The organism is Bacteroides sp. HPS0048 (assembly GCF_964240755.1).
In the GTDB taxonomy this organism is placed as follows: domain Bacteria; phylum Bacteroidota; class Bacteroidia; order Bacteroidales; family Bacteroidaceae; genus Bacteroides; species Bacteroides nordii.
Map to the genome: position 1 here is coordinate 1 of NZ_CAXSVC010000024.1, position 100,939 is coordinate 100,939.

The 100,939-nt window shown below is 40.9% G+C and carries 52 protein-coding genes; 31 read left to right on the forward strand and 21 right to left on the reverse strand.

Annotated elements, in window-relative coordinates; all coding sequences use genetic code 11:
• Positions 1-965: 965 nt before the first annotated feature.
• From ACESQI_RS17095 to ACESQI_RS17140, 10 genes are all read right to left on the reverse strand, one after another.
• Positions 966-1,256: a DUF2185 domain-containing protein gene (locus tag ACESQI_RS17095; RefSeq protein ID WP_007487373.1), complete on the reverse strand. Its 291-nt coding sequence runs from the start codon at positions 1,254-1,256 to the stop codon at positions 966-968.
• Position 1,257: 1 nt separating this feature from the next.
• A complete protein-coding gene (locus tag ACESQI_RS17100) occupies positions 1,258-2,907 on the reverse strand; it encodes an RHS repeat-associated core domain-containing protein (protein WP_373126593.1) in 1,650 nt (549 codons plus the stop codon).
• Positions 2,888-4,477, reverse strand: a complete 1,590-nt coding sequence (locus ACESQI_RS17105) for a DUF6443 domain-containing protein (protein ID WP_373126594.1) — start codon at positions 4,475-4,477, stop codon at positions 2,888-2,890. The genes ACESQI_RS17100 and ACESQI_RS17105 overlap by 20 nt, the downstream gene beginning before the upstream one ends.
• Positions 4,478-4,509: 32 nt before the next feature.
• Positions 4,510-7,674 (reverse strand): sugar-binding protein, encoded by a 3,165-nt coding sequence (locus ACESQI_RS17110; protein ID WP_195660954.1) that lies wholly within the window; start codon positions 7,672-7,674, stop codon positions 4,510-4,512.
• A gap of 28 nt (positions 7,675-7,702) precedes the next feature.
• Positions 7,703-8,842, reverse strand: coding sequence for a hypothetical protein (locus ACESQI_RS17115; RefSeq protein WP_373126595.1), 1,140 nt, complete (start codon positions 8,840-8,842; stop codon positions 7,703-7,705).
• A 250-nt stretch (positions 8,843-9,092) separates the two neighbouring features.
• The gene (locus tag ACESQI_RS17120) at positions 9,093-10,079 is read right to left on the reverse strand and encodes a family 43 glycosylhydrolase (RefSeq protein WP_373126604.1); all 987 of its coding nucleotides are present in this window, start codon (positions 10,077-10,079) and stop codon (positions 9,093-9,095) included.
• A gap of 18 nt (positions 10,080-10,097) precedes the next feature.
• Positions 10,098-13,025, reverse strand: coding sequence for a DUF4982 domain-containing protein (locus ACESQI_RS17125; protein ID WP_373126596.1), 2,928 nt, complete (start codon positions 13,023-13,025; stop codon positions 10,098-10,100).
• A 21-nt stretch (positions 13,026-13,046) separates the two neighbouring features.
• Positions 13,047-15,014 carry a VCBS repeat-containing protein gene (locus ACESQI_RS17130; protein WP_237977390.1) on the reverse strand — a complete coding sequence of 656 codons (1,968 nt, stop codon included), beginning with the start codon at positions 15,012-15,014 and terminating at the stop codon, positions 13,047-13,049.
• 33 nt (positions 15,015-15,047) lie between these two features.
• On the reverse strand, positions 15,048-16,055 hold the full coding sequence (locus tag ACESQI_RS17135; RefSeq protein ID WP_007487359.1) for a glycoside hydrolase family 43 protein: 1,008 nt from the start codon (positions 16,053-16,055) through the stop codon (positions 15,048-15,050).
• A complete protein-coding gene (locus ACESQI_RS17140) occupies positions 16,052-20,044 on the reverse strand; it encodes a hybrid sensor histidine kinase/response regulator transcription factor (protein WP_007487357.1) in 3,993 nt (1,330 codons plus the stop codon). The genes ACESQI_RS17135 and ACESQI_RS17140 overlap by 4 nt, the downstream gene beginning before the upstream one ends.
• A gap of 508 nt (positions 20,045-20,552) precedes the next feature.
• On the opposite strand from ACESQI_RS17140, the gene ACESQI_RS17145 reads away from it, so the two are divergent.
• From ACESQI_RS17145 to xyl3A, 11 genes are all read left to right on the forward strand, one after another.
• Complete coding sequence (locus ACESQI_RS17145; protein ID WP_122201817.1) at positions 20,553-22,334, forward strand: T9SS type A sorting domain-containing protein; 1,782 nt, start codon at positions 20,553-20,555, stop codon at positions 22,332-22,334.
• Positions 22,335-22,464: 130 nt separating this feature from the next.
• On the forward strand, positions 22,465-26,715 hold the full coding sequence (locus ACESQI_RS17150) for an FG-GAP-like repeat-containing protein (RefSeq protein ID WP_373126605.1): 4,251 nt from the start codon (positions 22,465-22,467) through the stop codon (positions 26,713-26,715).
• Positions 26,716-27,052: 337 nt separating this feature from the next.
• The gene (locus tag ACESQI_RS17155; protein ID WP_256143530.1) at positions 27,053-29,161 is read left to right on the forward strand and encodes a hypothetical protein; all 2,109 of its coding nucleotides are present in this window, start codon (positions 27,053-27,055) and stop codon (positions 29,159-29,161) included.
• A gap of 28 nt (positions 29,162-29,189) precedes the next feature.
• Positions 29,190-30,497: an IPT/TIG domain-containing protein gene (locus tag ACESQI_RS17160; RefSeq protein WP_122201814.1), complete on the forward strand. Its 1,308-nt coding sequence runs from the start codon at positions 29,190-29,192 to the stop codon at positions 30,495-30,497.
• A gap of 26 nt (positions 30,498-30,523) precedes the next feature.
• A complete protein-coding gene (locus ACESQI_RS17165) occupies positions 30,524-33,643 on the forward strand; it encodes a TonB-dependent receptor (RefSeq protein WP_122201813.1) in 3,120 nt (1,039 codons plus the stop codon).
• A 31-nt stretch (positions 33,644-33,674) separates the two neighbouring features.
• On the forward strand, positions 33,675-35,681 hold the full coding sequence (locus ACESQI_RS17170; RefSeq protein WP_007487345.1) for a RagB/SusD family nutrient uptake outer membrane protein: 2,007 nt from the start codon (positions 33,675-33,677) through the stop codon (positions 35,679-35,681).
• A gap of 30 nt (positions 35,682-35,711) precedes the next feature.
• The gene (locus ACESQI_RS17175) at positions 35,712-36,677 is read left to right on the forward strand and encodes a BT_3044 domain-containing protein (protein ID WP_122201812.1); all 966 of its coding nucleotides are present in this window, start codon (positions 35,712-35,714) and stop codon (positions 36,675-36,677) included.
• Positions 36,678-36,824: 147 nt separating this feature from the next.
• Positions 36,825-39,104, forward strand: a complete 2,280-nt coding sequence (locus ACESQI_RS17180; RefSeq protein WP_320908651.1) for a GH92 family glycosyl hydrolase — start codon at positions 36,825-36,827, stop codon at positions 39,102-39,104.
• A gap of 9 nt (positions 39,105-39,113) precedes the next feature.
• Complete coding sequence (locus ACESQI_RS17185; protein WP_025866964.1) at positions 39,114-40,508, forward strand: glycosyl hydrolase family 30; 1,395 nt, start codon at positions 39,114-39,116, stop codon at positions 40,506-40,508.
• 23 nt (positions 40,509-40,531) lie between these two features.
• A complete protein-coding gene (locus ACESQI_RS17190) occupies positions 40,532-43,099 on the forward strand; it encodes a glycoside hydrolase family 3 protein (protein ID WP_195660963.1) in 2,568 nt (855 codons plus the stop codon).
• Positions 43,100-43,331: 232 nt separating this feature from the next.
• Positions 43,332-45,920: a xylan 1,4-beta-xylosidase gene (gene xyl3A, locus ACESQI_RS17195; protein WP_373126606.1), complete on the forward strand. Its 2,589-nt coding sequence runs from the start codon at positions 43,332-43,334 to the stop codon at positions 45,918-45,920.
• A 34-nt stretch (positions 45,921-45,954) separates the two neighbouring features.
• On the opposite strand, the gene ACESQI_RS17200 is transcribed toward xyl3A, so the two are convergent.
• Complete coding sequence (locus ACESQI_RS17200; protein WP_373126597.1) at positions 45,955-47,769, reverse strand: hypothetical protein; 1,815 nt, start codon at positions 47,767-47,769, stop codon at positions 45,955-45,957.
• Between the two features lie 850 nt (positions 47,770-48,619).
• Between ACESQI_RS17200 and ACESQI_RS17205 the strand changes: the two genes are divergently transcribed.
• The 14 genes from ACESQI_RS17205 (at position 48,620) to ACESQI_RS17270 (ending at position 66,649) form a co-directional block, all read left to right on the forward strand.
• Positions 48,620-49,252, forward strand: coding sequence for a DUF6563 family protein (locus tag ACESQI_RS17205; RefSeq protein WP_002558038.1), 633 nt, complete (start codon positions 48,620-48,622; stop codon positions 49,250-49,252).
• Between the two features lie 114 nt (positions 49,253-49,366).
• On the forward strand, positions 49,367-51,355 hold the full coding sequence (locus ACESQI_RS17210; protein WP_002558037.1) for a urocanate hydratase: 1,989 nt from the start codon (positions 49,367-49,369) through the stop codon (positions 51,353-51,355).
• Positions 51,352-52,254: a glutamate formimidoyltransferase gene (ftcD, locus tag ACESQI_RS17215; protein ID WP_195660965.1), complete on the forward strand. Its 903-nt coding sequence runs from the start codon at positions 51,352-51,354 to the stop codon at positions 52,252-52,254. The genes ACESQI_RS17210 and ftcD overlap by 4 nt, the downstream gene beginning before the upstream one ends.
• Positions 52,255-52,305: 51 nt before the next feature.
• Complete coding sequence (gene hutI / locus ACESQI_RS17220; RefSeq protein WP_195660966.1) at positions 52,306-53,559, forward strand: imidazolonepropionase; 1,254 nt, start codon at positions 52,306-52,308, stop codon at positions 53,557-53,559.
• Positions 53,560-53,585: 26 nt separating this feature from the next.
• On the forward strand, positions 53,586-54,215 hold the full coding sequence (locus ACESQI_RS17225; protein ID WP_002558034.1) for a cyclodeaminase/cyclohydrolase family protein: 630 nt from the start codon (positions 53,586-53,588) through the stop codon (positions 54,213-54,215).
• Entirely contained in the window at positions 54,212-55,708 is a 1,497-nt protein-coding gene (gene hutH / locus ACESQI_RS17230) for a histidine ammonia-lyase (protein WP_195660967.1), read from the forward strand. Before ACESQI_RS17225 ends, hutH begins: the two co-directional genes overlap by 4 nt.
• A 345-nt stretch (positions 55,709-56,053) precedes the next feature.
• Positions 56,054-56,710, forward strand: a complete 657-nt coding sequence (locus tag ACESQI_RS17235; RefSeq protein ID WP_002558031.1) for a TetR/AcrR family transcriptional regulator — start codon at positions 56,054-56,056, stop codon at positions 56,708-56,710.
• A 53-nt stretch (positions 56,711-56,763) separates the two neighbouring features.
• The gene (locus tag ACESQI_RS17240) at positions 56,764-58,113 is read left to right on the forward strand and encodes a TolC family protein (protein ID WP_002558030.1); all 1,350 of its coding nucleotides are present in this window, start codon (positions 56,764-56,766) and stop codon (positions 58,111-58,113) included.
• Positions 58,114-58,143: 30 nt separating this feature from the next.
• Positions 58,144-59,160 carry an efflux RND transporter periplasmic adaptor subunit gene (locus ACESQI_RS17245; protein WP_002558029.1) on the forward strand — a complete coding sequence of 339 codons (1,017 nt, stop codon included), beginning with the start codon at positions 58,144-58,146 and terminating at the stop codon, positions 59,158-59,160.
• A gap of 89 nt (positions 59,161-59,249) precedes the next feature.
• Entirely contained in the window at positions 59,250-62,408 is a 3,159-nt protein-coding gene (locus ACESQI_RS17250) for an efflux RND transporter permease subunit (RefSeq protein ID WP_007487316.1), read from the forward strand.
• Between the two features lie 15 nt (positions 62,409-62,423).
• Positions 62,424-62,717, forward strand: coding sequence for a PG0541 family transporter-associated protein (locus tag ACESQI_RS17255; RefSeq protein ID WP_002558027.1), 294 nt, complete (start codon positions 62,424-62,426; stop codon positions 62,715-62,717).
• A gap of 198 nt (positions 62,718-62,915) precedes the next feature.
• Positions 62,916-64,289, forward strand: a complete 1,374-nt coding sequence (locus ACESQI_RS17260; RefSeq protein ID WP_373126598.1) for an SGNH/GDSL hydrolase family protein — start codon at positions 62,916-62,918, stop codon at positions 64,287-64,289.
• On the forward strand, positions 64,258-65,175 hold the full coding sequence (locus tag ACESQI_RS17265; RefSeq protein ID WP_373126607.1) for an SGNH/GDSL hydrolase family protein: 918 nt from the start codon (positions 64,258-64,260) through the stop codon (positions 65,173-65,175). The genes ACESQI_RS17260 and ACESQI_RS17265 overlap by 32 nt, the downstream gene beginning before the upstream one ends.
• On the forward strand, positions 65,162-66,649 hold the full coding sequence (locus tag ACESQI_RS17270) for an MBOAT family protein (RefSeq protein WP_373126599.1): 1,488 nt from the start codon (positions 65,162-65,164) through the stop codon (positions 66,647-66,649). The genes ACESQI_RS17265 and ACESQI_RS17270 overlap by 14 nt, the downstream gene beginning before the upstream one ends.
• A 226-nt stretch (positions 66,650-66,875) precedes the next feature.
• Here ACESQI_RS17270 and ACESQI_RS17275 read toward each other — a convergent pair whose 3' ends face one another.
• Positions 66,876-69,212, reverse strand: a complete 2,337-nt coding sequence (locus tag ACESQI_RS17275; RefSeq protein ID WP_195450118.1) for a glycoside hydrolase family 20 protein — start codon at positions 69,210-69,212, stop codon at positions 66,876-66,878.
• Positions 69,213-70,020: 808 nt separating this feature from the next.
• Between ACESQI_RS17275 and ACESQI_RS17280 the strand changes: the two genes are divergently transcribed.
• A complete protein-coding gene (locus ACESQI_RS17280; RefSeq protein WP_007487310.1) occupies positions 70,021-70,590 on the forward strand; it encodes an RNA polymerase sigma factor in 570 nt (189 codons plus the stop codon).
• Positions 70,591-70,613: 23 nt separating this feature from the next.
• On the opposite strand, the gene ACESQI_RS17285 is transcribed toward ACESQI_RS17280, so the two are convergent.
• The 4 genes from ACESQI_RS17285 to ACESQI_RS17300 form a co-directional block, all read right to left on the reverse strand.
• The gene (locus tag ACESQI_RS17285; RefSeq protein ID WP_373126600.1) at positions 70,614-74,117 is read right to left on the reverse strand and encodes a DUF4886 domain-containing protein; all 3,504 of its coding nucleotides are present in this window, start codon (positions 74,115-74,117) and stop codon (positions 70,614-70,616) included.
• Between the two features lie 32 nt (positions 74,118-74,149).
• Positions 74,150-75,847, reverse strand: coding sequence for an alpha-amylase family glycosyl hydrolase (locus ACESQI_RS17290; protein ID WP_373126601.1), 1,698 nt, complete (start codon positions 75,845-75,847; stop codon positions 74,150-74,152).
• 52 nt (positions 75,848-75,899) lie between these two features.
• Positions 75,900-76,874, reverse strand: a complete 975-nt coding sequence (locus tag ACESQI_RS17295; protein WP_373126602.1) for a FecR family protein — start codon at positions 76,872-76,874, stop codon at positions 75,900-75,902.
• Positions 76,875-76,959: 85 nt separating this feature from the next.
• Complete coding sequence (locus ACESQI_RS17300; protein WP_007487722.1) at positions 76,960-78,135, reverse strand: dicarboxylate/amino acid:cation symporter; 1,176 nt, start codon at positions 78,133-78,135, stop codon at positions 76,960-76,962.
• A gap of 225 nt (positions 78,136-78,360) precedes the next feature.
• Here ACESQI_RS17300 and ACESQI_RS17305 point away from each other — a divergent pair, with 225 nt between their 5' ends.
• Together ACESQI_RS17305 and ACESQI_RS17310 are read left to right on the forward strand one after the other, a co-directional pair.
• Positions 78,361-79,266, forward strand: coding sequence for an endonuclease/exonuclease/phosphatase family protein (locus ACESQI_RS17305; protein WP_195349168.1), 906 nt, complete (start codon positions 78,361-78,363; stop codon positions 79,264-79,266).
• Positions 79,267-79,275: 9 nt separating this feature from the next.
• A complete protein-coding gene (locus ACESQI_RS17310; protein ID WP_289290667.1) occupies positions 79,276-81,279 on the forward strand; it encodes a glycoside hydrolase family 97 protein in 2,004 nt (667 codons plus the stop codon).
• Between the two features lie 104 nt (positions 81,280-81,383).
• Here the strand turns inward: ACESQI_RS17310 and ACESQI_RS17315 are convergent, their stop codons facing one another.
• From ACESQI_RS17315 to ACESQI_RS17335, 5 genes are all read right to left on the reverse strand, one after another.
• Positions 81,384-83,981, reverse strand: a complete 2,598-nt coding sequence (locus ACESQI_RS17315; RefSeq protein ID WP_373126603.1) for an endonuclease/exonuclease/phosphatase family protein — start codon at positions 83,979-83,981, stop codon at positions 81,384-81,386.
• Between the two features lie 85 nt (positions 83,982-84,066).
• The gene (locus tag ACESQI_RS17320) at positions 84,067-85,863 is read right to left on the reverse strand and encodes a T9SS type A sorting domain-containing protein (protein ID WP_195661502.1); all 1,797 of its coding nucleotides are present in this window, start codon (positions 85,861-85,863) and stop codon (positions 84,067-84,069) included.
• A gap of 83 nt (positions 85,864-85,946) precedes the next feature.
• On the reverse strand, positions 85,947-86,909 hold the full coding sequence (locus tag ACESQI_RS17325) for a sugar phosphate isomerase/epimerase (RefSeq protein ID WP_007487716.1): 963 nt from the start codon (positions 86,907-86,909) through the stop codon (positions 85,947-85,949).
• A 55-nt stretch (positions 86,910-86,964) separates the two neighbouring features.
• Entirely contained in the window at positions 86,965-88,728 is a 1,764-nt protein-coding gene (locus ACESQI_RS17330) for a RagB/SusD family nutrient uptake outer membrane protein (RefSeq protein WP_007487714.1), read from the reverse strand.
• Between the two features lie 14 nt (positions 88,729-88,742).
• Positions 88,743-92,246 (reverse strand): TonB-dependent receptor, encoded by a 3,504-nt coding sequence (locus tag ACESQI_RS17335; RefSeq protein WP_281962371.1) that lies wholly within the window; start codon positions 92,244-92,246, stop codon positions 88,743-88,745.
• Between the two features lie 1,284 nt (positions 92,247-93,530).
• Here ACESQI_RS17335 and ACESQI_RS17340 point away from each other — a divergent pair.
• The 3 genes from ACESQI_RS17340 to ACESQI_RS17350 are packed head-to-tail and all read left to right on the forward strand — an operon-like array spanning position 93,531 to position 100,331.
• On the forward strand, positions 93,531-94,874 hold the full coding sequence (locus ACESQI_RS17340) for a PEGA domain-containing protein (RefSeq protein ID WP_195661500.1): 1,344 nt from the start codon (positions 93,531-93,533) through the stop codon (positions 94,872-94,874).
• 16 nt (positions 94,875-94,890) lie between these two features.
• On the forward strand, positions 94,891-97,479 hold the full coding sequence (locus tag ACESQI_RS17345; RefSeq protein ID WP_195661499.1) for a fibronectin type III domain-containing protein: 2,589 nt from the start codon (positions 94,891-94,893) through the stop codon (positions 97,477-97,479).
• A gap of 11 nt (positions 97,480-97,490) precedes the next feature.
• The gene (locus ACESQI_RS17350; protein WP_195661498.1) at positions 97,491-100,331 is read left to right on the forward strand and encodes a leucine-rich repeat domain-containing protein; all 2,841 of its coding nucleotides are present in this window, start codon (positions 97,491-97,493) and stop codon (positions 100,329-100,331) included.
• The last annotated feature ends 608 nt before the right edge of the window (positions 100,332-100,939 follow it).

The window sequence follows — 100,939 nt, forward strand, 5'->3', positions numbered from 1 at the left end:
CATTCAGATAGGTGCAAAAGTCGCGCAAAAAGGTTTCCAGAAATACCATATATATTTTACGTTGTTTGCAAAACCTAAAGGTTGTTTTACCAAGATATTTAAGAAAGATTCCTTTTAGGGGAGACATTTTGCCATCAGTAAATACCACCGCAAAAGTTTTATTCTCAATATCAACATCAAATTTATCTCTCTTTTTTTAATATTAACGAGCCTCCAGGTTGGCTCAGCCATAGAAATATCATTCTTATTGAAATTATGAGCTAATGGTTCACAAATGCCACATCTATCCGGAAGAATTATTCCATCATTATAACTAATTAAAAACTCAACGACTTTCTTTGAATACTCGTTGGTAATAGTATCCCAAACCGAATCAAAAAAATATCATACTCTTTTTCTGTAAAAGTCCAGTCTTTTATAAACTCTGCAAATCTTGGATCTGTAAAATCCTCTCTTGTTTTAATCTGAAGACAAATATTTTTGTAATCAAAATTCCCCATAACTTATTAATTTTATTGTGGTTTAATATCACTTCTTCTTATAATTTCTTTAGTTGGTATATTACCAGATGCATGAATCCTTTTTCCTGTTATTATCGTGAAATCTTTACCAGCACCTGCAGCAATTCAACACAGAATTATGCTTCATCAATATTTAAAGCTTGTTCACCCTAGATATATAATAATAGAAAAAAACGATAAAAGTACTGTCTTCATGTCAGTAATTCACCTCTATCTCTGAGAAAAAAGTCACTGCCTCCCAGTTCTACTAATAACAGGGGAATCACTATAAACAGAAAATTTAAGAAATTTTCCTCTCCACTCTTGTTACAGCTCATTAGTTACTTTTAGAATAGATACCTCTATTGCACTTGTAGAAAAATCTACAAATGTTAATCTCGTATTCAGTCTGTGTTGTCCGAATATATTGTCTCTAAAATTAAGATAATATTTACTCTATCAATCTTAATACAATATTTTATTTATTATCCATTCGGCTTCTCTTGATTCTCGTTTCGCATAATATCCCATTTCCATAGAAATTATTTTCAACACGGAAGAATCTATATTAATAATTTCTTCTAAAGAAAGAACTCTATAATCGTCCTCATTTATATCAGTTTCCATTCCTGAAAATTCCCATGCTCCATCTTCTTCGTAATGGTATACATATAATATGGGACTATTTTTATTTAGAATATATTTTGTTGTAAAAACTGCTGTGTTCAAATTATTTACAAAATCTTTTTTACTCATTTTACCTGTTTCCTTTCTTTAAATTTTCTTCTTTTGAAAGAACTTGCATATTATAATTTTCATTTGATCCCCCTTTTGATCGTGGCTCAACATGATCTATCTCAGCTTGATTCATATCAGCATTCTTCCCCTTTATGCCCTTAGAAGGAGGATTCAATCTTCTACCATCTCCATCACTCCGTAATTCTCCACCATTTTGTTGCCTATTAGCTTCTAATATTCTCTTACGTTGAGATGGCGTTGTTTTCTTCCCTGGACCCGCATTTTTAGGATTTCGAATATCAATATATTTTCCAGCTTTTACAACATCAGATCCTTTATCAACAGCCTTTGCAACATCAACTGCTTTATCTATAGCACGAACACCTTTTATTGCAGCTCCCGCTCCACCCGGAATCACAGGTAAAGCAACAGCAGCGGCATCAAGCACTATCCCTACTCCATCAACAATTGCCCCAACAATATTACCACCTTGTACATTGCTAACAAAACTTTCAACACCGGTGACAAGGCTAAAAATATCCCATGCCGATTCTACATATTTCCCCGTCGGATCTTTATATCTCACCGGATTATTCAATGCATATACATACGGACTCACCGAATAGTACTCCTCGCACAACGGGTCTACCTGATTAAAACGGTTCATGATGGCATACATTGTACGCGCGCCAAAGTAATATTCATCCAAGTAATTCGTACTCATGAATTCTTTGCCACCCAAACCAAACGGATAAGTCGGGTAAGGTTTTAAATCCATTATACCGGATGGGTAATAGTTCGGATACATCAAAGCGTTCCTACTACCTACTTTGCGTTGCCATGTACAGCCAATGTGATCTTTAGTAGTGTAATACGTGGTATGATCCGGGGAATCATAAAAATTCAAATGACCATCCGATGTGGTGACCCGCCGGAGCTTTTTCGACTGATAATAATAGTCTTCACTCCAGTCATTAATTCCGGTAATATAGGGGTCAGTGTTGTTTACCACCGTATCTAAAGGGGTCGTCGGTTTAATAGGGTAAGAACCATAAGAATCACGCACCTTGCGGCCATCCGCCATATAGGAGAACGTGAGGAGGTTTCCATCAGTGAAAGCAACTACCTCCGGGAGATTCAGGATATTATTCTTGATCTTTCCAATCCGATTATCAAGGTTCTTCACTAAATTACCATTGCTGTCGTAGAAATATTCAACATCAGCATTTTGGTCATCAAGATAACGAAGATTGTAATAACCAACAGAGCGCCTTTCATCGGTTGCAGACTGAATTTGATTACCATGATACTTAATAGCCAATTTGGTTGTGTAATCAGGGTAAAAGTCCTCAAAGACACGCTGGTAGGTAAGTAGATTCCCCATTTTATCGTATGTAAAATTCTCCCCGTGTTCCGTCGGCCTACCGTCCATCTTATATCTGCGGGTACTCAGCAAACGATTGAGTCCGTCGTAAGTAAAACGAGCGACCGGAATTGTATTTACCGAATTTGACAGACAGGGAATATTACCGTTATATAAAGGAGACACTCCTTGCGGAAGATCTTCATTGTAGTAAATCTTCTCTCTCATGCCCGGTTCGTTGATCTCCGTAGGCCACCCCCTGACATTGTATTTATAACTTGCCGTATCAGCGTGATTGTGGATCAACTTTGTTTCTAAAACGTCCTACCTCGTCATACCGATAATCTGCCATCAATACACGGGGATCACTGTCGAATGTATGATACAATTTTGATACACGCCCGGCAGGGTCATACTCATATTCATACGTGGTTGCATGGCTGGCAACTCCTGTCGAGCCGGAAGCAGCGTCCGGATAAATACTTGTATGTTCCTTACGAACAGAAACAGGCTGATCGGTAAAATTGTAATTAGTGAAGGTATAGTTCTTGAAACCAAAAGTGGAATTTGCCGTACGCTGCGCTTCACGACCCCGCCGGTCGTAATAGTAGGCGATGTAGTCCTTTTTAGAGGGATCATTCAATAGTGCGACAACCTGCCCGGTAAGTTTCCCGTACGAGGACTTTGGCGAGGACGCAAAAGAGGAATAATAACCCGGGCGGTTTTGAGAACCGATAAACTCACTAAAGATATTGGTATAGTCATAGTCGTCATAATAGTTAATAATCAGTGGGGTGCATCGGAGGCTGATTTGTGATACCGAAGAATACCCGTAATTTTCCATAGGTGTTTGAGCCCCTGTATATCCAACAGATAGTACCTTATTCTGACAGAATGTTATCCAGTATTGGTGACTACTGGGTGATTTTAAGAATCCCCAGATAACCTGTCGCCCCAAGTGATCATATTGATAAGACTGCCACCGTTTCACCTCTCTGTCGTTGCCGTCTTGCTTAAGCACCATGCGGTCGGACTTGTCATAGACGTAGTAGATCGGTGCGCAGCCCGGAAGTTTCTTTTCGATACAACGGTCCCTTCCGTCATACCGGTATATGTATCCATACAATTGGATAGGTTCGCTCTGACTGCAAAGCCAGTTTCCTACGGCGGTAAGCGCATCGGCGGCGGAAGGGGGGAGGACGACTCGTTTGCGCCCTCTGTCGTCATAAACGATATAGGTGTCATGGGCAACGGTTCCATTCATTTGGCGGGTTAAAACTAAACGTCCGGAAGAATCAGAAAAAGTGTAAGTGATATGTCCATCCTCATCCGTGACTTGGGTGATGGTTAGCTCGCCGGGTGTATAATTGCCGGAACGGGTAAGCTTTATATCACGATCCAGCTCTTCCACCTGGTAATAGGAGCAGGACAGAACCCCCGACGCTTTGTTGACCAGGTAGGCATATTTCACCGCCTTTCCGTTCTCTTGCCAGGTCTGTCCGGGGCCATATGCTTCACGGACTCGGTTCAACTCGGAGTTTTCGTATACCGTGTAATGATAGGGATTGGCATCCGCATAAAAATCAGTATTCCCGGCGGGACGGGGAAGGAACTCCATCGTTTTCCGGAAAAAGCCATCATAGCCAATGGGAGTCTGCAGGTCTTTTCCTTGTGGGGTGGCACCTACTTCCAGTGTTTCATATTCCAGGCCGAAAGAGTCGTAGTATGTTACTGTCTCGCGTGAACGGCTACCGTCCTCCTCTGTCATCAGATGAGTTTGCACATAATGTTTGTGTTTGTTCTGAGCCTTTAGCAGAGAAGGCAGAGACAGGGATATGCACAAAAGTAGAAGTGTAAAATGAATGGTTCGATTCATGTTGATTTACTTTTATTGATTATACTTTTATACTATAGATGATAACCGGGAGTATTGTATGTGAATGTGGAAATAGTCTTTTCAACTCCATCTTCAAGGATATACGAACGAATAAGACGTCCCCAGTAATCATACTCAAAATAGGTATTAACTCCATCGGCACCTCTGATGGAGGAAACTCCTATCAAGGGCCGATAGGTATATAAGGTGGTATGCGGGAGGCTGGTGCCGGATAAGGCGAAGACATCGGGCTGCCCTTGTGCTTCCAACTGTGTAAGCCATGCCTGATCTTTATTGAGTGCGGAAAGTACCTTGGCAATATTGGCATTTTCTACTTTAAAGACAGGATACTGATTGTAATACGACCAAAGATAGCTGGTGTAAATCTTGCCATCGGAAGTGACCGAACTGATATTTCCAAAATCATTATAGGTGTATTTGAGGCGATCTTCGTATTGGGATAATGTTGGGTTCCAAGCTTGAACGGCGTAAATATTGAGCCCCGCATATACATTCCTTAAAGAGGTCGTATCTTTTCCGCAAACGCGTTTATAAACCAGTAATTTATTGATCGCATTGCATGACAGTAGAAAGTCTTGCCCCAAATTTATTGTTATATTCTTCTTTGCCTCTTCAGGATATATAAACTGTTCCATAATCTCACTGTTGCCGGTTCGGGTTCGGGTCCATAGTGGATTTAAGTGGTTGGTTGCATAAAGTGTACCTCCTCCATTTAACTCTGCATCAAATCCATCGTATACATTACTACTGTCGGGATGATAAACATGCTCGCGAGTCAGGATGCTTGTATCGCCTGTATCCGAAAAACGGGTGGTGCGTTCACGCTTCAAACGGGAAGCGCCTCGTTCTTTCATCCACGTATAATCTTTATATAATTCTTGAGGACGACTATCATACTCCTGAACGTTACAAACACGAGTCTTATAAGGCCGTCCAAAAACAACTGCGAAAGTATAATCATTATCCTCTTTGAATGGCTTTTGGTAAATGGAATATTCGTATTCGTGCTTTTCTACCAACGTATCTCCGCTGTATATCTCTTTCTTGATAAGGTGTCCATAGCGTAAAGCATCTTCGCCTTTGTCGGGATCAAAGGGTTTTGAAATATCCTGGCGAACTTGTCTCGGAGAGAAAGGATCCTGCGGAATGCCACCATATAAATCCCACTCAGGAGCACTGAAATGATAGTCTGTACGAATTTCTGCTCCATCGGCGATCACTCGTTCCCTCACATAAGGATAAATCACTGAATTACCATTGCCGAACGAGATATTGGAAACAGGAGTCGCGCCCCATGTATGTGTGCGACAAAGATTTCTTTCGCCGAGATGGCCAATAGTCAGTCGCTCTTGTTCCGTACAATAATCTCGTTGAGTTACTGCTACCTTAGCTACACCAAGTCCGGTACCGTCATTGCCATATTTTCCTTCCGGAGCAGAAAGACCATACTGAAAATAACGAACTCTGGAAAGGCCACCATGCATATCGCTCTCTCTGATCATGCTTACCCGCAGTCCTCCTGCCAAATAGACTTTCTTTTGGTAATTCGCAGCACCGCTGAATACCTTTCCGTACCGATTGGCTTCATAACTGAAGTTTGTACGTACTCCCTCCGGTGAGAAGATATCGGTTAGGACACCTGTTTTCATATGGTATTCATTGCATTCGCGGGCACTATCTCCATAATGGAAGTAATAATCGTCGTTTACGTAATAACGGCCGTAGGGAATAAAGAGCCGGGTGCCGTTGTTTAATTCATGCTGACCATTATAATATCCCCAATGATCCATTGCCAAGCTGGATACAGGCTGAACATTATCAGGTTTATCATATAAAAAAGAGTATAAACGGCGCTCGGGATCTCTACCGGCAGTAACAGCGATTGAATCTAATTTTGTGAGTTCCGTGTATGCATTGTACCGGGAGATATAGAATTGAAATTTCCGGATAATACTTCCGTCTCTTGACTTGACTGTAATGGTACTTAGGTTGTCTTCCGGGTCCTGCTCAAATAAAACGATACCTCCGTCAAAGTCAATACGCGTTAGCTTGCGTTCGTCCACAAAGTCGGAATCGTAAGGGTTGAAAATCGCATATTCCCGTTCGCTGGGATAAGATGAATTGAGTATCTCGACTTTTCCATCTGTGATATTTCCATAATAGACCCGGCCTCTTTGCTTGATTAGTAGTCTATAGCCTCCATAATAATTAGAACGGGGCATAGGGACATTCACACTGTCCGGACGACGTAAGAAAGTGTTCTCTTTTATTGGAAACCAAGTAGGATCAGATACAGAGCTTCTGCCGCTGCCAACATTATATTCCATTTTATCTTCCAATACAACATAATCGGAAGAATAGCTGGGGTTGATTCGCTTTCGCTGTAAATCACTGTAGTTGAATGATATACACGCTCTTGTCTGACGGGAATTAATGCTCTTACACAGCCAGCGGGTATTATAATTTCCGGTCTTCTCCGTATATCCGTCCATTTCTCCACCAAACTCATACCAGACACCATTTTCGTCCTCTATATCGACACCATTTTCGCCAATAAGTTCCCAACCGGAAATTTTTAGAGGCGTATACGGATAGATACCAAAGCCTGCATTGTACGGAGCATTGTTGTATCCCGTATATTTTACTCCTAAATAAAAAGTACCACTTCGGTTAGGTAATTTATAATAGAAATGATCGGGTTCGCTGTCACAATCCTTATCTTCAATTCGTCTGAAGAAGCGGGTTAGTTCATCGGAGTTACTGTTATTTTTGTTTTTAAGATATTCCAAGGTTCTGTATCCTCCGCGTTTTGCGTCATCCGGAATACCTTTGATTTCCCGCATGACGGAAGGCTCGGCATTTAATGTCCAGTTTGTACCCACCCAGCCGCTTAACTGATGGAGTTTAATTCCGGCAGAATGATAGGTCAAAGTGATAGGAAGCTCTAAATCGCCGGCTTTAATGGTATACAGCGGAATGGTGATATCGGCCAATCCTGTACTATGATTAACCGGATAGCAAATATATTTTTGTACAGCCGCCGCTTCCGGAGAGACAGGTGAAATCTGAGGTTGGGAGATTTTGATGGGATTATCGGCAGAGACTGTTTCGCAGAATCCTATACAGACGAACAATAAAAGAGTGGCGGTTTGATAAAGGCTTGATAAATTTTTCATAATAGTATTTGAATATAGTGGTCGGTACTCAGATTTTCTCGCCATAGACTTTGCCATTGACAATCAGACGTAATACATAGCGCTCTGATAGCAAAGAATCAATAGCGATGGACTCACGATATTGCCCCGGACGCAATGCTTTCTTCGGGTAAATAGCCAACAGTTCACCCTGAACAGTATATAAGGCCATCTCAACCTCGCAGGAAGTATTCAGCATATATTCTACAACCAGATTATTGCTTTCCTGATAGAATTTACATTTTCCCATCGCATCCTCTAATGAGAATGAGCCATTACGGGATCTATTCTTTCCCGACTGCCGTTGTGTAAGTGTCTCTTCACGCTTCTGCCGATTCTCCGTATCTTCATTCAATGTATAATATTGGTCAACCGGAGGATAGTAGAAAGCAGTCTGAAAATGAGGAATGGGAACACTGTGGCGGATTAGGGTGTTTTCCACTGTCTCTACTATCGGATAACGATAGCCTGAAGCGTACCAACTATAAGTATCGGTCTGTGTAACAAGTGTGTCTGTGTTGATGCGATATGAGATACTGTCCGGAGTGAAACGGCGTAACCACAAGGTGGAGTCTTCTGCCATTACGGATTCGTTGCTCAGGTTCAGATCTTGTACAAACCGTCGTTCTGTATGTATCCGTAATACATCAGGAATAGTATCTCCGGCTATGATCAGGGTTCCTGTTGCATCCACCGAAACGGTGGTTTTGCCCAATAGTTCCATGCCATAGGCATGTTGGTATTCACCGGTATAGCCAAAGTAACTTTCGAAGTGACTACCCAATTGTATGGGATATACGGCCAGAAGTTCAGGATGAATTGCTTTTTGGTAGGTTGATATATTTTCGACTTCGGTTTTCCATAGAGAATCTCCTGCCACACGATAAGTGTATCGGGTTCGATGTTCTGTGCCTGTCAATAGAGAATCATTGCCGGTATAGATCAGCTCATACTGTTCGTCTACAGGAGTCAGGTGGTCGAATTGCCATACTTTTCCCGTACCGCTTTCTCCCGGAGGAAGAAAGCGAATTTCCTGTTTATAGATTTTGTCACCTACCCGGGGGAGGGTGGTCGATTTGTGAAAGAGGGTTTGTGCATGTGAACCGAATAAGTAAAGGCAGAACAAACACATAAATAAAATCTTTTTCATGTGGGAATTATTAATTTTATATTCATAATCATATAAAAAAGGAAGAAAATCTATTAGCCGGATATAGAGATCAGAAGGTCAATAGAAATAAGGTTATGAAAAATGTTATATTGCTGAAAATTAGATTATTACAAAGGTGTACACTCTTGTATGACATAAGTGTACACTTTTGTTGTATAAGAATGTACACTTTTGCATGGTAATAATGTACATTCTTGCATATCTCTTGTCAAAACGCGTGTCGCAAGTCTTATTTGTGTTGTTTCACCATGCGGATAGTGCCGTCTTCGTTATGATATAACTTATCTGCGCAAATAGAACGTAACGCAGGATTGTTGGATAAGGATATCGTGTGATAGAAAGCAAACCACTCCCCTTTGTACTCTACGATAGAACCTTGATTGGTAAAGCAATCGGAAGGTTCCATATAGACACCCATGTATTTCCACGGTCCTAAAGGGTTGTCACTTATGGCATAACGCATACAGTTATAGCCTTTCATGCCGTCATTGTTATTGGGCTCGTGATTATCAGCATAAGAAAGATAATATTTTCCTTTATATTTATGTATCCACGTAGCTTCGTGGAAATCATCTAAACCTTCCATAATTTTCATCTCACCATCCAACTCCATCATATTGTCTTTCAGTTTGCCCCCTTTGCAAATGCCACCTCCACCGTTATATATATAAACTTGACCGTCGTCATCTGTGAACACGCAGGGATCTATCATGGGGTCCATTCCTTTAATGTATCCTTGAACTGTAAAGTTGGCAGCAGGTTCTTTACTGGTGGCTACTCCTATTTTCCAACTATTGTTTGTATACGTATCGCTGGGATGTGGGAAATAAAAATAATAGGTATCATTCTTATAAGCACAGTCCGGTGCCCACATGAACCCGCCTTCTTTACGTCCCCATGGCACTTGAGAAGCATTCAGTATTTCTCCATGATCTTTCCAGTGCACCATATCATCGGTAGAAAAAACATGATATCTGTCCATCAGGTCACAACCCTGAGGTGGATCTATGTCATGCGAGGCATAAACGTACAAGCGGCCGTCTGCCCAGACATGGGCAGATGGATCGGCTGTGTACATATGTCGAATAAAGGGATTGGGAGCCAGACTGTCGATCGTTACTTTCTCTTTCCCGATCGTTTTGTTTTCTGGTGACTTGCGAGAAGCCATGCATCCTACTAATAATAAAGTGCATATAGCATAAATATATTTTTTCATCATCATGTTGTCCGAAAATTAATGTTTGATTTTTTTTGATTTAATAATGCTTTCTCCTGAGATTAACCCATCCGAACTCACTTTTACTTTTATCTTTCCCGGTTTAAAAGTGGTACGTACAGCTACTCTCATAAGTCCTCCTTCTGCCTGTAATTCTGTATCTCCGGGGGCGTGATAGGATAAGTCTTTACCTTCGGTAACATAGAAATTATAGGAACCTTTGTATATACCTTCGCCTTCAACTTCAAATTTCAATAGATTATCGGCCCATGGACACCAATGCCCATCCTTATCTACCACTTTGGCTGTCACTATGAAAGCGTCGGAAGCATTTGCTTTCAAGATAAATTCTTCTCCGGTGGGCTTAGCCGCAGGCTTCTCGATTGTAACTTCTATGGCATAGGGCTTATCGGAAGATTCTATTTTCTCTGAACAAACAGGGTGTTTGTTCGTATCAAGACCTACGGCTTCTACGGTACCCGGTTCCCATTGGATATCTCTCCATGTACATTGGCGGGTTCTTTGATCTGGCTCAACAATACCGTACGACTTTTTATTGATAAATAGTTCGACGTAGGGACAGTTGCTCCAGGCATCAATATTTTGAATATCTGAGTAATTCCAGTGGCTTTGGAGTGCAACTCCCGGTTGCTGAGAATAGGGTACCCAGAGTGCTTTTTGGTAAATTCGGTACTTCAGTTTAGGAAAGCGGTTTCCATCCATTGCGCATGAACCCAGGCTCTTCTGATTTTTCATTCCATTCAGATAGATTGTATAACCTTCACCGTAAGTTTCTACCAGCATCCAGTCAATCCAACCGCAAGCCTGATTGTCCAGGTTATCTAAATAGTTTCGTATGTAATCCATTGAAAATTCCTTCTCGTTATTATAATCAAACCGTGCGATGCACCAACTCGGAAGTCCACTCCAGTTGGCACCATAAACCTCTGTGTTTAGTGACGGGCGGCCTTTTACTTTTTCATAACGATTGGTATAACCAATCACAATGGGTTCTTTCTCGTCCCATTCAGGAGGATAACCGTCACGATTGAGAACCAGCCGGGGTTGTATATAATCCCATGCTTTCACTTCGCTGAGTGTATGCGATGGCAGGTATTTATCTCCATCGTATGCCAATCCGTTATTCGATTCCCAAATAACGACGGACGGATGATTACGAAAGGCTACAAGCATTTCCCGGTCATACTCCCGTTTGTATGTTTTGGCCGGTTCATTCTTTAGTGACCATTCTCCGTCTCCACTGTTTGTAATTAGTAAAACCCCGTAAGCATCACAAGCTTTGAGTGCTTCTGTGAAAGGTGGCTGATGTCCTACACGCAATGTATTACCTCCACACTGGGCAATAAGGGCAATGTCTTGCCATTGCAAAGCAGCGGGGATAGCAGCTCCTAATCCCGGATATATGTTTCTGCTTCCGAAGCCTCGTAAAATACATTTTTCTCCGTTCACGTAACAGTAATTTTCATCCCAGGTGATTTCTCTTATTCCGAATGGCTCGCTTTGGCTATCTGCTAATTTGCCGTTTACGTATACTTTATTCAATACCGTATATAAGTACGGAGTACCGGAGCAACCAATGGGATACCATAAATGAGGGCTCTGAATAGATTCCGTACGGTCAAACAACTGGGTTGTTCGGGCTGAGATCTTTTGTTTGTCGGAGAAAGACAATACAGTGTGTCCTTGTTGATCCTGCAGATAAGTACGTAACTCAATATCCTGCTCTTGATCTGTAGTGTTGTCAACGTTTACCTGGAAACGTATCGTTGCTTTTTGAGGTGTAGCCGATACTGTTCCCCAATAAGTACCCCATTTCTTTAATGGAGAATAGCGGTTGAATGGAATATGTATTTTATGCTTTTTGTGCATGTATATCGGGCAAACGATGCCACCCATAGCCTGTCCGAATCCTTCATTTGTACCAAACTCCGGCCAGGTAAAAAATGTGTTTTTAGCATTAGAGACTTTAATGGCTATCTGATTTTCCGTATTCCATTTTATGTATTTTGTGATGTTCACAACAAAGGGGAGGGCACTACCTACATGAGTGACTATACCCGGATGCTGTACTTGTGTGTTACCGGGGATGGCTTGTCCATTGATAAAGACAATAGCCGCGAAGTTTATTCCCTGAAATTCAAGGAAGATTTCTTTATCCCGGTCTTTTTTGCTGAAGCCTATTTTTTTTCTGTACCAGGCTTCTCCTCTCCAGCAGCGTTCGCCTGTGCTGGCATTTAAGTAGGTATCGCGTTCATTGAAACAGTGAGGAATGCCGACCGATTCCCATTGATCGTCTTTAAATGCCAAACCTGCTATTTCCTGGTCTGAATAATTGTTTTCGACCGGATAAATGGCAAGTTCGCTGATACGCTTCGGTAACTCTTCATTCTTTTCGGACTGGCAACTTAGAATTGTCAGCCTGATGTATCGATAGGATGCCGAAACAGGGATGGAGAGGTAGGTATATGTTACCTTTTCAAAATAACCTACTGTATTGTTCACATTGGATATGTCACCTTCTTTGTGAAGGTCACATGCTCTTTTTACTGTACCTTCTGCCATCGGATACCAATCTTCGTTATTAAGGCTGGCTTCCATTTTCACAGTGGCAAATCGTGTCTGATCTCCTTTGAATATTAGTTTGAAGTTTTTAAGCTGTTTCTTTTCATGCAGATCGATGAATAGATGTTTTTCTGATGAATAATCTGCTCTCCATTCCGTATGAATATCATCGTCATTTATCTCTGATACTTTTTGCAATCCATAAAGAATACTTGCGTCCTTGGCTAAGTTTGTTTCTTGCCGGATTACTTTAGAAAATTTCCATGGAGTGTCTCCTAAATTAATGGACTGTTGCTCTTTTGAATATATATGTAATTGGCTGAACAGGCCAACGCATGCAAGTAATAAATATTTTTTTTCCATATAGTGAGAATCTGAATTGGGTTATAGAATAACGCACTTCTGCCTTTTTATAGTTGAATTTGTTTTAATCATGACGATATAGCTACCTTTTTCCTGTAAAGTGATGCTCCCAGCCTCCTGGATTTGATTCTGATACACAATGCTACCGTCAGTTTTGAATAGGGTTATATCTCCCGTTCCTTTGATTGAATAGTATACTGATTCTCCCTTGCTATGGATGAAGATAGATTCTTCTTCCTGATTTGTGATTCCACTAACCTGATCAATCGTTAGCGTGGATTTAGCAAAGAGGCTGCCTCGCTTTCCATTATCTATGGCCTGTACTCCCCATTCATATACACCATTGGACTCTATTTTTATTTTATATGAACATTGAGTGAGTTGGCCCGAAATGCGACCAACTTTGATAAAGCCGGAAGATATATCTGCCGGTACCGTCATATAGCATGTCCCGGAGTCTTTCTTTTTTAGATAAATGTTGTACTGTAATGCACTTTGAGGGGTGATGTCGTCAGTGGCGGGATCCCACGATAAGGAAAGCAGGTTAGTACCTTCTATCAAACTGGCTCTTAAATTCTGAGGGGTTCCCGGAGCTTCATTCTTGCTTACATTAGAGGTGTTTTTCCAGAGTTCAGTATTACAACCCGAATTGCAAGCGTCTTTTGACCATCCTGAAATCCATGCATCCAGCCGGCCGTCATTGTCAATGTCGATCAGTTGTTCACTTCCATGGGTAACTCTCGGAAATGCCCAGCCATAATTCTCTTTATTGTACCATGCCATAGGCTCGAAATCAAAATTCCCCTTGTTTACATAGAGCCAGGTAGTATGTTCATACGTATTGTTATGACCACCTACTAACATGTCTGCCAGGCCATCGTGGTTGATGTCGCCGAATGAAAGCTGACCGCCGTCTATCGGAAGCAGTTGTTCTTTTTCTATTTTTTCAAAATCCCGGTTTCCTTTGTTCTTATAAATATAGAATTTTTTTTGACCGTTATTGAAATATACACCTGTTATGATAATATCTGCCCAACCGTCATTGTTTAAATCGCATACATCACATGAGGAGTTGGTGGTTGTATCAAAGTTATAATCTGATTCTGTAAATGTACCATCTTGCATGTTCCAATAAACATGCATTTCAGATTCTCTTGAATAACCATATCCGGTAGAAACGATATCCAACCAGCCGTCATTATCCAGATCGACGAAACACACACTGCCGTCGGTCATTCCATGGAAAGGTTTGTTACCGTTTAAGGGCATTTTCTGAAGCTCGAAGGATTCTCCTTTTATGTTCCTGAATAAATACACCACTCTTACCGCGTCTTCATAATCATCTCGGTTCGATCTTTCTTTTTCATCGAAACCTGTGATGAGCAAATCGGTATATCCATCATTGTCATAGTCACCTGCCACTGCCCAATTGTGCCCTTTCCCTCCGGTTTTTCCATTGAATATGGGTATTAATCCTGATTCTGGTATCTCTTGAAATTTGTATGTGCCGTTAGTCTGTACTCCTTGGTTGATATATAAACGTGCTTGTATTGTTGAGAGGCGAGTACTCAAATCATTCCATTGATAATTCCAATCACTTAGCCCGGGAATAAATAGATCCAGAAGTCCATCATTGTTCATGTCGAACCATACCGGACACGAAAAAGCGGTGGAGGCAAATGGAGAGGTTAGTTTGTTGAAGGTACCATCCCCGTTATTCTGATAGAAGCTTTCCTGAGTTTTCGTTGCACTGCCATGATTATTTTTATCACTGTAAAACAGATCGAGGCTACCGTCGTTGTTATAGTCACCCCATGCCATGTTGGTATATGTGGCATGGACAAAGTCCAATGGATCTCCACCGATACTCAATAGTACAGGTTTTTCCATGTATTCAAATCTGACATTTTCAATGTCCCCTGGAGTCTGAGCATGTGATACTATGCTCAGACAACTACTACATGCGATTAATAATAGTTTCAGTTTCATAATATAAAATTTAAGAGATGATTTTGTGTATTGCTATTTCTTGAAGGACCATTCAGGTTTCCATTCTATGCTTATTCCCTCCGGATGGAAATTAATTGGTAACCAAATATATCTGGAATCTATTAAGTCCAGTTTGTTCCACCTGTCAAACATTATGATATATTTATCTTTCTTTGGATCTACTGATATGGCAAATGTACTTTGTCCTCCAAATGACTTATTTGCATTCTCTCCGATACAGGGATTACCCATTGTTTTCCATTCGCCCAGTATGGAGTCGGCGATTGCATATTCTGCTTCATTAGGGTCCCATCCACTACATCCGGAAGTGATCAGATAATATTTGTTTTGTCTTTTAAAGATGGCTGGGGCTTCTCTGTACTTTCCGGAAAAGGCAGCTCTATATATCCCTGTGTGTGTCAGATAATCGTCTGAAAGTAAATGGAAGAATAAAGTGGAGTTACCTTTGGTTGAATAGATATGATATGCTTTTCCATCTTCATCTTTAAACAAGGTCATATCTCTACTTTCTTCTCCACCGGGACGAAGAGAGTGTAAATATTGGAAGTTTCCTGTCGGGCTGTCTGATATAGCCACTCCGGCTGCGGCCTTCGAGTAATTATAGTTGTCAATATGCATCCACATCACAAACTTCTTTGTTTTATCGTTGTAGATTACCTTGGGACGTTCTATGACCATAGATGGATGGATGTCGGATGTCGGATCTGTCATGTCAGGTTTTAATACGATACCTTCAAACTTCCACGATTGCAGATTTTTAGAAGAGTAGCAGGCTACTCCTCCTGCCTCTGTCCTGTAACAATCCCACTCTACACCAGGTGCATGGTAAGTTGAGTCATTTTTATATTCACCATACCAATAGTAGGTTCCATTGTGATATAAGATTCCTCCTCCGTGTGCATTAATCGTGTTTTGGTCTGTATCTGTCCATATCTCTCCTGAACGAATCGTTTTTGATGAACCACATGAGTAAAATACAATTAAAATCAGGCTTAATAAAAAAAAACTTGTTCCTTTCATTTTGTTAAATTTATGTTATAATCATTTGTGTTTGTCATCCTTTGTTGCTTCTCAAATTCTTTGGGGGTCATATTAAATTGTTTCTGAAATAATTTGATGAAATAGGAGGGGGAGTTTATCCCGACAATATAGCATACTTCTCCTGTACGATAGTGTCCTTCGGCTATCAGTTCAGAAGCTTTTTTAAGCCGGATGAGTCGGATAAAGTCGGTAGGCGATGTTCCGGAAAGGGCTTTGATCTTTCGGTGTAGGCTTGACCGGCTCATATTAGTAATTTCAGACAGGCGTTCAACACCAAAGTTTGAGTCTGTTATATTCTCTTCAATAATACCAATGATCTTATTTATTAATTCTTCATCAGCTTTGCATAATCCTATTGAATGAGATGTAACGTAAGGCTTTTTGATGAATGCCTCTTTTTCTCTTTTTCTGTTTTCCAGCAGTGAACTCAGTTGGGTTATCAGATATTTGAATGAGAAAGGTTTTTCAATGTAAGCGTCTGCTCCGGTTTCAAGTCCTCTGATTTTACTGCTCAAATCATTCTTGGCTGTTAATAGAACGACTGGTATATGACAATATTCAATATCTGTTTTTATTTTCTTACAGAGTTCGAAACCATCCATTATAGGCATCATAATATCTGTAATTACAATATCGATATTTTTTCTTTCAATAATATCAAATGCTTCGGCACCATTTGTCGCTTTCTCTATGGAGAAGCTGGAGTTCAGCTTTTCTGTCATAAATGACAATAATTCAATATTATCTTCTACAATTAAAATGGTCTCCTGTTTAGATGGCGGCTCAATAAAATCATCGTTAAACAAATCGATTTCTTTATCTTGTTTCAATACTTCACCTTTTGGTATAACTAACGTAAATATATTTAGATTATTTGTACTTTTGTATTTTAAAGTACCATGATGCAATTCTGCAAGTGATCGGGCTAAAGATAAGCCTATGCCGGAACTGGCATTTATATTTGCATTTTTTTTCAATTGATAGAACGGATCGAATATTTTATCTTCCATCTCAGAGGGTACTATTTCACCATCATTTTTTATTGTCAGATGGAAATGTTTACTTGTATCCTCAAGTTTTATGCTGATATTTCTATCTGAATATCGGATTGCATTTGAAAATAGATTATTCAAGATTTTTATGAAAGAGCCTCGGTCGATCTGCGCATAGATGTCTTGTTCGGGCATATCAATCTGCATTATTCTATTTATAGATAATCCCATAGGCAGGAATTCCTGATAGACTTCGTTGACAATGACTGATATATTACTATCAACAAGATTCATGGTGACTTTATTGGCATCGATTTTTCTAAAGTCCAGAATCTGATTGATTAAAGTAAGCAGTTCAGATATATTTTTCTGCATAAGCTGAACATTCTTTTTAATGTTGGGTTCTTTAATATCCATTTCTACTAATGATTCTAAAGGACCGTTGATTAACGTCAATGGGGTTCGTATTTCATGAGCGATATTGGTAAAGAAATCAATTTTAGAACTATATAGTTCCTTCTCTTTTTCACTTTCAAATAAACGTTGTTTTTCTAATGACTTTTTCCTATGTACATAAGTGTAGTATTTGCTTGCCAGATAAATACAGATAATAATTATAATAGCATAGCAAAAATAGGCAGTCCAGGTTCTCCACCACGGAGAGAGAATGATGATTTCAATGGATGCCCCCTCTTCGTTCCACTCGTTATCATTGTTGCAGGCTTTTACAATAAATTTATATTTCCCTGGCGAAAGATTAGTATAGTTTGCACTTTGGCTATCTTTGGTATATATCCATTCTTTGTCAAGGTTTATCATTTTGTATGCATATTGATTAGCGGTTGGACATGCATAGCTTAAGGCAACAAAGCCTAACTCGATACTATTTTGATCATGTTGTAATGTGATTGGGCCTGATTTCAGGAATTCACTGTTCGTTTCCTTGTCTTGTGATTTGTTATTTTTATAATTAATATATGTAATGTATACAGGTGGAATGAAGTGATTCTGTTCCATTTTTTCTGGGAAAAAAGAGATGAGGCCTTCTGCTGTTCCGAAGAATAATTCCCCTGTACTGCTGACTAAGGCTGATTTATAACTAAACTGGTTACTGGGTAAGCCATTATTTGTTGAAAATATTTTGATACTATAATCCTGTGGGTTTAACTGTATCAATCCATTGTTAGTTCCGAACCATAAATAGCCATTTTTATCTTCTACTATTTTATATGCACTATCATCCGGTAACCCTTCAGCTAAAGAAATTTTATGAAAATTGTTTTCTTTGCTATTATATTTGCAAATACCTCCTCTGTCTGTAGCGAACCATATATCTCCGTTACTCGTTTCCATAATATTGCTCACCGAATTGGAACTCAAAGAAGATTTGACATTAATTTGATTTGTATAATGCTCTATTTTCTGTGATTCTTGGTTGTATTTATATACACCATTACCCATGGTTGCTACCCAAATATTTCCATTAGAATCTTCAATAATATCGTAAATATAGCACAGACCGAATTCTTTTACATTGACAAACTCCATTGTCTCTTTATTGCCTTTATAAACACCCCAACCGTTCCCTAACCAAATATTACCATATTTGTCCTCGCATAAGGCATAAATACTGGATTCATTCAATTTTAACTGATTTCCTGAATAATGTTGTATATTGTAGGTCTTCGAGGAAATGACATCTAACCCGTTTTTGAATAAACCAACCCAAATATTTCCATTCGTGTTCAATAAGCTCAGAGTCTGTTCAGATGTTAAATCTTTACTGATTTCTCTTCCCATCTTTTTGAATGTTTTCTTTTCCGGAGAAAAAATATTAACTCCGGCATCTTCTGTCCCTATCCATATATTCTGGTCATTATCTTCAATGATTTCTCGCACACGTTTACTGCTGATTGTTTCTTTCCTATTTAGTGGAATGTAACGGGTAAATTTGAGAACTGAACTTGATAAATAGTTGATTCCTCCTGCATTTGTTCCAACCCATACCCCCCCTTCCCGATCCTGATAGATTTTTCCCACTTGATTGTCCGAAAGTGAATAATTAGACATCGGATCATTGTATATCCTGAATACTTCGCCTTCTTCATTTAATATATATATACCAGACTGGGTACCTACCCATAATTGATTTCCTAATTTGGTGATGCAACGAATAATTTTATAGTGTATCTCTGGCGCATTTACATCAGTAACTGTATTTTTCCTTTTGTGAATCTTGCGTAGTTTGCCTTCGTGTATGCCAAGAATCAGAAACTCACCATCATCCGCCATTGTATAAATATTTTCTCCGGCAAGTGTGTTGCCTTGTGTATCTCCAAGATATTGATTGAATTGATTGGTGTTTTTATTGTATAGATATACTCCTTTTCCATTTGTTCCTATCCAGACTCTGTTACTTTGATCTATACATATACTTTGAGGATTACCATGATCCGGAACTGATTTTTTTCCAAAAGCATAGAACTTTAATTCTTTATTGTTTTGAAGATAGCGGAATAATCCCTGATTAGGAACTACAATCCAGATATTCCCATCTTTGTCCTCTTTTATATCAGATATCCAGTCGGTCATGGTAATCCCTTCTGACGTTTGTGTATTCATATAAGTGAATTTCCCGGTTTGAGGATTTAGTCTGAAAACACCATTATCAGTTCCCACCCACAGTTGTTTTTCTTTATCTTCAAATAAGGAAGAGATGTTATTATTTTGTTTTTGTGCTACATGATCATAACAATCAAACACTTTAAATGTATTTCCATCGTATCGGTTGAGCTTATTGCGAGTTCCAAACCACATAAATCCATTACTATCTTGAATGATTGCTTTAACGTTGGTCTGTGATAATCCTTTATCTCTACTGATAATATTAAAATAGTAGTTATTCAAAGCATATCCAGACATGTTGGACAATAACATCGAGAGAAGGATGAAAGTGTTGAATACCGGCTGTTTCATACCTTTTTATTAATTAAATTATTGGTGCAAACGTAGCCATAAATAAAATAATGCCTGGTTCAAAAAATAGCAAGTTAGTCGTATCTGCGATTGAGTAATGGTTCGTACGGGTTTCTTATACACGGATGCGTTATAAAATGAAACCAACGTATTATTTTTTTTGTGCCTGTTTGGGATGTACTTCTATTTTTTTACCAGAATATGTTTTGGGGGTTCGGATGTGTTGTATAGAAAAAAAAGCCTTGTGACCAAATTGTTATTTTTTGAAATAATCGTGCGATGTAAAAAGAAAAGGAAGCCATACTTTTGTCAACAGTGAATTAGTTAAAGATGATTGGCTCTGAACGGGGGATTCCGGGCAATATCTCTGTTTTTGGTAAACAATTAAAATGGAGTCTGTTTTTAGCAAACCCCCAAGTATGTAACTATGAAGGCTTCTGGAAAATTAAGAGTCGGAGTAGTTGTTATCTTGGGTCATAAATAAATGTTTAATTTAAATTATTTTACAATGAAAAAAAACACATTACTTATTGGGGCTTTAGCTCTTTTTGCAACAGGTCCTGTACTGGCTCAGGATTTAGTGATCGAAACAATGAAAGGGAATGAGAACATTGAGCTGGTTCAAGATGCTATCTTTGATATTGTTTATGGCAATGTTGGGCAGACAAGCAATATGACCATTGTTGGTTTGGGAGAGGTTGATTTTGGGGCAGATGGAAATGCCTATAAAGCTACTGGAGTAGAATTTGCACAGGGATGGGGCGATTTTGGAGTTGAGAGATATGTAGTTCTCAGTGCTGGAGAAACATCGGAAACGGCTGTCCCATTTACAGAAATGTTGGTAGATAGAACATATGGTTACCATTGTTTTGAAATGTTTGCATACAACATGAAAGAAAGCGAAGATTTTGAACGCCCAATTGGTAAGCAGAAGGTTTGGTTGACTTTCCGTTTGGGGAATGGAAATCTACGTTCTGTGAAGTTTTATCAGGAGGCCTTTGCGGAAGCAGACGAAGGTGTTCAGCCATGGCCAAGTGAATTGCCTGAGTATAAAGAAAATGCTACCATTATTGGCGCTTCTGAATTTGTAAGAGCTGTAGCTATACCGGAAGATCCGGATGTAGTAGATCCTTATAAAGATACTAAATATGATGGGAATAGTGATTGTTGGGGTGGTGTAAGAGAAGGCTTTATCGCTAAGTCTACTGAAAAAGTAGATTTTGGGAATGGAGAATTTCAACAATTAGTTGCTTTTATCGGGCATGATGGTGAAAGATACAGAGAATATATGGAGTTCTATATTGATGAGGTAAAACCTGAAAATATGATTGCAAGAACCTGGTCGGGTATTAATTTGCAAAAATGGAACGACTTTACTCCAATCGCTACTCAGTTGAAAAAAGTAACAGGTTCTCATTATTTGTTTGTAAAATGGGGTGATGCTACTAATCTTCATAGAATAGATTTACTGAAAGAGCCGGTTTGGTTTGAGAATCCACAATGTGGTATTGTTTTTGAAAACGTACTACCTTCTGAGGATGCCGTGGTATATGTAACTAAAGGAACCGGTGAATCAGGTGGTGATCCAGCAGTAGGTGAGATGGAATGGAAAGTAGTAGTTGCGGGTAGTGCTAATGCCCGTGGTGAAGGTAACAATATTGGTTATACTTCCAATGGGGTTGTGGTATGTTATTATGATGTTGATTTCAAAGATGGTGAATACAAAAGGGTAATCATTAATCACTCCTGTGATAAGAATTGGTTAGGCACGATTGATGAGGCTAACTTCTCTCTCTATACAGATTTGGATGATATAAAATGGGGTTACATAACAAATACGGAAGAGTTGAATGCGGCACTTGCCGATCATGAACCAATTGCCAAAGTCAGAGCCCAAGGAACGGGGGCATGGAGTATAAAAGAGGGTACTGCCGGACTTCTGAAAGAGGTTAAAGGAGTACAAAACCTATATATTGTTTATAACTTACCTCAAAGTGCCGGAGCTAATATTTATGGACTGTACCTGGATCCGAATGTAGGTGAAACGACAGGTATTAAATCAGTAACATCCATTAAAGGGCTGGATATATACTCTGTAAACGAGGAGGTTATTGTGAATTCTGCAGAAGAGGTAAATATAGCTATCTATACAGTAAATGGTGTACAAATAGCTAATAAGAGACTACCGGCCGGTATTACTACGATCAGAAACTTTGCTTCTGGCTTGTACATATTGAAAGCTGTCAACAAACAGGGTGCTGTGAAAAGTACTAAATTGTTAGTGAAGTAAGATAAATCATAATTTAACTATCATGAGGGTGCCACGTATACGGATATGATATGGACACCCTCATTTTTTTTCTGATAATATGAAAATAAGAAAAATACAAAAATACTTCATTCTTGGACTGTTCTGTGCCATGAATGCTTTGACTGTAAATGCTCAGGGATGGCAAATGAAAAAAGCTCCCATGATGACTCCATGGAGTGAAACAATTGATGTCAATAACGTACTGCCCGAATATCCAAGACCTCAAATGGTAAGAAAAGAGTGGATGAACTTAAATGGTGTCTGGGATTTACGAAAAGGTGTAAAAGGAGAAAGTTACGATCCGAATTTTACTTTCGATCAAAAAATATTAGTTCCTTTCCCGATAGAATCCGCTCTTTCCGGAATTATGGAAGAAAGTGATAGCCAATGTTATTGGTATAAACGTACTTTGAAGATTCCCGAAACGATGAAAGGGAGAGATATACTGCTTCATTTTGATGCGGTGGACTGGGAAACAATTGTATATATAAATGGTGTCAAAGTAGGAAGACATACCGGTGGGTACGATCCGTTCTATTTTGATATCACTTCGGCACTTAAGGGAAAGGAAGAACACGAACTGGTTGTTTATACATACGATAATACCGGAGGTGAAGGACAACCTAAAGGTAAGCAGGCTCTAAACAAATGGGGATGTTGGTATACTCCGGTGAGTGGTATCTGGCAGACGGTATGGCTGGAACCGGTGGATCCGGTCCATATAGAAGCTCTTATGATACGACCGGATGTGGATAACTCCTGTTTGAAGGTTAGAGTGAATGCCTCTCTGACTACCGGCGTATCTGTAAATATCAACCTATTGGATAAAGCAGGTGATAAAGTCGCTGCTATAGCAGGTGGTAAAGTGGGCCGGATATTGACATTACCTATTGAGAATCCTCATTTATGGTCAGTGGATGACCCTTATCTTTATGATCTTGACATAACTATTATAAAAGATGGTGTTCAGACCGATGCGGTAAGCAGTTATTGTGGTATGCGTAAAATAGAAGTCAAAAAGGTAGGCGAAACTCCTCGTATCTTTCTTAATGGAGAACAGATTTTTCAGATGGGACCACTTGATCAAGGCTGGTGGCCCGATGGTTTATATACCGCTCCAAGTGACGAAGCACTCTTGTTTGATATAAAAGCCATGAAGTCTTTAGGCTTTAACATGATTAGAAAGCATATAAAGGTGGAACCCGCCCGTTGGTATATGCATTGTGACCGGGAAGGGATTCTGGTGTGGCAGGATCTGCCCAGTCCTAATCTGCCTTCCGGACACGAAGATTTTGCTAAGAAGACATTTCAAGAGGAGTCGGTAAGGATTATTGAGGCCTTTAGAAATCACCCCAGTATTATCCAATGGATTGTATTTAATGAAGGATGGGGGCAATTTGATACAGAAAGAATGACTCAAATTGTACAAGGTGTGGTTGGCCAAACTCTTGTTTGTTGTGCCAGTGGTTGGAATGATGCTGACATAGGAGATATCAAAGACTCTCATAGTTATCCGGACCCTTCTTGTCCGCTTGACCGAAACCGTGCAGCAGTTTGTGGTGAGTATGGTGGCATTACCTTGAAAGTACAAGGACATGTTTGGCCGGGAGGTGATTTCCAGTATACTACTGTAGAAACCGGAGGTGATTTTACTGTTTTATTCAATCGTTTAGCTGATAAAATAAAGGACTATTATTATTATGGATTGAATGCGGCTGTATATACGCAATTATCCGATGTTGAAATTGAGAGAAACGGAATATTGACTTATGATCGTCGTGTTCTGAAGCCTTATTCTGCTACCGGGGAGTTGAAAGCAAAAATCGAAGAGTGTATTAACATGCCTCGGAGCGGAGTGAAAGTACAAACTATCATTTCCACGTCTCAAGAACATAAATATAAATGGAGATACACAACATCTGATGATGTACCTCGCAGATGGTTTGCCAAAGAGTTGGACGACCGTGCATGGGCACAGGGAGAAGCTGCTTTTGGAAGAAGTGCTTTATGGAACACGAAAGATTTGATCTCAACTCCCTGGAATACTTCTCAGATTTATATGCGCCGTTGGTTCTATCTGGGTACAATTACTCCGGAAATGGTAGAAAATATGCGTTTCAAGCTTTATCATGATGACGATATCCATATTTATATCAACGGTGTGTGGGCAGCATCGAAGAAAGGTTCTGTCTCCAATTATATTCCTTTCGATATTTCTTATGAAGCCCGGCAGACGTTGAGACCGAACAGCTGGAACTTAATTGCTGTGGAAGGCAAACAGGGAAGTGGAGAGCAAATTATGGATTTGGGTATTTCTGTTTTCTCTACGGAAGATTTTAACTATAAGGAAATATATGATGATTTGTCCGATCCGGAATATTCAGAAGTCACTATACCCGGTAATCCGGTTGATCCCATTTTTACCAAAGTGAGTAGACCTGTTCCTGCAGAACCTATAGGCAATTCCATAATCAAAGGGCAGTTTTATCATACAGCGGACCGTTCGAATGTAGCGTGGGGAGATTATGACAATGATGGTTATTTGGAGATTGCTTATTCCGGACAAAATGTACACATTAAAAAAACTTCAGCTCAACAGGTTTCTGTATTATACGATTATGACGGTAAAGAAGGTTTTGTTCGTCTGGAGAGTCCTTTTGATGTTTGTTATTATGCTTGTCCGGTTTGGTTCGACTATAATAACGATGGTCTGATGGATTTATTTGTTCCCGGTTTGAAGTCAATGAATTATACGAATAATCTCGAAGATATAGCTGCATTCTTATATGAGAATAAAGGAAAGGGGCAAGACGGAAAATATCTGTTTGAAGAGGTAAATGCAGCTAATCTGACAGAAAATAAGATGGGGATTACTCCGATCTATAACACAATGGACGGAGGACGGTCGCGCCAATGGGTCTCAGTGGGAGATTACGATAAGGACGGTTATCTGGATTTGGTAATAACAGGTCTGGATGACTATCTGGACCCCGATGGCAAGGTAGATGAGAACGGAATTCCTACTGTACACCATGACCGGCGTGTTGTTTATCTTTATAAAAACAACAAAGGGAAGGGATTTATCAGACAAGAAACTCCGCTGGACGGAACGAAACCTTTCCTGGGATTGTCAAGAGGCTCTGTACATTTTGGAGATATGGATAATGATGGTTGGTTGGATATCGTATCTTCCGGTTATGGTCCAGATGAGGGTAATTTGCATGTTTATTGGAATAATGGGGATGGTACTTTCTCTGAGAATGAACAATACCTGTATGGTGCCAATGATTCTTCTTGCTCGTTGTGTGATTTAGATGCCGATGGATATATGGATATTGTAGTGACGGGTTATTCCCGCAATAAAGGTTCGGGGGCAAAGTCTTTTTATGTATACCGAAATTGTGGAAATCGTAATTTTGAAATGCTGAACGATCTTTTCTGTGGATTTGAAGGTGTAGACGGAGCGACTCCTTCCTTTGGAGATGTAAATCACGATGGCTTGCCCGATATCTTGATAGGCGGTCATGGAGAAAAACACGACATCACCACTTGGCTTTATTTAAATAGGGGTGATTTTGACTTTAAGGCTTGCGGGGCTTATTATAATACAGACCAGACATGGACTTTCGACCGTATTAGTCACGGCAATAATCATTTGGTGGATTATGATAATGACGGATATCTTGATGCCTGGAATATGGGATGGGCACAGGAAAGTGTTTGTAGCCGTAGTTGTGCTACTCAACTTTGGAAGAATTCTTCTTCAACAGCGAGCGTGGCTGCTAATGAGCCACCTTCTGCTCCGTCCAACCTGAAGAGTGCTTATAATAAAGAGACAGGTATGCTTACTTTCTCTTGGGATGCTCCTGCTGATGATGTAACTCCTTCAGTAGCCTTGCAGTATAATATTTATGTAAAGAGAGCCGGATCAAAAGAGTATTTTATGACAGTTCCTGCCGATTTACAAACGGGATTTATCAAAGTAGGTGAAATCTCGGGGCAGATTACGGCTACCTCTTATTCAATGTATATCGCAGATGAAGATGCAGAGTATGAATGGGGAGTACAAGCTATTGATAATGGAAAAAGAGGAGGAAGGTTTGCTTTTTCTTCTTTTAATCCGTTGACTAGTAGCGTGTGTGAGAATGCACTTCTTGATTTATGTGTGTATACAGCTAATGGTAATATTTATTATAGCGTAGGAGATAAAACTCTTCTTGAAATTATAAATACATCCGGTGTACAAATTTTGCGAACGATAGTAAATGGCAACGGGGCATATAGTGGCTTAGAGAAAGGGGTATATCTGGTATCTGGTATTATAGGGAAATTATCAAGGACTTTTAAACTCGCCTTATAAAGCTTTTAGTTAATGATGCTAATTGATCTATATGTAGCATTATAAATAATACTATTTAAGTCATTGTTAATATGCTTTTTTACAGTGGCTTAAATAGTATTTTAATTCACTGTTAAAATGGATTGTTAGAAATGTGGATTTAAATTGTTAACGGGAACTATTATTGATGTATTCGTTTCATAAAGTAATATAGATGTTGTAGAGGGTTTCTTTGAGCGTGTGTTTGGGACGAAGTTTATATTTTTTGCGTGTATTTTGCAATTTTGAGAAACATGAACCGCCTATCTTTGACTTAACAAAACGGAACGATTGTTAATTTTAAATTCAACTTATATCTATGAATAATTTAAAATGTCTATTTAAGTATTCGCTTTCTATTTTATTTATCCAGATGGCTTTTTGGGGGAACGCTTATGCAGGTATTAAAGAAAAAACTACTATTGGAAAATGGAGTATTAATTTAGACAAAGAAACCAGGCAGGTGAACTTGTTGAAGAATGGCGTACCTATTCTGAATGGTGTGTCTGTCAGATTTAATAATTCTTCTGTTTATTATAATAGTTCTGAATATACAAATGTGACTGTTGCAGAAGAAAATGTAGTAGATGTAATAGGCTCAGCTCGTAAATTCGTTATACAATATAAGAAAGAGGGTACTCCTACAGTAGATCAGATTTTTTATGTATATCCCGAAGAAGACTTCTTCATGACCGAAGTTTATCTTACTTCTGTTACTGGAAAAAAGCTTTCCACCAATTATATTGCACCGCTTTATACTACTTCCGACAATCAATTCTTACCCCAGAGTGCTAATAATCGTTTGCTGTTTGTCCCTTTTGATAATGATGGCTTTATAACATATGGCTCTTTGCCGTTGTCTCAGTCTAAATCAACAGATGCAGTACATTCTCCCGGGCCATTAGCTCGCGATACAATCTCTTTTGAAGTTACTTCTATATTTAATGGAGATACGCAGGCTGGGCTGGTTCTTGGTTCAGTAGAACATGATACGTGGAAGTCGGCTATCCGAATGACCGGATCACGTAATAATCGGAGTATTACTAAATTAGAATGTTATAGTGGAGCAAGTCACTCTGCTACACGGGATGAAAAACCGCATGGCTATCTGAAGGACACAACGGTGAAATCAGCTAAAATGTTCGTTGGTTTTTTTAATGACTGGCGTTTTGGAATGGAGAAGTTCGGAGAAACGAATGCGGCTATTATTCCGAAACGTGAGTGGACCAAAGGTACTCCTTTTGGATGGAACAGTTGGGGAGGAATGAGTACGCATGTTAATTATGAGGGCGTTCTTTCCGCATCCGATTTTGTGAAAAAGCATTTACAGGGTAAAGGTGGTTTTGGTGCGGATGGAGTTGTGTTTGTAGGCTTGGACTCTTACTGGGACAATCTGAATTGGGAACAACTCGAAGATTTTGCCCGGCATTGTGTTGCTAATGGGCAGATACCGGGAATTTATTGGACGCCATTCAATGACTGGTTTCCCGACAATGAACGGGATATTGAAGGCAATAATGGTTACAAGTATAGTCAGTCTCATCTGAAAGTGAATGGGCAGAAACGGAAACTGTATGGTGCCGGTTGCATGGATCCTACAGCTCCGGCTACGTTGTCGAGGATTAACTTTTTCATTGATAAGTTCAAGGCTGCCGGTTTTAAGTATCTCAAACTCGATTTTTTGACTGCTGGTATGGTGGAAGCCGATAAGTATTACAATAAAGACATTACCACCGGCACACAAGCTTTCAATTACGGAATGAAGCATCTGCGCGAGCGCTGCGGTGATGATATGTTTATCGTAGAATCTATTGCTCCTCTTTTCCCGTATCAATATGCCAATGCCCGGCGTGTGAGTTGTGATGCCTGGGGTGAAATGTGGCATACCAATTATATGATGAACAGTTTGTCTTTTGGTTGGTGGCTGGATCGGGTATATGCTTATAATGATCCGGATCATCTGGTAATGGGCGATCGTAGTGAGGCAGAAAATATGTCTCGTATTACTACGGGAGCTGTAACCGGCTATTTTATGATTGGAGATAATCTGACTACAAAGGGGAGTTATGTAGGAACGGAAATATCACAAGAAAAGGTGAAAACTTATGCTGTGAATGAACGCGTGAACGCAGTGGTTCGCTTGGGGAGATCTTTTAGACCGGCATATGGACATAAAGTGTCTGGCTCTAACCGTTCGGTCGATCTGTTTACTTTAGAAACTGAAGATGCCTATTATATTGCTTATTTCAATTATGATGAAGGAGTAAAAGAGGGGGAGTTAACTTTAAATGATCTTGGGATTGATCCGGAAACAATATCCGGAGGTATTGAATGCTGGTCAGGAAACAGCGTAAAAGTGAAAGAGGGAAGACTGTCTTATAACCTACCCAAACACCAAGCTGAAATATATCATTTGTATAAAAAGTGAATGGTTTTAAGTACTAAAAAATAATAATATGAAAAAGAGTAGTAAAATTAATTTTTTCACTTCCCTGTTAATGTGTTTCTTCCTGACAGGGTTCTCTTCATGTAAAGATGATGAGAACAAAAAGAAGGAATATGATCCCAATCAACCGATCATATTAACGGATTATTACCCGAAAGAGGGAGGGATTGCGACTCAAATGATCATTAGTGGTGAGAATTTTGGCACTGATGTAAGTAAAATCAAAGTGTATTTTAATGAAGCAAAAGCGGCTGTAATTCAAAGTACAGGTGATAAGTTGTATGTAATCACTCCGCGTAAACCGGGGGAAGATTGCGTGATTACAGTTTCTGTTGGCGGTGATAAAGCGGTATTTGAAGAACATTTTACTTATCACATCCAAACAACTGTAACTACCCTTTGTGGGGTAAAAGGGGCTCCGGGTGTACAAACAGGTAACATGGCTGAGACTCAATTCCCGTATGTAACTTATCTGGCGATTGATGTGGATCATAACTTATTTGTTTGTTGTCGCGAAATAAACAACTATTATGATCAAAATAAAGTGGTGTTAGTGAATGAACGGGAAGATAAAAGTCAAATTTTAATTCCGAATACAGGGGCTCCTCTCAATCAACCTTGTATATCCGAAGATGGTAAAACTGCATTTATTCCAACAGATAATGGAAATGATTATTGGGAACTTTCATCGGATAATATGTGGATTCCGCGTAAATTGACTTTGCGTAAGTCTGCGGAAGACTTCTCTATTGATTATAAACACTCTTTTTCCATGTGTAAGTATGATGGATTTATGTATACACGTGCTAAAAACGGAACACTATTGAAGTTTGATCCGAAAACTGGTTATGCCCAAGTGGTAGCTACTGGATTGATGAATGGTAGTGATTCTTATATTTTGTTTAGTCCTCAACAAGGGGAAGAACATATTCTATATTTGGCTTATACGAATGCACATTGTATTTATACCTATAATCTTAAAACAGGTGCACATAAATTATTTGCCGGAATGGTCAATACGCCAGGATATGCCGATGGTCCTTGTGAGTATGCTCTGTTTGATACACCTCGTCAAATTATATTAACAGCAGAGAACGATTTATTTCTGGCCGATTCGAATAATCATGTGATAAGAAAAATAACACAAGATGGAGTGGTAAGTACAGTAATCGGACAGGCAGGCATGACTGGGAATCAAGATGGTACTCCGGAGGTTGCCTTGTTTAATGAGCCCTTTGGTGTAGCGGTAGATACTGATGGAACAATCTATATTGGTGATTCTAAAAATCAGAGTATACGTCGTCTTGCTATAGAATAGAAATTGAGATTTTATAAGATAATAGTATGAAGAAATATATATTTTTATTATTCTTGTTGTGTAGCTATATAACTGCATTTGCACAACAAAAAAGTACGTTTTCGGTGTCTGGAGTAGTATACGATGATTTGGATATGCCGGTTCCGGGAGCTAATGTTTACGTTAAAAATTCTCCGGGAGTGGGCACTATCACAGACATTGATGGTAAGTTCTCTTTGAAAGCTCAAAAGAATGATGTTATAGCCATTTCCTTCTTAGGTTATAAACAGGAAGAGTATTTGGTCACCAAGCAGGAAAGTAATGTTGTAATTAAATTAAAACAAGATTCACAAGTACTGGAAGAGACGGTCATTGTGGGGATGGGGACACAACGTAAAGCCAGTGTAGTAGGTGCTATTACGAATGTAGATATAGCAGATATACAGACTCCGGCAACTAATATCAACAATATGTTGGGAGGACGTATTCCGGGAATTATTTCATTACAACGCAGTGGTGAACCTGGGAAAAATATCTCAGAGTTTTGGATTCGAGGTATTGGTACGTTTGGTGCTAACAGCAGTGCTCTCGTATTAATAGACGGTTTGGAAGGTAACTTGAGTGAAATTGACCCGTCGGATGTTGAAAGTTTTTCTATATTGAAAGATGCCTCCGCGACAGCTGTATATGGAGTTCGTGGAGCAAATGGAGTTGTATTGGTGACTACCAAAAGAGGTACGGCTGATAAATTACAAATCACAGGACGTGCCAATCTGACTATTTCTCACATGGTAAACATGCCGGAGTATTTGGGAGCTTATGAGTATGCAAAATTGGCAAATGAGGCGCTTGCTGTTCGAGGAAATCCGATTGCATATTCGGATATGGCATTGGATCTGATCAAATATCAGCTTGATCCGGATTTATATCCGGATGTGAATTGGCAAGATGAAGTTCTGAATCGTAATGCCTTGCAACAGACTTATTATGTAAATGCGAAAGGTGGAGGTAGTTTGGCACGCTACTATTTAAGCTTGGGTATGTCCAATGAGTCTTCTGCTTATAAGCAGGAGAAGTCATCGAAATATTCAACGGCAGTAGGGTATCGTACGTACAACTATCGTGTCAATTTGGATATCAATCTTACCAAGACAACCACTGTTTATTTTGGCTCAGACGGATTTCTTTCCGAAAAGTCCGAACCGGGTAATGCAAATACAGATAATTTGTGGGCTACACAGCGGAACTTAACTCCGCTGACTATTCCAAAAGTCTATTCAACCGGGCAATTGCCTGCTTATGGAGCAGATAATGCGTACTCTCCCTATGTGATGTTGAATTATACAGGAATGAGCAATATACGGCATTTTCGCGGAAAATCTACCGTGGAATTGAAGCAAGACTTTTCAATGATAACGAAAGGGTTGAGTGGCAGGGTACAGGTTGCTTATGATACAGAGGTGAATCTGAAAGAACAGCGTGAAGTACTTCCTGAGATGTTTTATGCAGCGGGACGCCATTATACAGGTAAGCTCGGTCTATTTTCAAGTGTAGAGAGTAAACCTGTCACCTATAAACATCCTGAAGATATGCAATTCTATAAAGTACATTTCGAATCGATGCTGAATTACGAAAGGACTTTTGCAGAATATCATCGTCTGACCGGACTGCTGTACTATTACATGAGTAGTGAACAGAAGATAGATAAGGATCTTAATGATAAAGATCCGAGTTTGCAAAGTATGTATGCTATTCCAATCCGTTATCAGGGCCTTTCAGGGCGTATTACTTACGGACTTCGTGACACTTATTTCTTAGATTTGAATTTCGGCTATACGGGTTCAGCTAATTTTGCCAAGGAAAATCGATTTGGGTTCTTTCCCGCTATGGCTGCTGGATGGGTTCCTACCGGATATGAATGGGTACGTGAGAAGATGCCGTGGTTAGATTTCTTAAAGATTCGCGGATCTTACGGTATGGTAGGTAATGATCGTTTAACGAATACTCGTTTTCCTTATTTGACACTTATGAAGTCAGGTGGTGGCGGAGGTTGGGGGAGTTCCAACGGATTTATTACAGAGGAAGTAATCGGAGCTGATAATTTGAAATGGGAAGTTGCTAAGAAAGTGGATATTGGCGTTGAAGCTAAATTGTTTGGCGAACGTTTGAACTTTGTGGTAGATATTTTCCGAGATAAACGCGATGGTATTTATCAGGAACGTCAACTGATCCCGGAATATGCCGGTTTGCAGAAAATGCCGTATGGTAATGTCGGAAAAATGGTAAGCTATGGATCAGATGGTAATATCTCATTTACACAGAGAATCAATAAAGACATGTCGTTTACATTGCGTGGAAACTTTACTTATTCTGCCAATGAAGTACAAAACTGGGAACAGGCTGTACAGAAATATGGCTATAAGGATAAAGCAGGCTATGTGAATAATGCATATCGCGGATATATTGCTTTAGGACTTTTTCGAGATGAAGCAGATATTGCCGCCAGTCCCAAGCAAACTTTTGGCGATTATTTACCGGGTGATATCAAATATAAAGACGTGAATGGTGATGGTCAAATTACGGATGACGACCAGGTGCCTTTATCCTATCCGAACTATCCGCGTTTGATGTACGGATTTGGTGGGGAATTTGTCTATAAAAACTTAACCTTAGGTGTCTTATTCAAAGGTACCGGTAATACTGATTATTATTTTGTAGACGATAATGGATATTGGGATAAAGGGAAAAATGGTGAAGGTTACATTCCTTTCTATGGTGGAAAGACCGGTAATGTACTGAAAATTGTAGCCGATCAAAGAAACCGTTGGACCCCGGCTTCTTATTCCGGTGATCCTTCAACGGAGAATCCGAATGCAAAATTCCCTCGCCTTAGCTATGGTAGTAATAAGAACAACACCCAGTTCTCCACATTCTGGCATGCTAATTCACGTTATTTGAGATTGCAGGAAGTGAGTGTAAACTATAACTTGGCTGCCGGTAAATTGTTGAAATATTTGGGAGTACGTTCTCTTGATTTACAATTTGTTGCGTCTGATTTATGTATTTGGAGTCCGATGAAACTGTGGGATGCTGAACAGGCCGATCATAATGGTGGTGCATATCCTATTCCGCAGCGCTTTGCTTTCCAGATGTATGTAAATTTTTAAGTAATGTTTTTCTGATTTAATTTGAATGAGTATGAAATTCATAAATAAGAGTGTGTTATTAATTTCGTGTTTAACATTGGGATTAATGAGCTCATGTGATTTTTTGAGTGTTGATAAGTATTTTGACGATACATTAAAATATGATTCGGTATTCTCTAATAAGAGGAATCTGGAAAAATATTTGTGGGGAGCAGCTGGAGAATTGCCGGACGAGAGTAAGATTTTCGGGAACGATGCTACTCCTGGTATTACGGCGGCCGATGATATTTTTACATTGATGGATCCTGGACTGTTTCATGGGAAAGCTCTGACACTGGGGCAGGTTTCTGCTGCCGATACTAAAGGTCTTGGTGTTTGGGGGACGTGCTATAAAGTGATTCGTAAAGCCAATCTGATAATGAGTAGGATGAACGAATGCAAGGATATCACTCCGTTAGAAAAACAGGAATTATTGGGATATGCTCATTTTTTGCGTGGATATGCTTATTACCATATTCTGATGAACTATGGACCGGTTATAATAATAGGAGATGAGCCTTTGGATACGAATGCAGATGCTGAATATTATGATCGTGCGCGTGCTACTTATGATGAATCAGTGGAGTATATTTGCTCTGAATTGGAAATGGCAGCCAAATATATATCATCTGATGTACCCATTTTGAATTTTGGCCGTCCGTCTAAAGGGGCTGCTTATGCGATTATTGCCCGTATACGTTTACAGGCTGCCAGCCCGGCATTTAATGGAGGTGCAGCGGCCTATCGTTATTTTGGAGATTGGAAGCGTGGTACAGATGGGGTACAGTATATTTCTCAGACTTATGATGAAAGAAAGTGGGCTGTAGCGGCAGCGGCTGCCAAACGAGTGATGGAAATGGATGGTGGACAACGTTATACATTGCATACGGTAGTTGCTTTGTCTAATGGGGCATATATAACTCCGCCATTGCCGGTGGGTGTACCTTCTGATCCTTTTCCGAATGGAGCTGGTGGGATTGACCCTTTGAAATCTTATGCGGATATGTTCAATGGAGAAACTTATCCAACTCAGAACAAAGAATTTATCTGGGCCCGGAATTCCGGAGATGTGGCAGAATTCACACGTCAGTCTTTTCCGATAAATATGGGTGGCTACAATGGTATGTGCTTAACGCAGAAACTTATTGATGCATATAAAACGCGTAATGGAAAAACAATTCAGGAAGCGAGTCCCGATGAATATTCAGAAGAAGGCCAAACCAAAAAGGTAGAGACATTCTCTGCCTATCGTCTGAATAGAGATACGTATAATATGTATGCTAATCGTGAAATGCGATTCTATGCCTGCGTTGGATTTAGTGGGTGTTTCTGGCCGGCTACTTCATCTAACTCCACAGATAAGAAGAATGTAACGGTTACATATTATAAAGGAGGTTCTGCTGGAATGGACGCTGCTTCCGGAGAAGATGCAAAAGTAAACTATGCTGTGACCGGATATGTGTTGAAAAAATATATTAATCCATTTGACAGTTGGGCTGACGGGGGAACCCGGGTGAGTAAAGCGTTTCCTATTATTCGTTATGCTGAAATTCTTTTGTCTTATGCAGAAGCTGTTAATCATTTGAATAGTACGCACTCAATAACGATGGAAAGTGGTGAGACCTATCAACTGTCAAGAGCCGGTAACCTTCAAGATATGATTAGTGCTTTTAATCAGATTCGTTATAGAGCCGGTTTACCGGGCTTACGTCCACAAGATTATGTCACAGAAGAAAGTATGGATAAACAGATCGTGACAGAACGATTGGTGGAGTTCTTGGCTGAAGGACGACGTTTTTATGATATTCGTCGTTGGGGAATTTATGAGGAGGAAGAAAATAAACCGATTGAAGGAATGAATATAACAGGAGATCAATATGATTTCTATCAGCGTTCTGTTGTCACTCATGCCGATTACCGTAACCGTGTGGTTGATAGGAAGACCGTATTTTTACCTATTCCCCGGGATGAAATGAGAAAGGCCTCTAAACTGGACCAGAATCCGGGATGGGATGATTAATGTAAACAATATGAATAGAAGAATATTAATATGAAAGTAAGTCGTATATTATTGATAGCTGCTGTGACTGTTGGAATGACAGCATGTGACGAAGATGCACAATTTAACAAAGAATTGTACAAGAAAGTGATAAATGTCCTGAGCGTTGAAAATCTGACTTTTTCGGTGAATCACGATTTGAATCAGGAAGTGTCTACCGGATATATCAGTATTGGTTGCGGGGGAACGAAGCATATCGATCAGGATGTAACTGTAGAGCTGGAACCCGATAACGAGGCATTGGCTAAGTATAATAAGCTGAATTTTGATATTGATGAATCGAAATTTGCACACCTGCTTGATCCTGCCCGTTATGATATACCACTTATGAGTACAGTATTAAAAGCGGATAGTGAAGATAATTATAGTACCATACCGGTACATGTACGTCCGGAAGGATTATCGCCCGATTCTATCTATCTGATACCATTACGTATAAAGAGTGTATCGGCATATGAGATAAATCCGGATAAGCGTACCGTCTTATATCGTGTATTACTGAAAAATGATTATGCTTTCCAGTCGCCTGTAACGACTTACCAAACAAGAGGTCTGGAAGAACATTTCGATGCCGAGAAGGGTAAGGATATTCGTAAATCCTTCTCGTTAACCCGTTATGTGTTACCTTTGACAAAAAACTCTATTCGCTGTTTTGTTGGGCTGAATAGTTATGATGCTTCTAAATTAACGAAAGCGGACATCAGGAAGTATGCAATGTGTATCACGATAAATGAAGATGCTACTTTAACCATTACTCCGATGGGGACTGCTCAGATTGAAATGTTGGATAAGGCAGGAGAAAGTAATTATTATACGACTTATGAAAAGAATAATATTAAATATCAGGCATTTTATTTGAATTATCGCTATCGTTTGTTGAAAGATGGGAAAGACGGAAGCAATGGTGATGCCGATTATGATATTTGGTATACCATGGAAGAAACGATGATAAGGTAAAAGGGCTTGTTTTTTAGATAAATAAGGATTGTTTTCAGTGATTTTTTATTCAGGTCTCATGGGTGTAGAGATGCATAACAACAAATTGTTCCATGAGATCTGTTTTTCTATAGTAACACTTTTTAAAACACATGTAACTATTGATTTATGGTAAATATTGTACGTAAAATACTTATTGTATCCTTTTTTATGGGCCTGAACTCCGCTGTAGGATTGAAAGCCTCTTCTATCCAAGAACCGGTTGATTATGTAAATCCATACATGGGGAATATCAGTCATTTGTTGGTACCGACATATCCGATTGTACATTTGCCCAATAGTATGCTACGGGTTTATCCGCAAAGAGGTGATTATACTTCCGATAAAATTCATGGGCTTCCTCTGATACAGATCAGTCATCGGGGATCTTTTGCTTTTAACCTATCGCCTTTTCAGGGAAATGAGTCCGAACTATCCCGGGTGATTAATTTTGGCTATGACAATGAAGTCACAAAGCCTTATCATTACCAGGTAGATTTGTGCAACCAACAATTGCATGTTGAATTTGCTCCGTCCCGTCAATCTGCGATTTATCATTTTAATTATAAGAAAAATGAAACTCCTTATCTTATCCTGAATGCAGGAAATGGTGAATTGGAGGTTATTGGGAATGTTATTTCCGGTTATCAGAACATGTGGAATAACCTGCGGGTATATGTCTATATGGAAATGGATGTGAAACCGACAAAGATAGGCACACTCCAGTCCGATAAATGGGAAGTAGGTAAACAGAAAGCCAAAGGAGACAATACCTGTGTAGTGGTTGCGTGGGAAGCTGCTCCGATGTCTTTGAATGTTCGTTACGGTGTTTCCTATATTAGTGTAGAGCAAGCGAAGAAGAATTTGAGAAGAGAAATAAAGAACTACAAATTGAAAGATGTTGCAACCGCCGGACGCAAGATATGGAACGATGAGTTAGGTAAAATACAAGTCGCAGGTGGTACGCAGAATGATAAGTTTGTTTTTTACACCTCTTTATATCGTTGTCTGGAACGTCCGGTGAATATTAGTGAAGATGGATATTATTTTAGTGTATACGATAATAAAGTTCATGAAGATGCCGGGTACGATTATTATACAGACGATTGGATATGGGATAGCTATCGGGCTGCCCATCCTTTACGGATATTGATGGATCAAAAGAAACAGACGAATATAATACGTTCTTATTTGAGAATGTCGGAATTGAGTTCAGACCATTGGTTTCCCAACTTCCCTGAAGTGACAGGTGATTCCCGGCGAATGAATTGTAACCATGGAGTTGCCATTATTGCGGATGCCTGGTATAAAGGATTGCGTGATTTTAATCTACAAGAGGCATACGTTTATACTAAAGCGGGAATAGAAGAGAAGACATTGGCTCCATGGTCGAGTGCCCAATCAGGTTGGATAGATCAATTTTATAAAGAGAAAGGCTATATACCCTCTTTGATACCCGGAGAAAAAGAGACAGTACCTGAGGTTAACTCTTTTGAAAAACGTCAGTCGGTGGCTGTGACATTAGGAACGTCGTATGATCAATGGTGTTTGTCACGTATTGCTGCTGCTCTTGGACTAAAGACGGAAGCGGATTCTTATTTGTCATCTTCTTATAACTATCGGAATCTGTTTAATTCGAAAACTTTATTTTTTCATCCTAAAGATAAAGATGGCTATTTTATAGAACCATTTGATTATCGTTTTTCCGGAGGAATGGGCGCACGTGAGTATTATGGTGAGAACAACGGCTGGACTTATCGTTGGGATGTTCAACACAACTTTGCCGATTTAGTGCAGATGATGGGAGGAGCTGATGCTTTTGTTAATAACTTAGACGCGACCTTTAATGAATGGCTGGGCAAACCTAAGTATGAATTTTATTCTCAACTACCCGATCACACCGGAAATGTGGGACAATTTTCGATGGCTAATGAGCCTTCTTTACATATTCCTTATCTATATAATTATGCACAAGCTCCCTGGAAGACACAAAAGCGGATACGTTCGCTGATTCATCAGTGGTTTAGAAATGACCTGATGGGAGTTCCCGGAGATGAGGACGGTGGCGGACTGTCTTCTTTTGTTGTTTTCTCAATGATGGGTTTTTATCCGGTCACTCCGGGACTACCGGTATATAATATTGGAAGTCCGTTCTTCTCTTCCGTTAAATTAAAGCTATGTAGTGGAAGTGTTTTGGAAATCGTTGCCCGTAATTGCTCGGTTGACAATAAATATATTCAGTCCGCTAAACTTAATGGTAAAGTATGGTCTAAGCCTTGGTTTAGCCACGAAGATATAATGAATGGAGGCAAACTGGAATTTATAATGGGAAACCAGTGTAATCCGGAATGGGGATCAGGTGTAAATGACGCTCCTCCTTCACTTGAGGATACATGTATTAATGATTAATTTAACTATATGAAGATTAGAACCTTATTTTTATCATTCTTTTTAGTGTACAGTTGTTTGGCATTGAATGCGCAAAGGGCTGAGATTTATACCACTTCAGAACAATTACCATGGCAAAAGACTCGTATTAAAGTTCAGAAGTATGCTGAATCGAATGCGGATATTATCGTTTCTGAGTTTCAGGAACAGGTTATAGATGGCTTTGGAGGATGTTTCAATGAGTTGGGATGGGACGCTTTGACTCTGTTGTCAGAAAAACAACGTAAAACTATTCTGGAAGAATTATTTGGGCCGGATGGAGTACGATATACTTTCTGCCGTTTACCAATCGGTGCGAATGACTATGCCCGTGATTGGTATAGTTTTAATGAATGTCCAGGTGACTTTGAGATGAAGAATTTTAGTATAGAACGTGATAAAACAGGATTGATTCCATATATAAAGGCGGCATTGGCTATTCAACCGGATTTAAAGCTATGGGCTTCACCGTGGAGCCCTCCGGTTTGGATGAAAACCACCCGGCACTATGCGACGGCTCCTGGCGATCATAATGATTTTACAAAGGAAAACGAAGTAGCAGGAGATCATTTTATTCAAAAACCGGAATATCTCAAAGCCTACACTCTCTATTTATCTAAGTTTATAAATGCTTATAAGGAGAATGGTATTGATATTTCTCTGCTACAGTTTCAGAATGAACCGTATACAAAGCATCAGTGGCCGAATTGTAGTTGGACACCCCAGGCTATGGCAAACTTTATAGGTAAATATCTGGGCCCTGTATTTAGCGAAAAACATCCGGATGTCGATTTATGGTTCGGTACGTTCAATTGTAACAAGATGGAAGACCTGAAGTGTGTAATGGAGAATGCCGATGCCTCTGAGTATATCCGTGGGATCGGTCTGCAATGGGAAGGAAAAGATGTTGTAGCCGATATTCACCGGGAATATCCTACTATGAAATTGATGCAAACAGAAAACGAATGTGGCAGTGGTACTTTCGATTGGGCGGCTGCGGAACATACTTTTGATTTGCTGAAAATCTATTTAAATGGCGGTGTCAATTCTTATATGTACTGGAATATGGTGTTGGCGGATGATGGAGCCAGTTCCTGGGGCTGGAAACAAAATACGATGATTCGTATTGATTCGCAGACGAAAGAGGTGATTTATACGCCGGAATTTTATCTGATGAAGCATTTAAGTCATTTTGTAAGAAGAGGAGCCTGTAAACTGAAAGTCTTGAATGGTGATGATGTACTGGCATTCAAAAACCTTGATAATCAGATTGTCATCCTTTGCGCTAATAAGGATAAGAAAGAACGGGAAGTACGGATAGCTTGTAAAGGCTATGTGATAAATATTAAACTGGCTCCCAAAACATTTAATACGATAACCCTTTAATTATTAAACAATAAATTTGCATAATGAAGATTCTGAAATTAATAGGATGCTCGATTCCATTGTTAGTGTTCTCTCTGTCCGGACAGGCACAGAACAAGACTGAGTTGTTTCGTGACATGACCGCTCCTCAGCATGAGCGTATTTTAGATTTGCTTAATAGATTGACGGTGGAAGAAAAGGTCTCTCTGTTGGTGAACGACGCAAGGGAAATTCCCCGTCTTAACATAGATAAATATAATCATGGCAATGAAGCCTTACACGGAGTAGTTCGTCCGGGTGAGTTTACAGTGTTTCCTCAGGCTATAGGCTTGGCTGCTACCTGGAATCCTAATCTTATTTTTCGGGTATCCACTGCTATTTCGGATGAAGCACGAGGACGTTGGAAAGAGTTGGATTATGGAAAGAAACAGATTGCTGGTGGCAGTGATCTGCTTACGTTCTGGTCACCTACAGTAAATATGGCCCGTGACCCTCGTTGGGGGAGAACTCCTGAAACTTATGGGGAAGATCCCTTCCTCTCCGGAAGGATTGGTTGTGAGTTTGTCAAAGGTTTGCAAGGAGATAATCCCCGTTATTTGAAAACAGTCTCTACTCCGAAACACTTTGCTGCTAATAATGAAGAGCATAATCGTTCAAGTTGTAATGCCAGAATGTCTGAACGTGATTTACGTGAATACTACTTGCCTGCTTTTGAGCGTTGTATCGTTGATGGTAAGGCACAATCCATCATGATGGCTTATAATGCTGTAAACGATGTGCCTTGTACAGTCAACACTTATCTGATCAAGAAAGTATTGCGTGGTGACTGGAACTTTAACGGTTATATTGTTTCGGACTGTAGTGCCCCCGAATGGATGGTGACAAAACATAAATATGTGAAAAATCTGGAAGCAGCTGCTACATTGGCTCTCAAAGCCGGACTTGATCTGGAGTGTGGAGATCGTGTGTATACGGCTCCATTGCTGAAGGCATACAACGAATACATGGTCAGCGAAGCGGAAATAGACTCTGCTGCTTATCATATTTTACGTGGAAGGATGCTTTTAGGGCTTTTTGATGATCCGTCGCAGAATCCTTATAATAAAATAGAACCCTCTGTCATAGGTTGTAAAGAACATCAGGAATTGGCTTTAGAAACAGCTCGCCAAAGTATGGTTCTTCTAAAGAATCAGAAGAATTTCCTGCCTTTAAACCGGAAAAAGATAAGATCCATTGCCGTAGTAGGTATCAGTGCTGCCCATTGTGAATTCGGGGATTATAGTGGTAATCCTAAAAATACTCCGGTTTCTGTACTTGATGGCATTAAGAAATATGCCGAGAATGCAAATATAAAGGTAGTACATGCCCCTTGGGTATCCAGTGGTACTGATTTTGATCCCATCTCCAAGGGCTTTTTCCCAAATGGCCTGAAAGCAGAATATTTCGATAACAGCGATCTGCAAGGTACACCTTCTGTACGTATGGAAGAAGAGTTACTTTATGATCCTGTTCACCGTCCTGATCGATTTCAACCTGAAGCTCCTATGTCTATTCGTTGGACAGGGACTTTAAAGCCGGTTGTATCGGGTGATTATACCTTAGGGTTGAAAACAGACGATGGTTGCCGCTTGTTTTTAGATGGTAAGAAACTAATAGATTCCTGGACAGAGAGAAGTGCCCAGATGGATCAAGTCGTAGTGAAGCTGGAAGCCGGTAAAACGTATGATTTAAGAGTGGAATATTTTGATGGTGGTGGTGACTGTTTCGCACGCCTTTACTGGAAAGCACCGGTTACAGATCAGACCAACCGTTTAGCATTGTTTGGAGATGCTGGAAAAGTAGCAAAGGAATGTGACGTGACAGTAGCGGTACTGGGTATTAATAAATCTATTGAAAGAGAAGGGCAGGATCGTTATTCGCTTGAGTTACCTATTGATCAGCAAGAGTTTATTAAAGAGCTTTATAAAGTAAATCCAAATACGGTTGTAGTGTTGGTTGCCGGGAGTTCTATGGCCATTAATTGGATGGACGAAAATGTTCCGGCTATACTGAACGCATGGTATCCCGGTGAACAGGGAGGTAATGCAGTGGCCGAAGTTCTGTTTGGTGATTATAATCCGGGTGGACGTCTTCCATTGACCTATTACAACTCGTTGGATGAACTTCCTGCGTTTGATGATTATTCTGTGAAGAACAGGACCTATCAATATTTTGAGGGAAAACCTTTGTATGAGTTTGGCTACGGATTGAGTTATACGAATTTTAAATATAAGAAAAAGAGTATTACGCAGTCAAATGATACGGTTGACATTACATTCAATCTCTCCAATGTAGGAAAGTACGATGGTGATGAGGTAGCTCAGGTATATGTCCGTTATCCGGAAACGGGGACATACATGCCGTTAAAGCAACTGAAAGGTTTCTCCAGAGTACATTTAAAGAAAGGAAAATCTGCAGATATTACTATTTCTATACCTAAAAAGGAGTTACGTTATTGGGATGAGAAGACCCGTCAGTTTGTGACTCCCACAGGTGAGTATGTTTTTCAGGTGGGTGGTTCTTCTGAGAATATTAGCATTGAGGAAACTATTAAGATAAGTACTGTATCCTAATTAAATGATCGTATCATTGAAACGCAGATTATTGCAAATTTACGTAAAGAATATCGTTCCTTAAGTGCAGCAAGCCATCTAATCTGCGAAAATCTGCGATCATTTGCGTTTCAATAAAACACTGGCATAGTATGAATTAAATTTGAAGTACCACTTAATAAAATAGATAATTCAATAGGTAGTTATTACTGATAGACTTGTGCAGGAATAAAAATAAATAAAAAGGAATATGATGAAACAGCTTATTATCACTTTATGCTTGAGTACAGCTACTCTGGTTGGTATGGCACAAAATGAGCCTTACAGGAATCCCAATCTCTCTCCGGAAGAGCGTGCCGAAGATTTGTTAGGGCGGCTAACCTTAAAAGAAAAGGTAACTCTGATGCAAAATGAATCTTTCCCGATAGAGCGTTTGGGTATAGCTCACTACGATTGGTGGAATGAAGCGTTACACGGTGTGGCTCGTGCCGGAATTGCTACTGTTTTCCCAATTACTATGGGGATGGCATCATCGTTTGATGACAAAGCTATAGAGGATATATTCACAGCAGTCAGCGATGAGGCTCGTGCCAAGTATCACGATGCACATCGGCAAGGTCGGAGAGGCGTGCGTTGCGAAGGCCTGACTTTTTGGACTCCAAATATAAATATCTTTCGTGATCCGCGCTGGGGACGTGGTCAGGAGACCTATGGAGAAGATCCCTATTTGACAAGTCGTATGGGAGTGGCAGTAGTAAAAGGTTTGCAAGGGCCGGCCGATGCCAAGTACGATAAACTTCACGCTTGTGCCAAGCACTATGCAGTGCATAGCGGGCCGGAAGCTAAACGCCACTCCTTCAATGCTGAGAATATTTCTCCCCGTGATTTGTGGGAAACCTATTTACCGGCTTTTAAAACATTGGTACAAGAAGCTGATGTGAAAGAGGTAATGTGTGCTTACAACCGGTTTGAGGGCGATCCTTGCTGTGGAAGTAATCGACTGCTGACTCAGATTTTGCGTGACGATTGGGGATATAAGCATGTGGTGGTGAGTGATTGCGGAGCTATCAGTGACTTTTTCTATAGTGATCGCCATGCTACCCACAAGAACGCGGCCGATGCCAGTGCGGCAGCTGTGCTCAGTGGAACGGATTTGGAGTGTGGCATTGAATACGCTCACCTGGACAAGGCGGTAAAAGAGGGGCTTATCTCTGAAGAGAGAATCAACACCAGCTTGTTTCGTCTGTTGAAAGCCCGTTTTGAATTAGGAGAGATGGACGATGATGCTTTGGTTCCTTGGAGTAAGATTAGTATCGATACGGTAGATTGTCAGATGCACAAGCAAATGGCTTTGGATATTACCCGCAAATCGATGGTATTGCTACACAACAATGGGGTATTGCCATTGGGTAAAACCGGTGCTCGTATAGCCGTAATGGGACCTAATGCAAACGATTCAGTCATGCAATGGGGAAATTATGAAGGGACTCCATCTCACACGGTGACTGTTCTTGAAGGAATCCGTAATAAAATAGGTAATGTTATTTACGAGAAAGGATGTGAGTTACTCACGAACCAAGTATTCGATTCTTATTTCAGCGAAATATCTAACAACGGTAAACCTGGCTTTACCGGTACTTATTGGAATAATCTGGATTTGAAAGGTGAAGTGGCAGCTATACAGCAAGTCAGCACTCCTTTCAACTTCAATAATGGAGGTAATACGGTTTATGCTCCGGGAGTGAACCTTTACAACTTTACTGCTTCGTATGAGGGAACTTTCCGTCCGAAGAGTAATGGTGATTATACATTGGTTATTGAAGGTGATGATGGCTATCGTGTATACGTGAATGGACAAGAGGTCATTAACTATTGGGGTACACATGCCAGCGCTAAAAGGGAATATACCCTGAAAGCTGCTGCCGGGAAAGAGTATAAGATCAAGATAGAATATATGCAGGCTGGTGCTGAGGCTGTATTGCGTTTCGACTTGGGTATCTATCGTCAGATTGCTCCCGAAGCAGTAGCCGAAAGAGTGAAGGAGGCGGATGTTGTGATTTTTGTTGGTGGTATTTCTCCTAATCTCGAAGGTGAAGAGAAGAACTTTGTGAATTGTCCCGGCTTCGTTGGTGGTGATCGGACTTCAATCGAACTGCCGGAAGTACAGCGTAACATTCTGAAGGCATTGAAGAAAGCTGGTAAGAAAGTGATCTTTGTCAATTGTTCCGGTTCGGCAATGGCATTGGTGCCCGAAACTCAATCATGTGATGCCATATTGCAAGCATGGTATCCCGGTCAGGCTGGCGGAACAGCAGTCGCTGATATTATATTTGGTGATTATAATCCGAGTGGTAAATTACCTGTTACTTTCTATAAAAACACAGAGCAGTTACCCGATTTTGAAGATTACAGTATGAAAGGACGCACTTATCGGTATATGACAGAGAGTCCCTTATTTCCCTTTGGTTATGGATTGAGTTATACAACATTCCAATTTTCAAAAGCCGGATTAAATAAACGGGTGGCTACTATCAATCAGCCGGTGCAATTTAAAGTTAATGTAAAGAATACAGGTAAACGCGATGGAACTGAGGTAGTACAGATTTATATTCGTAAAGCGGACGATAAGGAGGGGCCGGTGAAAAGCCTTCGGGCGTTCCGTCCGGTAACCTTGAAAGCGGGTAAGTCTACTACAGTCAACATCACACTTTCACCGGATACTTTTGAATTTTTTGATCCCGAAACTAATACCATGCGTATTGTACCGGGAGACTATGAAATTATGTATGGTAACAGTTCGAATACTTTTCCGGAAAATAAGCTGAGTCTTCAGTTGAAATGAAAAGAGTTAGTTGAAGAATCGCAGGAAATGGGGATTAGTCGTCTATGACGGCAATCCCCATTTTTTTCATTAAGAAGCAAGCATTCATATTCTGTGCTACTCCGTTCTTCATTTGATAAGAGAAAGTAAGCTCATTGTTGGTGATCTCTGCTTCAAAACAATAGTTGCGGATATCTTCGGGGAAGAGATTAATAAGTGTCCCCAACATAAGGTCGTGTGTGGCTATGATGCCATTAGCCTGCAGTGCCATAAATTGCTTGATAAGGGCAAAAGAACCTTTTTGCTTATCGGTGGAGTTTGTTCCTTTCAATATTTCGTCAAGGATGATGAATAGCTCTTCACCTGCATTGAGCTTATCGATGATAAGTTTCAGACGTTTTAGTTCGGCAAAGAAATAAGATTCATTATCCGTAAGTGAATCGCTGGTGCGCAGACTGGTGATTAGGCGGGACGGATACAGTTTCATTCGTTTGGCCCATACAGGTGCACCTATGCAGGCTAATAGGTAATTGATTCCTACTGTACGCAGGTACGTACTTTTCCCTGCCATGTTAGCCCCTGTAATAATGATGAAGAAAGGACGTTTGGCGATGTCTATATCATTGCATACACACTTATCACGGTTCATGAGTGGATGTCCCAATGCTTCCGCTTCCATAGAGAAGGGAGTAGAAGTAATTTGTGGGTAGATATACTCCGGATGGTTGTAAGCGAAAGTAGCTAATGAACAATAAGCATCCATTTCTCCGATAGCTTTGAGCCAGGATGGGAGTTCGGAAGCATGCTTTTCTTTCCAGGCTTCTATCCGCATAATCTGTCGTAATTCCCAGAAAAGAGCACCGTTCAGAACGAAAGACATCAGCATATTATTACGTTGGTCAAGTGCATTCATTAAAGCAGTAAGTTTTTTAACAGCCTGTGAGGCGGTTTGTTTGTCACCACCTACAAGTTCCTTTATCTCCTGTAGTGCAGCACTGTGATATTCTTTTTCTTCAATGATATGAATGAGGCTGGCATAAGTAGCAAGTATCTGAAGCTTCTTTCCATAGAGTGCCTGCATCTTTGTTATTCCTCTTGAAAAGGCAAAGCTGAGAAGGAAGAAGCCAACAAAGATAATACCTGGTACTGTACCTGATACTATACCTGCTATGGCCAGTGTTATAAATATAATATTAATAGCAGGAACGATGAAAGGAAGTGCCCGAAGGATAGCATGATTCCTATAATAACTGGGACTGTCGGCCCATGCTTTTATTTCCTCTTCATCGGCAGATTTTCCTTTGTATAGCAGGCCGAGTATACGGAAACGCTGGCGCATCTTTAGTTCCGGGGCAAGTTCCCTTACAGCTTTCTGACGTTTTTCTATTTCAGCTTTATTTTCCAAATGGGTATTGAGCCAGGCAGCCAGCCGTTTTTTGCCTAAATCAGTTGAAGTACGGTTGATATACTGGAAAAGTGAACGTTCGCCAAACACATCGAGGTCATATGAATAGAGATGTGCCGGATTGATAAATTCTTCTCCGCTGTCAAAAGAAGAGCTGTCGTATTCTATAGCCTGAAGTTCTTGCCGGTTTATTTCTATTTTCTTTTCGAGATACTCTTTTTGATAGAACAAACGATTATGTAACTTTACCAGAAAAAGGAAAGGGACGAAAGTAAGGGCAACCACACCTGTGATAACAATCCATCCATTGTCCCAGAAATGAATAACTCCTGCAATGCCGGCTACGAATAATATTAGTCTTAAAGTGCCAATACGGTAGATCTGTTGCTTTGCTTTTCCGAGTTTCTGCTCTGCACTCTTAATGATATCCTGATAAGTATTGATAATATTCTTTAGCTGTTCCATATTATTTTATTTGTTTCTTACAAAAGTAGTATAATTAACAGGTAGCGTGTGTGGAGCTTGTTTTTGTCAATAGCAGATTTACTTTTTATTAACTAAAGCGGGCTGTTTCAGGAGAAAGTACCAATATTGACCAATAATGAGTGCTTCCCGCACGGGGAGATACTCACCACAGACAGAGTTATCGATCAGTAACGGAGATTATGGGCATATCTTTTCGGTGCCGGAAGTGTCCCTAAACGCCGCTGTTACCCTTGTCCGGTATTGTTTTCTGTCTTTCTCAGAAAGGAACGTTCTTTTTCCCGGTGCACAGCGTTGTTTTACATGTACATGTAAAGCTGCATGAGATGCACATGTCGTACTGCTCCACATGCACATGTCGTACTGTTTTACATGTACATGTAAAACAACGCTACACACCGAGGCACCATACATTACTCTACGAGTTGCGGCTTTATCGATATCGGAGAAAGAGATAAATGGTAATAACAGGCGCCATTTAGCACAAAACTGAACGGTTTTGAGTGTATTTCACCACAGTAGCACAGAGTACTATTTATCTGATAAAACGCGAATTAACACAGAACGCAGATTAGAAGACTGTAGTTCTTTGTCATACATTTGTTTCCCTTTGCGAAAATCTGCGATCATCTGCGTTTCAATAAAGATTTAAACTCTGTGGTGAGTTTTGCTAATGTCTATTCAAAATGGCCAACTACTGGTTTGCATTAACAATTAACACCCCAGTCAAGCTTTTCTTTCTTTTTTTAGAAATTTTCGACTGAAAAACTTGCTTCAATTCGTCAAATGATGTAACTTTCCAAACGATTAATGCTGTAGATAGGAGGTACTTATGAAAAAACTGTGGATTATTTGTTTACTGAGTATTGTGGGACTGCCTCTGGTTGCACAGAACATTGTTTATTCCAACCTGAAAGATTTACTGGCTCATGATGGCGATACAGTGACGGCTTTGAAAATAGAAAAGCGAACTAAAAATAATATTTCATTGTCCGGAGGAGCTGATTATAAGATCAGTGCTGATACTGACAAATCATTGTGCAAATATCTGAAGAAGCGTTGTTTTGCTGTACAAGAAGATACATCTCTTTATATCAATTGCAAGAAACTGCGTTATAAGCGCCTTCGTTTTGGTGGATGGTATGCTCCTGCCATGTGGGTAAATGGAAACATCTTTTTTAGTGCCATTCCAATTGGAGTCGTTGCAGCAAGTTCTTCGGTTACAATGGATGTCACATTGGGAGGAGTGGTCGGTGATGCCATAGCTGCTTCCAGTCTGGTTTCCAAGCGTGTATATTATGAGATTGATGCTACCACCGGGAAAATAGACTTTGTAGGACGAGATCGGATGTGTGCTTTGTTGGATTCCTATCCGGAATGGAAGGAAGCTTATCTGAACGAAAACAGTGAATCTGCCGAGACTACCGGAAAGTATCTTAGGTTACTTAAAACTGCAAAGAAATAATCTTTTTGATAATAAATGTCTTGAAATCTTTGTGATTTCCTTCCTTTTTCCTATCTTGCGAAGAGTTATCAAGCTGTAAATTATGACAGTTTGTAATCCTTAATCCTTGTTATTATGAAAATGACTCTCTGCAACACTTTACCTGCCTATCCAAATTTTGTAGAAGGTATACGGCGGGCACCGGATCGTGGTTATACGCTTACTCCGGCGCAGACAGCTACTGCTTTGAAGAATGCCTTGCGCTACATTCCTACAGAATTTCATGAACAACTGGCTCCTGAATTTATGGAGGAGCTCCGTACGCGTGGAAGAATTTATGGTTATCGTTTCCGTCCCGAAGGCGACTTGAAAGCTAAATCTATTGATGAATACCGGGGCAAATGCATCGAAGGTAAAGCTTTCCAGGTGATGATTGATAATAATCTTTGCTTTGACATTGCCCTCTATCCTTATGAACTTGTTACTTATGGCGAGACCGGACAAGTGTGTCAGAACTGGATGCAATATCGCCTTATTAAACAGTATCTTGAAGAACTGACTCAGGACCAAACTCTTGTAGTAGAATCAGGGCATCCGCTGGGGCTTTTCCGTTCACGTCCTGATGCTCCCCGGGTAATTATTACCAATGCGATGATGGTAGGGCAGTTTGATAATCAGCATGATTGGCATGTGGCTATGCAAATGGGAGTGGCCAATTATGGCCAGATGACTGCCGGTGGCTGGATGTATATCGGACCACAAGGGATTGTACATGGTACCTTTAACACTTTGTTGAATGCCGGTCGTATGAAACTTGGTATTCCTCAGGATAAGGATTTGCGGGGGCATCTGTTTGTGTCTTCCGGTTTGGGAGGTATGAGTGGTGCTCAGCCCAAGGCAGCAGAGATTGCTGGTGCAGCTTGTATTGTGGCCGAGGTAGATGCTTCCCGTATTGAAACCCGGTATGAGCAAGGGTGGGTAGGGCATGTGACAGATAATATGGGTGAAGCTTACCGTATGGCATGGGAAGCCATGCAACAGGATGAACCTTGTTCTGTGGCCTATCATGGTAATGTAGTCGACCTTTTGGAATATGCCGAAAGAGAAAATATACCTATTGAGTTACTTTCCGATCAGACCTCTTGTCATGCTGTTTATGAAGGTGGTTATTGCCCGGCCGGACTAACATTTGAGGAACGGACGCGTCTCTTACATGAATCTCCCGAAAAGTTTCGCTCTTTGGTAGATATTTCGCTCCGCCGTCATTTCGAAGTGATCAAAAAACTGGTAGCCCGTGGCACCTACTTTTTTGATTATGGAAACTCTTTCATGAAAGCTATTTATGATGCCGGGGTTCGGGAGATTTCGCGTAATGGGGTGGATGAGAAAGATGGTTTTATCTGGCCCAGTTATGTAGAAGATATCATGGGGCCGGAGTTGTTTGATTACGGTTATGGTCCTTTCCGTTGGGTGTGCCTGAGTGGCAAACATGAAGACTTGATAAAGACTGACCGTGCTGCAATGGAGTGCATTGATGTGAATCGTCGCGGTCAGGACCTGGATAATTATAACTGGATACGTGATGCCGAAAAGAACCGTTTGGTAGTCGGTACACAGGCACGTATCCTTTATCAGGATGCGTTAGGGAGAATGAAGATAGCACTCCGTTTCAATGAAATGGTACGTCGGGGTGAAGTGGGGCCTATTATGCTGGGGCGTGATCATCATGATGTCAGTGGGACCGATTCACCTTTTCGTGAAACCTCTAATATAAAAGATGGTAGTAATGTAATGGCAGACATGGCCGTACAGTGTTTTGCGGGTAATTGTGCCCGGGGTATGAGTCTTGTCGCGTTGCACAATGGAGGTGGTGTGGGTATTGGAAAAGCGATAAACGGAGGTTTTGGTATGGTGTGCGATGGCAGTGAACGGGTGGATGAGATATTACGTTCGGCAATGCTTTGGGATGTGATGGGCGGTGTGGCTCGTCGCTCATGGGCACGCAATGAACACGCTATGGAAACAAGTGAAACGTTTAACAAGACACATGGAGAGAACTATCATATAACGATGCCTTATGTTGCAGATGAAAAACTGATTAATAAATTAATAACCGAACTATGAGCTGGAATAAAATCATTGAGTGCGTCCCTAACTTTAGCGAAGGACGCGATTTAGAGAAAATAGATAAAATTATATCCCCTTTCCGTGCACGTGCCGGAGTAAAGCTGCTCGATTATAGTAATGATGAAGATCATAACCGTCTGGTGGTGACTCTTGTCGGAGAGCCGGAGGCATTGCGTGATGCCATCATAGAGGCAGTTGGAGTGGCTGTCGCATTGATTGATCTGAACTATCATACAGGGCAACATCCTCGCATGGGAGTAGTAGATGTCATTCCTTTTATTCCGATAAAGAATACAACGATGGATGAGGCTGTTGCACTTTCCAAAGAAGTGGGGGCAAAGGTGGCAGAACTTTATGGGCTTCCTGTCTTCCTATATGAGAAATCGGCTTCTGCCCCTCATCGTGAGAATCTGGCTGCTGTTCGCAAAGGTGAATTTGAAGGTATGGCAGCGAAGATAAAACTTCCCGAATGGACGCCTGATTTTGGTCCGGCCGAGCGACATCCAACAGCAGGAACTGTAGCTATTGGTGCACGTATGCCATTGGTAGCGTATAATATTAATCTGAGTACACCTAACCTGGAGATAGCTCATGATATTGCTAAAAAGATTCGTTTCATTGGTGGTGGACTTCGTTATTGTAAGGCAATGGGAGTCGAATTGAAGGACCGGGGGATCACACAAGTATCTATCAATATGACCGATTATACGAAGACTGCTCTTTATCGTGCTTTTGAGTTGGTACGTATCGAGGCCCGGCGTTATGGGGTGAGTATTGTTGGTAGTGAAATTATTGGTCTTGTTCCGATGGAGGCATTGATTGATACTGCTTCTTATTATCTCGGTTTGGAGAACTTCTCTATGCAACAAGTACTTGAAGCACGAATTATGGAATGATATATGGAACGTAGATTAAGGGTCGTTTACGTTCTAAAATACTAAATAAGTATGAGTGAAAACTTGATTATATTTAATGCCAAGATTGTGACCCCTCTCGGTTTTTCCGCCCGGAAGGGTAAGGAGATGTCACAACTGCAGATTATTGAAAACGGTACGGTAGAGGTTACTGATGGTATTATTACTTACGTTGGGCAGAACCGCGGTGAAGAGCGTGATGGTTATTATCATCACTATTGGCACTATAATGCCCGTGGCAAGTGTTTATTGCCTGGTTTTGTTGATTCGCATACCCATTTTGTTTTTGCAGGTGAACGTGCAGAAGAATTCTCCTGGCGTTTGAAAGGAGAAAGTTATATGTCCATAATGCAACGCGGAGGGGGTATTGCCAGTACGGTGAAGGCTACCCGTGAGCAAAACTTTGTCAAGGTGCGTTCCAAAGCCGAAGGCTTTTTGAGAAAAATGAGTGTAATGGGGGTTACTACCGTAGAAGGAAAGAGCGGTTACGGGCTTAATCGTGACACCGAGTTACTGCAACTGAAAGTAATGCGTAGTTTGAACAACGATGAGCATAAGCGAGTGGATATTGTATCCACTTTTCTGGGGGCGCATGCTTTGCCGCCGGAGTATACAGGACGGGAGGATGAATATATTAATTTCCTGATTCATGAAATGCTTCCCATTATCCGGCAAAACGAACTCGCCGAATGTTGTGACGTTTTTTGTGAACAAGGGGTTTTCTCGATAGAACAGTCCCGTCGTTTGCTTACAGCCGCACGTGATCAAGGTTTCCTGCTGAAACTTCATGCGGATGAAATCGTTTCGCTCGGAGGGGCCGAATTAGCCGCTGAACTGAATGCTTTGTCTGCCGATCATCTGTTACATGCTTCTGATACTGGTATCCGTGCAATGGCTGAAGCCGGAGTGGTAGCTACCTTGTTGCCTCTGACTGCTTTTGCGCTGAAAGAACCTTATGCCCGTGCCCGTGACATGATGGATGCCGGTTGTGCTGTGGCTTTAGCTACAGATTTGAATCCGGGCAGCTGTTTTTCCGGTTCTATCCCACTAACCTTTGCGCTTGCCTGTATTTACATGGGCTTTACCATTGAGGAAGCTATTACTGCATTAACTTTGAACGGAGCTGCTGCATTGAACCGTGCCGACCGCATTGGTAGTATTGAAGTTGGCAAACAAGGTGACTTCGTGGTTCTGGACTCAACGGACTATAATATTCTACCTTATTATATAGGTATGAATTGTGTGAATACAACGATAAAGAGAGGTGTTCTTTATCCTGTAGTTTAATGATAAAACTAAAAAATAAGATCATTATGTTAGTAGATTTGAAAGTAACGGATTTTCTGAATAAAGTAGCCGGAAGTGATCCTGTACCCGGTGGTGGTAGTGTAGCAGCTCTCAATGGGGCTATTGCATCTGCTTTGGCAGCTATGGTAGCAGGCTTGACTATTGGCAAAAAGGGCTATGAAGATACCGGGGAAATCATGAAGCATATTCAGACTCTCGCTCTTACACAGAAAACGGGATTTGTGGTTGATATTGATCGAGATTCTGAAGCATATAATAAAGTATTTGATTGTTTTAAATTACCCAAAAGTACAGATGAAGAAAAAAAAATCCGCAGTGCTGCCATTCAGGAAGCTACAAAGTTTGCTGCCCTTGTTCCTATGCAGGTAGCCCGTAATGCTTACGAACTAATGGGTATTATTGCTGATGTAGCTAAAATGGGGAATCGTAATGCGGTGACCGACGCTTGTGTAGCCATGATATCCGCTCGTTCGGCTGTGTTGGCGGCCTTGATGAACGTCCGTATTAATCTTGGTTCGCTCAAAGATAGAACCTTTGTAGAACAGTTACAGTCTGAGGCGGATGAATTGGAGCGTAAAGCCTGTATCAAAGAGAAAGAGTTACTGGATGCTATCAACCAAGATTTAAGAATATGAACAATGTTTATTATGTAGGTTCAGGTGAACTTACTTTCGATATTATCGAGCGCATCATCAATGAGAATCTGAAACTGGAACTTGCTCCCGAAGCAAAGCTTCGCATTCAGAGATGTCGTGATTATCTGGACCAAAAAATAGCTGCTTCTGATACTCCTCTTTATGGTATTACTACCGGCTTTGGTTCCTTGTGTAGCAAGAATATTTCTCCTGATGAACTCGGTACGTTGCAAGAGAATCTCATCAAAAGTCATGCTTGTAGCGTGGGGGAGGAAATTCGTCCGGTTATCATCAAGTTGATGATGCTTTTCAAAGCCCATGCTTTGTCACTGGGGCATAGTGGTGTGCAGGTGATCACTGTGCAACGTATCCTTGATTTCTTTAACAATGATGTGATGCCCATCGTATATGACCGTGGCTCTTTGGGAGCTTCGGGTGATCTGGCTCCTTTGGCCAATCTTTTCTTACCACTGATTGGAGTCGGTGATGTTAACTACAAAGGGAAGAAGCGCGAAGCTATCAGTGTGCTTGACGAATTTGGGTGGGAACCCGTGAAATTGATGAGTAAAGAAGGGCTTGCCTTGCTCAATGGTACTCAGTTTATGAGTGCCAACGGGGTCTTTGCTATTCTTAAAGCTTTCCGGCTTTCCAAAAGAGCTGACCTTATTGCTGCTATTTCGCTTGAGGCTTTTGATGGACGTATCGAACCCTTTATGGACTGTATTCAGCAAATCCGTCCGCATAAAGGGCAAATTGAAACAGGAGAGGCTTTCAGGAATCTACTTCAAGGTAGCGAACTCATTGCGCGTCCCAAAGCCCATGTACAGGATCCATACTCGTTCCGTTGTATTCCGCAAGTACATGGGGCCACAAAAGACGCTATCCGTTATGTCGCTTCCGTATTGTTGACCGAAATCAACTCCGTTACCGATAATCCTACTATCTTTCCTGATGAGGACCGTATTATCTCCGGAGGGAACTTCCATGGGCAACCTCTTGCTATCTCTTATGATTTTCTTGCCATTGCCCTTGCCGAGCTCGGAAATATTTCCGAGCGTCGCGTTGCACAACTTATAATGGGGCTTCGTGGTTTACCCGAATTTCTGGTTGCTAATCCTGGATTGAATTCCGGCTTTATGATACCGCAGTATGCCGCCGCTTCTATGGTAAGCCAGAATAAAATGTACTGCTATGCTGCTTCCAGTGATTCCATCGTTTCGTCCAATGGACAAGAAGATCATGTCAGTATGGGGGCTAATGCGGCTACAAAGTTATATAAGGTGATGGATAACCTGGAACACATTCTTGCTATCGAATTGATGAATGCCGCTCAGGGGATTGAATTCCGTCGGCCAGAGAAAACCTCTGCGAAACTGGAACGTTTTTTGACCGAATATCGGAAAGAAGTTCCTTTTGTCAAAGATGACATTGTGATGTATAAGGAGATTCATAAAACAGTAGCTTTCCTTAACCGGACAAAGTTTGATTATTAACAGTTTCTTTTCTTCTTTATAGGTAAAAACTACCTGAAAATGAAAAACTATAGCGGATATATCCCGGGAACTTACCGGAATATATCCGCTATTTGTCGATTATTACCCCTATATTGCCGAGAAAACTTTTTCTATATCTTACTGATTATCTACTTTTGTGGTGTACTTATTGTTAACACTTGTTTTCACATTGCTTCGTTAACCTATAATAATTATCAAATGTAAGCGATTAATATGGAAACTAAATTTGTAATCTGAGTTTTCTATCTATCTTTGTTCCGTTTTCACAAGCTATTAGTGTGAAAGTACAGATAGTAAAAACGGCTAATTATAAAGAAATGGATGATGAGTACTAACGCAAAAGAAATTTCGAACAGAGTAGAGTTGAGAGACAGAATTATAGTGAAAGCCACTGAAGCCTTTACTTTACATGGTATTAAAAGCATAACGATGGATGATATAGCTACCTCGTTAGGTATATCAAAGCGTACGCTTTATGAAGTTTTTGAAGACAAGGAGACGTTGTTGAGAGAGGTTATTCTGAAAAACCAGGAGGATAAAAATGAGTTTCTGGAAAATCTTTTGGCTGAGTCAACAAATGTATTGGAGGTTATTTTGGTGTGTTTTCAAAAGAGCATTGAGGTGTTCCATCAGACTAACAAACGCTTTTTTGAGGATCTGAAGAAATATCCTCATGTTTTTAATATGGTGAAAAAGAATCGCGATAAAGATTCGGAAAGTACAATTGCTTTTTTCAAATCGGGTGTGGAACAAGGTATTTTCCGGGATGATGTGAATTTTGCAATTGTCAATTTACTCGTTCGTGAACAATTTGACTTGCTGATGAATACGGATATCTGCAAAGAGTATCCTTTTTTGGAAGTTTATGAGTCAATCATGTTTACTTTCCTTCGTGGGATAGCCACCGAAAGAGGAGCGAGAGTGTTGGAAGAATTTATACAGGAATATCGGAAAAATAGAATAGAGCGGACGGGAGAATAACTTTTCCTGATTTTACAAACAACTAAAGTTTACAAAAAGAAGAAGACTTATTTATGAACAAAATGAGAAAATTAGCAGGTAAGAAGCTGCTTTTAGGTATAGCAGTTTTTCTTGCCGGGGGCTTTGTACGGGCACAGGAGGCAAAGGATACTTTGACCCTGACTTTGGATAAAGCACTGGAAATTGCTCTGAGTGAGAATCCCACTATTAAAGTGGCAGATGAAGAAATCTCCTTAAAGGAGGTAGCCAACAAGGAAACCTGGCAGAACTTATTACCTCAGGTTAGCATCTCAGGATCGCTGGATCATACGATTAAAGCGGCTCAGATGAATCTTGGTGGGCAATCCTTTAAGATGGGACAGGACAATTCAAATACGGCGAATGCAGGTTTAGCTGTCAGTTTGCCTTTATTTGCTCCTTCCGTTTACAAAGCTATGTCAATGACTAAGACTGATATTGAATTGGCGGTTGAGAAATCAAGAGCTTCTAAACAAGATCTGGTTAATCAGGTGACAAAGGCGTATTACCAACTGATGTTGACGCAAGATACCTATGAGGTAATGCAGAAAAGTTATAAACTGGCAGAAGATAATTTTAATGTTGCCAATGCTAAATATCAGCAAGGAACTGTAAGCGAATTTGATAAGATTAGTGCTGAAGTACAGATGCGCAGTGTAAAACCCAGTGTTGTGTCAGCTTCAAATGCGGTGACATTGGCGAAGTTGCAATTGAAGGTATTGATGGGTATTACAGCTGATGTAGACCTGAAGGCCGATGATAATCTGGCTAATTACGAAACGGCTTTGTTTGCCGGAGAATTGAGCGCCGGAGATGAAAGTCTGATCAATAATACGACTATGAAGCAATTTGATTTGAATCATAAATTGCTTCTTAAGAACATCAAGTCTCAACGAACAAATTTCCTTCCGACACTTTCTATGTCTCTTTCGTATCAGTATCAGTCTCTTTATAATCCGAACCTGAATTTCTTTGATTATACCTGGAGTAATAGTTCTTCATTGATGTTTAATTTGAGTATTCCTTTGTATAAGGCCAGTAATTTTACAAAAATGAAAACGGCTCGTATACAGGTAAAACAACTGGAATGGAACCGTTTGGATACGGAACGTAAGTTGAATATGCAGATAGAAAGTTATCGTAGTAATATGGCGGCCAGCTCGGAGCAGGTTGTAAGTAACAAAGAAAATGTATTGCAAGCTGAGAAAGCAGTATTGATTGCCGGTAAGCGTTATGAAGTGGGAAAGGGTACTGTACTCGAATTGAATAGCTCGCAGGTGTCATTGACACAAGCGGAACTTACTTACAATCAATCGATCTACGATTATTTGGTATCTAAGGCTGACCTTGATCAGGTATTGGGTAGAGATGAGGTAATAAAATAAACCAGGAAAAATAAAAATATAGAAAATCACATGAAAAAGAGTTTCCAATTAGTAGCCTTGTTTGCTATTATGCTGCTAGGCTCGTGTACTGGCGGAAAAGAACAGAAAGCTGTTGAAAAAGTTGAAGATAAGCCTAAGGTAAAATTGGCGGATGTGACAGCACGGCCTGTTGATCAGATACAGGAATATACGGCAACAGTAGAAGCGGAAGTTAAGAATAATATAGCTCCGGCGTCTCCTGTGAGAATAGATAAGATATTTGTAGAAGTGGGTGACCGCGTTTCAAAAGGACAGAAGTTGGTACTTATGGATGAGGCCAGTTTGAAACAGATGAAATTGCAACTGGAAAACAAACGTCTTGAATTTAATCGTGCTGATGAACTTTATAAAGTAGGCGGTACTTCCAAATCAGAATGGGATGCCTTGAAGATGGCACTTGAAGTACAAGAGACGGCTTATAAGAATTTAATGGAGAATACAACATTGGTTAGCCCGATTAGCGGAATCATAACTGCACGTAATTACGATAACGGAGATATGTACAGCGGTGGAAACCCGGTGCTGGTTGTAGAGCAGATTACTCCGGTAAAACTGATGATCAATGTTTCTGAAACTTATTTCTCTCAGGTAAAAAAAGGGTCTCCTGTTGCAGTGAAGCTGGATGTGTATGGTGATGAAGAGTTTGCTGGAAAGGTTAGCCTCGTTTATCCTACCATTGATGCAACTACACGTACTTTTCCTGTTGAAATCAAGCTGGAAAACAAAGATCAGCGGGTACGTCCGGGAATGTTTGCCCGTGCTACTTTGAATTTTGGTACTCAGGACAACGTAGTTGTTCCCGATTTGGCTATTGTAAAACAGGCGGGTGCCGGCGACCGTTACGTATTTGTATACAAAGATGGAAAAGTTTCTTACAATAAAGTGGAACTTGGACGTCGTATGGGTACAGAATATGAGCTGAAGTCGGGTGTACCCAACAACTCACAGGTAGTTGTTGCAGGACAGGCACGCCTGATTAACGGTACAGAAGTAGACGTAGAGAAATAAAATTAACGATTAATGATTAGTGATAAGTGATTAGCACTCATTGTGCTTTCACTCATCATTCATCACTCAATAACTAATCACTAAACAACATGAGTTTATACGAAGGAGCGGTAAAAAAACCGATTATGACCTCCCTCTGCTTTCTTGCAGTGGTGATCTTTGGTCTTTTCTCTTTATCAAAACTACCTATCGACTTGTATCCGGATATCGATACAAATACGATTATGGTAATGACCGCCTATCCCGGAGCCAGTGCTTCGGATATAGAAAATAACGTGACCCGACCGTTGGAAAACACGTTGAATGCTGTTAGTAACCTGAAGCATATTACTTCACGGTCGTCAGAAAACATGTCCTTGATTACGCTGGAGTTTGAATTTGGTAATGACATCGATGTACTGACGAACGATGTCCGGGACAAACTTGACATGGTGAGTTCACAGCTCCCGGATGATGTGGAGAATCCTATCATCTTTAAGTTTAGTACGGACATGATTCCTATCGTACTATTGTCTGTACAGGCCAATGAAAGCCAGTCGGCACTTTATAAAATTTTGGATGACCGCGTAGTGAATCCTTTAGCTCGTATTCCCGGTGTGGGTACAGTATCTATCAGTGGTGCTCCGCAGCGTGAAATTCAGGTATATTGTGACCCGAATAAGTTAGAGGCTTATCATCTGTCTATTGAGACCATCAGCTCTATTATTGGTGCAGAGAATAAAAATATTCCCGGTGGTACCTTTGATATTGGTAACGAAACTTATTCGTTGCGTGTAGAGGGAGAGTTTAACGATTCCCGGCAGTTAGAAGATATAGTAGTAGGTACTTACAATGGTGCCAGTGTTTATCTTCGCGATGTGGCCCGTGTGGTTGACACAGTGGAAGAACGTGCGCAGGAGACATATAATAACGGTGTAAAGGGTGCTATGATTATTGTACAGAAACAATCGGGTGCCAACTCTGTGGAAATCTCAAGAAAGGTAGAAGAAGCGTTGCCCCGTTTGCAGAAGAACCTGCCGAGTGATGTGAAACTGGGAGTCATTGTTGATACATCCGATAACATTCTGAATACAATTGACAGTTTGGCCGAAACGGTACTTTATGCTTTACTCTTTGTTGTTATCGTAGTATTCCTCTTCCTGGGACGTTGGAGGGCAACATTGATTATTTGTATCACGATTCCGCTTTCGTTGATAGCCTCATTTATTTATCTGGCCATCACCGGGAATACGATTAATATCATTTCTCTGTCTTCCCTTTCCATTGCTATCGGTATGGTGGTAGATGATGCTATTGTAGTATTGGAGAATGTTACAACACATATTGAGCGTGGTTCTGATCCGAAACAGGCCGCTGTACATGGAACAAACGAGGTGGCTATCTCAGTTATTGCGTCTACGTTGACTATGATTGCGGTGTTCTTCCCGCTGACTATGGTAAGCGGTATGTCTGGTGTGATGTTTAAGCAGCTGGGATGGATGATGTGTGCTATTATGTTTATCTCCACGGTTGCAGCTTTATCATTGACTCCGATGCTTTGTGCTCAGCTGTTAAAGCTTCAGAAGAAACAATCAAAGGCATTCACGATGTTCTATAGACCTATTGAAAAATCATTGGATGGATTGGACAACTGGTATGCCCGTATGCTGAATTGGGCTGTTCGTCATCGTTCGGTTATTGTTGTCGGTTGTATCTTATTCTTTGTTGTCAGTTTATTCTGTGCCAAAGGTATTGGTACAGAATTTTTCCCGGCACAAGATAATGCCCGTATTGCTGTACAGCTTGAACTGCCGATTGGTACCCGTAAAGAGTTGGCTCAAGAGATATCTGAGAAGTTGACCAATCAGTGGATGACAAAGTATAAGGAAATAATGAAGGTATGTAACTATACTGTAGGCCAAGCTGATTCTGATAATACATGGGCTTCTATGCAGGATAACGGTTCTCACATTATTTCTTTCAATATCAGTTTGGTGGATCCGGGAGATCGTAAAATCTCGTTGGAGCAGGTCTGCGATGAGATGCGTGATGATTTGAAGAAGTATCCTGAGTTTAGTAAGGCACAGGTGATTCTTGGAGGTAGTAATACAGGTATGTCTGCTCAGGCCAGTGCCGACTTTGAAATTTATGGTTATGATATGGCAACTACCGATAGCGTAGCTGCTCAGTTGAAACGACGGTTGCTGGATGTAAAAGGAGTATCTGAGGTAAATATCAGTCGTAGCGACTACCAACCGGAGTATCAGGTAGATTTTGACCGTGAAAAATTGGCTTTGCATGGACTCAACTTGGCTACTGCCGGCACTTATCTGCGTAATCGTATCAATGGTGCTATTGCCTCTAAATATCGTGAAGATGGTGATGAGTATGATATTAAAGTACGTTATGCCCCTGAGCATCGTACCAGTCTTGAAAGTTTGGAAAATGTTTTGGTATATAACGCTAAAGGAGAGGCTGTTCGTATAAAAGATCTTGGTACGGTGGTTGAACGTTTTGCGCCTCCTACCATTGAACGTAAAGACCGCGAACGTATTGTGACGGTATCTGCTGTTATCTCTGGTGCTCCGCTGGGTGATGTGGTAAGTGCAGGTAATGCTATTATTGATAAGATGGATATACCATCGGAAGTGACGATTCAGGTTGCCGGTTCGTTTGAAGATCAGCAAGATTCGTTCCGGGATCTGGGAACACTGGCTATCTTAATTGTGGTCCTCGTATTTATTGTAATGGCTGCACAGTTTGAATCACTTACTTATCCATTCATCATTATGTTCTCACTCCCGTTTGCATTTAGTGGGGTGTTGATGGCACTATACTTCACGAATAGTACATTGAGTGTAATGAGTTTATTGGGAGCTATCATGTTGATTGGTATTGTGGTGAAGAATGGTATTGTGCTTATTGACTACATTACCCTGTGCCGTGAACGCGGACAATCGGTATTGCATTCGGTTGTGACCGCCGGTAAGAGTCGTCTTCGTCCGGTATTAATGACTACTGCTACTACTGTTCTTGGTATGATCCCGATGGCTATTGGTGGCGGACAAGGTTCGGAAATGTGGAGCCCGATGGCAATTGCCGTAATTGGTGGTTTGACGATATCTACCATCCTTACGTTAATTTTGATCCCAACATTGTATTGTGTATTTGCCGGTACAGGTATTAAACGCCAACGTAAAGCTATGAAACGTCAGCGCGCATTGGATATCTATTTTCAGGAGCATAAAGACGAAATCATAAAGAAATAACTAATAATTGAAAATATGAAATCAGTATTAATAACATTCGACCAAGCCTATTATGAACGTATCATTGCTTTGTTGGATCGCCTCAATTGCCGTGGTTTCACTTATCTGGAGCGTGTACAAGGACGTGGCTCAAAGACTGGTGAGCCGCATTTCGGAAGCCATGCATGGCCCAGTATGTGTTCGGCCATTCTATCTGTGGTTGAGGATGAGAAGGTAGACCCGCTATTGGATACGCTGCATAAAATGGATTTGCAGACAGAACAACTTGGACTACGTGCATTTGTCTGGAATATTGAACGGAGTATCTGATACTACCGTAAATTAACATAAAGAAAGGAGAATCTCATTGATCATGTAGATTCTCCTTTCTTTTTATCTGTCTTATCTATCTTTGCTTCAAGCGAAGATAAGCTGTATCTTGGCATAAAAAATGAACGAGTTCGTTTTATTCTGCTCTCGGTTTACATTATCTTTGCAGCTCCTTATTAAAAGAAAGTAAGAGAGTGCATGAAGAATTATCTGAAATATTCGTTGGGACTGACCTTATTTATTCTGGTTGCTTTGATTGGCATGCATTGGTTACCGGTCATAACGATTGATGGACATACAATGAGACGGGTGGACTTGTTGAGTGATATTCGTACACCTGAACCGGAAGAAGAAAAGATGGAAGCAGACAGCCTTCCTCCCGTACCTGAAGTGAAGCCTGCCTTTATAGACACCTGTCGTACAGGGATGACCTGTATAGAAGATTATAGTGATTCTACCCTGCGTGGGATGACTCCTTTCTACCGTGCACTGGACGAGATTCCGATGAAGAAGCGCCTGGTGCGTATCGCTGTCTTCGGTGATTCCTTTATAGAGGCCGATATATTCACTGCCGATCTGCGTGAAATGTTACAGAAACGTTTTGGGGGATGCGGAGTGGGCTTTGTCACCATAACTTCTATGACCAGTGGATACCGTCCCACAGTACGCCATTCGTTCGGAGGATGGTCCAGCCATGCCGTAACGGATAGTGTTTATTTCGATCGAAAAAAACAAGGCCTTTCCGGACATTATTTTATCCCCAACAATAATGCTTACGTTGAACTCCGTGGACAGAATAAGTATGCTTCTTTATTAGATACCTGTCAGCAGGCGTCTATCTTTTTTTATAATAAAGGTGCGGTTGATCTCTCTGTTCGTATAAATCGGGGAGAGACAGAAAACCGGCAATTTGAACCTGATGGGCATTTGCAGGCAATGCAGGTGGAGGGACGTATCGGATCTGTACGTTGGACAGTAAATCAGGCGGATTCTACGTTGTTTTATGGTATGGCGATGGATGGTACGCAAGGGATTATTGTTGATAACTTCTCTTTGCGTGGTAGTTCCGGACTTTCTCTGCGAACGATTCCTGCCAGCATAATAAAAGAGTTCAATGAGCAGCGTCCCTACGATCTTGTCATTTTGCAGTACGGACTGAATGTTGCTACTCAACGCGGCTACAATTATGATAATTATCAGAAAGGGTTACTTACTGCTATTGAGCATTTGAAGGAGTGTTTCCCACAGGCAGGTTTTCTGTTGCTTAGTGTAGGCGATCGTGACTATAAAACCGATACAGGAGAACTTCGTACGATGCCGGGAGTTAAGAATCTGATTCGCTATCAACAGAATATAGCCGCTGAGAGTGGCATCGCTTTCTGGAATATGTTTGAAGCAATGGGAGGAGAAGGTAGTATGGCAAAACTGGTACATGCAAAACCTTCCATGGCAAATTATGATTATACACATATTAACTTCCGGGGTGGAAAACATCTGGCAGGGTTGTTTTATGAAACATTACTCTACGGAAAAGAACAATATGACAGGAGACGTGCTTATGAGAATAAATAAGTTTTTGTTATTTATCGTAATTCTCTTCCTGTCAGCTTCGTTAAAGCTTTTTGCACAGGATGCTTTGCCTGTATGTCCCGTACGGGGGACACCGATGAAAAGTGCTAAGCCGATGCGTGAGATGAAACTGCTTTACGATACTCTATCTGTGCAAATTGATTTGCCGGCTGCCTTTAAAGGAATAGGAATAAATGAGATTGTTGACAGTTTGGGGATACTTTCTCCTGTGCTGGAGCATTTGCGCCTTGTAAAAGGAGGAATATTGGAAGATACTGTACGTATTTTGCATATTGGAGATAGCCATATTCGGGGACATATTTACCCCCAGACCACCGGACAACGATTGGCTGAGACTTTTGGCAGTGTTTCCTATACTGATATGGGAGTAAATGGGGCAACCTGTCTCACTTTTACACATCCCGACCGTATCGCTGCCATTGCTGCACTTAAACCGGAACTTCTTATACTCTCTTTCGGAACAAATGAGAGCCATAATAAACGGTATAATGCTAATTTGCATTATCAGCAGATGGATGAACTTATTTCGCTGATTCGTGACAGTTTACCGGATGTTCCGATCCTGTTAACGACTCCTCCCGGTTCTTATGAAAGTTTCCGACGGCGAGGCAGGCGCCGGACATATACTATCAATCCGCGCACAGTGACGGCTGCCAATACCATTCAGAAGTACGCTCGTGATCATCATCTGGTTGTTTGGGATATGTATAATGTAGTGGGGGGAAGCCTTCGTGCCTGTAAGAACTGGCAGGAAGCCAGGTTGATGCGCCCCGATCATGTACATTATTTGCCTGAAGGATATATTCTCCAGGGTAATTTATTATACGAAGCCATTATTAAAGCTTACAACGATTATGTTTCCCATTGATATAGATTTTAGCCGCCTCCGTGAGGTTTTCACATATAATCCGGAGGCTCCGATGATATTTAGTAGCGGAATATTTCTCTGGCTGTTTGCCGCCTTTATGGTGGTGTATGTACTTCTGCGTCATAAGTATACTGCGCGTATCTTGTTTGTTACCTTGTTTTCTTATTATTTTTATTATAAGAGTAGCGGTACTTATTTCTTTTTATTGGCTATTGTAACAGTTGGCGATTTTGTGTTTGCCCGTCTGATGGATCGCACTGACAATAAGTATGGACGGAAAGCGTGGGTGATGCTAAGTCTTTCTATCAATCTGGGATTACTTTGTTATTTTAAGTATACAAATTTTCTGGGTGGAGTTATTGCTTCATTGATGGGCGGACAATTTACAGCGCTTGATATATTCCTTCCTGTAGGCATCTCTTTCTTTACTTTTCAGTCGCTGAGTTATACAATCGATGTTTACCGAAGGGATATAAAACCACTTACCAATTTACTGGATTATGCTTTTTACGTGTCCTTTTTTCCTCAACTGGTGGCAGGACCTATTGTACGGGCACGTGATTTTATACCTCAGATTCGTAAGCCGCTTTATGTTTCGCAGGAAATGTTTGGACGGGGTATCTTTTTGATTGTAGCCGGTTTGTTTAAGAAAGCTGTTATCTCAGACTATATCAGTATCAATTTTGTAGAACGTATTTTTGATAACCCTACGCTTTATTCAGGTATAGAAAACCTGATGGGACTTTATGGGTATGCACTGCAAATTTATTGCGATTTTTCCGGATATAGTGATATGGCTATTGGTATTGCTCTCTTATTAGGCTTCCATTTTAATCTGAATTTTAATTCTCCGTATAAATCGGCTTCTATTACAGAGTTTTGGCGACGTTGGCATATTTCTCTGTCAAGCTGGTTGCGTGATTATCTGTATATCTCATTGGGAGGAAATCGGCATGGTAAATTCCGTCAGTATCTTAATCTTATTATTACAATGTTTCTGGGGGGATTATGGCATGGAGCATCCTGGAATTTTGTTTTATGGGGTATGTTTCATGGCGTAGCGTTGGCGCTCCATAAAGCCTGGATGACTATCATAGGGCGTAAGAAAGGGGAAGAAAGTCATGGTGTCCGTCGTTTTTTGGGTGTTATTATTACATTTAACTTTGTTTGTTTCTGTTGGATTTTCTTTCGTAATGCCGATATTCATAACTCAATGGATATGCTGGGACAGATATTTACAACTTTCCGCCCACAACTGTTCCCGCAATTATTAGAGGGATACTGGCGTGTTTTTGCTTTGATGGCATTGGGCTTTCTACTTCATTTTGCTCCTGATAGTTGGGAAAATGCAGTTTGTCGTGGGGTAATTCGCCTCCCGTTTTTAGGCAAAGCATTATTAATGGTGGCTATGATTTATCTGGTTATTCAGATGAAGAGTAGCGAGATCCAACCATTCATTTACTTCCAGTTTTGAGTGTTTTCCGCACGGGGAGGTACGCCAGGCGATGATTAATTGAAACGCAGATGAACACAGATTTTCGCAAAGGGAAATAAATAGATGATTAATATCTACAGTCTTTTAATCTACATTAATCTGCGTTTCATTAAATAAATAGTACTTTGTGGAACTCTGTGCTACTTTATGGTGGAATATATTCAAGACCGTATTACGATCATCCGTATTTCATCAGATAGCAATATTAATCCACACTTATTTCATCCACAAATAAGTAAGGTGTTTTTCCTTCTCCGGCGTGTCCTTTCGGCAAGGCGGGGCTACACTTGATTGTTACTTTTACAAAAGTAGCTTTTACCGGTGAGAATTCTACATTGTAATCTTCTATTCCTTTTTTGCCTAAGTTTGTTTCAGAAGGGTAGGTTTCTGAAGCTACTTCTTGGAAGTCTTTCCCATTTTCTGATACGGAAACAGCCAATCCGGTGGCTCCCATGATCCAGGCTCCCATGTCAACAATAGCTTCTGTTGAAACTTTGCTTATTTCTGTTGGTACTCCTAAATGAATGGTTGCTTCAACATCTGTTCCCCAAAAGCCTAACCAGCGTCCACCGGCATAGCTGTTTCCCCCCTTTAATCCGTCTACTAAAGTCGTAGCACCTTTATAGGAGTATTTGGCCGAAGGCTGAGCTTTCAGTTCAATCGGGCAACAGGTGGCTTTGTTGAAATTAACCTGTTCGGATATAATCTTACTGTTACCGGTAGGACGAACAGCAACGGCCTTGAAATCTGCAACCTGTGTAATGGTTATGGGAGCTTCATATTTCGTTCCGTTCGTAGGAGTCGGTTCTGTTCCATCCAATGTATAGTAAACAGGTGCATTATCCACTGTGCTAAGCTCTATCATTACTGCTTTTTTGTCTGGGTCGGATGTGATATTTGATTTAATATCAAACACATGTTTGCCGTAGTTGAGGCTATCACGATCATAAAAAGCTAAAAGTCGGGGCAAGCGTTTGGTGAAGTCACTATAATCCTTCTTTTCGGGAAGTGTCCATTGAACTTCTGCCAAAGCAGCCATACGTGGGAGTACCATGTATTCTACCTGTTTTGTCGTAGGGATATATTCACACCAAAGATTGGCTTGAGCACCAATAATGTGCTTTTTCTCTTCTGCGTTTAAATCCTCCGGAACAGGTTCCATACTATATACGCGTTCCAATGTTATACAACCACCGATAGCATCTGGTTCATCTTTTGTGTCTGCTGTTTGGTAATAGTCAAAATATACATAAGTGTTTGGAGTCATAATCACATCGTGTCCCAACTTGGCAGCTTCTATTCCACCAGCCATTCCGCGCCACGACATTACGGTCGCATTGGGTGCTACGTCCCCTTCCAGGATCTCGTCCCAGCCAATTATCTGGCGCCCTTTACTATTGAGGAATTTCTCTGCACGTTGCATGCAGTAACTTTGCAAACGGTCTTCCGCCGTATGTTTAGCGTCAGCTTTCAAGCCCTCTGCTTTGATACGTGCTTGGCACTTCGGACATTTGGCCCAACGATTGCGTGGAGCTTCGTCACCTCCGATGTGGACATACTTATAAGGGAACAGGTCGGCTACCTCGCCCAGTACATCTTCTATAAATTGCATTGTTTTATCGTTACCAATGCAAAGTACATCTTCAAATATTCCCCAGTTTTTTTCTACTTCATACGGACCTCCCGTACAACCCAGTTCCGGGTAAGCAGCCAAAGCAGCAACCATATGTCCGGGCAGGTCTATTTCAGGGATGATGTTGATATAGCGTTCCTTTGCATAGTCTATAACTTCTTTAATTTGTTCTTGTGTGTAGAAACCTCCATAAGGTGTGCCGTCATATTCACCGGAGTTGTGCCCTATTACTGTTGCTGAACGTTGTGAGCCTATTTCCGTTAACTTCGGATATTTTTTTATTTCAATTCTCCATCCCTGGTCGTCTGTCAGATGCCAATGGAAAGTATTCATGTTATGTAGTGCCAGCAGGTCGATGTATTTCTTTACGAATTCTATCGGGAAGAAGTGGCGGCTTACGTCGAGATGCATGCCCCGGTAACTGAAGCGTGGATAATCTTTGATGGTTACTGCCGGAAGTGCAATCTTGGTGCCGGCAGTAGTTGCCGGAATTGATTTTCGCAAAGTTTGTATGCCGTAGAACACTCCATTAGGCGTTTGTCCGTTAATGGTGACTTGTTCGGAAGATACTGTAAGCTCGTATCCTTCTTTTTCCGTTATACTCTTGTCCAACCCTAAGATAATAGTATTTTGCGGTGTACTTTCCGATGTGATTGTTGCAATGTCGAGTTCTTTTCCTGTCGCATCTTTGATATATCCGGATAAAAACTCTGCGTTTCGTTTCAGCAACTCGTTTCCTTCCGGATAAAGAATTTTTGTGGTTTCCTGTAGTGTGAAAAGCGGTTCCTGACTGACAACGACCTCTTGGGGGAGAGGGATTACCTGATAATTGATTTCTTCCTTTTGCGTATTGCATGAAGCGAAAGCCAATGTAGCGACCGCAAGAAGTGCTTGGTTAAGTTTTCTCATAATAAAACTGATTAGTATTAGTTTGGGCAAATATAGTAAAAATTATAGTTATGATTTGTTTAAATAGGATATTAAGTATAGGGATACTTTTTCAGTAAAAATCAAATAGATGTGCGAATCAGTAGTTGGCTATTGAGTTCAAAGCTGATCGTAAATAGATTCATATCCGTATAGTAACGAAAAGATTATGACCCTATCTTTTCGATAGCGGAAGTGTCCATAGACGGCATTGTTACCCTTGCCCGGTATTGTACTTTGTCTTTCTCAGAAAGGAACGTTCCTTTCCCCGGTGAACAGTATTGTTTTAGATGTACATGTAAAGCGGTACGACATGTACATGTGGGACAGCACGACATGTGCATCTCATGCTGCTTTACATGTACATCTAAAACAAGACTGCTCACCGAGGCTTTATACGTTACTCTACGAGAGGGGGCTTTATCAATACCGGATAAAGAGACTGATCCTTTGCGAAAATCTGCGATCATCTGCGTTTCAATAAAGATTCAAACTCTGTGGAACTCCGTGTTACTCTGTGGTGAAATACATTCAAAACCGTACGGAGATGAGCAAAACTAAATTTTAACTTGATTTCAACTACTGATTCGCATTAGATATGTTAAAGTAAATCTGCAATTAGTGAGAAAAACAGAGAAGATATTGCACCTTGAATTACGTATTATATCTTTCTTAACACTTCTGTAATATATAGGAGAGTTGCAAATATACCATAGAACGAAAAAGTTCAGCACAATTGTTCTTTCTTATATTAAAATGTTATGTTTGTATAGTCTTAAATATAATAGTAATGAATGAACCTGATTTGATAACTGGCATAAAGAATGGGGATGTACAGTGTTTTGAAGAACTTTTTATGAAATACTATTCACATTTCAACCAATTTATATTCGGATTGGTGAAGGACGAATGGATCTCTGAAGATATTACGCAAAACACATTTATCAAAGTGTGGGTTAACAGAGAGAAATTACAAAGCGACTTATCGATTCACTCTTATTTGTATGTAATTGCTAAATATGAGATATACAACCACTTTCGTTCCAAACAGAATCAAATTGTAGATCGTTTCCTGGATGGCGTACACGACACCGTAGTCACTCCAAGTGCAGAAAACGAGTTGTTTTGGAACGAAATGCAGAAAGCGATTGCCGCTATCATTGAAACAATGCCGGAGAAGCGGCGTGCCATTTTCAATATGAGCCGGTTCGAGCATAAGTCTGCAAAAGAAATAGCCGAAATAATGCATATTTCGGCACGTACGGTAGAAAAACATATTGAGCTTGCCCTTCGTGAATTACGTACGAAATTAACTCCTTTCTTATTTTGGATATTGGTCTATGGACATATTACATTGTAATTTGGATTACGATGTCTACTATCTTATTTCTTTATGAATTTAATACAATCATGTTTGCTCTTAAAAAGATATATACCATGTTGTAATGAATTTATATCTAATTCTGCGATAGTCTCTTTTATTGTTTTATTAATAACCTCCATTCCGTTTACATCCACAATAGCAATATTGCCAATTGGATTTTCTGAAGTTATATCAATTTTATTATTACTGATTGTTATTTCATCTTTAGTTTTCAGATTATTGGTTCCTGTTGCTATGGTTTTGGCATAGAGTATGAGGTCAGTTTGGGTGGTTGAATTCTCATCATAGCGATTTCCTTTCTCATCATACCATCCTCCAAAAGTCGTTCCGTCGTTGGGAACAGGATTTTGTGGAAATTTCATTTCTGTATTGTTGTAAAGTACTGCATATTCGTTGCCATTATACATAAAGACTGTTTTGTAGACTCTGTTGGTACCACTATAGACGACTGGCATGTTATTATCAGAATCAAGCTCCTGTCCGAAAAGAAATTCCATTTGATCACCGTTTAATAAATAAGTAGCTTCTCCGGAATGAAACTTTTTCATATCCATAGGAATTCCACCTTTGCCTGTTAAGGTATAGCCCGCATAATAATAGTTGTTTTCACAGTCGAAATTTACAGTGTTGTTTTTTCCGTAAATAGTTCCTTGATCCGTGGCCGTGCAGTCAATGGTGCCGATAACATAATTGTTCGTAATGGTTTCGGCAGCTTTTGACAAATTAGAATACGAGTTGATTCCGGCTACATATTTAGGGGTTCCAGAACCGTTATTTTTAATGCTACCGTCAAAGTAACATCCGTTAATAATAGCTTCGATGCCGGTTGTACTTGAATTTGTACATCCCAAAATGCCGCCGACACCATTGGTCACTTTTCCGGATGTTGTGATTATTATATTACCTGAATAAGAGCAGTTTTTTACATTCGCATTTTTCATAAATGCCAATACACCACCCACATATCCCGGTGCTCCCATGATGTTGATTTCAACATCGCTATGGCAATTAACCATATTTCCTAAGGCATTGGCTTTACCAATGAATGATCCGACTTGAGTTTTCTGAGTTATGGATGCGGGAATATCGATTTTTCCTGAGAGATTGATGTTGAGAATATCACAGCTTTCGCTGTTTGTACCACCTATTAGACCTGCAAAATTTGATTTTTCTGTAAGGTCACTTTTATTTATATACATATTATAAATGTGATAACCTTGTCCGTCAATTTTTCCGGTAAAATAAGTTCCGTATCCTATTGGAGTCCATGGTTGATTGCCTAAATCTATATCTTTTGCAATTTTTATACCTGTTATGGCATGGCCTTGATTGATTTGATTGGCTACCCATGCTAATTCTGCTCCTGTGTAAATAACACAATTACCGGAAACGTCACGAGCCGGTTCAATCATGGAAATACCATCCCACGGACCTTCTGCTACGGGTTCGAAGGGTACGACTTTCACAATACCCGGAACCATAATAGCCATAGCATTGATGTAACCAGTTTTGTAGGTATCTGCACTTGTAGCTCCCGGGGTTACCGTAAATCGGATATGTCCGTCTGCATCCGGATATATTGAAGAGAGTTCAGCGATTGAATGATCGTTGTTGTTTCCATTTAATCCAATGTAATTTTCTACAGTTCCAAAGGTTGAATACTCAGCTTCATGAATTTCTGTAGCATTCATATAGGAACCAAACATATAAAAATCATAGGATTCCTTAGGATCCAGATTGCTGAATACGATTTCGGCATTGTCAATAAGAACGCCGTCTTTTTCGATACCGTTTACCCAATAACCTGTTGTAGACGCATTTGCGGGCATGTTAAGCAACGTATTTGTTTTGGATGCACCGTTTTCTGTGACACCGGCAAAACCTTTTGTGATGTTTAGAGATATGCCTGAAGCCTTATTCTCCGAATCTGTCAAGTTTTCAATTTTAGTTCCGGCAAGATGGGATGTCACATTATTCCAGTAATCTTCTTGAGTTGTTTTTCCATTGGTGGTAAAGTTGATATAGATAGGAATTTTCCCCGGAACCTCAAGATGTGGAGTTACCATCAATGCTCCCAGATAATAAGTTTTCTTTTCTTCGTTATTGTTTGCGCCGGCTTTTACAGTTAAATAGATGCGTCCTTTTTCATCGGCAATTATTCCTTGGGCCGTTGCAATATTTGCCGTGTTTTTTGTAGGATTCAGAGAGGCGTTTCCATTATTTTCTCCTTTGAATGAGTAGACGGTTTCAGAATTGGTCGATGTATTATTCATAACTGAGGCAAATACGTTCATATCATACGCCTGCCCCGGATATAATCCGGAAATAATAACCGAACTCTCTGTAGTACCGTAAAAGGCTGATTTAGACACATTCGAAGGCATATCTAAAGCTGTAGTCGATGAAGTAGTTCCGATAGAGGAAACACCGTCGAATGGTTTTTCTATTGAAACTTTCACTTCGGTTCCATAACCTTTGCTATTATATAGATTTCCCACATTTGCTCCGGTTAATGTGGTTGTTAAACTATTCCATGAATATTGAGAGACAGCAGATGAACCAACACCGATGCCGAAATTAATCATTAGCGGTCTGTCGATGACCTTGGGTTTTGCATCAGGATTTACCCCATAAGTATCTGCAAGGCTACTGATACTTTTGGGGTGGATAATGGCTTCATGTACGGCATGTTGGCACATCTCTGCACAGAAATCACTGATGGAAGCAGGGTGATAACTTAACCCGATGACACTCTTTCCGAAGATTTTTTCGTACCATGTTAATGCTACCGTATAACGGCCGTGACTGAGATTCATGTGATAGCCATCACGATTATAATCATCACCAATATAACTGGTACGTCCATTTTGGACAGCTGTTCCGCCCGGAATTATGTTTTCTTCGCCAATTCCCGATTGTATGGCGGCACGGCCTGCACAATCAACGATTTTTGTATATTGATCCATTTGGTCGGTGTAAAGACCTTTATTGATTAACTCCTCTAATTTTGCCGAACCATTTTGATAGGCCCAGGTCATGTAAAGATAAAACTGGGCGTTTTTATTCGTGAGATGAGTTTTAAAGTAGGTGATCAGATTGCTCAGGTATGGAAAATAGTGACTATATGCGCCCGAATAATTATGGTCAGTTTGTATAATGACAATATCCCAGTCTTCATCCGTAATGATATTTGCATCGAATTTGCGACTGTTGCCTCCTGTCGATGTCATTTTTCCATCTTTAATTTTGTAGTAATTGTATATCTGCTGATTTGTGGTAATATAATTCGTGTGAAGTTCCAATGTGGTTCCTCCTTTATATGGAAACCCCAGTACAATATCATCTCCAGCAGCTTGTACTATCGGAAGAAACTCCTGTAAAGCCGCATCAAACGAGAAACTGTTTCCAACAACGAGAATCTTTTTCGTTTCTGCATTCGTTGTAAAAACTGTTCCTGTAATACTTAAGAACAGCATTAAATAAAGTTTGAAAACCTTTTTCATTGATTTATTATTTTGTTGATGACTAATATGAATTACAGAACCTTACAGATGACAGAACTTACTCCTTGGATTCTCAGTGATAATTTATCTTTCGATTTCTTTACTGACAAGTTTTGGGGATTTCCCCAAATAACTTCTAATCGATCATATCCTTCAATGGATGCCGTAGCACTTTTTTCTCTCGGATTAATAATTATCAGATACTTTGAGTGATCGTCGGAACGTTCGTATACGGCAGGATATGCTTGTTGCGGATCGCTGACAAACTTCCATCCTCCTGTATTTCCCAATGCGGAGATTGAAGAACGGAGGGCAAGAAGCCCCTTCGTCCAGTTAAGTATTGAATGCGGGTCATCGATTTGACCGGCTACTGTCGGACGCTTCGGATCCGGGTCTATAGGTAAATACAATTTTGAAGGGTCGCAGGTCGAGAAACCGGCTGTTGCACCTGCTTCCCATTGCATGGGTGTTCTTTGTGCCGACCGGTCACGACTGCCTTCAATAAACGGCCATCCGTCCATCGAACGCATCCCGATCTCTTCTCCATAGTAGACAATTGGTACCCACGGCATTGTCAGGAAGAACGTCATGGCTACTTTTAGTTCCTCCGGGGTAGAACGTTGGTTACGATTTAGCCTCCATGTATCATGGCTGGATGTGGGCATACATGGGAAACCATGCCCCTTGGTTACTTCATAGATTTTTATAAAAGGTTCTACAAAAGAACTGAATTGCCCTTTTCCCGCCCTGTCAAACCAACAATCTTTCGGTTGGTATATACCGGTTTCCGGATCTGTATTCCGATGTGTATTGTGTACCAGATCGCGATACATGGTTTTTCCACATCCGTTGTGGCGGATAATATCGATATCGAAGCCGCAGGAAATAGCTTCTATCGGACTTGACCATTCAGACAGGAAGATCGTTTCGGGATAGTTTTCCGCTTGCCAGGAAAATATTTCATTCCAAAGTTTTCTTACCCCATGAAACTCTGCGTCATCTCCCTTTACCAATGACCAGGCCAGGTCACAACGAAAACCGTCAACTCCCTTATCAAACCAGAAAGAGATGATATTCTTTATCTCTTGGCGGACTGCTTTTGGACCGGGGGCATTATAGGCTTGTTCCCACGAATTCTCCGGGTTCGGCTGATAATATCCGTAATTAAGTGCCGGCTGAATATCGTAATAATTCATCAGATAGTATCCGTCGCGCGGATATTCATTTTTTACCCAGCCTCCTCTTTCCGGTTTCGGTGGAGTTGTTTTTTTACCTTTCGTCCAAATGTAATAATCGGCATAATGACCATTCGGGTCTCCATTTGCAGATTCCAGAAACCAGGGATGCTTGTCTGAAGTGTGACCGGCTACGAGGTCGAGGCATACTTTAATACCCTTTTCATGTGCATCGTTTACCAGATTTACCAAATCGGTATTTGTGCCGAAGCGTGGGTCGATTTTATAGAAATCGGTGATATCATAACCGCCATCTTCAAATTTACTGCAAAAGACCGGACTGATCCAGATGGTATTAAATCCCGGATCCTTTACGTAGTCCAAGCGAGAACGTATACCCTCCAGATCGCCGTATCCGTCTCCGTTGCTATCCATGTAAGAAGAAGGATAGATGTGATATATGGCTGCACTTTCCAGCCATTTGGGGTAGTTTCGGATGGCAAAGAGGTTACTTGCAAGGGCCATAAAGCTAAAAAAGAAAATGATTCGTTTCATCTGATTATTTTTTGTGGGTTCTATGATTTACCTATTGAAAACTAAAATTGTGTTACCGTATCTCTATAATGGTGTTATCATGATATATAATTTTCATCTGTTGTGATGCATTCAGGCAATTTAAAATCTGTTCAATTGTCTCGTCATTGGCAAATATTGCATCGTATTTTATCGATTTTAATTTTGGATTGGTAATTACAATCTTCTTTTGGAAGTGACGTTCGAGTTGATTGGTTATATCTTCCAGCTTTTTATCGATAAAGTAAAATTTACGGGATTGCCCAGGGTTGGCTATAGTCGAAATATTCATTTGTGACATTTCGCCGATATTCTTATCAATCTTTATAATATCACCGGGAGCCATGAGTACTTCTACCTGTTTATTGTTGAAATCTGATTCTACGTCCACGCATCCTTCGTATAGCATTACTTCAAATTCTGAATCGGATTCATGCGATTGTACGTTGAATTTAGTTCCCAATACTTTGATTGTGGCATTGTTACACACAACGAAGAATGGATGTTTCATATCTTTGGTTACCTCTACGTATGCTTCGCCAAACAAATGTACTTTCCTGTTACGGGCAAAATCATTTGCTGCGTAAAAGAGAGTACTTGTGGGTTTGAGATAGATTTTTGTAGAGTCGGGAAGTATCACCATTTTTGAATCACCTGCCGATGCATATACTTTTTCCAAATCGATATCGCCGAACCGGGGACTCCATAAATGTATACCCAATAGGAAACCGCATATCAGGACGGTGGCGGCTATTCCCGATATCCAGCGGTATATCGTCTTCCTCTTTTTTATGCCTTGGGGTGTCCCGATACCTATACGATAGCATGTGCGGTTGAACGCGTTTCTGGCTTTTTGTTCATCCTGATGAGTACATTCTTTCAACAGTTCCAGAAGAATAGTGTCCAATTCGGCATTATTGATATTGTTTATATACCATTGCTCTATTTTCTCGGAATCAGCGGGGGTGGACTGACTCTCAAAAAACATCTTTATGCTTTCTTTTTTCATATATTTATTATTAATCTTTCCTTATATTAAAGGAACACATTACATGATATGACTACGTAATCCGATTTTGAAAATAGACATTTTATTATTGTGCGGATGCATATCTCTTTCCGAAAAAGCGGTCGATAATAAGGGTGATAGCGCCGTCTCCACTTACGTTACATGCTGGGCCATATCCGTCGAGAGCCAGATAAATGGCCATCATCAGGGCACTCTGTTCAGGCGAAAAACCGAGAATCGATTCCAATAATCCGATTGATGCCATTAAAACTCCTCCCATTACTCCGGGGGCAGCTACGGCTGAAATCCCTTGCAAAAGGATGAAATTGGCAAAGAGGGCGAAACTAATGTTCATTCCGCTCAGATACATCACTGCGATTGATGTAGTGATAAGCTTGATAGTCGATCCGCACATGTGGACTGTTGAACAAAGAGGGACAGTAAAGTTGGCGATCTCTTTAGTCGCACCATTCTTCATGGCACACTCGAGAGTGACTGGAATAACGGCCGAACTGGAACAGATTGAAAAGCCTGTCAGGTACGCTGGCATAATATTCCATATACATTTAAAAGGATTTTTTTTAGCCACCAGTCCGGCTATGATATATTGGATAATGAGGTAACAGATAGACAGGATAACACCGGTTGCAATGACTTTAACACCTGTTCCCATGACGGTTGACAGATGCCCGGCAGCACTCATCTCACATATCATTGTAAAGATGTAGAATGGTAAGAGAGGGATGATGGCATGTTCAATCGTGAGTTTTACAATTTCTCCGAATTCATCGAAGGCTTTCTTCAGTCCCGGGGCTTTGGTGAAAATAATGCCGATGCCGAGCATGAATGACAAGAGGAGAGCTGTCAGTATGTCACAAATCGGAGGGAATTTGATATTGAAATAGGGCTCGAATACTTTTCCTTCCAGCGCAGAGGTAGAAATTTCACCAATACTTAGATAATGAGGAAGCAGACTTGAAGCAAAACCATATGCAAAAAATCCTGCACCTATCGTTGACAGATATGAAATAACGATAACACTCAATAGCATCTTTCCAGCTCCACGTCCCAGATTAGCTACAGATGGAGTCACAAGGCCCAATACGAGTAAGGGTACGATAAATTTGAGAATTTGTGCAAAGAATACATTGAAGGTTTTAAATATTCTGATCATAACATCCGGCGCTATAAGTCCCAATAACGAACCGATAGTTATCGCAATCAATACCTTAGGGAACAATCCTAACTTTCTTTTTTTCATTTTGTCAATATTTTAATTTAAAGGAACACTCATTCAAGGAACACATCACATCATACATCTACGTAGTCGGTATTTTTATTTGTTTTGAATATTGTGGTTTTTGGCGGCTTTGCTGTTGTAATAAAGCATGTTAATGTTTTTTAAATCAGTGTCGGTTTTGTGTTGTTGGTTACGTATTCAGTACTTTTTGATAAGTCTTCATAGTATAATTTTAAAGATACATATATGAAAAAAAACATTCTTTTGTCTGGTATTTTACTGCTGAGTTTTTCTTGTGCTATCGCTCAAGATTATCATGACGATGTTGTCGTGTTGGATTCTGTAAAGGTGATGTCGTTCAACATCCGTTTCAATAATCCGAATGATTCTCTTGATACGGCATGGGATCGGCGTCGGGAACCGTGTGCCCGTATGATCGCCCAGTACCGTCCCGACGTGATAGGCATGCAGGAACCACGCAACGAGATGTGGCAGCAAATCTTTGCCATGCTACCTGATTATGGCTATTATCGTATAGAGATGAACGACACGTTACCTGATTCCCGCACCGGAGGAGTATTATTGTTGTATCTTCGTGAGAAATATTCAGTGATACGTTCGGGACATTTTTGGCTGAGTGCTACTCCCGAAGCTCCATCCCAACCGTGGGACTCGACTGACAGACATTATCGGGCCGCTTTGTGGTTACAACTCAAGGATAAAAAAAGCCGGAGAGAATTTTATATTGTCACCACTCATTTGCCCTATAAGAAAGAACCGGTGGACACTGAGGTGCGTGCCCGGTGTGCTGCATTGATAAACAATAGAATGAAGACCATCGCCGGTGAGGAGGCAACTGTTTTCGTAACCGGTGATATGAATGCTTCTTACAATCCCTATGATCCGCGGCGTGAGAGCTTGGCTCCATTTTACCGTTGGTTTGCTTCTGCCAGAGAAGATGCTTCCAAAACGGATGATCATTCCAGCTTTAATGGTTTCGGACGCGTTTCTCCTTTGGTAAGAAACAAGAATCTGGATCATATTTTCTATCGTAATGCTTGCCCGTTGGTGTTTGAGACCATTGATAAGCCAGTTTATGGTGTGAGGTGGATATCTGACCATTATCCTATCATTTGTACATTTACTTATTGATTTGTAAAGATGAAATATAAGAAAGTTTTTTTGATGTTTATGGTGGCTTTCACTGTTACAATAGCTGGTGCTGCCGAATATAAACTGGGCTCTCCTGATGGGAGGCTTACGAGTGAAATTAATGTCGGTGATAGTCTTACGTTCACTCTTTCCAATGAACACCAATCAATATTGTCTCCATCAACCATTGCTATGGAATGGATGAATGGCACAGTTTGGGGGGCCGATATGAAAGTGAAAAAAGTACAACGCTCGTCTGTTGATGAAGTGATTCTTTCTCCACTGTATAAGAAATCACAGGTGCGAGATAAATATAACCGGTTGGTATTGACCACGACTGCCGGTTTCAGTATCGAATTCCGGATGTATGATGACGGAATGGCTTATCGTTTTGTATCTTCACTTTCGGAGGAGTACACAGTGAAGAATGAAAAGGCAGTGTATCGGTTATCTCAGAATTTTGAGACATGGGCTCCGTATGTACGTGACCGTAAGAAACGAAAGGACGCCACCCGTGAACAGCAGTTTTGGAATGATATGCAAAATCTGTATACGTATCTTCCATTGAAGGATTTCGATGAAAAAAATCTGTTGTTTACACCGATACTTGTCAATCTGGAGTATGGCGAAAAATTGTGTATTGCCGAAGCCGATGTTGAAGATTATCCCGGAATGTATTTAGCGACAGATAGTTGCAGACCGCAGTTGAGAGGAGCCTTTGCGCCTTATCCGAAAAGTGTGGTACAGGGCGGACATAATGATCTTGAACATTTGGTTACTTCGCGGTATCCCTATATTGCGAAGATCAATGCACCGCGGACTTTTCCGTGGCGGACTTTCATTGTTACACGTCGCGACGGAGAGTTGATGGAAAACGATATGGTATATCGGTTGGCAGCTCCGTCACGCGTAACCGATCGGTCATGGATCAAACCGGGAAAGGTTGCCTGGGAGTGGTGGAATGACTGGGGGCTTTATGGAGTAGATTTTAAGGCTGGCATTAATACGGAAACTTATAAATACTACATTGATTTTGCTTCCGAAAACGGCATCGAGTATGTTATTCTCGATGAAGGATGGGCTACTAAGGGAAAGTGTGATCTTCTTGATGTCGTCCCGGAAATAGATCTTCAGGCAATAGTAGATCATGGGAGGAGAAAAGGAGTTGATATTATTTTGTGGGCCGGTTATCTGGCGATGGAACTTAATTTGGAAAAGGTCGTATCGCATTATGCCGATATGGGTATCAAAGGTTTTAAAATAGATTTCCTTAATCGTGATGACCAGGAGATGATTGATTTTATGTACCGTACGGCTGAGGTATGCGCGGCCCATAAGATGCTTGTCGATTTTCACGGCTGTCCCAAACCAACGGGTATGCAACGCACGTATCCCAATGTGATCAATTATGAAGCGGTATTCGGGCTTGAACAGTTGAAATGGTCCAAGCCCGATGTCGATATGGTTTCTTACGATGTTTTATTGCCATACATTCGCATGGTGGCTGGTCCGATGGATTATACGCAGGGAGCGATGCGCAATAGTGTCAAAGGTGGATATTTTCCGAACAGGAGTAATCCGATGAGTCAGGGCACCCGTTGCCATCAGCTTGCAGAATATGTCGTATTCGATTCTCCGCTTAACATGCTTTGTGATTCTCCATCCAATTATATGCGTGAACAGGAGTGTATCCGGTTTATATCCCAGATTCCCACAGTTTGGGATGACACTTTCGTGCTCGATGGTAAAGTTGGCGAGTATATTGTCGTGGCTCGGCGTAGAGGTGATAATTGGTATATCGGAGCATTGGGGAATTGGGATACCCGTGAACTGAAGGTGAGATTACCGGATGATTGCATCGGGAAGCGGATCGAGATATTCAGTGATGGTGTAAATGCCCATCGGGCAGCTCAGGATTACCGGAGAACGTCCGAAGTATTGGAACAGAATGAGATTGTTGTCCGACTTGCACCGGGTGGGGGATGGGCAGCTTGTATTTCATCACCGGAGTAAAAAGAAAGATGGAGAGTGTGCTATAACTTTCCTTTCAATGAAATCACCCACGCTTCAATAGTTGCAGCGTGGGTGATTTTTAATTTACTGGCAGATAATCTTATTTATCTTTTTATAAACCGTGAAGTTCCTCCTTTCCAGGATAATATATATACTCCGGGATAAAGCCGGGAAACATTGACCGGAGTCTCTCCTGTGGTAACTTCGCCCAGAAGAATAACCGTTGATCCGGTCATAGAGAATATTTTCACATCCTGTAATGTCATAGAAGTAGACAGATATAAAATTGAACCGTTCTGGTATGTTTTGACCGGATTGGCGACACTTGCTGTTTCGGTAATACCCGTACCTTCCCTTCCATATTCATACGCACCGATCGATGAGGTTCCATCGGTTAAACGTTCTACTCCCCGTTGGTCGAATATCAGTTTGTTTCGCAGTTCAATCGTGTTGTCTACATCTCCTTTTAATAATTTTTCTTCCAATTGAGATGCCGGCAGTACATTGATTGCATTCGATCCGAAAAAACGTTTTTTTACTTTGACTGTCTCAACCGGACCACCGTTTAGTGCCAGAACAGGGATAATATCTCCTTCTACTATGTTACTCTCAAGCATATTACCGAGCAATAGGATGGATGAATCGACTGAGGTTCCTAAAATATCGGTTTCTGCCGGTGTTATATTTATATTATCGGCACTCGAAAAGATGTTATAACCGGTAGTTGCCAGCTGTCCTGCATTATAAACATCACCAGTATGCGCTGAAGTGGAGCGGTTTCCGGCAATCACGTTGTTGAAAATGAATGGTGTTCCGTTGTAAATATGCACGGCTGCACCATAAAAGTCGATGGTAGGTGTACCGTTTTTGTAGCATGATGCATGGTTTCCGACAATCGTATTATTGACGATCGAAATTGTAGATGCTACATTCAAATTGGCATAGATGGCCGATCCTCCTTTCATTTCGTTAATGACACCGCCGATAGCTTCTACCCGGTTATTGACAAAGGTGTTGTTGACTAAAGTCGTTTTAGAAGCATAGGCTGTTCCGTTGAGTGAGACGGTACCTCCGTAAGTAGCCTTGTTATCGACATAAGTGTTGTGCCCCAGGTAAGCCCACGAGTATCCTGAATGGTATCCGGCAGAACCTTGTACTGCTTCATTTTCCGAGAAGTAACAATCAGTCATTGCATGGCGCCACCATAATTCCACACCGGCATAGGCAGTGAAATAAGCGCCGCCGTTGGCTGAGGAGATGTTACGGATAAACCGGCAATCGGTACATAATAATTGGCCGGCTGCATAGATTCCGGCACCTTGACCCATGGCCTGATTATTGCGGATAATCACATTATCGAGTATCAGTCGGGAACCCAGACTGGCGATACCTGCCCCTGTGGTAGTATTTCCGTTGGCGTTTCCTCCGACAATTTCGAAATTGCAAAGCATCAGTGCGCAGTATTTCTGAACTGTCACTACATGATAAGCATTTTCTTCATTACCGGTCCATACTCCGTCTGCGATTTCATCATCGCCGTTTATATCTCCTGATAGAACTGTACGCCCCGTCACTTCTTTAAATGCAGAGTCGTAGCCGCCGAATATATCCAGAGAATGAGGAATATTGAGTGTAGCGTCCCGACCTTTAAATTGCTCCGATTCGGTTACGGTATAATATCCCTGGGCAACGTAAATGGTATCGCCGTTGCAAGTGGCATCGACAGCTTCCTGGATATTACGGAACGGCGCTGACTTGCTTCCATCGCCACCATCAGCAGCATTTATATCGACATAACGGGTATGGGAGGCCACGAAAGGTTCTAATGAGACGTTCACTATCACGGGAAAATGGTCGGAAGGAGTGACACTGCGTCCGAAAGTCTCATTGATGTGATTGTATGTATGTACTTTCATCCCTTTTACCCATACATAATCCAGTCTGGTCCCATCTTTTTTCTCGGGATCCCATTTGCACAAGGTTCCGTCCTTAGGCCATGGGAATGGGGTTTCCGATACTTTGCGACTGTCTGACATATAGGCACTGCAAAGGTCATAGAACGGATAACGTATGGCCGACGAATTATGATCACCGCATATGATGGCGGGGTAATGACCGGAAATGGAACGTACTTTTTCCATGTTAACGCGCGTTCCTTCATTGCGGGCATCACTTCCCTGATGATCGAGATGGGTGATGAAATAATAAAAGATATCGCCTGTTTCCTTGATTTTCAGCTTGGCCCATACGGTGAAACGTTTGTTCCCGCTGCTGTTATCCCACGAAAGTAGTGATTTCGAGGGGTCTGTACACAAAAAGTAATGTCCTTCTTCAAGCAGATCGAACTTATCGGTACGAAACAATACCGCATTGATTGTTCCCTGATTGGGCACTGTTGATGAGTTTCCTCCCCATTCTACGAATGAATACTCCGGAAGTAAACTTTTCATGTCCTCTTGTTGTGAACCGGCATTCATTTCGTTGACTCCGACAATATCGTATTTGAAATCGATAATTGTCCGTGCAACATAACTCTTACGGTTGTTCCAGCTTAGCTCTCCCTGATCGGCGCTCGTTTTGAAACGGATATTGAAACATCCGACGTTTAAAGTCGTGGTATTGGCTAGACCGACCGTCGATAGGGTCGATAAAAATAACCATAGAATGGCGAATAGTCTGTATTTGATATGATAGAAAGCCATATAATAATGATTTATAAAACAAACAAGTCGACTGCTTTCCAGATACGGAAAGCAGACGGACCTGTTCAATAGATTAGTTACAATATTATCTGGCAACTTTGAACGTTTGTCCGTTCACGTTAGCCATGTAAATGCCTTTTGTGAGATCACGCAGGTCAATCGTGTTACCTTGGGTAATAGACCGGATACGTATACCTTGTAAATTATAAATATGTATCGTAGCATTGTCGGTGAGTCCTACAATCTGGTAGGTACCATCACCTGATACTTGTAATTTGAGAGGGGACATCGGAGAATTCGTAACGGCAATACCGGTCCCATGATTGGTCAAGAAATCATAGGCTCCCGGAGCCGTTTCACCGTTAATCTCTTCCTGGCTACGTTTCGAACCGGTCTGGTCTACAGTAACGTCGATCTCGAACGGGAGATATTTGCCTTCATCTTTTAGAGTCTTGATGTACTCTCCAAGTTCGAAACCATAAAGGGCGTAAACTCCGAGTTGGTCGAGAATGCCATTATCTACAGGTTTCAGCGTCTTGGTGAATCCGCCGTTTTCGCCAGCTGTGGTTGTGCCGAATATCTTGGAATAAGTATTCGGGTTACTGCCATCCATGTGATCATTGTTCCAGTTGATAGCAATGGTTGGAGAATTCATGACCGAGCCGAACGTGCCTAATATGCTGCCACCATACGAATTTAAATAGGCGCTGGAGGGTGTCTTTTCCGTACCGGTAAGAACGATAGCGGCTTTGGCAACTGTACCGTCATCTTCGTGTCCGACAATAATGGAATTACAGATACTCACTGCCGGATCACAGGCAATACGTATTTGCGATCCCAACCATGAACCAGGATTAGTGACAGTACCGGTTTCCGTATCTTCAGCATATAGTTCCGAAGGATCGGCAGCGCATGTATTGCCGGCAATTGTACAGTTTATGATATGTACTGCACGTACATCATCATCAAAGGAACTGCCATTGGCGCAGATTCCGGCACCTTCGTAAAAGGCCTTGTTGTCAACAATAGTGGAATTTATGATCCACATATTTTCTCCTGAAGATTGGGTGATGGCACCACCGTAACGGGATTCCACTTCATTATTACCAAAGTAACAACGTTCGATTACGCCATTCGCTTTCTTAGAACTGCGGGAAGTACACCGGAATCCGGCTCCGGTCTTATGCGCTTTGTTGTTGTATACATTGCAGTCTTTTATATGATAAAGTCCGCCATAGATGTGGATACCGGCACCGATTCCGTCTCCCGTACCTTCGCCTTTGCTTATATTATTATATATATTGCAATATTGAAGTTCGATGGCTCCCTGCGTGCAATAAACTGCTCCACTTGCGTTAGTTGAACCTTCGGGAGAATATGAACAGGTAAAATCGATACCTATCAGTTTGCAGATGTGGGCCAGGTTCTCGGCATCATCATTCCGAGCCTGACGCACATGAATTAAATTACGGAGGTCGCCTGCACTCGGTCCTCCGTTTTCGTCGAGGTCACCGGAGAAAATTGTAGGTGTTGCCGATGGATAGGCAGGCCACTCAGTAACCACACCTTTACTTTGATCACATCCTCCAACGAAAATATAGCCACGATAAATGCGCCCGGCATCGGAACCGGGACTGGTAGCATTGTAATAGGTTCCTCCTGCAAGAAAGAATACGTCTCCGGTTTTATACTTGGATACCTCATCGTTTTTTGCAGCAGCGGCATCATTTTCGAAAATGTCATACATGGTAATCGCTTTTTCCCAGGATGAACCGTCGTTGCCTGTAGCACGTAACCCCGGTACGACATAGTATTCAGCCGAAAAAACGGTTGTAGGAATCAAAATTCCCATCACACAGAGTAAGAAATGTTTTAGTTTCATAATTCTCATAGATTTGTTAATAATGTATTGGTAAAATCACTTGGAGTTTTTATACGTTTGAGGAGGTATTGACAACAGCCTCCTTACGGTTGTAAAGACTTTATATAATTTTCATAAAGCAGATTATAGGCAGTGACAAGATCTGTAAATCCATCTACTTCTTTTGCTCTTATTTCATAGAGGAACGGACCAGTGTAACCGGCATGATCAAGTGCCTGAAGAATAAGAACCCAATTGTTTTTCCCGCGTCCCGGGAGCTGATGACACTCCTTCTCTCCGTCACCGTCGGCAATGTGGACACTCTTTATGCGAGAGCCGAGTGCAGCGATCAGCAGTTCGGGATTTTTGATGTGATTCATGTCGACTGCTGCATAAACATCAGCCGGCATTAAATCCATAATTTCAACCATCTCTTCGACAGTACGGCCCAACGGGCGTTCTACCCCGGGACTGCGAAGTAATTTGTATCCGAGAAGATTTTCCAATACAATGATGGCCCCTATCTCCTTTACATCTTTATTCAGGGAAGTGATGGTTTTTACCAGTTGGCTCATGCGTTCCTTGCGTTCGTTGAGGCCTAACCGCCAGCTTGGATGGAACAGGATTACTTCCGGCTCCAATACGCTGACGACATCGATGTAGCTACGGTAGGCATTTTCGGAGTGTGAACGAATGGTTTCGTCAATGTGTGACGGGTCACAGTCGGCCCCATAAGGCATATGTATCGACCAGATGTTGATCCCTGCACTGTCAGCATTGTGTTTTACCTGGCGGAATTTCTCTTTTAATTCGGCATTTGGAATAGGATGATCTCCATTTACTAAGCCGGTGAGAGAAATTTCTATGTCAGAGATACCCGCAGACCGTGCTTCTTTCAGGTTTTCATAGGTTAACCCTTGCAAACCGCCGAAAACGCTTATAGTTGTACCTATTCGCAATTTCTGCGGAGTATGTACTTTGTCTTCGTTCATGGTATCCATGCAAAAGCCACTTACGGAAACCATTAAGACAGATATCCATACATAGATTATTTTTCTTTTTAACATACTGTTTACTTGTAATTTAAAACTTAATAATAACTGACTTGCGAATAAGATGTGGTTAAAAATTTAGTCCGTCATCCCATCCGGGGTTCTGTGTAATCATACCTTTGGTAAGTGTACGTTCATTACTTGGGATTGGATAGAGATAATCTCGGTCCTCGTTGAATGCCCTCATTAATTGTCCGTGAGCCAGAATATAACCGGTCTCTCCTTCTGACAGGAATATGTCTTGGTTTATTTTTAATGGAGTTACTCCCGGAGCGGGAATACGGCGGTCCAGATAAACCACAAAATCGATTTTTCCATTGCCATCCATGTCATAGCGGCCTTCACCGGGTACATAGGGCCCATAAAATGGCTGGGCCAGAAGTTGGCCTTCACGCCAGCGGCATAAATCGGCAAAACGGATGCCTTCGCTTACCATTTCTATCGAACGCTCCCGACGGATCTCAAGAATGACTCCTTTGTTAGGACCGTTATCCACATTCTTATATCCATAAAGTTCAGATGTGAGGAACGGGTCAGGATCGGCATTTACTGCTGATTTGTCCAGGTGAGGCATTCCTACGCGATCACGGATTAAATTGATGGAGTGATCGAGGTCATCTTGTGTCAATGTTCCCAGTTCGGCTTTGGCTTCGGCGTAATTGAGGTATACTTCGGCCATACGGTAAATAGGTATATCTATTGTCGAAGCATTGACAAAATTGGGTCCTGAAATGTACTTTAGCATCGGATATCCTGTCACGGTATTGGCAAAATTGAAGGTTCCTTCTGTACCATCGATGTATTGGGTATTTTGTGTCAATACTGTTTGTGCAAGACGCGGATCGCGTTCTTTGGTCTCTTCGGTAAATGGCATCGTTGCCCATCCTGCTTTATCGGTAAAGCGACTGCCGTCTTGCATTAAGTAAGAGAAAACGAGTGCCTTGGTGTAACCGGCCATGCCTTTGGAGGGCATTAATGCATAGGCGTCGACTGCATGTGCGAAATTTCCTCCATAGCAACGTGCAAGAATTACTTCCTGTGCAATGGCGCTTTCTGAAGTAAAGAGTGAATAATAAGGGTTTTTCCCTGTCGAGTAGATGGAATACTTTTTATCATTCATAATATCAAGCGATGCATTAACACATTCCTGCAAGATAGCTTCATAAGGTAAATTGCTTTTATTAAATGTGTGGCCGGCATGGTATTTACGGAAAGTTCCTTCAAAAAGGCATGCACGTGATTTTAATGCAAGGGCTGCATAACGTGAAACTTTATAAATAGAGGATGATGTAGGAAGGCTTTCTGCAGCTTTGTTGCAGTCTTCTATGATATGATTTATGATGACGTCGCGGCTGTCACGTGGTTTGGCCAAAAGTTCGTCTTGGTCGGAAGCCAATACCTGATCATACCATGGTACCTCGCCAAAACGTTTCAGCTTTTCAAAGTAAAAGTAGGCACGCCAGAAATAGGCAACACCGTCATAGCGTTTGCGGGCGGATGCATCTTTACAGCGATGGGAATTTTGCAGATAATAGTTGATATATCTCAGATAAGACCATGACCATCCCCCGCCGGAGGAAGGAACGGTACGTGTCAGTCCTACTACGACATCGCTCTGAGACAGACCATCAACAATCAGGTTGGATGGTTCGTCATACAGATTGACTGCGGTAGGTTCCATGAGATAAAACTGGTTGGTATAAAGTTCCAACTCTGATTCTGTATGAAAGAAGGTGTCGGGACTGATGGAATCCTTAGGAAACTCATTAAGGTCACACGATACAAAGCCTGTTAATAAGGCGGCGGATATGAATATATATTTTATAGTACGCATAGCTGGTTTGTTTTTTAGAATGTAATATCGATGCCAAATGAGAATACCTTACTGAAATTGTATACTTCACCGGAATTCTCAACGTAAGACGAAGACGAAACAGCTGCTTCGGGATCAATGTATTTACAGTATTTCTTCATTGGCGACCAGTAAGCAAGATTTTCTCCGGTGAAATAAATACGTACCTGCTGGAGATATTTTTTTAACACCGGAAGAGTATAGCCTATTGTCAGATTCTTAAGCCGTAGATAGGCTACGTTCTGGATATACCGGTCATTGGGTGATGTCAGAGTATAGTGAGAATTGGTATTGTCAGAGTATGCTTCATAACCGCGAGGGAATGGGAAGTATGCATCTGTATTATCTTCGCTCCATACCTGATCAACCAATTGCTGGCTTAAGAATGTATTGTGCGGACGGCAATACGGTCCCCAGAAAAGATTGGCTTGGCCGGAGCTGGGATACCAGTTGCGTTTGCCCACACCTTGAAACAGAATAGAAAAATCGATGCCGTTCCATGAAAAATCACCACCGAATGTATAAGAGTACCTTGGAAGTGAATTACCGATGACTACCCGATCTCCCGGATCTTCGACCGTGTTTTTACCGATGGAAATCTTATTATCTCCATTGAGATCCAGGAATTTCGGATCGCCGGCATGAAGTCCCTTGCGGGTGGCTGTGGCGTCGATACGTTTGGTAAAGTAGGAGCAGTCAACTTTTTGGGCATATTCTGCCGCCTCTTCATCGGTACGGAAAAGGCCGTCGATTTTATACCCCCAGATATCTCCGAGTTTTTCACCTACATAGTGTTCCGAGATCAGTCGGGTATCATTGTCGAACCGGGTTACTTTGGTCTGGTAATCGCCGAGACTGGCGCGCAACGAATAAGAGAACGGCCGGCTAAACAGAGTCGCTCTGTCGCGCCAGACGAAACTGAGTTCCCAACCTTTAGTACGCATATCCGCAGCATTGGTACGCGGTTCGCTTGCACCATAAACTCCGGGGAGCGATGCTCCCGGCATCATCATATCGGTGGTGTTGCGTATGTAATAGTCACCACTGAATGTTAGTCTGTTGTTTAAAAAAGCAAGGTCGACTCCCCAGTCATACGTCGTTATCTTTTCCCATGTCAAATCATTGGCTACAGGGGCGTCTTCACGGGCATATGTCAGCTTATCCGTACCATTGAACGTAAAATCTCCACTGGTGAGGTTGGTGTTGATCTTTTGAACAAACAGGTAGTCCGATACTTGTTGGTTGCCAAGACTACCGATAGAAAAACGTATTTTGGCATTATTCCACCACTGGCGTAAAGGTTCCCAGAAATTCTCCTGACTGATACGCCATCCGACAGAACCTGAAGGAAAGTATCCCCAGCGGTTGCGACTCCAGAAACGTGACGATCCGTCGGCACGTCCGGATGCTTCAAACAGATACTTGCCGTCATAGTCATAATTAACACGTCCAAAGACACCGAGTGTCTTGTACTTTGATTGTCCTCCGCTGACAGAATAAGTCGATCCGGCAGAGAGGTTGAAATCATTCAGATCTTCCGAAAGATTTCCATCGACCGATACTGCATTCTTGCGGTAATAACGGGTGTCATATTGCATACCGGCTACAATCTTGAAATTGTGTACCTGATTCCAAGTGTGCGAATAATCGGCAAATGCTTCAAATGTCTGTTTATAGAGTGATTGGTTGGTTTCTTGAAGTTCGTTACGAAATTTGCTGGTGGTTTCCCATGAAATCACGCCTTCATGTGAAGAATACGGTGCATTGTTATAGCGATATTGTCCGAATTCATGAGAAAAACGATATGCGTGACTCAGATGCAATGTTAAACCTTTCACGATATCTAATTCAAGGTTGTTTTTAATTGTCGCTTCATTCACTACCTCTTCGTTGGAAGTTTTGCCGTAAGTAAGCATCAGGTTCATGTCACCAAGTACGCCGGCTCCTTGGTTTACTATTTCGGTACTATGTACGATTGTTCCATCGGGATTTTTAGGGACAAATAATGGAGAACCACCCATGGTTACATTACGAAATGTCGTTTGCTGGTTTTTCATTCCTGGCCACCACATTTTACCATAAAAATAGTTCAGATTGGTGCTAAAGCGGGCCCACTTTGTAATATTAATGTCTAACTTTCCGCGAATACTGTAATTGTCATAAGGGTCATTTTGCAGGTTCATAATCCCTTCGGTATTGTAATAACGGCCGCTGACGTAGTATTTTACCCTGTCATTTCCCCCTCTTATCGATACATTGTGCTCATGTTGCATGCGAGTACGTTTGTAAATGTAATCATACCAATCGAAATTTCCATAATATTTGTATGTTCCGTCTTCTTCGGCTACTACCCACGGGCGTTCGGGGTTTTCGGTCTTATCGCCGCGACGTATCTCGAGTTCATTCCAATCGTCCTCATCATATTTAAGATAGTTTATCCCCTTATTCGAATAATAGAAAAAGCGGTCAACTACTTTGGCCCAGTCGTAACCACTGGTTATGTAGTCGGTACTTGTGGTGTTCTTTAATAGACCGAAACGGCCGTTATATGTAACTTTTACGCTGGAATCACTACCGGTTTTGGTGGTGACTAATACTACACCGGCTGAGGCTTTTGCACCGTATACCGAAGCCGCTGCTGCATCTTTTAATATGGATACTGACTCTATGTCGTTAGGATTAAGGCGGTTAAGCTCCATCTCCACACCGTCGACGAGAATAAGTGGGGTACCTCCATTTAGAGATGCGGCACCACGAATATCTATTTCATAGCCTGAATCGGCTCTACCGGTATTAATGCCAATATTTAGCGATGGGTCCAGCCCTTGCAGGGCTTGTGCAGCGGAAGCGACAGGGCGGCCGTTGATCTCTTCATTTCCAATCACCCCGACAGCTCCCGTTAGGTTTACTTTTTTCTGGCTACCGAATCCGACTACTACTACTTCGTTAAGTATAGTCGAATTCTCGGTCATGGTAATATTCAAGACGTTTGAATTGCCTACTTTTATCGAAACATCGGAGAAGCCTACATAAGAAAACTTCAGTGTTTGTCCTGAAATCGCTTCAATGGAATAATCACCGTTCACGTTGGTGATTACGCCTTTACCCGATTCGGGATTAAGGACGGTAACACCGATAAGTGGTTCTTTATCAGTACCATTTATCACTTTTCCGGAAATCGGGCGTGGCTTTGGTGTCGCAGGGGTATTCTCGGTTGGTTGTTTCCGGTTTTGGATGATAATACTTTTGTTGGTCACTGTATAAGTGACATTTTGTCCCGTAAATATACGGCTAAGTATTGTACTAATAGATTCATTTTTAGCTGAGACTGAAACTTTACGATTCATGTCCACGTCATTCGATTCTACTGTTACGGAAAATCCATATTGCTGTTGCAGTTTCAATACAGCTTCGCGTACAGTCACATTCTTTACTTGAAAATCAATACCTGTTGCAAGTGCCTTACCGGGAAGCAATGCGCTGACAACTAACGCAAACACTATAAAGGTGTTTCTTAGTATTGATTGATTAAAATGATAGCTGTTGTACATGTTATAAGATTTATTATAATTGATTGATCAGAATTGATTCATTGATATTGTTTTCATTTATTGTAGCAGGGATATTTATAGTATTTCATGAAGTACTTTATTCTATCTATGTTATTAGATTTAGTTTTCTACGAGTCATCATTCCATCGTTTTAGATTGGATAAGGGAATTGGGTTTCTCATTGTATTTGGTGCTAACTTTTTTATCATAAATGAATCTGATATGGGTAGTTCTACTTAAAGAACCCACAATAGAAAGAGATTACGTAATGGAGAGTTGCTTTTTTTGTTTCAACTCAATATATTGTGTGAATTAATTGTGATATACATTCTTTTTTATTGATAGATATATTGTGATATTTTAATTTATGGAGATATTTGAATGACATTGATAGATACCTTGTCGTAATTTTTTTTGGGTGTAAAAATAAAACAATAGGTAGCCTGTTATTTTCTTTCATTAAAACGTAAATGATCGCAGATTATCGCAAATTAGATGGCTTGCTGTACTTGAGCGTCGATATTCTTTGCGTGAATTTGTGATAGTCTGCATTTCAATAAAACTATCTTTTAATTAGGATACAGTACTTATTGAAATAAGCTTTTAGAATATTGCAATTTTATAGGTGACATTGAATAACCGGAAGTGTACATTCTTGTATAGTAAAAGTATATGTTTTATATATATGTATATATGATTATCAGTTGTTTACTGGAAATCTATTTGAGTGGTTATCTATACGTTTTTTCTGTACAGCTATGAATTATCGTTTCATTTATCTTCAGAATATTCTCTTTGCAATATGTTATTTTCTTTTTTGTAGAAGAATATTTTGTACTGGTTTTCCGGTACGTGGAAATAAATCTATAATAAATTTGTTCTTTTTTTTTCTTTTTGCTGTGGCTGTGATAGAAAATTGTTATACATTTGCAATATAGTTTTGCTATTCGTGGTGGCGAGTTATAATTAGCAAAACTTTTAAATATTAGAAAAAAACGCAAGAAGCGTAAAGTTATTATCCCCTAATTCGGAATCTGGAAAATTCAAAATGTCATGGGATAATAGCAACAGTCTTCTCACGCCAACGTTATAGTTAGGCGTGAGGATTGTTGTCTATTCATGACATGGGCATTTTCCAGAGCCTCGGATTTAGAATAGAATTAACAGTCCTCGCGCCTTCTTTATGCAGTTAACCTCCGTCAAAGAGGACAGGCGGAATAAAAACTATACACAATGACAAACCAAGCAAGGCGTGGCTTCTTTTTAGTAGTCCTCTTTTTGACCAGCTTCTTATCTCAGTGGGTCTATGCACAAGGAAAAATAGAAGTTGCTTCTTTTAACCGAATGGAAACTGACATTACAGCTCGCGTCACGGCTCCTAAGAGAGATCAGAACGGAGAAGTATGTGCACTGATCCGGATTGTAACTACTGTAAAAGATCTGATGTTCGAACCGGACGCTTTAGGAATCACTGCCCGTGAAAACAAACCGGGCGAAATCTGGCTTTATGTACCTCGCGGCGCTCGCCGTATTTCTATTATGCATGACAAATATGGGGTGCTACGCAATTACTTTTACCCCGATATTATTGATAAATCTACCGTCTATGAAATGGAAGTACGAGTCAATGACGGTACTTCCCACGAACCTGTAGATACAAATACACAACTTTTAGTGATGCGCCCCGACCCGGCTGATGCTACTATCTATATAGATGATGAAAAGGTGCCTACGGAAAAAGGGCTCTTCACGGCTACCATGAAGAAAGGTAGTCATACCTATCGTGTGGAAGCTCCGATGTATGCTTCGGAAGCCGGAGTCGTCGATTTGGGGAGTGAACAGAAGATTATGAGTGTTACTTTAAAACCAAAATTCGGATACCTCGAAGTCTTTTCTTTACCGGAGCAGGATGCCAATGTTTACATTGATGGTACTTTGGCAGGGCAAACACCTTATAAAAGTGACCGTATGCCAATACGTTCCTATAGACTTCGTATAGAGAAAGATCTTTTCTTTCCTATAGATACGGTGGTGAATATCTCCGCCGGAGAAACAAACGGGCAAACCTTCACAATGATTTCCACGATTAAACCTAAAGAGCCACGTCGTATGCTGGTGATGGCTGAAGTAGGTTATCATCCTTCACAATTGTCTTATGGCGGTATGATTGGTTTTGTTCGCAAGAACGGAGCTTATGTAAAGTTTCGTAGTGATTTCGGTTCTGCTTCCGCTGATTTGGAGTGTGATGATAGCGGCGCGTTGACTTCCGGAGGTGAGGGTACTCCCTATTACAAAGAAGGAGTCACTCAGAAAGCCCGTTTGTCGGTCACTGCCGGTTATCTGCGGCAATTATGGAAGCCCGTTTATCTCTATGCAGGTGCAGGGTATGGTAGCCGTACATTGGCTTGGGAAACTGTAGAAGGTGAATTGGTGAAGAATACTGATCATTCGGCGGTAGGTGCTGCTGCCGAACTGGGTGTTATCGGGCGTTTGGGTAAGTTTGCTCTTTCTGTAGGATTTCACACTGTGAATTTCAAGCATCATGAAGTTACTGTTGGAGTGGGTATTATATTTTAATTAGTGGAAGTAAAAAATGAAAAAGATAACACATCTTATTATATGCAGTCTGCTGTTAGTGATGGCAGCCTGTGAAAAGGATACGGAGCCTGCAAATTTTGCTCCGAAGTTGGCGACTGGTGAAGCGACCAATATTTATCGAACCGGAGCTACTCTGTCAGGAAGCATGGAAAAGGCAGAAGGAGTGGTGGTAAAAGAATACGGTGTTCTTTATTCCACGTTGCAGAGTATGGCAGAATATACTGAAGTGAAAGTTGGCACAGACAATGAAGGTAAATTCAGTGTGCAACTTCAGGCATTGGAACCCGGTAAGACATATTATTATTGTAGTTATGCCAATAGCGGATACAGTATTGCTAAGGGGGAGACAAAGAGCTTTACTACGGTAGAGAGCAAGACGCCCGTCTTTAGTGATTTGCAGGTCTCGGGCACCGATGAGAAAAGTTTTATCGTATCTACTTCTGTGCTGGATGACGGAGGAGGTGAAATGTTCCTTTCCGGCTTTTGCTGGAAAGAGACGACAGATGCGAATTATGTGCCTACGGAGAAGGACAACACAAAGAATATAGACGACGTGTCCAACTATCAGGTACGTATCAATGACTTGAAACCGGGAAGGCTCTACGCAGTGCGTGCGTATGCTATCAATTCCAACGGGCGTGGGTATGGTACAACAACTTATGTAACAACAAAGACGACTGATCTTCCCGTTGTTTCTTCCTGTGCTCCGCAAGACTCTACCAATGTCTCCATCACAATGCAGGCACGTATATTGGCCAATAGTACTTTGGTGACAGAGAAAGGATTCTGTTATAGTTCGGAGGTACAAGAACCTACCATTGCCAATCTGAAAGAGATTTCATTAGTGCCCGATACAACGATTTATGGAACAATCGGTGGCTTGAAGCCGGGAAATACATACTATATCCGTGCATATGCTGTCAGCAGTCTTGGTGTTGGCTATGGTGATGTATTCTCGTATACTATCCCCGGAGGAGAAGTAGACAATGAGTTTTCCGTCAATACCTTGAGTGTAGAGGATATCAGCCGGACATCAGCGTTAGTAAGAGGAAAGGTGAATGTGAGCGATCTGAGTTCTCTTATCGAATTCGGACTGGAGTGGTTTGAGGGATTGTCGGATATGAGTTATGTCATCATAGACAACTATCCGAGTGCTAATATCAGTCAGTTGACCGGAGAATTTTCATTGCAAATGTCCTCTTTGCCTTCCGGCAAGAAAATCAGGGTGCGTGCATGGGCGAGGATCATGCAGGGCGGAAATGAAGTAAGGGCGCAAGGTGAACTTCTGGAGTTTACCACCGTGCAGAGCAATCCGGCTGTTGTGGGCTATCCCACAGTGAGTAATGTAACAGCAAATTCGGCATCTATTTCTGCCTCAATTGATAAGAATAAAGGCGGTGAGATTACAGCATGCGGATTTTATTACAGTACGGTTCATGATACCCCCGACAGTCAGGATGTCCAGGTGTCATCCTCCACTGCAGGGAATGCGGTTACAGCTAATCTGACAGGACTGGAGGAAGGACAAACTTACTATATTCGTGCTTACGCAGTGAATGAGGCGGGGATGTCCTATGGTGATGTTGCTGTTTTCCGGACGGTGGCTGTCACCCTGCCTGTTGTAAAAATGAATGAAATCACTAATGTGACCCCTTCTTCTGCAAAGTTGTACGGCACTGTCACTTCGGCCGGATCCGGCATTATTCATCGGAAAGGTTTTTGTTGGAGTAATACGCAGACTTCTCCTTTGCTTGGACAAGATACCAGTTGTGAAGTCTCAACCGGAGAGGATGTGTACTCTTATGCCTTGACAGGGCTTTCCGGGAAAACGAAATACTATGTTCGTGCCTATGCTGAAAATGAGAAAGGAATAAGCTATAGTGAAACCGCTGAATTTCAGACAGGATCTGCTGCTGTAATTCCTACACTTAGCGGAACTACTGTAAGTGAAATAGGTGAAACTTCTGCTAAAGCGGTCGCTACAGTCGTGAGTGATGGGGGGATTTCTGTCTCCGCTAAGGGCTTCTGCTATAACCGTACGAATAGTTTGCCTACTATCGAAAATGGTACAACTGTTACCGATGTATCAACAGGATATTCGATAACTGGAGCTTTAGACAATCTGGAACCCAATGTGAAATATTTTATTCGTGCTTTTGCTAAGAATGAGGAGGGTACTGCATATGGAGCGGTGAGTGAGTTTCAGACAACACAGTTAATTGTAGTGCCAACGGTAAGTTGGCTGCAAGTTACCAATATTAAAGAAACCGCTATAGATGCTTCTGCTACTGTTACTAATGACGGTGGGAGTACAATTCTTTCCAGAGGTTTTTGTTATAGCTCGACAAATAAACTTCCTGCAACGGAAGATTCAAGTATACAATCCTCAGATGTTACTCCTACTTTTGCTGCCGGAATAACAGGCTTATTGCCTGAGACAACTTATTATGTTAGGGCTTTTGCCAGTAATGAGAGAGGTATTGCTTATAGTGAGACTTATACAGTGAAAACGTTAGCTTCCGGACCAGTAACGCCGGAGGTGGATGATAACGAGCCACCTGTAAATACAAAAATTGCTAAATAGACTGAATGATTATGGAAAAAAGTATAAAAAAGATAGTAGTAACTTTAACGGCTATTTTCTTCTGCTGTGTAACCTTAAAAGCAGAGACTGTACATATAGAGGTTGCCGGAACTTTAAAAGATTTACTAGGTGATAAGCAGACCACTATTACAGAGTTGACTTTATCCGGATTTGTGAATGGAACGGATGTTGGCTGTATTCGTGCTATGTCTGCATTGAAGGTATTGGATATGAAACAGTGTACGATAGTAGCTGGAGGTGAATCGTATGCTTTTAATACGACTACCTCAGATAATTGGATTAGCGGGTGGATGTTTTACCAGATGAAGACCATTGAACAGATAATATTGCCGGATAATGTGATTGGTATTGGAGACGCAGCATTTTGGGAGTGTAGTGCTAAGTCCGTTATCATTCCTGAAGGGGTGGTGAGTATAGGAGACAGTTTTCGTAGGTCTGGTCTTGTTTCCATTCATATACCTTCTACGGTGACTTCCATTGCAGATTATGGCTTTTGGCAAAGCTATGATTTGAAGGAGGTTACTTTTGCGGCTAATTCTCGGCTACAAAGTATTGGGCAGACCGTTTTTAGTGAAACGGTCATAACAAGTATTGATATTCCGGAATCGGTAACAAGAATTGGATATTGTTGTTTTCAGGAGTGTGACGAACTGGTTGCAGCCAACATCCCTCCTAAGGTTCGGGTAATAGAGCAAGCAGCTTTTAAATCATGTTTTAATTTAGAAAAAATAGATATGTTTGAAGGCTTGGAAACAATTGAGCGCGGAGCATTTGCCGGTTGTACCAAATTGGCAAATGTGACTCTTCCTTCTACGCTAATTACAATCGGAGATACCATTGGAAGTGGTTATAGTGATGGGGCTTTTTATGGTACGGGTATAGAGACTATTGTTGTTCCTGATAAGGTCACGATGTTAGGGACTGGCTCGTTCTGTTCATGTACAAACCTGACTCATGTTACTTTGCCGGAGGATCTGACTTTTCTTGCAAAAGAGCTGTTTCAATGGAGTAATAAAATTCAGCATGTGAATATCCCCAAATCTTTGGAAAAGATAAAGGATAATGCCTTTAGTGGGTGTAATGCATGGGTTGATGCTATAGAAATACCTGTGGGAGTAACAGAAATAGGTTCAAATGCTTTTGAGAGCTGTTCTTCTATTCCTTCAGTGACTTTGCCGGAGGGGTTACTCAGTATAGAGCATTATGCTTTTTCTAATTGTACGAGTCTTGAATTTATCAATATTCCCTCGACTGTAAGGTCTTTAGGTAAAGCATTTCCTGATTGTAGCAATTTAGTTTCTTCATTGGTTATACCCGAAGGAATTACTTCGTTGGCTTATGAGACATTCAGTGGTTGTAGGAAAATACCTTCTATTCAATTACCAAGTACATTGATTGATATAGGCGGAGATGAAAATAGCAGTTATTGGTCTTCTGGTCGTGTCTTTTCAGGTTGTGAAAGTCTTCAGTCTATTGTATTGCCTGAGAAGATAAGGGTTATTCCACAAAGTACATTTGAAAATTGTAAGAGCTTGACGGAAGTTGTTTTACCCGATAGTTTGCGAATAATCGGTTCAAATGCATTTTATATTTGTCTGAACTTAAAGGAGGTTAAGTTTCCGGAAAAACTAAGATCTATTGGGAGTGAAGCATTTGTTTCAACTAAATTGGAGGAAATTGTATTGAATGATAGCTTGAAAACAATAGAAGGAAATGCTTTTTATAGTAATGGAAAATTGAAGTATCTTTATGTCCCTAAAAGTGTGACAAGCATTGGACGCTATGCGTTTGGAAATTGTAAAAATTTGAAGAGTATCGTATATGACGCAGAAGTTGATATACCAGATAATACAGCTTTTGGCTTTACGCAAATCGGATACAAGTATTTTGATAATGTTCTTCTGTATCTACCTTCTGACGCAGTAAAAGTGCCCGAATCATGGCAAAAAGTACAAGTTATTCGTAATGGTGAGATTGAATCTGTTACATTTGTTGACTCTGCATCGATATACATTGCCCGCCCTTTCAAAACGAAACAAATCAACTACTCTCGCAATTTTACAATGGAAAGTGGGTTACACAACTCAGCAGGTTGGCAAAGCATAGTTCTTCCTTTCGCAGTATCCCGTTTTACACATGAAACAAAAGGGGAACTTGCTCCTTTCGGTAGTAGTATCTCCGGAGCGAAACCGTTCTGGCTCCGCGAGCTCACCTCTGACGGCTATACAGTTTCTTCTGCTTTGCAAGCAAACAAACCATATATAGTCTCAATGCCTAATAATAGTGCATATGAAGATACATATAATATAACGGGAGTTGTTACTTTTACGGCCGAGGATGAGGCTGGCATTACAATCCCTGCCACTCCCGCCTCCATGTCAATAGGGGAGACTGCCGATTATAAATTAGTACCTACCTATCAGGATATTGCTGCTAATGACACAGTATATGCTCTGAATTCTTCCGTCTATAATGAGACTCCTGCTGGTAGTGCTTTTGTGAAAGCTTTGCGTGATGTTCTTCCTTTTGAGGCCTACGTAGTCAGCAAAGAGTCTCCTTCTTTTGCGCCTGCGATGTATAGCATCGGTGGTAGTGGGGGAGATATCACTGCTTTAGAGAAAATACTTCTGAAAGAAGACAAATCACTTAAGATTTATACGCAAGGCAACACCTTATATATTGAGACTGATAAATCCCGTCTGATCTCCATTTACGGAGGAAACGGAATCCTGATTCGTTCGGTCAATGTGTATGAAGGTGAAAATGCAATAAACAATCTTCCTGCCGGTATCTATTTCCTTGAAGGCAAAAAAGTGATTATAGGCAATTAACTGGTAAATTTATGTTTGTTTTTTAATATCCTTGCCACCGTTTGGGAAAACATGTGGCAAGGAGCTTTTTTATTATACAGCAACTTTGTTTCAGTACATGAATTTACTTTTTGAGTTTATATGTATACTGGAAAATTCACTCGCAGCAATCCCCTTCCGTTCACTTCAAAATGATCCCCTAAAAACTTTTAAGAGGAAAATTTAAACAGACTTTTTAATTAGGTAAGTTCTTTCAAATGAAACCTTTCCATTGGTATTATTCTATATTTTATATAGTTTTACCGTAGAGGAAAGTTTTTTTCTTCGTCCTCCATTCATATTCTTCAATCCGATTCTGGTAAATACACTTTGCCGGTCCATATTAAGCCATTATTTATGAGAGAAGCACATTGCTTATGAATGAGATTTTCAAAGAAAAATCCCGTATTCTTTCTGTCTTTATAAAGAATATCCAATTTGTACAATGCTCTTATCCTTATCAGTATGCTTTTATATATGTAAGTAATAGCTTTAATATGAGAATAACTCAAAGACAGGGCCGACGCATTAAAATGCGCTGTCCTGTAAAAGTGTTGACAGGTATTTTTCATCCCATCCTGCTTTCAGCC

Coding starts and splice junctions, on each gene's coding strand:
- ACESQI_RS17095 (WP_007487373.1), bottom strand. CDS start 1,256: ATGAGTAAAAAAGATTTTGTAAATAATTTGAACACAGCAGTTTTTACA.
- ACESQI_RS17105 (WP_373126594.1), bottom strand. CDS start 4,477: ATGAATCGAACCATTCATTTTACACTTCTACTTTTGTGCATATCCCTG.
- ACESQI_RS17110 (WP_195660954.1), bottom strand. CDS start 7,674: ATGAAAAATTTATCAAGCCTTTATCAAACCGCCACTCTTTTATTGTTC.
- ACESQI_RS17115 (WP_373126595.1), bottom strand. CDS start 8,842: ATGAAAAAGATTTTATTTATGTGTTTGTTCTGCCTTTACTTATTCGGT.
- ACESQI_RS17120 (WP_373126604.1), bottom strand. CDS start 10,079: ATGAAAAAATATATTTATGCTATATGCACTTTATTATTAGTAGGATGC.
- ACESQI_RS17125 (WP_373126596.1), bottom strand. CDS start 13,025: ATGGAAAAAAAATATTTATTACTTGCATGCGTTGGCCTGTTCAGCCAA.
- ACESQI_RS17130 (WP_237977390.1), bottom strand. CDS start 15,014: ATGAAACTGAAACTATTATTAATCGCATGTAGTAGTTGTCTGAGCATA.
- ACESQI_RS17135 (WP_007487359.1), bottom strand. CDS start 16,055: ATGAAAGGAACAAGTTTTTTTTTATTAAGCCTGATTTTAATTGTATTT.
- ACESQI_RS17140 (WP_007487357.1), bottom strand. CDS start 20,044: ATGAAACAGCCGGTATTCAACACTTTCATCCTTCTCTCGATGTTATTG.
- ACESQI_RS17145 (WP_122201817.1), top strand. CDS start 20,553: ATGAAAAAAAACACATTACTTATTGGGGCTTTAGCTCTTTTTGCAACA.
- ACESQI_RS17150 (WP_373126605.1), top strand. CDS start 22,465: ATGAATGCTTTGACTGTAAATGCTCAGGGATGGCAAATGAAAAAAGCT.
- ACESQI_RS17155 (WP_256143530.1), top strand. CDS start 27,053: ATGAATAATTTAAAATGTCTATTTAAGTATTCGCTTTCTATTTTATTT.
- ACESQI_RS17160 (WP_122201814.1), top strand. CDS start 29,190: ATGAAAAAGAGTAGTAAAATTAATTTTTTCACTTCCCTGTTAATGTGT.
- ACESQI_RS17165 (WP_122201813.1), top strand. CDS start 30,524: ATGAAGAAATATATATTTTTATTATTCTTGTTGTGTAGCTATATAACT.
- ACESQI_RS17170 (WP_007487345.1), top strand. CDS start 33,675: ATGAAATTCATAAATAAGAGTGTGTTATTAATTTCGTGTTTAACATTG.
- ACESQI_RS17175 (WP_122201812.1), top strand. CDS start 35,712: ATGAAAGTAAGTCGTATATTATTGATAGCTGCTGTGACTGTTGGAATG.
- ACESQI_RS17180 (WP_320908651.1), top strand. CDS start 36,825: ATGGTAAATATTGTACGTAAAATACTTATTGTATCCTTTTTTATGGGC.
- ACESQI_RS17185 (WP_025866964.1), top strand. CDS start 39,114: ATGAAGATTAGAACCTTATTTTTATCATTCTTTTTAGTGTACAGTTGT.
- ACESQI_RS17190 (WP_195660963.1), top strand. CDS start 40,532: ATGAAGATTCTGAAATTAATAGGATGCTCGATTCCATTGTTAGTGTTC.
- xyl3A (WP_373126606.1), top strand. CDS start 43,332: ATGAAACAGCTTATTATCACTTTATGCTTGAGTACAGCTACTCTGGTT.
- ACESQI_RS17200 (WP_373126597.1), bottom strand. CDS start 47,769: ATGGAACAGCTAAAGAATATTATCAATACTTATCAGGATATCATTAAG.
- ACESQI_RS17205 (WP_002558038.1), top strand. CDS start 48,620: ATGAAAAAACTGTGGATTATTTGTTTACTGAGTATTGTGGGACTGCCT.
- ACESQI_RS17210 (WP_002558037.1), top strand. CDS start 49,367: ATGAAAATGACTCTCTGCAACACTTTACCTGCCTATCCAAATTTTGTA.
- ftcD (WP_195660965.1), top strand. CDS start 51,352: ATGAGCTGGAATAAAATCATTGAGTGCGTCCCTAACTTTAGCGAAGGA.
- hutI (WP_195660966.1), top strand. CDS start 52,306: ATGAGTGAAAACTTGATTATATTTAATGCCAAGATTGTGACCCCTCTC.
- ACESQI_RS17225 (WP_002558034.1), top strand. CDS start 53,586: ATGTTAGTAGATTTGAAAGTAACGGATTTTCTGAATAAAGTAGCCGGA.
- hutH (WP_195660967.1), top strand. CDS start 54,212: ATGAACAATGTTTATTATGTAGGTTCAGGTGAACTTACTTTCGATATT.
- ACESQI_RS17235 (WP_002558031.1), top strand. CDS start 56,054: ATGAGTACTAACGCAAAAGAAATTTCGAACAGAGTAGAGTTGAGAGAC.
- ACESQI_RS17240 (WP_002558030.1), top strand. CDS start 56,764: ATGAACAAAATGAGAAAATTAGCAGGTAAGAAGCTGCTTTTAGGTATA.
- ACESQI_RS17245 (WP_002558029.1), top strand. CDS start 58,144: ATGAAAAAGAGTTTCCAATTAGTAGCCTTGTTTGCTATTATGCTGCTA.
- ACESQI_RS17250 (WP_007487316.1), top strand. CDS start 59,250: ATGAGTTTATACGAAGGAGCGGTAAAAAAACCGATTATGACCTCCCTC.
- ACESQI_RS17255 (WP_002558027.1), top strand. CDS start 62,424: ATGAAATCAGTATTAATAACATTCGACCAAGCCTATTATGAACGTATC.
- ACESQI_RS17260 (WP_373126598.1), top strand. CDS start 62,916: ATGAAGAATTATCTGAAATATTCGTTGGGACTGACCTTATTTATTCTG.
- ACESQI_RS17265 (WP_373126607.1), top strand. CDS start 64,258: ATGACAGGAGACGTGCTTATGAGAATAAATAAGTTTTTGTTATTTATC.
- ACESQI_RS17270 (WP_373126599.1), top strand. CDS start 65,162: ATGTTTCCCATTGATATAGATTTTAGCCGCCTCCGTGAGGTTTTCACA.
- ACESQI_RS17275 (WP_195450118.1), bottom strand. CDS start 69,212: ATGAGAAAACTTAACCAAGCACTTCTTGCGGTCGCTACATTGGCTTTC.
- ACESQI_RS17280 (WP_007487310.1), top strand. CDS start 70,021: ATGAATGAACCTGATTTGATAACTGGCATAAAGAATGGGGATGTACAG.
- ACESQI_RS17285 (WP_373126600.1), bottom strand. CDS start 74,117: ATGAAAAAGGTTTTCAAACTTTATTTAATGCTGTTCTTAAGTATTACA.
- ACESQI_RS17290 (WP_373126601.1), bottom strand. CDS start 75,847: ATGAAACGAATCATTTTCTTTTTTAGCTTTATGGCCCTTGCAAGTAAC.
- ACESQI_RS17295 (WP_373126602.1), bottom strand. CDS start 76,874: ATGAAAAAAGAAAGCATAAAGATGTTTTTTGAGAGTCAGTCCACCCCC.
- ACESQI_RS17300 (WP_007487722.1), bottom strand. CDS start 78,135: ATGAAAAAAAGAAAGTTAGGATTGTTCCCTAAGGTATTGATTGCGATA.
- ACESQI_RS17305 (WP_195349168.1), top strand. CDS start 78,361: ATGAAAAAAAACATTCTTTTGTCTGGTATTTTACTGCTGAGTTTTTCT.
- ACESQI_RS17310 (WP_289290667.1), top strand. CDS start 79,276: ATGAAATATAAGAAAGTTTTTTTGATGTTTATGGTGGCTTTCACTGTT.
- ACESQI_RS17315 (WP_373126603.1), bottom strand. CDS start 83,981: ATGGCTTTCTATCATATCAAATACAGACTATTCGCCATTCTATGGTTA.
- ACESQI_RS17320 (WP_195661502.1), bottom strand. CDS start 85,863: ATGAAACTAAAACATTTCTTACTCTGTGTGATGGGAATTTTGATTCCT.
- ACESQI_RS17325 (WP_007487716.1), bottom strand. CDS start 86,909: ATGTTAAAAAGAAAAATAATCTATGTATGGATATCTGTCTTAATGGTT.
- ACESQI_RS17330 (WP_007487714.1), bottom strand. CDS start 88,728: ATGCGTACTATAAAATATATATTCATATCCGCCGCCTTATTAACAGGC.
- ACESQI_RS17340 (WP_195661500.1), top strand. CDS start 93,531: ATGACAAACCAAGCAAGGCGTGGCTTCTTTTTAGTAGTCCTCTTTTTG.
- ACESQI_RS17345 (WP_195661499.1), top strand. CDS start 94,891: ATGAAAAAGATAACACATCTTATTATATGCAGTCTGCTGTTAGTGATG.
- ACESQI_RS17350 (WP_195661498.1), top strand. CDS start 97,491: ATGGAAAAAAGTATAAAAAAGATAGTAGTAACTTTAACGGCTATTTTC.